A 111004-nucleotide genomic window follows, 5' to 3' on the forward strand; every position below is an offset into this window, starting at 1 on the left:
AACCCGAGGGTCAGCACCTCGGTGTCGGACACGTAGGCGAGCGGCTGCACAGCGGTGGCGAGCAGCCACGAGGTGCGGCTGATGCCCTCGAGACGCGTCAGCACGGCAGGCCACGCGGCGGTGATGCGTTCGAACGTGACGGGCCCCGCGGGGGCTGCGGATTCGATCGGCGCGGAAGCCGGGGCCTGCTCGGGCGCGGATGCCGGTCCGGAATCGGACGCCGGGGCGGGCGCGGATGCCGGGGCCGGTTCGGGACCGGAATCGGACACCGGAACCGGAACGGACGCGGCCGCGGGAGCCCGGTCGGGTGTCGACGTCGACGAGGCCTTCTGCGCCACGTCCGACGCGACCGTCGACGGTGCCGACGCCGTTGCGGGCGCTGCCGACGCGGACGCGGCCGGAGCGGCGGCCGGTGCCGCGGCATCCGTTCCCCCGGCGAGCACGCGCGCCACCATCAGCTCGAGGTGCAGTCGCGGCGACGTGGCACCGGTCATGTCGTCGAGCGCGGCGCTGACGATGTCGGCGGTGCGCGAGAGCCGCGCCGCGCCGAACGCGGCAGCCTGGCCGCGCATGCGCTCGAGGTCGTCTTCGGCGACGCCGCGCAGCACGGCGGACGCCCCAGGGCCGACCGCGGCGATGACGATGAGGTCGCGCAGGCGCTCGAGCAGGTCGTCGACGAACCGACGCGGGTCCTGGCCGGTCTGCACGACCCTGTCGACAGCGGGGAAGGCCGCCGCGGCGTCGCTCGCGGCGAGCGCGTCGACGATCTCGTCGAGGAGCGCGGCGTGCGTGTAGCCGAGGAGGGCGACGGCCCGCGCGTAGCCCACGGTGACGGTCTCGGAGCCGGCCGGGGCGTCGGAGCCCGCGATCAGCTGATCGAGGAGCGAGAGCGTGTCTCGTGGCGATCCGCCGCCGGCGCGCACCACCAGCGGAAGCACGCCCTGCTCGACGATCACGCCCTCTTCGGCGCACAGCTTCGCGACGTATTCGAGCATGGCCGCGGGCGGGACGAGCCGGAACGGATAGTGGTGGGTGCGCGAGCGGATCGTGCCGAGCACCTTCTCGGGCTCGGTGGTGGCGAAGATGAACTTGACGTGCTCGGGCGGCTCTTCGACGAGCTTCAGCAGGGCGTTGAAGCCCTGCGGGGTGACCATGTGCGCCTCGTCGAGGATGAAGATCTTGTACCGGTCGCGGCTCGGCGCGAACGTCGCCCGCTCGCGGAGGTCGCGGGCGTCGTCGACGCCGTTGTGGCTCGCCGCGTCGATCTCGACGACGTCGAGCGAACCGCCCCCCGCGCGCGAGAGCTCGACGCAGCTGGGGCACGTGCCGCACGGCACGTCGGTCGGCCCCTCGGCGCAGTTCAGGCAGCGTGCCAGGATGCGTGCCGATGTCGTCTTGCCGCACCCGCGCGGACCGGAGAACAGATACGCGTGCCCGACCCGGTCGCCGCGCAGGGCGGTCATGAGCGGGTCGGTCACCTGGGACTGCCCGATCATCTCGCCGAACGCCTCGGGCCGGTAGCGGCGGTAGAGGGCTGTGGTCACCAGAACAGCCTACGGCGTGCCACCGACACTTCGTCGGCCGCGATCAGTCGACCGTCTCGATGATCGGGATCGTCGTCGTGATCACGGGGACCGAGGCCGACAGCCGCGTGCCGTCCTCGCGGAGGGCGTCGGCGAACTGGCGCAGCGTCGGGCGCCCGGGGATCCGCGGCCCCTGATCGGCGAGAGGCACGACGACGACCTGGTCGACCGAGACGAAGTAGGCCTCGTCGCGCACGCTGAACGGCACCGGGGCACCGCTGCGCAGCCGCACCTGCAGCTCGTCCTTCGTGACCGTGACCTGCATCTCCGACCCCTGCCACTGCAGGGGGAACGACAGCGACGACCAGTCCTCCGGCAGCCGCGGGTCGAAGCTGAGGTCGCCCGCGTAGTCGCGCATGCCGCCGAACCCGCAGACCAGAGCGGTCCACACACCTCCGGCAGAGGCGACGTGCACGCCGTCGGCTGCGTTGTGGTGCAGATCGTGGAGGTCGACGAACAGCGACTGCTCGAAGTACTTCTGCGCCAGATCCTGATAGCCCACCTCCGCGGCCAGGATCGACTGCACGACCGCCGACAGCGTCGAATCGCCCGTGGTCAGCGGGTCGTAGTAGTCGAAGTCCGCCTTCTTCTCCTCGGGGCTGAAGTGGTTGCCCTGCAGGAACAGGGCGAGCACGACGTCGGCCTGCTTGAGCACCTGGAACCGGTAGATCACCAGCGGGTGGAAGTGCAGCAGCAGCGGTCGCTGATCGGCGGGCGTCTGCGCGAGGTCCCACACCTCGCGTTCGAGGAACAGCGAATCCTGCGGATGGATGCCGAGGCTCTCGCTGTAGGGGATGAACATGGCCTCTGCGGCGCGCTCCCATGCCTCGGCCTCGCCCGATCCGAGCCCCGTGCGCTCGACGAGCCGCGCGTAGTCCTCGGGATAGGTCTCCTGGATCTCGCGCACCACCTTCGCGGCGTACCGCAGGTTGTACCGCGCCATCACGTTCGTGTAGAGGTTGTCGTTCACCACCGTCGTGTACTCGTCGGGCCCGGTGACGCCGTGGATGTGGAACGTCTCGAAGCCCTCGCCGGCGTCCGGCCCGTCGACGATCCGCGACGCGCGCCAGAACCCGAGCGTCGCCCACAGGCGCGCCGTCTCGATCGCGATGTCGGCGCCCTCCCGGCGGAGGAACTCCTCATCCCCGGTCGCGCGCACGTACTTGCCGAGCGCGAAGCTGATGTCGGCGTTGATGTGGTACTGCGCCGTTCCTGCGGCGTAGTAGGCCGAGGCCTCCTCGCCGTTGATCGTGCGCCACGGGAACAGCGCCCCCGCCTCGTTGAGCTGGGCGGCCCGTCGACGCGCGGCCGGCAGCATCTGCACCCGCGCGCGCAGCGCGTTGCGCGCCCACTGCGGCGACGTGTAGGTGAGGAAGGGCAGCACGTAGATCTCGGTGTCCCAGAAGTAGTGCCCGCTGTAGCCCGAGCCGGAGACGCCCTTCGCCGGCACGCCGGTGCCGTCGGCCCGTGCCGACGCCTGCGCGAGCTGGAACAGGCACCACCGCGTCCCCTGCTGGATGTCGTCGCGACCGCCGATCTGCACGTCGCTGCGTTCCCAGAAGGCCGACAGCCACTCCTCCTGCCGACGGAACTGCGTCTCGACGCCCTCCACCGCGGCGCGGTCGAGCGAGCGGCGGCACCGATCGACGAGCTCGCGCGGAGGGACGCCGCGCGAGGTGTGGTAGCTGACGAGCTTGGTGATGCGGATCGGGACGCCCGCCTTCGCCCGCACACGGAACACGTTCTTGGCGATGTCGGGTTCGATGAGCTTGCGCGCATCGTAGGCGTTCTCGGTCTCGATGATGTGATCGGCCACGACCGCGATCGTCATGCCGGAGTCGGCGACCTGATACGACAGCGCCGCCCGCAGCCCGTCCTGCCAGAACTCGGCGGGCTCGAGCACGCGGTCGACGATCTTCTCGGCCTTGCGCGGATCGAAGCCGGCCTTCTTCGCGGGCACCGGGGTGCCGGCGTAGACGTTCCCGCCGTCCTGACGGTTCAGCAGCTGACAGCTGATGGTCACCGGGGCGTCGGAGTTCTCGACCGTCACCTCCAGGCGCAGGATCGCCAGGTGGCGCTCCTCGAAGCTGACGATGCGCTCGTCGCGGATGCGCACGCGCTTGCCGGAGGGCGTCTCCCAGACGACCAGGCGCTCGAGCACCCCCGTGCGCATGTCGAGCGTGCGCCGGTACTCGCGCACGTCGGCCTCGTCGAACGACATCGGCTCGTCGTCGACGTAGACGCGCATGACCTTCGCGTCGGGCGCGTTGACGATGGTCTGGCCGACCTCGGCGAAGCCGTAGGCCTGCTCGGCGTGACGGATGGGCCAGGTCTCGTGCAGTCCGTTGATGAAGGTGCCGTGCTCGTGCGCACCGCGCCCTTCGATGTGGTTGCCGCGGAGCCCGAGGTAGCCGTTGCCGACCGAGAACAGCGTCTCGCCGACGCCCTCCTCGGAGTAGCTCGTCTCGATCAGCCGCCACGGGTCGACGGGAAAACGGTCGCGGTCGATCACTTCGACTCCTTCCCGTCGCTCAGCGCGTCGGATGCGGTCTCGGGGGCACGGGTGTCGCCGGCGGCGACGAGGAAGGCGTCGAGGTCGTCGACGACGTGGGTGGCTCCTGCCGCGCGCAGCGCATCGGCCCCCGCGCCGCGGTCGACGCCGACCACGGTGGCGAAGCCCGCCGCGGCGGCGGAGGCGGCACCGGAGGTCGCGTCTTCGACGGCGACGGCGCGTGCGGGATCGACGCCGAGGGCCGCGGCTCCTTCGGCGAACATGGCGGGCGCCGGCTTCGACGCGAGGTGCTCGCGCTCGGCCACGACGCCGTCGACCACGATGCGGAAGAACGAGCGGATGCCGGCCGCGCCGAGCACCTCCTCGGCGTTCTTCGAGCTGGAGACGACGCCCATCGGGACGCCGGCCGCGTGCAGCCGTTCGACGAGGGCGAGCGAGCCGGGGTATGCAGCGATGCCCTCGCTGCGGAGCGCGGCCGCGAAGGCGGCGTTCTTGCGGTTGCCGATGCCGCAGACGGTCTCGGCGGACGGGTCGTCGCCGATCTCGCCCCAGGGCACCTCGACGTTGCGGCTGTGCAGGAGGCTGGCGACGCCGTCGTAGCGCTTCTTGCCGTCGACGTAGGCGAAATAGTCGGCATCGGTGTAGGGCGGCGCGATCTCCCACCGGGCGAAGACGTCGTCGAAGACCGCCTTCCACGCGCGCATGTGCACCTCGGCGGTCGGCGTCAGCACGCCGTCGAGATCGAAGAGCACGCCGTCGGCACGGAACAGGTCGGGCAGGGCTTCTGGCACAGGGTTCTCCGGGAGAAGGGCGATGGGTCCGGCACCTCTCCGTGCCACTGTGCAAGCGTAATGCGGCGCGGCACGCAGCGGTAACCCCGATCCGGCATCCGATCGCCGCTGAGCTGGGCCGCTGAGCCTGTCGAAGCGCCGGTGGGGCCCTTCGACAAGCTCAGGGACCCAGGCTCCGGCTCAGGGACCCAGGCTCCGGCGGTCTGGGGCCCTTCGACAAGCTCAGGGACCCAGGCTCCGGCTCAGGGACCCAGACGATGGCGGTCAGAGGTGTTCGGCGGTCTGCCGGGCGATCTGCAGCTCCTCGTTCGTCGGGACGACGAGGACGGCGACGCGGGAGGCGTCGCTGGAGATGAGCCGGATGCCGCGCTCGCGCGCCTCGTTGCGCGCCGGGTCGAGCTCGACGCCCGCGAATCCGAGCGTCGCCATGGCCTCGGCCCTGACCCGTGCCGCGTTCTCGCCGACCCCCGCGGTGAAGGAGATGACGTCGACCCCGCCCAACTGGGCGATGTAGGCGCCCGCGTACGCCCGGAGGCGGTGCACGTAGACCTCGAACGCCAGGGTCGCGGCCTCATCGCCCTCGTCGACCGCGGCCAGGACGTCACGCATGTCGCCGCGACCTGCGAGCCCGAGGAGCCCGCTGCGCGTGTTCAGCAGCGCGTCGAGGTCGTCGATCGAGAGGCCGGCTCGGCGGGACAGATGAAGCAGGGCGGCCGGATCGATGTCGCCCGAGCGCGTGCCCATCACCAGTCCCTCGAGCGGGGTGAGGCCCATCGACGTCTCGACGGAACGGCCCCCGTCGATCGCCGTGACCGAGGCGCCGTTGCCGAGGTGGAAGACGATCTGCCGCAGCGCACTCGTCTCACGGCCGAGGAACGCCGCGGCCCGCTCGCTCACGTACTGATGACTCGTGCCGTGGAAGCCGTAGCGGCGCACCCGGTGCTCCGCGGCGAGCGCCGCGTCGATCGCGTACGTGTACGCCGAGGGCGGCAGGGTCTGGTGGAACGCCGTGTCGAAGACCGCCACGTGGGGCACGCCGGTGAACACGGCCTTGGCCGCGCGGATGCCCGCGAGGTTCGCAGGATTGTGCAGCGGTGCGAGCACGGCCAGCTCGTCGATCTGCCGTTCGACGTCGTCGTCGATCAGCGTCGGCGCGAAGAAGCGGGCACCGCCGTGCACCACGCGGTGTCCGACGGCGACCGGCGGCCGGTCCGCCAGCGACGGGCCGTGCGAGGCGAACTGCTCGAGCATCACCGCGAACGCGGCGTCGTGGTCGCCCACCGTCTGCTCCGAGCGGTACGTGGCGTCGAGCATCGTCGGCGCAGCATCCGTCTCCGTCTGCGGACGGATCGTGTGCGAGACCGGGCTGACGTCCTGACCGATCCGCTCGATGAGACCGCTCGCGAGCTCCCTCTCGCTCTCGACGTCGATCAGGCTGTACTTCAGCGACGAGGAGCCGCTGTTGATCACCAGGATCGCACTCATGGTCGGCCCCCGTCGTGCTGTCCTGGTGCATGCGGCCGAACGCCCATGGCGAGCGCAGCTTCTGCCATGCGGAGGTCGTACGTCAGAATTCCGTCCACACCGATGGCGACCGCAGCCGCGATGTGCAACGCGTCCAGTGAGCGCAGCCCTCGACCCGGAAGGAGTCCCGCTTCTCGGAAGAGACCTGGCGGCACTTCATACAGGCCCACTCCGTCGAGGAGGTCGCTGACATCGGTCTGGGCGAGGTCGTGGGAATGCGCCGAACGCCGCAGTTCGGTCTCGAGGAGATAGCACGCCACGAGATCGGGCTGTTCATCGGAGATGACAGCGGCGAGCGCATCCGACTCCGCTTCGTTCACGATCAGCTTCAGTGCGGCGGAGGTGTCGATGTACCAGCGGCTCACCGTTCTCCCCGCAGGTCGTCGAGAACCTCGGCCGTCGGAGTGGCGATGTCGGAGCGCCTCAGCTTCGTCGGATCCAGACGGTGTCTGGCGGGCTTGACGCATCGCAGACCCGCTTCTGCCGCATAGGGTGCGAGGCTTGCGACGGGGGTGCCACGACGGGTCACCGTGAAGGTCTCACCGCGCTCCACCTCATCGATGATGCCCGCATTGTCGTTGCGGAGTTCGCGCTGGCTGATGATCTTCACGCCTCGAAGTGTAGCACTTTCGTAGCACTTCGTCGGGGTCGACACTGATCCAGAACCTTCACTGCTGCGCCTGGATCGCCGTGATCGCCACCGTGTTGACGATGTCGTCGACGAGCGCTCCGCGCGACAGGTCGTTGATCGGCTTGTTCAACCCCTGCAGCACCGGGCCGATCGCCACCGCGCCGGCCGAGCGCTGGACCGCCTTGTAGGTGTTGTTGCCCGTGTTGAGGTCGGGGAACACGAACACCGTGGCCCGCCCCGCCACGGCCGAGTCGGGGAGCTTGGTCTTCGCCACGGCGGCATCGGCGGCCGCGTCGTACTGGATGGGGCCTTCGACCAGCAGCTCCGGCGCCCGCTCGCGCACCAGGGCGGTCGCGGCGCGCACCTTGTCGACATCGGCGCCCGACCCGGACTCGCCGGTGGAGTACGACAGCATGGCGACGCGCGGCTCGATGCCAAACTGCTGCGCGGTCGCCGCCGACGAGATCGCGATGTCGGCCAGCTGCTCGCTCGTCGGATCGGGGATCACCGCGCAGTCGCCGTAGACGAGTACGCGGTCGGCGAGCGCCATGAGGAACACGCTCGACACGACGTTCACCCCCGGCTTCGTCTTGATGATCTCGAACGAGGGGCGGATCGTGTGCGCCGTCGTGTGCGCGGCCCCCGAGACCATGCCGTCGGCTAGGCCCAGATGCACCATCATGGTGCCGAAGTACGAGACGTCGGTGACGGTGTCGGCCGCCTGGGCGAGCGTGATGCCTTTGTGCGCGCGCAGCCGCGCGTACTCCGCGGCGAAGCGCTCCACCAGCTCCGGATCGGTCGTGCTGACCACCCGCGCCGCCGAGATGTCGACCCCGAGCTCGATCGCCCGGGCCCGCACGGCGGCCTCGTCGCCGAGGATGGTGAGATCGGCGACCTCGCGCGCGAGCAGCGTCGCCGCCGCCCGCAGGATGCGGTCGTCGTCGCCCTCGGGGAGCACGATGTGCCGGCGGTCGGCTCTCGCACGCTCGATCAGCCCGTACTCGAACATCAGCGGCGTCACCACCCGGGACTCGGCCAGGCCCAGCTGCGTGGTGAGTTCGACGACGTCGACGTGCGTCTGGAAGAGACCGAGCGCCCGGTCGTAGCGACCGCGGGAGTCGGGCGAGATGCGGCCGCGGGTGCCCATCACGCGCACGGCCGTGTCGTAGGTGCCGAGATCGGTGGTGATGATCGGCACCGACGACGCGAAGCCGTCGAGGAGCCGCACGATGGGCTCGGGCAGCGGGAACGGCCCGTTGAGGATGATCCCGGCGATGCGCGGGAAGGTGCCCGAGGAGTCCGCCAGAAGCGCCGCGAGCAGCACCTCGGTGCGATCGGCCGGGATCACCACCACCGCCTCCTCGGTGAGACGGGGCAGCACGTTCACCATCGACATGCCGGCCACCACGATCGTCAGGGCTTCGCGCCCGAGCCGGTCGTCGTCGCCCTTCAGGAGCTTGCCGTCGACGGCGGTGAGGATGCCGCGGATCGACGGCGCCACCAGATTCCGATCCTCGGGGATCGCCCACACGGGCGTCCTGCCACCGGGGAGGGCCGCCGAGACCTCGGCGACGATCCCGTCGAGGTTCGACGGATCGGCCCGGTTGACGATGACGGCGAACAGCTCGGCCCGCTCCACGGCGAGCTCCGACAGCGCGAGGGACGCGATCTGACCGATGGCCGACGCCGTGCGCGCGGTCGTCGTGCCGAGCTGCTCGACGTGCCGCTGCTGATCGCGGCCGCTGAGCACGAGGAGCACGGGGGCGCCGAGGTTCGCCGCGATCCGGGCGTTGAAGCCCAGCTCGGCCGGGCTCGCGACGTCGGTGTAATCGCTGCCGATGACGACGACCGCGTCGCACTGCGCCTCGACCGCCTTGAAGCGCGCGACGATCGTCGACAGCGCGGCATCCGGGTCGCGACGCACGTCGTCGTACGTCGCCCCGATGCTGTCCTCGTAGGCGAGATGCACGCCGTCGTGGGCGAGCAGGAGCTCGAGGATCTCATCCCGCTCGGTGACCGATCGCGCGATCGGTCGGAACACTCCCACGCGAGGCGTGGCGCGCATCAGGGCGTCGAGCGCCCCGAGCGCGATCGTCGACTTCCCGGTATGGCCTTCGGCCGAGGTCACATAGATGCTTCTCGCCACGGCTTCAGCTTAGGCGGGGCCGGCCGCGCACGCCCCGGAGAGGGCGTCGACGACGGCCGCGGCATCCGCCTCGAACCGGGCGTAGTAGTCGCGGTCGGTGTTGATCTGCACCCGGTGGATCGCGTGCGACGGCTCCAGCTGCTGCCAGTCGGGCAGCCTGCCGAGCCGTTCGTAGAACCTCGTCGCCGCGGTCGCCGGGTCCATGCGCTCCTCGACGCTGCCCCACCACTCCTGCTGTTGGAACAGGCCGATGCTGGTGGTGCGCGAGCCGTCGGGATTGGTGAAGCCTCTCGTCTCCCAGTCGCCGTAGTCGATGTTCACGAGGCTGCTCTCGCCCATCGCCGTCATCACGCCGAGGATCTGCCCGTCGCGTCCATAGCCGAGAGCGGATGCCGTGCGGATGATCGTCGCAGCGTTGTCGAGCTGTTCGCCGCTCCAGCCCTCCACCCCCGCCTCGGGGAACGTCGAGGGGTCGTCGAGGCAGGCGGCCGGCCGCGGGTCGCGGGCCAGTCCGAGCGGGATGAGCACGAGGAGCGCGGCGACGACCGCGATCGCTCCGGCGGAGATCAGCGTGCGCCGCAGCATCCGCTGTCGACGCGCCCGCTGGGCGGCGCGTGCCCTGACTCCCGGCGTGCGCCGTCGGCTGCCGCGCTTCGCGGCCGGCCGCGCTCGGGTCGCTCGCCGATTCCCGCTCCGCGCCCCTCGACGTGCCGAGGTCGGACGAGGCCTTCCGCCGCGGGGGCTCATCGGCTCCGGGCGTCGAGTTCGGGGCGTCGGCGCCGTGCGGCGAGCGCCGCGGCGCCGCCTCCGACCGCCCCGAACAGGTGCGCCTGCCACGAGACGCCCTGGGCGGCGCCGAAGACACCGGCGAGCATCGAGCCGCCGTAGACCACGATGACGACCAGCGCGATCACCGCGTACAGGATGCGGTGCGCGACCCGACCCGGCGCGAAGACGCGCATCACGACGTATCCGAAGTAGCCGAAGACGAGCCCGGACGCGCCGACCGTGAGGGTCCCTGGTGCGTTGACCAGCCAGGTGCCGAGGCCGCCGACGACCGCGACGATCGCGGTGACCGCCCAGAACCGACGGGCGCCCTCGACCGCGACGAGGCAGCCGAGGACGAGGAACGGCACGGAGTTCGCGATGAGGTGCGTCCAGCTCGCGTGGAGGAGCGGAGCGAACACGATGCCGGCGAGACCCGCGACGTCCCACGACCGCACGCCGAAGCCGCTGAACGATCCGGGGAGGACCGCGTCGGCAGTCTGCACGAGCCACATCAGGACGAGCAGGATGACGGGCGACGCGAAACGGCGGAGGGAGGAGGCGGGGCCTCTGGTCGGCGAATCGGTCACGTCTCGATTCTCGCAGTCCGGCTTCAGGGTCGGCTGAGGGCAAAGAAAAAGACCCTCCGCGCACCCAGCAGAGCCCGGTTACCCTTGCTGCGTTTCCGCCCTGGGGGAATTGGCCTGGATGCCGCCACGCGGAGAGCCGTCGACAAGTCTAGCCGATCCCGGCTCCAGCCCCGTCCGCGCGGGTTACGATCGATTCACGCGCACAGGAGCGCCGACGCGAGAGGGAACGCATGCCAGACGACTCGCCCCAGATGCCGGCGATGATCGACGCCGATCGGTTCGCCGCTCAGACGTCGGCCATCCTCGCCTCGATCGGTCGTGTGATCGACGGCAAGCCGGACGCCGTCCGCAGCGCTCTCGTCTGCCTCCTGGCCGAGGGCCATCTGCTCATCGAAGACGTGCCCGGCGTCGGCAAGACCATGCTCGCCCGGGCGCTCGCGGCGAGTGTCGACGCCACCGTGCGCCGCATCCAGTTCACACCCGACCTCCTGCCCGGCGACGTCACCGGGGTGAGCGTCTACAACCCCGTCGACCGCGAGTTCGAGTTCAAGCGCGGCGCGATCTTCGCCCACATCGTCATCGCCGACGAGATCAACCGCTCCTCGCCCAAGACCCAGTCGGCCCTGCTGGAGGCGATGGAGGAGGGCCAGGTGACCGTCGACGGATCGACCCATCCGCTCCCCCAGCCGTTCCTCGTCGTCGCGACCCAGAACCCGCTCGAGATGGAGGGCACCTACGCCCTGCCCGAGGCCCAGCGCGACCGCTTCATGATGCGCATCTCGATGGGCTATCCGGATGCCGCCGCCGAAGCGCTGATGCTCCGCCAGCGCGATGTGGTCAATCCCCTGGCCGCCGTCGCACCGGTCGCCGACGCGGCATCGATCTCGCAGTTGATCGCGTGGGCGCGTTCGGTGCATGTGGCACCCGCGCTCGAGGAGTACGCGGTCTCGCTCGCCCAGGCCACCCGCTCCGACCCGAACCTGCACCTCGGGGCGAGTCCGCGCGCGACGCTGCAGCTGATCCGCGCGGCGAAGGTGTGGGCCGCCCTCGACGGCCGCGACTTCGTGATCCCCGACGACATCACCGCGCTGATGATCCCCGTCCTCGCGCACCGCCTGCTGCCGGCTCGCGGTGCGCACCGCGCCGGCGCCCACTCGGTCGAGGCCGCTCTCACCCAGATCGTGGAACGGGTCCGCGTACCCGTGACCACCCGTTCCTGACGGGACGCCGACGATGCGCCGACGCCGAACGCTCACCCCGCGCGGTGCCGGTGCGCTCGTGGCCGCGCTCGCCTGCGTGGTGGCCGCGAACCTCATCGGCGCGCACATCCTGATCTACATCGGCCTGCTCCTGGCGCTGCTGACCGTGTTCTCGGTGATCTCCGTGCGGGCCCCCCGCCGGTCGGCCACCGTGACCCGCCGCATCTCCACCGATCTGCTCACCGTGTCGGAGACGTCGAGGGTGTCGGTGCGGTTCGCGCTGAGGTCGCTGCGCGTTCCGCACGGGCTCTGGCACGACGTGCTCCCGGATGCCGTCTCGGGCGATTCGAGCGGAGAGTTCCCGCCCGAGACCGGAGAGATCCGCTACTCGATCACCGGCGTCCGCCGCGGGGTCTGGCCCCTGGGTCCGCTGCTGCTGCGCACCGTCGATCCCTTCGGCCTGGCACAGAGGGAGCAGGCGTTCGGGGAGACGCGCAGCATCACCGTGGTCCCCGAGATCGTCTCGCTCGCGCCGCTCGCCGTGCGCCTGGGGGCTGCCGGGGGCACCGCCCACACCGCGTCGAGCCGGCTCGGCCAGGGTGCCGACAACCTCTCGCCCCGCGGCTACTTCCCCGGCGACTCGATGCGCCGCATCCACTGGCGCGCCACCGCGCACCGCGGAGAGCTCATGGTGCGTCAGGAGGAAGAGGAGTCGAGTCCCGACGCGGTCGTCGTGCTCGACCGCAGCGCGCGCCGTTGGGCTCGGCCCGATGTCGACGCCGACCCGGCGTTCGAGGCTGCGGTGTCGCTGTGCGGGTCGGCAGCCGTGCACCTCGCCTCGGAGGGGTACAGCGTCGATGTGATCGACAGCGCCGGAACCCTGCTGGGCGCGCTGCGCGGTCACGAGGACGACCGCGACGGGCTTCTCGTCGCGCTCGCCCTCGTCACTCCACGTGGTGAGGGCCGCGATCTCGCGACGCTCATCGGCGGCACGCCGCCGGGCCCGCTCGTCTACATCACGGGACGACTCGACGAAGAGGATGCCGCGCTCCTGCGACCGTCCGGCGCTGCCGCTCCGCTGCTGTTCAGCACCGAGCTGCTGCCCGGCGCCGGCGTCGCCGCCTCGCAGCACGGATGGTCGGCGACATCGCTCGGGTCTGAGGTGGCAGAGGCGTGGGAGGATGCCGTCTCGGCGCGGATCGGGGTCGGCGATGTTCCGAACTGACCAGGCTCCCTCGGCCACAACACCGCCCACGCCCGCTCCCCCGCGCTGGCACCGCGACCATGTCGACCCGCCGGGCGTGGTGGCGCCCGGGGCGCTGGCCGCCGCCGCATCCGTCGTGGCGATGTGGCCGTTCACAGCGGTCATCGAGCCGGGCCCGTGGTCGCTCGCCGTCGTCGCGGTGATCGTCTCGGCCGCCCTCACCGGCATGCTGCTGCGCCGGATGCTGCGTCGAGGAGACGCCTGGCTCCGCGAGGCGGGGGCGTTCGTGGCTCAGGCGCTCGTGGCGGTCGCGGTGCTGACGCAGATCACCGCGGCCGACACCGCCGTGCTCGGGCTCATCCCCACGACCGACACCGTTCCCGTGTTCGCCGCGCTGGGCGCGGCCGCCTGGGAGCAGGTGGTGTTCGGCACGGCACCGCTGGACTCGTCCCCCGGGCTCGCGGCGGTCATGGGGGCGGGGTTCGCCGCCGTGGCCATCCTCCTCGACCACCTGGTGGCGAGCCGCTCCGCCGTGATCGCGACCCTCCTGACCGGCACGGTCGGCGCGATCCCGATGATCGTCACCCTGGGCGAGCCCCACGTGGTGTGGTTCGGGATGTTCGGCGCGGTGGCCCTGCTCCTGTTCCGCTTCACCGCGCGACGGCATCCGCTCTCCCCCCGCCGCTCGACGACGTCGCTCGCGGTTCTGGTCGGCGCCGCCGCGCTGGCCGCGACGATCGTCGTCGCCCCCGCGGTGCCGGTGACGGCGAACCTGGCCGGCACCGGTGTGGGGGTGACGGTCGACGCCTCGCTGCGACTGGGCGACGATCTGCGCCAACCCAATCCGGTCGAGGTGCTCACGGTGGCGGCGAAGGGCGAGGTGGCCCCGTATCTGCGGCTGACGACGCTCTCGCAGTTCGACGGTCGGGTGTGGCAGCCCGATCGGGGCGATCTCCAGTCGCAGCGCGAGGGGTTCGGCGAGCCGGAATGGACCCCCGACATCGCCATCGAGGAGCGCACGACATCGATCCGGGTGCTGCGCATGTCGAGCTCGTGGCTGCCGGTGCCGTATCCCGCCACGGGCGTGCAGGGCCTCAACGGCTCGTGGCGCGTGGCCACCGACAACCGCACGCTCTTCTCTCGCAGTGCGGATGCCGCCGGCAACGACTACACGGTCCGCAGCGCGCGCGTGATCCCGACTCTCGAGCAGATCCGCGCCCTCGAGGCGGCGGAGCCGGCGGTCGACGATGCGACCGCTCGGGTCGAGCTGCCCTCGGTCATCGCCGCGACCGCGGAGGACGTGACGGCGCGGGCGAGCACCGACTACGACCGCCTCGTGGCGCTGCAGACGTGGTTCCGCTCGGACTTCGTCTACTCGCTCGAGACGCCGGTGGAGGAGGGCTTCGACGGCACCGGCGCCGAAGCGGTGGCGAGGTTCCTCGACGAGAAGTCGGGATACTGCGTGCACTTCGCCGGGGCGTTCGCGCTGATGGCGGAGAGCCTCGGGATGCAGGCGCGCATCGTGGTGGGGTACCTGCCCGGCGCGCTCACCGACGAGAAGCGCGGCGACGAGTCGATCTTCTCGGTGTCGAGCGATCAGCTGCACTCGTGGCCCGAGGTGCTCTTCCCCGGCGTGGGCTGGATCCCGTTCGAGCCGACGGCGTCGCTGGGCACGCCGACGGCGTTCCAAGCGGCTGCCGTGTCGGGCGGAGGCACGGGCGGCCCTGCGGCCCCCGCGCCGACCAGCGCGCCGACGACCGAGGAATCGGCGGGACCGGAGATCGATCGCCGCGACACCGAGAGCGGCGCGGGCGCCACCGGCGAGCTGCGCAGCCTCGACCCCACGCCCGTGGTGCTCTCGGTCGCCGGAGTGCTGGTGCTGCTGCTCCTTCCCGCGCTGATCCGGCGCGCGGCACGCGAGGTGCGTCTGCGGCGCGCCCACGGCGGCGACCCGGCCGCCGCGTGGACCGAGCTGCGCAGTACGCTGATCGATCTGCAGCTGCCGGTGTCGGACGCCGACACCCCGAGGATGCGCGCGGCGGAGCTGGTGCGCGAGAACGGCGTCGACGCCGACGCCATGAGCGCTCTGACGGACGCCGTCGAGCGGGCGAGCTACGCGCGCTCGGCATCCGCGTCGATCGACCTCGCCGTGCCTCTCGGCGTGGTCCTCGCGCGTCTGCATCGCAGCGTGGACGGGCGCACACGCGCCCGGGCGCTGCTGCTGCCGCGCTCGCTCTTCGTGGCGCGGAGCACGGCGGCGGCCGCCTCGGCGTGACCGTTCAGGCCGCGTGGGCCGCGCAGGGCACCGAGGCGCACGACTCGCACACCACGAACTGGGCGCGGCACGACGGGTCCGGGCAGTTCGCCGTGCGCTTGGTCGGTGCACCGCAGCCGGCGCACCGCCCCACGACCCGGGCATGATCGGAGAAGTCGACCGAGCCGCGTCCGTCGAAGACGTACAGCGATCCCTCCCAGAGCCCGTCGTCGCCGTACTTCTCGCCGTAGCGGACGATGCCGCCCTCGAGTTGATACACCTCGCCGAAGCCGCGCGCCGTCATCAGGCTGGACAGCACCTCGCAGCGGATGCCGCCGGTGCAGTAGGTGACGACGGGCCGGCCCTTGAGCTCGTCGTAGGCACCGGAGTCGAGGAGCGCGACGAAGTCGCGGGTCGTCTCGGTGTCGGGCACCACGGCGCCACGGAACCGGCCGATCTCGGCTTCGAGCGCGTTGCGGCCGTCGAAGAACACCACGTCGTCGCCGCGCTCGTCGACCAGCGCGTGCAGCGCCTCGGGCGTGAGCCGCTCGCCGCCGCCGACGACGCCCCGCTCGTCGACGCGCAGCTCTCCCGGCGCTCCGAACGAGACGATCTCGTCGCGCACCTTCACGCTGAGCTTCGGGAAGTCGAGGCTCAGGCCGTCGGCATCGAGGCCGGTGCCCTCGCTCCACTTGATGTCCACGGCGGCGAAGGGCGCGTACGACCGGAAGGATCGCGTCCAGTTCTTCACCGCGCGGATGTCGCCGCCCAGTGTGCCGTTGATGCCGTGCTTCGAGATCAGCACGCGACCGCGCAGCCCGAGCGCCTGCCCGAGGTCGCGCTGCCACACCCGGATCGCCTCGGGGTCGGCGAGGGGGGTGAAAGCGTAGAACAGGACGATCTTCGGGGTTGCCACCTGGCGATCCTACGTCGACGCCGGCCGCTCACCCGTCCCCGGTCGGAAGGCCGTGAGGTCGACGCCCGCTTCGAGGAGGCGTCCGCGGATGCCTCGCACCACACGGGCCGCTCCTCGGGCGGATCGTCCGTCGTCGGCAGCCAGGAGCGCTGCGGCGGCCCGCTCGTCGCCGGTCGCGATGAGGCACTCGGCCGCGCGTGCGGCATCCCTCTCCACGCGGAAGCGGTGCCTGCTCGACGGATCGACGAGGATGTATTCGTCGCCGTGCCCGGCGACGAGGAACGGCGCCGAGGCGGCGACGATCGACGGGGCCTCCTCCCCGTCGTCCAGGGCGCGCACGAGGTGGCCGCCGAAGCCCGAGATCGCCGTCGTCCCGACGGGGCCGTCCCATCGCCGCAGCAGCTCGATCGCCGCCAGGTACCGACCGAGCCACGGGCGCGCCTCGGCGGCGGCATCGACGTCGGGACCGTCGACGATCCGTTCGAACGCGCGTCCGCGACCGGATCGGGAGGCGGCGGTCGCGACGATGTCGTCTCGCGCGTCGCCGAGGCGCCCGAACAGCGCACCGTCCGGACCGTCGCGCAGCTCGCCCTCGGCCGACACGTGCACGCGGACGACGGCGCCCTCGTCGGCGGAAGGATGCAGGAACGACGATGCCGACTCGATCATCACCGCACTGCTCAGCAGCTGATCCACGAAGGCACCCGAGTATCGTGCGGCGTCGGCGTCGCGGAAGAAGGAGGCGATGCCGCGCGCGGAGCGCTGGCGCACGACGGTCGGGCCCACGATCGAGATGAACGGCACCGACAGGTAGTCCTGCAGCTCGTACCGATGGTGCCCGTCGAGCACCAGCTCGTCGCCCGCGGCCACCCAGCGTCCGTCGTAGCGGATGGCGGACACGCCCCGCGCCGTCGCCGCCGCCATGGCACGGCCCGACGCGCTGCTCGGCACGATGACGAAGTCGCCGCGCGTGGTGATCTCGAGCAGCGGCGCGAGGTGCTCGGCCGATTCGAGGAAGAAGACGACGCCGGCGACCAGCGCCCGGCATCCGCTCGCATACTGCTCGAACGCCGTCGATGCACGGCGGGTGCTCCGCGTCGCGATCGTCGATTCCACCCTTGGTCCCCCCGCAGAGCGATCGGCGGCCAACCGGATTCCGTGCGGCTGTCTCCGCTCGAGTGGCCTCTGTCGTCATTCGAGGATAGGACCGCCGGGAGATGGTTCGCAATATTCCAGCGCCGACGGGCTCCGGTCCTCCGGATCGACGACCACGCCGGAGACCTCGTCGAGCCGCAGCACGGGGAACCGCGAGACGGCCCCGATCTTCTCGGAGCTGCCCAGCACGAAGACGTCGGCGCTCCGCGCCGCCAGCGCCCGCTTGGTGACCGCATCGTCGAGCCGCCCGGTGGTGAGGCCGTGGTCGCGATCGATGCCGGTCACGCCGAGGAAGAAGACGTCGGCCGAGAGGCGCGACACCGCCTCCTGCGCCAGTGCGCCGCCCGTGACGGCGGAGTGCCGCGTCAGCTCGCCGCCGACCATGACGACCCTGGCCGGAGAGCCCTCGAGCGCGGCGAGCGCGACGGCGGGACTCGGGGTGATCACGGTGAGCTCGGCGTCGTGCGGCAGCATCCGCGCCATCGCGAGCGCGGTGGTGCCGCCGTCGAGGATCACGGTCGACCCGGGCCGGATGAGGGCGATGGCCGCGCGTGCGACCCTCTGCTTGCTCTCGGTCGCGACCGCCCGCCGCTGAGCGACCGGCGCATCGGCGGCCGGCACGGGCAGCGCCCCGCCGTAGACGCGGATGCACTCTCCCGCCTCGGCGAGTTCGCGGAGGTCGCGGCGCACGGAGTCCTCCGAGATTCCGAGCTCGGCGGCGACCGCCTTGGCGACGACGCGCCCCTCTGTCGCGAGGAGAGTCCGCAGGTGATCCTTGCGCTGAGCGCCCAGCATCCATACTCCTTCTCGTTCTTGCATGTTCTTGCACGTTTAACGCTACAGTGTTCCGCATGACGAGACCACTTCTCATCCTCATCGCCGGCCCCTATCGCTCCGGTACCGGGGGCGATCCCGACGCGATCGCCCGCAACCTCGCCCGCCTCGAGTCCGCCGCCGCGCCGCTCCACCGACTCGGACACGTCCCGATGATCGGCGAATGGGTCGCACTCCCCACCCTCCGCGGCCTCGATCCGGCCGAGGCGGCCGACGGCGACGTGATGTACGAGACCGCGGCCCGACTGCTGCACCACTGCGACGCCGTCCTGCGACTGCCCGGCGAATCGACCGGGGCCGACACCGACGTCGCCATCGCCCGGGAACGCGGACTCCCGGTCTACTTCGACATCGACGAGATCCCGGCGGCACAGCCGTCCGTGGCCGCTCGGGCGATCGGATAGGATGGACAGGTTGTTCCTGGTGACGTGTCCGAGCGGCCGAAGGAGCACGCTTGGAAAGCGTGTGTTGTGCAAGCAACCGCGGGTTCGAATCCCGCCGTCACCGCCAGGCTGAAGGGCTCCGCGCATGCGGAGCCCTTCGTCGTCGTCCGGCACGCCGTCCGGACGTCAGCCGCCGAAGCGCACGCCGTACATGTGACCACCCGGAGCGGTCGGCAGGCGGTCCATCCCGAGACGCTCGTAGAACGCGGCGGCGCCGGTGTTGCGGGGGTCGATGCCCAGGTGCAGCCCGCTCACCCCGCGGCGGGTCAGTTCGGCGAACAGCGTCTGCATCAGCTGTCTGCCGAGGCCGAGCCCCTGGGTCTCGGGGAGCAGGTCGATGTGCAGGTGGGCGGGGTACGCCGAGGCATTCGGCTCGATGCCCGGCCGCCGCTCGTAGCCGTACTCGACCATCCGCTCCTCGCGCGTCGAGGGGCTCTCCGCGCGGAGGTGGCGCTCCGCGAGCGGCGGCCACCACTCGTCGCGGAACCACCCGTAGAACGCATCGGTGTCGTCGGTGGCCACGATGTAGCCGATCGTGCGGCCGTCGTCGGCTTCCACGACCCACGCCAGGTCGGGATGCCGTTCGGCGTAGGGCACGGCGAAGAGGTCGCCCCACAGCTCGTCGTCCGAGAGCACGCCGGTCGCGTCACCACCGGCATCCGCCGTCTTCACGCACACGTCGTACAGGGCGGCGCGATCGGAGGGGCGATACGGGCGGATGCGGGGCACGGGCACTCCTCGGAACGGGGTCGGGCCCCGTCAGCCTACCGTTCGACCGCCTCGACCCGGGAGCGCTGCGCCCACGGCAGCAGCCAGGCCGCGAGCACGAGCACGACCCCGGCTCCGACGAGCGCTCCACCGAGGGTGTCACTCGCCCAGTGCACCGAGAGGAAGGTGCGCGACAGCGCCATCGCGACCACCCACAGCGCCCCGATGATCGCGGTCCACACCTTCGGGACGAGCACCCAGAGCACCAGGGCGATGGTCGCCGCGTTGGCCGTGTGGCCCGAGGGGAACGAGCCGTAGTCGCTGACGACGAGCATGTCGTCGGGCCGCGCCCGGCCGAAGAGCTGCTTGAGCAGCTGCACCGCGCCCGCGCTCAGGGCGAAGCAGGCGGCGGCGAAGACGGCCCCGCGCCACCGGCGGGCGATCACCAGGGCCAGGATCGCGAGCAGGGGCACAGCGAAGGTCGCGACCCATCCGCCACCGATCCAGTTCAGCCCGAGCGCGAAGGCATACATCCAGTCGCCGCGGATGCCGGCGATCAACTCGTTCCACCAGCTGTCGAAGCCCGGCGTCTCGGTGTGCCCGAAGACGACGACCGCCCCGATGGCCGTCGCGACGGCGAGACAGCCGAGGCCCCACCACAGCAGCATGCGCCTGTTCATCGTCTCATTCTGTCGGATCCCGACCCGTCAGGGAGCGAGCATGCCCACGGTGCGGGGCCTGACGATGAGCCAGAGCGAGAGGATGCCGACGGCCGCGCAGCCGACCATCACCGAGGCCATGGTGGTCGCGGTGATGCCGGCATCCTTCGAGATCCAGCCGACCACCGGCGAGACGAGCCCGGCGACGCCGAAGTTCGCGGCGCCGATGATCGACGCGGCCGTGCCCGCCGCCTTGCCGTGCCGGTCGAGCGCCAGCACCTGCACGTTGGGCATGGTGAAGCCGCAGGCCGTCATGAAGACGAACAGCGGGATGACCGTTCCCCACAGCCCGAGGCCGAGCTGATCGGTGACGATGATGGCGATGCCGGCGATGAGGAGCACGGCGGTCGAGAACGCCATCACCCACTGCGGCCCGAAACGCGCGGCGAGCCGCGAGGCGGCCTGCACACCGGTGACGACACCGAGCGAGTTCACGGCGAACAGGAGGCCGTACTGCTGCGCGTCGAGACCGTGCGTCTCCTGGAAGAGGAACGGCGATGCGGACAGGTACGAGAACAGTCCGGAGAAGGTCATGCCCCCGATGATCAGCACGCCGATGAAGACGCGGTCGGAGAGCACCGATCGGTAGCGCTGCAGCATGGTCGCCCCTCCCCGGCTCTGACGACGCGCCACGGGAAGCGTCTCGGGGATGAAGACGATCGCGGAGAGCAGCATGACGACGCCGTAGATCGCCAGCGCCACGAAGATGCCGCGCCAGGGCATGAGCGTCAGCATCCACGACCCGATGAGCGGGGCGACCACCGGGGCGACCCCCGATACGAGGGCGAGGCGCGACAGCATCACCACGAGACGCCGGCCGCCGAACAGGTCGCGCACGATCGCCATCGCCACGACGCCTCCGGCTGCGGCCCCGACTCCCATGAGCACCCGCGCCGCACCGAGGAGACCCAGCTCGGGCGCGACCGCTGCCGCGACGCTGGCCAGCACGTGCAGGGCGGTCACGGCGATCAGCGGAACACGACGGCCGACCTTGTCGCTCAGCGGACCGACGACGAGCTGACCGAGGGCGAACCCGATCATCGTGCCGGTGAGCGTGAGCTGGATCGCCGCCGCCGTCGTCTGGAAATCTTCCTCGAGCACGGGGAACGCGGGGAGGTACAGGTCGATGGTGAAGGGCCCCAGCGCGGTGAGCGCACCGAGCAGGATGATGTAGAGCGTGCGGCGGCCGAGCGGGATCGCATCGCCCGGATGCAGCATGATGGGCGCGGTCGCCGGGTTGCTGCCGAGAGTGCGGATGGCACCGGTCGGGCTCGAGCTGCGGATGCTGCCGGTGAGGGTGCGGATGCTGCCGGTGGCGGTGCGGATGCTGCCGGTGGGCGTGCGCTCGGGCTGAGGGGTCGTCGGGATGGTGTCTGTGCGGGGAGCGTCGGGCACGACGGTCCTTCCGTGATCAAGGGGGGAAGGCTCCATGTTACCCGCTCTCCGGCATCCGTCCCCTGTCCCGAATTCCGGATGCGGAGGCGCCGGCCCGGCGTGTCGACCCAGCGGCGCAGGGCGACACGCCGGTCGCGCGGGGCGGCATCCGGAATTCGGTGCGGCCACGCCGGAGGGCCGGACCCCCGACCCGGCCGGGGTCAGATGCGGTCGAGACCCTGCTCGAGGTCGGCGATCAGGTCTCCGACGTCTTCGATGCCGACCGACAGCCGCACCACGTTCTCGGGAACCGCGAGAGCCGTGCCGCGCACCGAGGCGTGAGTCATGTCGGGCGGATACCCGATGAGCGACTCGACACCTCCGAGCGACTCGGCGAGCTGGAACAGCGAGGTGCTCTCGGCGAAGGCGCGCGCCGCCTCGGCCCCGCCGGCCAGAGCGAGCGACAGCATCCCGCCGAAGCCGCTCATCTGCCGCGCGGCGACGTCGTGACCGGGGTGGGAGGGGAGTCCGGGATGGAACACGCGCTCGAACTCCGGCCGGGCGTCGGCCCACTCGGCGATCGCCTGCGCGTTCGCGGAGTGCTGACGCATGCGCACTGCGAGCGTCTTGATCCCGCGGGTCGTCAGCCATGCGTCGAACGGCGCCGACACCGCACCGACGGCGAACTGCGCGAACGAGACCTGCTCGACGAAGCGGTCGTCGCCGAACACCACCGCGCCACCGAGCACGTCCGAGTGCCCGCCGAGGTACTTGGTGGTGGAGTGCACCACCACGTCGGCGCCGAGCGCGAGCGGCTGCTGCAGCGCCGGCGAGGCGAAGGTGTTGTCGACGACCAGCACCGCCCCGGCGGCATGCGCGATCTCGGCGATCTGCGCGATGTCGACGATCTTCAGCAGCGGGTTGCTCGGCGTCTCGAGCCAGACGATCCGGGTCTCCGGGCGGAGCGCCGCGCGGATCGCGTCGGCGTCGGCGAGTTCGACGGTCGTCGTCTCGATGCCCCAGGGCGCGAGAACCCGGGTGAGCAGACGGTAGGTGCCGCCGTAGACGTCGTTGCCGAGCAGCACGTGATCGCCGGGCTTCAGGATGCTGCGCAGCAGCGCGTCTTCGGCGGCGAGGCCGGACGCGAACGAGAGCGCTCGCACGCCGCCCTCGAGTGCGGCGAGCTGGGTCTCGAGCGACGAGCGCGTGGGGTTGCCCGCGCGGTTGTACTCGTAGCCCTCGCGGAAGCCGCCGATGCCGTCCTGCACGTGCGTGGAGGCCTGGTAGATCGGCGGGATGATCGCGCCGGTGATCGGATCGGGCGCCTGGCCCGCGTGGATGGCTCGGGTGGCGAAGGCGTGCTCGGACATGTCTTCAGCCTACGACCGCGTCGCAGACGGCATCCGGCCCTGTTACGTCGCGCGTCAGCGCGACAGGTACGACAGCAGGTCCTGTCGCGTGAGCACCGTGTGGGGCTTGCCGTCCTCCGTCACGAGGAGGGCATCGGCGTCGGCGAGCGCCGCACGCGTCTCGGCGACCGACGTGTGGATGCCGATGAGCGGCAGCCGGCGCCCGACATGCGCACCCACCGCATCCGTCGGATTCGCCTCGCCGCGGAAGAGCAGGTCGAGCAGACCCTTCTCGTCGACCGTGCCGACGACCTCGCCCATCATGACGGGCGGCTCGGCGCTGAGAACCACGAGCTGCGAGACGCCGTACTCGGTCATCAGTCCGATCGCCTCGAGCACGGTGTCGGTCGGGTGCGCGTGCACGAGATCGGGGATGCCCGAACCCGGCGCCTGCGCGTGGCGGCGGGCGCGCGCGGCGAGGACGTCGGCTACCGTCTCGCCCTCCCCCACATCGGTGAAGCCGTAGGAGCGCATCCACCCGTCGTTGAAGATCTTGCCCAGGTAGCCGCGGCCGCCGTCGGGCAGAAGCACCACCATCACGGCATCGGCGGGGAGCTCTCGGGCCACCCGCAGCGCTCCGACCACGGCCATCCCGCTCGAGCCGCCGACGAGGATCCCCTCTTCGCGCGCCAGCCGGCGCGTCATGGCGAACGCGTCGGCATCGCTCACGGCGACGATCTCGTGCGGCACCGACGGGTCGTACGCGCCCGGCCAGATGTCCTCCCCGACACCCTCGACCAGATACGGGCGGCCGGTCCCGCCGCTGTACACGCTGCCCTCGGGGTCGACGCCGACGATGCGCACCCGGTCGTCCGACACCTCGCGCAGGTACCGGCCGGTTCCCGTGATCGTGCCGCCCGTGCCCACCCCGGCGACGAAGTGCGTCACCCGCCCGTCGGTGTCACGCCAGATCTCGGGACCGGTCGTCTCGTAGTGACTCCGCGGGCCGTTCGGGTTCTCGTACTGGTTCGGCTTGAACGCTCCCGGGATCTCGCGGGTCAGACGGTCGCTCACGCTGTAGTACGACTCCGGGCTGTCGGGCGCGACCGAGGTCGGTGTCACGACCACCTCGGCACCGTACGCGCGGAGAACGTCGATCTTGTCCTCGCCGACCTTGTCCGGCACCACGAAGACGCAGTCGTAGCCGCGCTGCTGCGCCACCAGCGCGAGCCCCACCCCGGTGTTGCCGCTCGTCGGCTCGACGATCGTGCCGCCGGGCTTCAGATCCCCCGCGGCCTCGGCGGCATCGATGATGCGCGCCGCGATGCGATCCTTCGCGGAACCGCCGGGGTTCAGGTACTCGAGCTTCACCAGGACCGTGCACTCGACACCCTCGGTCACGTGCGTCAGCTTCACGAGGGGCGTGTCGCCGACGAGGTCGACGATCGAGTCCGCATACTTCATGACTTCAGGGTAGACGCGCGGATGCCGCGACCGGGGTCATGTTGCAGCCGGCGCTTCGACGGGCTCAGCGACCCAGCCGGCGCTTCGACAGGCTCAGCGACCCAGCCGGCGCTTCGACAGGCTCAGCGACCCAGCCGGCGCTTCGACGGGCTCAGCGACCCATGTCGGGTCCTGAGCCCGTCGAAGGGTCAGCCCTTCGTCGACCCCGCCAGCAGGCCGCGCACGAAGTACCGCTGCAGGGCGAAGAAGACGATCAGCGGCACGATGATCGACACGAACGCTCCGGCGGTGAGGAGGTACCAGCCCTCGCCGCGACCGGTGATCTCGGCGAGCACCTTGGTGATCGGCGATGCGGCGCCGTCGGCGAACACGAGGGCGACGAGCAGGTCGTTCCACACCCACAGGAACTGGAAGATCGCCACCGAGGCGATCGCCGGCATCGTCAGCGGCAGCACCACGCGGAAGAAGATCTGCCCCCGCGAGGCGCCGTCGACGCGCGCGGCCTCGATGATCTCCCCCGGGATCTCCGACATGAAGTTGTGCAGCAGGTAGATCGCCAGGGGCAGGGCGAACATCGTGTGCGCGATCCAGACCTGCGCATATCCGCCCGCCACGTCGAGCCCCAGCGTGACCTGCACGCCGAAGAGGTTGATGCCGCGCGAGAACGACGACAGCAGGGGCACCAGCGCCATCTGGATCGGGACGATCTGCAGCGCGAACACGAAGATGAACAGCGCGTTGCGCCCCTTGAAGTCGATCCAGGCGAACGCGTACGCCGCCATCGCCGCGATCATCAGGGGGATGATCGTGGCCGGGATCGTGATCACGATCGAGTTGAAGAACGACTCGGCGATCGTCAGCTGCGTGGTGCCCGACTGGAGGACCGCCGCGTAGTTGTCGAGCGTGAACTGCGGGTTGGTGAAGATGGTCCACCAGCCGCTGGTCTCGATCGCATCCCGCTCGCGGAACGACGACAGGAAGAGCCCCAGCGTCGGAATCGTCCACAGCACGGCGATGACGATCGAGGCGACCGTCGCCCACGGGCGGCTGAGGCGCCTGCGTGTTCGTCCGGCGGACGCCTCGAAGCGGCCGGCGGTCGTCAGCGACTTCGTGCTGACCGCGGTGTCGGACGACATCTCCTGCGTCCCTGGGCCTGTCGACGTGGTCATCGGATCTCCCGCTGCTTCTTGATCTGGCGCGCGTTGTAGATCACGATCGGCAGCACCAGGATGAACAGGATGACGGAGAGCGCAGCGCTGCGTCCCGCCTCGAACTTCGAGAACTGGGTGTACATCTCATTCGCCAGCACCGAGGTTCCGTAGTTTCCGCCGGTCATCGTGCGCACGATGTCGAAGACCTTCAGCGAGGCGATCGAGATCGTGGTCAGCACGACGATGAGCGCCGGACGGATCGACGGCACCGTCACCGAACGGAATCGCTCCCAGGCGTTGGCGCCGTCGAGCTCGGCCGCCTCGAGGAGCTCGGCCGGGACGCCCTTGATCGACGCCGAGAGCACGACCATCGCGAAACCGGTCTGCACCCAGATCAGCACCACGATGAGGGCGAGGTTGTTCCACGGGCCGTTGAGCAGGAACTGCTGCGGCTGGCCGCCGAGCCACACCAGGAGCTGGTTCAGCAGACCGATCTGCTCGAACTCGGGGCCGCGGTAGGCGTAGACGAACCGCCAGATGATGCTGGCGCCCACGAACGAGATGGCCATCGGCATGAAGACGAGGAGCTTGTAGACCTTCTCACCGCGCGTCCGGTCGATGAACACGGCGTAGGCGAGACCGACGATCGTCGACAGCGTCGGCACGAGCAGCACCCACACGATCGTGTTGATGACGGATGTGACGCCGTCGGACTGGGTGAAGATCCAGAGGTAGTTCGAGAAGCCGACGAAGTCGCTGCCCGTCGAGTTCCAGAACGACGCGTACACCGTCTGGATCGACGGCAGGATCAGACCCGCCAGCAGCAGGAGCATCGCGGGAGCCATGAAGGCGACGAGCTGGATGAGGTACCCCGCACCGTCGCGGGATCGGTAGTCGAGGAAGAAGAACAGGGCGCCGACGGCGACCGCGACTCCCATGGCCCAGTAGTAGGAGTTGAAGAACCACATCACCGCGAGCGGGATGAGGAGGCACATCGCGAGACGGATGCCGGTGTAGACGGCGCCGCGGCGAGGCGCGATGTCGACGAGAAGCAGGATCACCACCACGACCACCGCGAATGCGATGACCACGGCGACGGCCTGGAGGATCGGCGGCAGCGCCCCGATCCATTGGAAGAACACAGTCGCGTTCACGGATTCCCCTTCATGAGACGGAGCTGATCGTCAGCCCGCGCGACGATGCGCGGGCCGGGTGTGAGAAGGAGGGCCGCCCTCACGGGGGCGGCCCTCCTCATCGGATCAGCTGGAGGGCCAGCCGGTCTGGATCTGCGTCAGGACCTCTTCGGTCGGGGTCCCGTTGATCCAGGCGACCATGCCCTTCCAGAACGTGCCCGAGCCGACCGCGCCGGGCATCTGGTCGGAGCCGTCGAAGCGGAAGGTGATCTCGTCGTCCTGCAGCAGCTTGATCGATTCCTGCAGGATCGGGTCCGTGACCACCTCGAGGTCGAGGCCCTTGTTCGCCGAGGTGACGCCACCGAGGGCGAGGCGGCTGTTCGCCCACTCCGGGCTCGACAGGTACTCCAGCACCTTCTGCGTCGCCTCCGAGTCGCTGAACGCGCCGACGATCTCGCCGCCACCGGTGATGAGGGTCTCATCCGCGCTCTTGCTCGGCGTCAGGAACGCCCAGACGTCACCGTCCTCGGCGAAGTTCGTGCCTTCCGGGTAGAAGCCCGACAGGAACGACGCCTGGTGGGTCAGCGCGCACTCGCCGCTGGCGACCTTGGCGGCCACGTCGCCGAACGCCGTGGAGTTGATCGAACGCACGTCACCGAAGCCGGCGTTGACGTAGGCCGGGTTGAGCAGGATCTCACCGGTCGCGTCGAACGCCTCCTTGATCTGGGGATCGGTGAACGGGATCTCGTTCTTCACCCACTGGTCGTAGACATCCGGGCCGGAGTTGCGCAGCACGAGATCCTCGATCCAGTCGGTGCCGGGCCAGCCGGTGGCGACGCCGGACTCGAAGCCGGCGCACCACGGGGCGGCGCCGCTCTTCTCCTGAATCGTCTGCGTGAGGGTGAGCAGTTCGTCCCACGTGGTCGGCTCCTCGACGCCCCACTCGGCGAACTTCGTCGGCGAGTACCAGATCCAGCCCTTGACGCTCGCCATCAGCGGCGCGCCGTAGAACGTGCCGTCGTACGTGCCGAAGTCGACCCAGCCCTGCGTCCAGTACTCCTCGGCGTTCTTCTTGACCGCCTCGGGAGCCGGCTTCAGCAGATCGCGAGAGGCGTAGTCGGCGAACAGACCTGGCTGCGGGAAGATCGCGATGTCGGGCGGGTTGCCGCCCTGGGCGCGCGTGCCGAGCTGCGTCTCGAAGTCCTGGCTGCCCTCGTACTTGATGGTGATGTCGTTCTCCTTCTCGAAGTCCGCCCAGGACTCCGCGAGGAGTTCGGCCTCGCCTTCCACGATCGTGCCGTAGATGGTGACGGTGTTGTCTCCGCCTCCGCCGCCACCGCCGCCCGAGGGAGCCCCACCCGGAGCCCCGCATCCGGCGAGCGCGACACCCGCGACCCCCACTAGGGCGAGCGGCACCAGCCGCCGGGAACGCTGTGACAGACCCATGTGAATTCTCCTCTTCGAGTACGCGGTTCCCCCCTCAGCCGACGCCACCCCCGGCGTCGTTCGGGAACCGATTCCAGGCCAACCTACTGGCCTTCCGCTCCGCCGCACAACCGCAAACGGTCACAAGCTCGCAACCTTTCACAACCTTCGCCGGCGTGTCATGGGAGCGCTCCCGATGACGTCGTGTGGAACCGGTTCCCTTTTCCGATCGGACGCACTACGCTGTGACCCGGCGCGCGCCGACCGCGCAGCCGCTCGCGCCTCGCGCGACGGGTCGAGGAGGACCGATGAGCACGATCGCGGACGTCGCCGCGCGTGCCGGCGTGTCCAAGGCCACGGCCAGTCGCGCGCTCACCGGCCACGGCTACGTCTCCGACGACACCCGTCGCCGTGTGGCCGACGCCGCCCGCGAGCTCGCCTACGTCGCCCACTCGTCGGCGACGAGCCTGGCCACCGGCCGTACGCAGACGGTCGGCGTGGTGATGCCGCCCGTCGATCGCTGGTTCTTCGCCGAACTCCTCGCCGGCATCCAGGAGGCGCTGTTCGCGCTCGAGTACGACCTCTCCCTCTACGGCGTGCCCGAGGGCTCCGCGACCAGGGAGCGGCTGTTCGAGCACGTGCTGCCACGGCGTCGGTTCGACGGCATCATCGCCGTCGACATCCAGCCCAGCGCACACGAGCTCGAGCGACTGCAGCGCACGGGGCGCCCGCTGGTGAGCGTCGGGCCGTACGACGAGGGATCGAGCGCGGTCTCGATCGACGACACCGCGGCGGCGCGCATCGCCACCGAGCATCTCATCGAGCTCGGTCACACGGCCATCGCCTTCGTGGGCGGCGCGACGGATGCCGCCGAGACCAGCCTCGGCGATGCGCGCCGACTCGAGGGGTATCGCGATGCGCTCCAGGCGGCGGGCCTCGCGGGAAGCACCCGGGTCGTGGGTGCCGCCCCGACGATGACGGGCGGCTATGCCGCAGCGGCCGGGCTGCTGGGCGATCGCCGGCACCGCCCCACGGCGATCGTCGGAGTGTGCGACGAGGCCGCGATCGGAGCGGTGATCGCCGCGCGCCGACTCGGGATCGCGGTCCCGACCGAGCTCAGCATCGTCGGCATCGACGACCACGAGCACGCCGAGATGTTCTCGCTCACCACGATCGGGCAGTCCCCGCGCGAGCAGGGGCATGATGCGGTCCGCCTGCTCGCCGAACGCATGCGCCATCCCGACGACCCGCTGCAGCACGTCGTGGCGGCATCCGCCCTGGTGGTGCGCAACTCCACGGCCGCTCCGCGCTGACCCGGGCCGAGACGCACGAAGGCCCCGGGCGGACCCGGGGCCTTCGCAGAAGCGCGGAGCGCTGGAATTACTTGAGGGTGACGGTCGCGCCGGCCTCTTCCAGAGCAGCCTTCGCCTTGTCGGCGGTCTCCTTGTTCGCGCCCTCGAGCACGGCCTTGGGGGCACCGTCGACGACGGCCTTGGCCTCGCCGAGGCCCAGCGAGGTGAGCTCGCGGACCGTCTTGATGACCTGGATCTTCTTGTCGCCGGCAGCCTCGAGGATGACGTCGAACGAGTCCTTCTCCTCCTCGGCCGCGGCCTCGCCACCCGCGCCCGCAGCGCCGGCAACGGCGACGGGTGCAGCAGCGGTGACCTCGAACTTCTCCTCGAACGCCTTCACGAAGTCGTTGAGCTCGACGAGGGTCAGGCCAGCGAACTGCTCCAGCAGCTCCTCGGTGGAAAGCTTCGCCATGATGATTCTCCTAATAGATGGGGTTTGTGTGACGAGATCGCCGGTCGCTCACGCGGCCTCGGCGGTCTCCAGCTTTTCGCGAAGCGCGTCGATGGTGGCGGCAGCCTTGCCCATCGTCGCCTTCATCATGCCCGCAGCCTTCGCCAGCAGAACCTCACGGCTCTCGAGCGAGGCGTACTTGTTGACCTCGTCGGCGGAGAGGGCGTTGCCCTCGAAGACGCCGGCCTTGATCACGAGAAGCGGGTTGGCCTTGGCGAAGTCACGCAGAGCCTTGGCGGTGGCGACGAAGTCGCCGTGCACGAACGCGACGGCCGACGGACCCTTGAGGTCATCGTCCAGCGCGGTGATGCCGGCCTTGTTGGCGGCGATCTTGGTCAGCGTGTTCTTCACCACGGCGTACTCGGCGTCCTGACGGATGCTGTTGCGCAGCTCCTTGAGCTGAGCAACCGTCAGACCGCGGTACTCGGTCAGCAGGACGGCGTTCGAGTTCTCGAATGACTTCGTGAGCTCGGCGACCGATGCATCCTTCTGCGCCATGGTCACTCCTTGGTGTGTACGAGGCGCCGCACGGTGGTGGGGCGCCGGCCTGGACCGCCGGCGAGAAAGAGAAGAGCTCCGGCGCAAGCGCACGGAGCTCGGAGAAGTTCGTGACACCTGCGCGGGACCCTGCTTCGCAGAGCTTCGATCGTCTCGCGCTCACGCGCACGACGATGACCAGCGGTCTTCGGTTGGTCCCAGAGTACCCCACCGACCCGTCGTCGCCCAAATCGCGGGCGCGACCGCGCCCGCCGCGACCTCAGCACCGGTCGGCGGCCCGCCCCCGATGACCGCCGAGCGCATCCGCCGCCCGGATCAGACTCAGGTGTGACAGCGCCTGCGGGGTGTTGCCCACCTGGCGCCGGCCGGCGACGTCATACTCCTCCGACAGCAGGCCCAGGTCGTTCGCCAGCGCCGTCAGACGCGCCATGAGCTCGCGGGCGTCGGCGGTTCGACCGGTGGCGGCGTACTGCTCGACGAGCCAGAAGCTGCAGGCGAGGAACGGATGCTCCCCTCCGGCGAGCCCGTCGATCCCGGTCTCGGTGCGGTACCGCAGCACGAAGCCGTCGCTGATGAGCGTGCGCTCGATCTGCGTCACCGTGCGCAGCATCCGCGGATCGTCGGGTGCGCAGTACCCGACCTGGGGAAGGACGAGCAGCGAGGCGTCCACCTCGTCCGAGCCGTAATGCTGGACGAAGTACCCGTCGGCGTGGACGCCGCGCTCGTCGATCTCGCGCCGCAGGTCGTCGCGGGTCCGCTCCCAGCGCTCGGCGTCGCCGGTCAGGCCGTGCTCGCGCACGGCTCGCACCCCTCTGTCCACCGCGGCCCACATCATCACGCGCGAATGGGTGAACCAGCGCGGCTCGCCACGGATTTCCCAGATGCCGTTGTCGGGCCGGTCGAGCGACCCGACCACCTCATCGATGAGAGCGCGCTGCAGCGGCCACGAGAAGTCGCCCTCCTCGAGGCCCGCCATACGGGCCGCCTCGAGCGCCACCATCACCTCGCCGATGACGTCGCCCTGGTACTGGTCGACGGCGCCGTTGCCGATGCGCACGGGCGCCGACCCCTCGTAGCCGGGCAGGCTCGGCATCTCGCGCTCGGGGAGGTCGCGCTCGCCCGCGATGCCGTACATGATCTGCACCTCGCTGGGCTCGCCGGCGACCGCGCGGAGCAGCCAGCGCCGCCAGTGGTGCGCCTCGTCGAGGAAGCCGTGCGCGATGAGGGCCTCGAGCGTCAGCGCGGCGTCGCGCAGCCACACGAACCGGTAGTCCCAGTTGCGCGATCCACCGAACTGCTCGGGAAGCGACGTCGTCGCCGCGGCCACGATGCCCCCGGTGTCGCGGTTGGTCAGCGCCCGGAGCACGAGCAGCGACCGGACGACCTCGTCGCGGTGCGGACCCTCGTGCCGAGTGCCGGCCGCCCACTCCTGCCACCACGACCGCGTCGACGCGAGGGACTCGTCGACGTCGAGAGGTCTGCGCGGATGCTCATGCGACGGGAACCAGCTCAGCACCAGGTCACGGAGCTCGCCTGCGCTCACGGCGACGGCACCGCGATGGCGATGGTCGCGGGCGACGAGCCGGACGCCGCGCACGATCACCGCCTCGGGACCGGCGATGGCGAGCAGCGCCGGCTCCGAGGCCGTGCCGACCTGGCGCACCCACGGCAGCCGGCGCGCGTAGTCGAAGTGCAGACGCAGCTCGGTGACGAACTCGACCCGCCCCGAGATGCCGACGATCCGGCGCACCACGTCGGTGCGCGACGGATGCAGGGGCAGGAGCTCGTGCACCTCGGCGACGCCCTCGGACGTCTCCCACCGGGTCACGAGGATGAACGTGTCGGAGACGTAGTGCCGCTGCGACGTCGCCGCGTCGTCGGCGGGCCGCAGGCTCCAGCATCCGTGCTCCTGCTCCCCCAGCAGCGCCCCGAAGAGCGACGGGGAGTCGAACCGGGGCAGGCAGAGCCAGTCGATGCTCCCGTCGCGCGAGACCAGGGCGCCGGTGCGGCAGTCGCTGAGCAGGGCGTAGTCCTCGATCGGCGCGGGCATGTCCCGAGTCTGGCATGTCGGCGGGAGCGGTCGGCGATTACGGTGGGACCATGACCGATGCGACGACGCTTGTGATCTTCGGGGCCGGTGGCGACCTCGCCTCCCGCCTGCTGCTGCCCGCTCTGGGGCAGCTGTTGATGCGCGAGCCGGAGCGCGCCGTGCACATCGTCGGCGCCGATCGGGAGGAGTCCACCGACGCCGCCCTCGAGACCATCGTCCGGACGGCCTTCGCGACCATGGGCGCGGAGCAGGCGGCATCCCGGGTCGAGGTGGTGTTCCGTCGCACCGACATCACCCGGGCGGACGACCTGCGCGCGCTGCTGCACGACCTCTCGGGTCGGGTGGCCGTGTACTTCGCGGTCCCTCCGTCGGTCGCGGCCGCGGCGATCGACGCCATGACGCCCGACATGCTGCCCGCCGGCACCGTGCTGGTGATGGAGAAGCCGTTCGGCGTCGACGAGGCGAGCGCCCGCGCGCTCAACCGCACGCTGACCGCGCTCGTGCCCGAGAGCCAGGTGTTCCGCGTCGATCACTTCCTCGGCCGCTCGACGACCCTCAACCTGCTCGGCGCACGGTTCGCCAACCGCATCCTCGAACCCCTCTGGTCGGCCGAGAGCATCGAGTCGGTCGACATCGTCTACGACGAGAAGCTCGCGCTCGAAGGGCGCGCGGGGTACTACGACCGGGCAGGCGCCCTGGTCGACATGATCCAGAGCCATCTGCTGCAGGTGCTGGCCGTGCTGGCGATGGACGAGCCGGCGACGCTCGACGAGGTCGACTTCCGTGCGGCGACGGGGGCGGTGCTCCGCGCGACGAGGGTGTGGAACGACGACCCGGTCGCCTGGTCCCGTCGGGCGCGCTACACGGCGGGCAGCGTCGCCGGCGTGCAGAAGCCGTCGTACGTCGACGAGCCGGGCGTCGACCCGGCGCGCGACACCGAGACCCTCGCCGAGGCGACGTTCGAGGTGCGCAACGCGAAATGGGCGGGGGTGCCGTTCCGTCTCCGCTCGGGGAAGGCGCTCGGCGAGCCGGCGACCGAGATCGTCGTGCGCTTCCGCCGCGTGCGGCACGTGCCCGACGGGCTCTCGGGCACGTCGGACGGCGCGATCCTCCGCTTCTCGCTCGGCCCCGACCGCATCTCGCTGGAACTGAACCTCAACGCCGCGGAAGACCCGTTCGAGCTGGAACGGGCGACGTTGTCGGCCGAACTGGGCGAGGGCGCGCTCAAGGCCTACGCCGAGGTCCTGTCGGGGATCCTCGACGGCGATCCCCTCCTCGCCGTCCGCGGCGACGCGGCCGAGCAGTGCTGGCGCATCGTCGATCCCATCCTCCGCGCCTGGCGCGAGGGGCGGGTGCCGCTCGAGGAGTACGCCGCCGGATCGTCGGGGCCCGACGGGTGGCCCGCGACCCGCTGACCGCGCCCGCGCACCGCTGACCGCGCGACGCATGCCGACCCCGGATGCCGCATCGCGGCGTGTGCGGAGATCGAGGTCGGCGACCGGGGTTAGGGTCGAGGAGTGAACCCCGAACTCGCCGCGCGCATCGTCGCGGACTCCCGCGACCGCGTCGCGTGGATGCGAGCACGATCACGGGGCATCACCGCCACCGATGTGGCCGGACTGACCAGCGAACGCTCGATCATCCGCGCCGCCGACGCCAAGCTGGGCGGTGGCCCGCGGTTCGGCGGCAACGCCTACACCGACCACGGGCGGCGACGCGAACCCGAGATCGCCGCCTGGGTCGCGGCGACCCACGGCATCCTCCCCTCCTCCGCCCTCTTCCGGGCCGAAGTCGAGCATCGGCACCTCGCCACCCCCGACGGCATCGCCGTCGACACGGCGGGACGGGTGAAGCTCGCCGAGATCAAGACCACGAACAAGCCGTGGAGCGGCATCCCCCGCACCTACCTCCGTCAGGTCTGGTGGCAGCAGCATGTGCTGGGTGCGGAGCGCACCCTGTTCGTCTGGGAGCAGCACGTCGACTTCTCGCCGATCCACGACGAGCCGCGCTGCGTGTGGATCGACCGCGACGAGCGCGAGATCGCCAAGCTCGTGTCTCTCGCGACGCTCCTCATCGACGAGCTCTACCGGCGCACCACGGGGCAGCAGCCTCCGTCGCGCACGGCTCCGCTTCCCGCCAGTCGGCGAGAGCAGCTGCGCGAGCGCGACGCCTTCCGCGCGCTCGCGTTGGCCGACTGACGGGCCGCCGAGGACGCGGCATCGGGCTCAGGGCTGCAGCACGCGCCGCGCCTCGGCCGCGATCTCGGCCGCGATCGTGTCGAGGAGCTCCGAGCGCAGGTTCCACTGCTGCCAGTAGAGCTCGACCCGCAGCGCAGGACCCCCGAGCCGGATCAGTCCGGTGGACTCCTGGAGCAGCGGCAGCATGCCCCAGCCGAGACCCAGTTCGACCGCCATCGCGTAGTCGTGCGACGCAGGCACGAAGTGCCGCGGCACCCCCTGGTGGGCCACCCCGTTCGCGGCCAGCCAGTCGTGCTGCAGGGTGTCGCGACGGTCGAAGTCGACGAACGGCGCCGCGCTCAGCGCGGACTCCCCGGCCCCGTCGGGGAACCACCGTGCCGCGAAGTCGGGTGCGGCGACGGCCCGGTACTCGATCACGCCCAGGGGCGCGACCGAGCATCCCGCGACCGGTCGTGCCTCGCTGGTGACGGCGGCCATCACCGTTCCCGACTCGAGCAGCCGGGCGGTGAAGTTCTGGTCGTCGCGATGGAGGTCGAAGTCGATCGCGTGGGCGGCGGAGAGCCGGGCGAGCGGCGCCAGGAACCAGGTGGCCAGTGAGTCGGCGTTCACGGCCAGCGGAACGGTGATGCGCCGCGCCCTGTCCCCGTCATCGATGCCGACGCCGGCGAGCGCGTCGTGCTCGAGGAGGGCGACCTGCCGCGCGAGCCGCACGACCGCCTCCCCCGCCTCGGTGAGCCGAGCCGGTTTGGTGCGCACGAAGAGGATGCGGCCGAGCTGCTGTTCGAGTGTCTTGAGCCGCTGACTCACCGCCGACGGCGTGATGCGCAGCCGACGGGACGCGGCGTCGAGCGTGCCCTCGTCGGCGACGGCGGCCAACGTGGCGGCGAGTTCGGGATCGATGATCACATCAGCGATGCTAATGGTTCTATAGAAATCTTCGCTGGTACTGTCGATCCACGGTTTCTTACCCTGGAGGCATGCTCTCCCTCATCGCCGGTCTCGGCGTCGGCCTCTCGCTCATCGTCGCCATCGGTGCGCAGAACGTCTTCGTGCTGCGGCAGGGAATCCGGCGCGAGCACGTGCTGGCGGTCGTCGTCGTCTGCGCGCTCTCCGACGCCGTGCTCATCATCGCCGGCGTCGCCGGCCTCGGCTACGTCATCAGCGCCGCACCCTGGCTGGTGGTCGTGGCCAGGTGGGCGGGCGCGCTGTTCCTCCTGGTCTACGGACTGCTCGCCGCGCATCGCGCCTGGCGCGGCGGCGACGCCGGGCTCGACGCCGGAGCCGATGCGGCAGCATCCGCCGCCTCCGACGGCGCGGTGCGAGGTGGTCGTGCTCCCGGCACCGCGACTCTCGCCCGTCCGCGGCTGGCACCGGTGGTCGTCACGGTGCTCGCCCTCACCTGGCTGAACCCGCACGTCTACCTCGACACCGTCCTCATGCTCGGGTCGATCGCGACGACGCACGGGGATCAGCGCTGGCTCTTCGCGGCCGGGGCGGTGTCGGCCAGCATCCTGTGGTTCACGGCGCTGGGCTTCGGCGCCCGCTTCGTCGGACGCTGGCTGCGCACGCCGCGGTCGTGGCGCGTCCTCGACGCGATGATCGCCGTCGTGATGATCGCCATCGCGGTGAGCCTCCTGCTCCCCGTGCTCGCCTGAGCGGCGGGCCGCCGGCCCGGACGCGGAAAGGCCCCCGCCGGAGCGGGGGCCTTTCTGTTCGCGACGCGAAGGTCAGATCGCGTTGACGTCCAGCGGGATGCCGGGGCCGAAGGTGGTCGACACGGCGCCCTTCTGGATGTAACGGCCCTTCGAGCTCGACGGCTTGAGGCGGACGATCTCCTCGAGCGCTGCGTCGATGTTCTCGTTCAGCTGCTCGGCGGTGAACGACGCCTTGCCCACGACGAAGTGCACGTTGGCGTGCTTGTCGACGCGGAACTCGATCTTTCCGCCCTTGATGTCCTCGACGGCCTTGGCCGTGTTCGGGGTCACCGTGCCGGTCTTCGGGTTCGGCATGAGTCCACGCGGACCCAGCACCTTTCCGAGGCGACCGACCTGGCCCATGAGCTCCGGCGTCGAGACCGCTGCGTCGAAGTTGGTCCAGCCGTCGGCGACCTTCTGGATGAGCTCGGCGCCACCGACCTCATCGGCGCCCGCGGCGATCGCCGCCTCAGCGGCGGGACCCGTCGCGAACACGATGACGCGTGCGGTCTTGCCGGTGCCGTGCGGCAGGATGACGGTGCCGCGCACCATCTGGTCGGCCTTGCGGGGGTCGACCGAGAGCTTCAGCGCGACCTCGACGGTGGCGTCGAACTTCGACGAGCCGGTCTCCTTGGCCAGGGCGACGGCCTCGGACGGGGTGTAGAAACGGTCTGCCTCGATCTTCTCGGCGGCAGCGCGGTAAGCCTTGGACTTCGTAGCCATGATTATCTCCCTCAGCCCTCGACCGTGATGCCCATGGAGCGGGCGGTGCCGGCGATGATCTTCGAGGCGGCCTCGATGTCGTTCGCGTTCAGGTCGGCCTGCTTGGTCTCGGCGATCTGACGGACCTGGTCCTTGGTGATCTTCGCGACCTTGACAGTGTGCGGGGTCGACGATCCCTTGGGGATGCCGGCGGCCTTCTTGATGAGCTCCGCCGCGGGCGGGGTCTTCAGGACGAAGGTGAAGCTGCGGTCCTCGTAGACGGTGATCTCGACGGGGATGACGTTGCCGCGCTGCGACTCGGTCGCGGCGTTGTACGCCTTGCAGAACTCCATGATGTTGACGCCATGCTGACCGAGCGCGGGGCCGATCGGCGGCGCCGGGTTGGCTGCACCGGCGTTGATCTGAAGCTTGATCAGGCCGGTCACCTTCTTCTTCGGTGCCATTCTCTTTCCTTTCCTCGAGGCGGATGCGAGCAGCATCCGCTTCTCCCGCGAACCCGGCATCTCCGGGCTGCGGTCGTCTGCGCGCCCTTCGACGAGCTCAGGGGCCCAGGGGCCGCCGCACAAACCACAACAGTCTACCCGACGCCACGATGGATGGAAAACGTCTCGGAACGGGCATGTTCAGCGACGTTTTCCATCTATCACCGGAACGAGGAACGGCCGCCCCCCGAAGGGACGGCCGTTCCGATGACGGGTGTCAGATCATCTTGGTGACCTGGTCGAACGACAGCTCGACCGGCGTCTCGCGCTCGAACAGCGACACGAGCACCGTGAGCTTGCCGCTCTCGGGCTTGATCTCGCTGATCGACCCGGGCAGACCCGCGAACGAGCCCTCCTTGATCGTGATGGTCTCGCCGACCTCGAAGTCGACCTCGGCCGGCAGCGGACGAGCGACGGCGACGCCGCCCTTCGACGCGATGTTCTTCGCGGTCGGGACGTCCTTCACCTCGACGAGCGACTTCAGCATGTTGAAGGCCTCTTCGAAGCGCAGCGGCGTGGGGTTGTGGGCGTTGCCCACGAAGCCGGTGACACCGGGCGTGTGGCGGACGACCGACCAGGTGTCTTCCGTGAGCTCCATGCGCACGAGCACGTAGCCGGGGATGCGCACGCGGGTGACCATCTTGCGCTGGCCGTTCTTGATCTCGACGACGTCCTCCATCGGGACCTCGATCTGGTAGATCTCGTCCTCGACCTCGAGCGTCGACTTGCGCTGCTCGATGTTCGCCTTGACCTTGCGCTCGAAGCCCGCGTAGGAGTGGATGACGTACCACTTGCCGGGAAGCATCCGGAGGTCCATGCGGAAGGCCTCGTACGGGTCCTCCTCGACGTCGGCGCCAGCCTGCTCGGCCTCCTCGGCGGCGTCGACCACGGCGGCGGCATCCTGGATCTCGGAGACCTCCTCGGGGTCGAGCACGGGGGCGTCCTCATCGCCGTTCACGTCGGGGCCGTCGTACGGGGTGACCTCGTCGGCGGCTGCGGCCTGCTGCTCGGCGGCCTCTTCCGCCGCCGAATCGTTCAGGACCTCAGCGGCGGCCTCGGACTCCGCCGCTTCGTCCAGGTTGAGAGCGTCGTTCACGATCGCGTCTGCCTCCGGGTCGTCGATGTCGATGTCGGTGTCGTCCACGATGTCGTCCGCCGCATCCTCGTCTTCGACGTGGACTGCGACGTGCTCGGCCGAGGTGACCGAGAGCTCCTCCGCGGCGAGGACGTTGCCCTCCTGGGCCTCGTCCTCCTCGCTGGACTGCTCTGCGGCGGTCGCCCAGTCGGCGTCGTCGGAATATCGTTCAGACACGTTGCTTCTTCTCCATAGCTGCGGCCTCGGCCGCGGGCGTCATCAGTCGGGGATTCCGAACACCCAATGCGTCACGAACGCGAACAGAGTGTCCAAGCCGTAGACGATGCCCATGACGATGAGAACGAAGACGAGCACCACACCGGTGAACTTGAACAGCTCCTTGCGAGTCGGGGTGACGACCTTGCGGAGCTCGGCGATGACCTGACGGATGAACAGGGCGATGCCCCCGAAGAACCGGGAGAAGGGGTTGCCCTTCTTCTCGCGGGTGGCGCCGGCCGCGACCAGCTCGCCGCGCGGTTCTTCCTGATCCATCCTGAATGTACCTTTCGTGTGCCAGCGTTGCACTGACGCGCAGGGCGGACAGGAATCGAACCTGCAACCTGCGGTTTTGGAGACCGCTGCTCTGCCAATTGAGCTACCGCCCTAGAGACCTGAGGCCTCGGGGTGTCCTCCCATTCCGCCGGCCGCCCCGTGGTCCGAAGACCCCAGGCACGGCGAAAGAATGCAGAGAACAACTGCTCCCCCAGCATACGGCATCCTCCGGAGGAAGCCGAACCGACGGATGCCGCGCTCAGAACAACTGGCGCCAGTTCGCCCGGGCGAGGTCGAGCAGCTCATCCCCTCGTCCGGACATCACGGTCCGGATGGCGTACAGCGCGAAGCCCTTGACCTGTGCGGCCTCGATCGCGGGAGGCATGGAGAGCTCCTGCCGTTCGGTGACCACGTCGAGCAGGGCGGGGCCGTCGTGGGCGAGGACCTCGCGCACGGCATCCGGAAGGTCTTCGCTCCGCTCGACGCGGCGCGCGAAGATCCCCATCGCCTGCGCGATCGCGGCGAAGCTGGGGTTGTCGAGACCTGTGCCGTAGGTGACGAATCCGGCGGCCTTCATCTCGAGCTCGACGAAGTTCAGCGAGGAGTTGTCGACGACGATCGTCTTCACCGGCAGGTCGTTCTGCGTGAGGGTGAGCAGCTCCCCCAGCATCATGGCGAGACCTCCGTCGCCGGCGAACGCCACCACCTGGCGATCGGGGTGCGCGACCTGCGCGCCGATGCCGTGCATGAGGGCGTTCGCCATCGAACCGTGCGTGAACGATCCGATGAGGCGTCGGTCCGCGGTCATCGACAGGTAGCGGGCCGCCCACACCGTCGGTGAGCCGACGTCGGCGGTGAAGATCGCGTCGTCGGCCGCGTGCGCGTCGAGCAGTCGGGCGAGGTACTGCGGGTGGATCGGGCGCCCGCCTTTGGCCGGCACCGCCAGCTCGTCGAGCTTCGTGCGCGTCTTGCGGTAATGCGCGAGGGCGTCGTCGAGGTGGCCGCGGTCGGCGCGCTCGGCGAGCCGCGGGAGGAGTGCTTCGGCGGTGGCGCCGACGTCGCCGACGAGGCCGAGATCGAGCGGATGCCGCTTGCCGAGCTGCGCGCCGCGGATGTCGACCTGGATCGTGGTGGCGTGCTCGGGATAGAACTGCGGGTAGGGGAAGTCGCTGCCCAGCACCAGAAGCGTGTCGGCGGCCTCCATCGCGCGGAAGCCGGACGCGAATCCGAGCAGTCCCGTCATCCCGACGTCGAAGGGATTGTCGTACTCGATGTGCTCCTTGCCGCGCAGAGCATGCACGATGGGTGCGGCCAGCCGGTCGGCGAGCGCGATCACCTGGTCGTGTGCGCCCTCCACGCCGGCGCCGGCGAGGATCGTCACCTTCTTCGCCGCGTTGAGCAGCGTCGCGGCCTTCTCGAGCTCCGGCGCGCTGGGCACGGCGACGGACCGCGTGCGTTCGATCACGACGGCACGGTCGTCGTCGATGTCGGCGAGGGCGACGTCGCCGGGGATGACCAGGACCGCGACGCCGCGCTGCTCGATGGCGGCCCGCATCGCGATCTCGAGCAGGCGCGGCATCTGCGACGGCTCGGCGACGTACTCGACGTAGACGCTGCACTCACGGAACAGCTCCTGCGGGTGGGTCTCCTGGAAGTAGCCCGTCCCGATCTCGGTCGTCGGGATGTGCGCGGCGATGGCGAGCACGGGGACGCGCGAACGGTTCGCATCGTAGAGGCCGTTGATGAGGTGGAGGTTCCCCGGCCCGCACGATCCCGCAGCGACGGCGAGCTCGCCTGTCGTGCCGGCATCCGCGGCGGCGGCGAAGGCCGCGGACTCCTCATGTCGCACGTGCACCCAGCGGATCGAACCGTCCTTGCGTATGGCGTCGGTGAGGCCGTTGAGCGAATCGCCCGGAAGCCCGTAGACGTGATCCACTCCGTTGGCGCGCAGCGTCTTGACGATGTTCTCAGCGACGGTGACCATGCTCCGACCCTACGCGCGGGGCTGCAGACGGGGCCGCCCCTTGACAGCGCGCACACGACGAAGGAGATCCCGCGTCCTGAAGGAGCGGATGCGGCATCCGCTCCTTCATTCCGCGGGATCTCCTTCAGTGCGTGCGCACGGCAAGGACCCGCCGCTCAGCCCACGCGGATGAGCTTCTTGTTGACGAACTCGTCGGCGGCGAGGTGTCCCAACTCCCGCGCGGTGCCGCTGCGCTTGATGCCGCCGAACGGCAGCTCCGGGCTGTCGGCGAGCACGAGGTTCACGTAGACCATGCCGGCCTCGATCCGGTCGGCCACGCGCTGGGCCTGTGCGGCATCCGTCGTGAAGACGTACGATCCCAGGCCGAACGTGGTGTCGTTCGCCAGCGCGATCGCCGCATCCTCGTCGGCCACGCGGTACACGACCGCCGCCGGGCCGAACAGCTCCTCGCGGTAGACGTCCATCGCCGGGGTGACGTCGGCCAGCACGGTCGGCGCGAAGAAAGTGCCCTCGCGCGTGCCGCCGGTGAGCAGCGTCGCGCCCTGCGACACGGCGGTGTCGATCTGCTTCTGCAGGTTCTCGGCCGCCGCCTCGGACGACACCGGCCCGAGGACCGTGTCGTCGAGCATCGGATCGGTCGCCTCGACGGCCGCCATCGCGGCGGTGAACTTCTCGACGAACGCGTCGTAGAGCTCGTCGACGATGATGAACCGCTTGGCGCCGTTGCACGCCTGACCGTTGTTGTCGAGACGCGCGTCGACGCCCGCCTGCACGGTCGCGTCGAGGTCGTCGGTCGAGAGCACGATGAACGGGTCGGACCCGCCCAGCTCCAGCGCGACCTTCTTCAGATGCCGACCGGCGACCTCGGCGACGGCGGCACCGGCACGCTCGGAGCCCGTGAGCGACACCCCCTGCACTCGCGGGTCGGCGATCATCTTCGCGATCTGCTCGTTGGTGGCCAGCACGTTCTGGTAGGCGCCGGGCGGGAAGCCCGCCTCGTCGTAGATCGCGGCGATGGCGGTCGACGACTCGGGGCACTGCGGCGCCGGCTTCAGCAGGATCGTGTTGCCCACGATGAGGTTCGGCGCAGCGAAGCGGACGATCTGATACGCGGGGAAGTTCCACGGCATGATGCCCACCAGCGGTCCGAGCGAAGAGCGGCGGATGACGGCCGACCCCTCCCCCAGGATCGAGATCGGCTGATCGGCCATGATGGCCTCGGCCTGATCGGCGTAGTACTCGGCGATGTCGGCGGCGAAGTCGACCTCGCCGAGCGCGGCCTCCCGCGGCTTGCCCATCTCGCGCACGAAGATGTCGGCGAGCGCGTCGCGGTGCTCGCGGTGCAGCTCGGCGACGCGGCGCACGAGGGCCGCCCGCTCGGCGACGGTCGACGATCGCGACCACCCGCGGTGCGCCTCGTCGGCTGCCGCGACGGCGTCGTCGATCTGCGCGTCGGTGAAGGTCTCGAAGGACTGCAGCGTCTCTCCGGTCGCGGGGTTGATGACGGCGTAGTCGGTCATGGTGTTCGTCCTCTCGGGTGCGGGAAGGTGTGGGCCCTTCGACAAGCTCAGGGACCCACACCGTGATTCAGGAGACCGGGATCAGCGTGTACTTGGTGGACAGGTACTCGTGGATGCCCTCGAAGCCGCCTTCGCGTCCGACACCCGACTGCTTGACCCCGCCGAACGGCGCCGCGGCGTTCGAGACCACGCCCACGTTGAGACCCATCATGCCGGTCTCGAGCTTGTCGATCATCCGCTGGCCGCGCTGGAGGTTCTCGGTGAAGACGTACGACACGAGGCCGTACTCCGTGTCGTTCGCGAGGCGCACCGCGTCGTCTTCGGTGGCGAAGGTGGCGATGGCGAGCACCGGTCCGAAGATCTCCTCGCGGAGGATCGCGCTGCCCGGCACGACGTCGGTCAGCACCGTCGGCTCGTAGAACGTGCCGGTGCCCTCGACCGTCTTGCCGCCGGCGAGCAGAGTGGCACCGCGCTCGACGGCGTCTCCGACGAGCTCGTCGGCCTTGGCGACGGCGTCCTCGTCGATGAGCGGTCCGATCGCGACGCCCTCCTCGGTGCCGCGGCCGACCTTCATCGCCTGGACCCGCTCGGTGACCCGGCGGGCGAACTCCTCCGCCACGTCCTCGTGGACGATGAAACGGTTGGCCGCGGTGCACGCCTGGCCGATGTTGCGGAACTTCGCCAGCAGCGCGCCCTCCACCGCCTTGTCGAGGTCGGCGTCGTCGAACACGACGAACGGCGCGTTGCCGCCGAGCTCCATCGACACGCGCAGCACTCCCTCGGCGGCCTGTGCGATGAGCTTGCGGCCCACCTCGGTCGACCCGGTGAAGGAGAGCTTGCGCAGACGCGGGTCGGCGATGATCGGCGCCGACAGCGCCGACGACTTCGACGTCTGCACCACGTTCACGACACCGGCGGGGAGCCCCGCCTCGGCCAGCAGCTTGGTGAAGAACATGGTCGTCAGCGGCGTGAGGGCCGGGGGCTTGATCACCACGGTGCACCCGGCGGCGAGCGCGGGCGCGATCTTGCGGGTCGCCATCGCGAACGGGAAGTTCCACGGTGTGACGAAGAACGACGGGCCGACCGGTCGCTGCGACACGACCATGTTCCCCGTTCCCTCGGGGTTGATGCCGTATCGGCCGCTGATGCGCACGGCCTCCTCGCTGAACCAGCGCAGGAACTCTCCGCCGTAGCCGACCTCGCCACGCGCCTCGGCGAGCGGCTTGCCCATCTCGAGCGTCATCAGCAGCGCCAGGTCCTCCTTGTGCACCTGCACGAGGTCGAAGGCCCGGCGGAGGATGTCGCTGCGCACGCGCGGGGCGGTCGCCGCCCACGACTCCTGGGCGGCGACCGCCGCGTCCAGAGCCCGGATGCCGTCGGCCGGCGTCGCGTCCGCGATGGTCTTGATCACGGCCCCGGTGGACGGGTCCTGCACGTCGAAGGTTCCGCCGGTCTCGGCATCCGTCCACTCGCCGCCGATGAAGAGGCCGGAGGGGATGCTGTCGAGCAGGGACTGCTCGGTCTGAGTGCTCATGGGTTCTCTTTCTGTGGGGAGTTCTGGTCAGCGACGGCGGCGGCTCGGCGGGGCGTCCATGCCGAGGGTCTCGCCGCGGAAGAAGGCGGGGCGACGGATCGCCTGCCAGATCATGATGACGATGCCGACGACGATCACCGTGATGCCGAGCACGAACACGAGGCCCAGGCCGCCGATGCTCGAGCCGCTGCCGTAGGCGGGGTCCATCGAATCGATGAGGGTGGTGACGAACAGCACCGCGAGGATGCCGCCGCCGACGAGGGGGAACAGGAAGGTGAAGAAGAAGCTGCGGGCCGAGTCGAACCACTGCTTGCGGAAGTACCAGACGCACGCGAACGCGGTGAGTCCGTAATAGAAGCAGATCATCATCCCGAGCGACAGGATCGTGTCGGTGAGGACGTTCTCGCTGAGCAGGCGCATCACCGCGTAGAAGGCCGAGGCGACCACGGCCGACACGATGGTGGCGTACCCGGGCGTGAAGAACCGCGGGCTCACCCGCGCGAACCTCTCGGGCAGGGCGCCGTAGTGCCCCATGGCCAGCAGGGTGCGCGCCGGGCCGACCGCCGTCGACTGCAGCGACGCGGCCGAGCTCGACAGCACCGCCAGCGACACGAGGAAGGCGAGCGGACCGAGCACCGGGTCGGACAGCGCGAAGAAGACGTTGGCAGAGATGTCGTCGTTCGCGAGACCCAGGGCGCCGTCGCCGACGCCGGCGAACATGATCAGGCCGATCGACAGCAGCAGGTACAGGCTCACCACGATCACGACCGTGAGCATCGCCGCGCGGCCGGGGGTCTTGGCCGGGTTCTTGGTCTCCTCGTTCATGGTGAGGACGACGTCCCACCCCCAGAAGATGAAGATCGACAGCGACAGACCGGCGGCGAACGCGCTGAACGTCGGCACCTCGAAGGGGTTGAACCACGCCCAGTCGAAGGCGGTCGGCGCGGGCGCGTCGCCCGACACCGCCTTGACGACGGCGACGACGGCGAAGATCACCAGCACCGCCACCTGGAAGCTCACCAGGATGTACTGGAACTTCTGCGTCGTCTGCATGTCGCGGTACGACACGAGCGTCGCGCCGAGCATGAACAGCAGACAGACGACGACGTTGATGATCGGGTTGAAGGCCAGATCGGCGATGTCGGGGTTGCCGCTGATCTGCGAGATCAGCAGGAACAGGAACTCCACCGCGATGCCGGCGAGGTTCGACAGCACGATGACGGTCGCGGCGATGAGGCCCCACCCCGTCATCCAGCCGATCCACGGACCGAAGGCGCGCACGCCCCACGTGAACGAGGTGCCCGAGTCGGGCATCTCGCGGTTGAGCTCGCGGTAGCCGAACGCCGTCAGCAGCATCGGGATGAAGCCGACCAGGATGATCGCGGGCACCTGGGTGCCCGCGACGGCGACCGTGGGGCCGAGCGAGGCGGTGAGCGTGTACGCGGGGGCGATCGTCGACACGCCGATGACGACGGCGCCGAGCACGCCGACGGCGCCGGCGCTCAGTCCCTTCGTCGAGATGCCGGTCGTGACACCGGATGCGGGCTCCGTCGCCCGGTTCGTGCTGCTCATCAGCGGACTCCTGCTTCGGCGCGGGTGCGCGGGACGACGATCATCGGAACGGGCAGCTCATGCAGCATCTTCGCCGCCGTGGAGCCCAGGAACAGCCGACGCGGCTGCGCGAGCCGCGACGAGCCGACGAGGACGACCTCGCCGGGGAGCCAGGTGAGGTTCGCGACGGCGTCTTCGACGCTGTCGCCGGGCGCCTCCTCGACGGCCGCGTTCAGTTCCGCGGGGAGGAGCTCCTTCGCCACCGCGAGCACGTCCTGCGCGTGGGTGCTGCCCACCACGCGGATCGCACCGGTGTCGAGGCCCGGCGGAATGTCGAACGGCACGAGGGAGACGAGCCGGAGATCCACGCCGGTGTCCCCGGCGAGGGCGACCGCCTCGTCGAGCAGCGCGTCGGCTCCGGGACGCGTGCCGATGGCCGCCGTGACCCGCGGGATGACGTGGTCGTCCTGCTGCGAGGTGCCCGCCGGAGCGAGCGCGACGGGAATGGTGGAGGAGTGCAGGAGCTCGGATGCGACGCTGCCGAGTCGATGACGACCGAAGAGGCCGCCCCCGGCCGCGCCCACGACGATGACGCGCGCATCGAACTCCTCGCCCGCGGCGATGAGTCCTTCGGCGAAGGATTCCCCGAACCGCACATGGCCGGTGCGGGTGAGCTCCTGCGGCAGGCGCACGACCGCGTCGGCGAGCCACTTCTTCCCCTGTCGGCGGATGTGCTCCTCGTAGGCGCGCTCCGGCGGGACGGCCGCATTGCGCGTGCCCTCCTTCGGAAGCACGATGACGAGGTGCAGCGTCGCGCCGAGACTGCGGGCGAGCCGCGCACCGAGGGCCGCGGCATCCGCTCCCGAATCGGTCGCGGTGTAGCCGACGACGACCGAGCCGGTCATCAGGCGACGCTCTCGGCGGTGGTGTCGCGGATCGCGTCGACGATGTTCGCGGCGGCGAGGCGGCCCATGCGGATCGCCCCGTCGACGTGCTGGTACCCGGCGCCGGCCATGTCGCTGCAGGCGAAGTGGATGGGTCCCACCGGGGTGCGCAGGTCGGGTCCGTAGCGGTGCAGGCCGCCCATGTCGAAGCTGGCGGCGTAGGCGCCGCGCGTCCACTCCTCGGTGCCCCAGTCGCTCTCGTAGTAGACGACGGGGTTCTTGGCCTCGGGTCCGTAGTAGTGCGAGAGGGATTCGAGGATGCGCTCCTTGCGCTCCTCGGCCGAGAGCTCGAAGACGTCGTCGGCGTTCTGATCGCTGACGAACCCGACCAGGGTTCCGCGCTCGTCGCCGTGGTTGGTGTTGTCGTACGCCTCGTGCGAGAGCTCGTACGGGCTGAAGGCCGTGCCGCTCAGGCCCTGCTCGCGCCAGAACGGGCGGTCGTACACGGCGTGCACCTTGATCACGAAGCCCATCGACAGGTGCTGATGCAGCTGGTGCTGTCGTCGCGGCAGCGGCGGCACGAACGCGATGCGACTGTACAGCACCGGCGCGTGCGCCAGGATCGCGAAGCGGGCGCGGACCGTGAGCTCGTCGGTGGTCGCCACCACTCCCCCCTGGGCGCCTGAGCCGGTCGACGGGCCCCACTCCAGGCTGCGCACGGGCTGGTTCAGCAGCACGTCGTCGCCCAGGCGCTCGGCGAGTCGCAACGGCACCTGCTGCAGGCCGCCGACCACGCGCTTGTCGAGGATGAAGTCGGCGTCGACGAGGTTCGAGTACGACCCGGCCGATGCGGCCATGAGCAGCGACTGCAGCAGCGAGAACGCATGGGTCGGCTTGGTGAGCATGGCCGTGCCGGTGGCGAACGCGAGGTTGCGGACCGCCTCGTCGTCGTCGGTCTGGGCGCGCAGCCACGCGTCCCAGGTGACGGTGTCCCACTCCTCCGCCTTCGGGTGCTCCCACGGCCGATCGGGGTCTATCTCGGCCACCATCGCGTCGAGCCGCGACGTGATCTCGGCGATCACGGCCTCGGTCGCAGGCGCCACGGGGAACATCTCACCCGTGAAGCGGTGCGCCTGGCCGTCGGGCCCGACGTAGACGCTGTCGCCCTCGCGGTAGCGGCTGTAGGTCTCGAGCCCGAGCTCCTCGATGGCGTCCTTCAGCGCGTCCTGGTCGGGCGACACCCACTGCCCGCCGATCTCGAGCATCGCGCCGTCGATGACGTCGGTCCACAGGCGGCCGCCCACGCGATCGCGCGCTTCGAGGACCGCGACCGACAGGCCGGCCTTGCGCAGGTCGTTCGCCGCCGTGAGCCCTGCGGCTCCGGCGCCGATGATAAGTACATCGCGGGTGATCTCGGCCATCGGCAACTCCTTCGTCGGGTGGGGGAGAGAGAAATGCCGGTCGCGACCCGCAATCCCCCGATTTCTGGGTCGCGACCGGACAGGGGTGTCAGGCGTCGGCGAGCGCCGCGGCGACCACGTCGAGGCCCTCGTTCAGCAGATCGTCTCCGATCGCCAGCGGAGGGAGGAACCGGATGACGTTGCCGTAGGTGCCGCACGTGAGCACGATGACGCCCTGCGCGATGCAGGCCTTCGCGACCGCAGCCGTGAGCGCGGCATCCGGCGCCCCGGTCTCGGGATCGACGAACTCGGCGGCGATCATCGCGCCGTGCCCGCGGACGTCGCCGACACGGGGGTCCTGCGCCTGGATCGCCTCGAGACGATCGGTGAGGATCGCGCCGATCTCGCGGGCCCGCTCGATGAGGCCGTCGTTCTCGAAGACGTCGATCGCGGCGAGCGCCGCGGCGCAGGCGATCGGGTTGCCGCCGTACGTGCCGCCGAGGCCGCCGGTGTGCGACGCGTCCATGATCTCGGCGCGCCCGGTGACGGCGGCGAGGGGCAGGCCACCGGCGATGCCCTTGGCCGTGGTGATGAGGTCGGGCTCGATGCCGAAGATCTCGCTCGCGAACATGTGGCCGGTGCGCGCGAAGCCCGTCTGCACCTCGTCGGCGATGAAGACCACGCCGTTCGCACGGCACCAGGAGGCGATCGCCGGGAGGAAGCCCTCGGCCGGCACGATGAACCCGCCCTCGCCCTGGATGGGCTCGATGATGACGGCGGCGAGGTTGTCGGCGCCGATCTGCTTCTCGAGCTGCAGGATGACGCGCGCCGCCGCCTCGGGGCCGGCGAGTCCGTCGCGGAACGGATACGACATCGGGGCCCGGTAGACCTCGGGGGCGAACGGGCCGAAGCCGCTCTTGTAGGGCATCGACTTGGCGGTGAGCGCCATGGTCAGGTTCGTGCGGCCGTGGTAGCCGTGGTCGAAGGCGACGACGGCCTGACGGCCGGTGTGCTTGCGCGCGATCTTGATGGCGTTCTCGACGGCCTCGGCGCCCGAGTTGAACAGCGCGCTCTTCTTCGCGAAGTCGCCGGGGGTGATCCGGTTCAGCGCCTCGGCGACGTCGATGTACGACTCGTACGGCGAGATCATGAAGCAGGTGTGCGTGAACTGCGCCGCCTGGGCGGCGACCGCGGCGGCGACCTTGGGGTGCGCGTTGCCGACCGTGGTCACGGCGATACCCGACCCGAGGTCGATGAGCGAGTTGCCGTCGGCGTCGACCACGACGCCACCTCCCGCGGCGACGGTCGCGACCGGCACGGTGTGGCCGACACCCGCGGCGACGGCATCCGCCTTGCGGGCGAGGATCTCGGCCGAACGGGGCCCGGGGAGCTCGGTGACGAGGCGTCGCTCCTGGGGGAGCTCGGGTCCGCCGAGGGGAACTGCAACAGCTGCGGTGTCGAGGAGTGCCATGTCGCGAGCGTACGACCGCAGCCGACAGCACGGCACTCGCCGAACTGTACAATCTCGGAGAAGAGGTCGCCAGGACGTACATCGACGGAGGGGACGTGATGGAGATCACCGAGCATCCGACCATCCGCACGCTCCTGGGTCGCCGGGATCTGGGACTCCGCCTCGTGTCTGCGACCGACGACCGGGCCGAAGCGATGCTCGATCGTCCGCTGCGGTGGGTGCACAGCTCCGATCTCGCCGACCCCACGCCGTTCCTCGCCGAAGACCTCGCGCTCCTCACGACGGGCACGCAGTTCGACGGCGACATCGGCATCGACGTCTACGTCGACCGCCTCGCCGACCGCGGCGTGCTGGGCCTCGGCTTCGGTACGGAAGTGCATCGCGCCGGCATCCCCGACGAGCTCGTCGCGGCCTGCGCGCGCCGCGCGATGCCGCTGTTCGAGGTCCCCTACCGCACGCCGTTCATCGCGGTGGCCCGGGCCCATTCGGAGGCCATCGCGGCGCAGGCCTACGCACGCCGGTCCTGGGCGCTCGACACGCAGCGCGCCCTCGCTCTGGCGGCGCTGCGACCTCGCGGCCTCGATGCGACCCTGGCCGAGCTCGGCCGCCGGCTCGGCGCCTGGGTGGGCATGTTCGACGCCTCCGGAGCCCTGCAGTCGTCGTATCCCCGTGACGCCCTCGACGGCGGGGCGCAGCGGGTACTGGCGCAGCACGTCGCAGAGGTGCTCACCCGCGGACTCGAGGCCGGGCAGTCGCTCACCGCGGACGACGAGTCGTTCATGCTGTTCACCATCGGCCGCGGCGGCCGCCTGCGCGGGGTCATCGCCCTCGGGATCGACGGGCTCGACCCCGAGGCCCGCACGGTCGTCACCTCGGTGATCGCGATGGCGGGGCTCGCCCTCGAGCAGAGCGAGCAGCTCGCCCGCAGTCGCCGCCGCCTGCACTCGCAACTGCTGGCCTCGTTGCAGGACGACGATCCGACGCTCGCCCGTCGCGTGCTCGGAGCACTTCCTCCCGCGCCGTTCGTCGTCGCGGTCGCCCACGACGCTCCGGTCGGACCGCTGACGGAGTGGTGGGAGCACCGCAGGGTCGAAGACGGCACCGCGTCTTTCGTGGCCGACTCCGACGACGGGGTGGTGCTGTGCGTCTCGGTGGACGACGAGGGGCTGCTCGACGACGTCGCCGCGCGCTTCGGCATCCGCATCGGCGTCTCCGCCCCCGAGTCCTACGACTCGTTCTCGCGCGCACACGCCCAGGCCGTCGCGGCTCTGCGCCAGCGCCCGGGCGCCGGTGTGCGTCGCTACGCCGACGCCGCCGGATCCAGCATCCTCGGCGCGCTGGCGACCGACGAGGCACGGCTGCTCGCCGAATCCCGGCTCGCGCCGCTGCGCGCGCACGACCTGCGCACGGCGGGCGACCTCGAGCGCACCCTGCGCATCTGGCTGGAGCACGACGCGAAGGGCGATCCGGCGGCCGCCGCGATCGGCGTGCATCGCCACACCCTGCGCTCCCGCATCGCGCAGGCCGGGGCGCTGCTGGACACGGACCTGTCGACGTTTCCTGCCCGCGCCGAGCTCTGGGCGCTGCTGCAGACGGCGCGCGACTGACCGGTCGCCGTCGTCGAATCAGTCGCCACCCGGCGGGTTCAGGTACCGTCCCACGAACTCCTCGAAGAGCGGCACCATGTCGACGGAGTCGTCGAGCAGCCACTGCAGCTGGATGCCGTCCATCACGGCGCTGATCAGCCGCGCCGCGTGGGCGGGGTCGATGTCGGCGCGCACCTCGCCGGCATCCTGTCCGCGGCGCAGGATCTCCTCGGCCTCGGCGGCGCGATCGCGATAGCGCGCGGCGAAGTCGGCGTGCGACGGGTGATCGGCGTCCGTGGCCTCCGCCGACACGATCGCGTACAGCGAGGTGAGGCCCCGAGAGGTCTGGTTGTACGACACGACCCGCCTCGCCTGCTCGATCAGCGTGTGCTCGGCGGGCTCTCCGGCCGCGGCGCGCACCTTCTCGTCGCGCTGCCGCAGCACCTCGGCGAAGAGCTCCTCCTTGTCGGCGAAGTGGTGCAGCAGACCCGCGGGCGTGACGCCGACGCGCTTCGCGATCTCCCGCAGGGATCCCCCGTGGAATCCGGTGCGGGAGAACACCGCCAGCGCTTCGTCGACGATCGCCTGCCGTCGGGCCTGACCCGCCGCGTACGGACCACGGCGTCCACGCCCGACGACCGGCTGCTGATCCGTGCTCACTGCCCGCTCCCGTCCGCCGACGCGGTGAGGGCGCTCAGCCGCCGTGGCCGTGCCCCGCTCCCCACGACGAGCCGAATACCTGCTGCTTCATGGCGGGCCGCAGCGTCTGCTCCATCTCGCGGTCCACGAAGTAGTCCTTGAGTGTATCTCTCGTGAGCTCGTTGCCGATGGCGGCCATGATCATCGACTGGTCGAGCGACAGGTACCGCTCGGCGACTGTGCCGCTCTTCACCGCGACGGCGTCGTAGAACCCGCCGGGTCCATAGGCGCCGAGGTCGTTCTCGATGCCCTCGAGGTTGCTCAGCGCGCCCTGTCGGTCGTACGGCAGCGCGAGGAACGCCGCATGCGGGGTCACGACGCCGTCGCCGAACTCCGGATCGGGGTTGATCCCCGTCGAGCATCCGGGGCGGTCGATGTCGACATCGGTCTTCTCGGCATCCGACGTGTAACCGTCCGAGCGCATGCCGGCGATGTCGACGCCGTACTCGGCGTAACCGCCGAACGGGTCGCTCGCCGGGGAGAAGCCCCAATAGCCGTAGCCCGCCTCGTCGAGGCCGTGCTGCTTCTGCACCGCGACGGTGATCGGATGATTGAGCTTCCACGACTTCGGGCCCCAGGTCGTCTCGGGCACGAGCAGGTCGGGCATCAGCGACTCGAACATGCTGCCGCCCCAGCTCGGCACGAACGACATCCCGCCGTACTGGTACGTGCCCTCCCAGACCTCGATGCCGTCGTAGGCGCGGTACTCGCCCTGGGGCAGCTGCTCCTGCCACGCCCAGTCGCACCCAGGGGGCATGGTGCGATGCGTGCCGGACAGCGCGGTCGCGGGGATCTGTCCGTTCGCGATGCCGAGATACGTCGCGATGCGGCTCTCGCTCACGGTCGTGTCGTAGTGGTGGCACGTGTAATAGGCGGTCGCGCCGGAGCCGTTGTACATGGGCGCCTCGACGCTGCAGTCCGGCGGAGCGGCATCCCAGAACCCGCCTCGGTTCGTGCCGGCCGGAAGCCCTGCGGCGCCGGCGGGGTCGAAGAACGCTCCGAAGTCCATGGAGTCGTAGAGGGTGTCGGCCTGCGCTGCGAGGTCGGGTTCGGCCTCGCGCACGATGCGCAGGGCGGCAGCGAGCCAACCGTTGTCGACCGTGCTGAGGAACGGGTGCACCGGGTCGCCGGAGTCCGGCCACGTCGTGAGCTTCTCCCCCGTCGTGGGCGAGTACCAGTTGTAGAACATGCCGCTGGCGTCGTTGCGCTCGAGTCCGGAGAGGGTGTCGAGCGTCGTCGCGAGGCGCTCGCGGGCCTCGTCGTCGCCGATGATGCCGAGGTCGCGCGCCGTGACCGTCGACCACAGGTATCCGCCGATGTTGGTCGGCGAGGTATAGGCCCCGGGCGTCTGCAGGTCACCAGTCACGTTGTCGGACGGCAGACCGGTCTGCTCGTCGGTCATGGCGTCGAGGGACCGCCACGTGTCGATCGCCCAGCGATTCAGTTCCGCGGTGCCGGGCTTGCCTCCGCCATGACCGCCGCCGGATCCACCGCCCTGTCCGTTGCCACCGGCGACCGCGGGGCCGGCGACCGCGAGTCCCGCGACGACCAGTCCCGTCGCCGCCACCGCACTCATCCATCGCTTCATCGTGACTCCTCATCGAGAACGGCGCCGCCGATCGCAGCGCTCCGATTCGCGAAAACCTAACAGGTGTTTGGTGTTCGTTCAAGACCCTCCCGTGTTCCGGCCTCCGTAGCAACTTGCTACACTGTCGGGATGAGCAGCAGTATGCCGACCAGGGTCGACGGCGATCTCTTCGAGGTGGCCAAGTCGATCGGTGCGGAAGAGAGCCGCAGCGCGGCCCAGCAGATCACGCACTGGGCACGGATCGGACGCGAACTCGAGGCCTCACCGCGAGTGAACCACCGCGATATCCGCCGGGTCCTCGCCGGCGTGGCCGCCTACGACGACCTCGACGAGCACGGTCAGGCCGTGGTGCGAGCGACGTGGGACGAGCAGGTCGTCGAGCGCCGGGCACGCCTGGACCTCGCCGCGGAATTCAGAGCTGCCGGACGAACATGGACGGAGGCCGACTCCGCCGGGCGCGCCGTGACGCGCGGTCGCGACTCGGACTCCTGACGCGTGCCGGTCCTCCATCTCCTGGCGGGTCCCAACGGCTCCGGCAAGTCCACGTACGTCGAACGCATCCTGCAGCCGGTGACGCACCTGCCCGTCGTCAACGCCGATCGAATCGCAGCGGTCGAATGGCCCGCATCCCCCGCCGAACACGCCTACGAGGCCTCGCGGCTCGCTACCGAGAAGCGAGGCGAACTCCTGGATGCGCAACGGTCCTTCATCACGGAGACCGTGTTCAGCCATCCCAGCAAGGTCGACCTCGTGGCGGACGCCGTCCGTCGTGGATACCTCGTGCATCTGCACGTCATGATGATCCCCGTCGACCTGAGCGTCGCCCGCGTCGCCGAGCGAGCGTCCGCGGGTGGGCACGACGTGCCGGAGCAGAAGATCCGCGACAGACACGCGCGGCTCTGGGACCTCATCGCGCACGCCCGGCCGGTCGCGGATCGCGCGGAGTTCTTCGACAACAGCACCGCCACGGCGCCTTTCCGTCTGGTCGCGACCTACGAGCACGGCGTGCCGGTCGGCGCGATCGACTGGCCGGCGTGGGCGCCCGACCCCCTCACCGCCTGAGCGCCGCGGCCGCCCACTGAGAGACGATCAGCGCGGGGCGTGCGCCTCGAGGAACTCGTACACATCGGTCGTGTCGACGCCCGGGAACGACCCGGTCGGCAGCGTCGCGAGCAGCGTGCGCGGCGTCTTCACATTGGGCCAGGAGTGCTCGCGCCACCGCTCCTCCAGTTCGGCCGGTGCGCGACGACAGCACGTCTCCACCGAATGCTTCGAGACGCCGCGGTGCGGGGTGTCGCGCCCGACGAACCACTTCGTGTCGTCGAAGCGCACGCCCACGCTCACCGAGTGCAGCCCCTCGCTCGACGCCTCGACGCGGGCCGTGCACCAGTACGTCCCGTTCCCGGTGTCGGTGTACTGGTAGTAGGGGTTGAACCGGTCCTCCTCCTCGAACACGACGCGGCTCGTCCAGCGCCGACAGCACATCTGCCCCTCGATCGCACCGAGGCGGTCGGTCGGGAAGTTCACGTCGTCGTTCTCGTAGGCCTTCGTGATCGTGCCCGACTCGTGCACCTTGAGGAAGTGCACGGGAATGTCGAGGTGCCGGGTCGCGAGATTCGTGAAGCGATGCGCGGCGGTCTCGTACGACACGGAGTAGGCGTCGCGCAGATCCTCGATCGAGATCGACCGCCGCGCCTTCGCGTCCTGCAGGGCGGGCACGACGTGGGCCTCGGGAATGAGCAGAGCGCCGGTGAGGTAGTTCGTCTCCACGCGCTGGCGCAGGAACTCCGCGTAGCTGCGCGGTTCGGCGTGCCCCAGCATCCGGCTCGACAGCGCCTGCAGCACTGCGGTGCGGGCATCCCGTCTCTGCACCTGCGCCGAGAGATAGAGGCGGCCGTTCGCGAGATCGGCGACGCTGCGCGTCGTCTGCGGCAGGTCGCGGGCGTAGTGCAGCGAGAATCCCAGATGAGCGGCGATCTCGGATGCCGTGCGCTGCGTCACCGGACCACCGGTGTGCCCGACGGCGGACAGGATGTCGGATGCCGTCGCCTCGAGGTCGGCGAAGTGGTTGTCCTGCCGCCGCATGAGGTGCCGCAGCTCGACGTTGGCGCGCCTCGCCTCCTCCGGCGTCGCCGCCCGCTCGTCGCGGAGCCGGTCGATCTCGCCGTGCAGCGCGAGCAGGGCCTTGAGCGCCTCCGTCGGCACGCTCTTCGCGATGCGGAAGGGGTCGATCCCCAGCGCCTGGAAGGTCTGGCCCTTCATCGCCCGCTCCAGCGCGATCTCGATGGCGCTGCGCTCGTCGAGCGGCTCTCCTTCCAGCAGGGCGTCGATCGTGACCCCGAGCGCGCGGGCGATCGTCTGCAGCAGTGTGAGCTTGGGCTCTCGTTTGCCGGTCTCGATCATGGACAGCTGACTCGGCGCGCGATCCACCGCGGAGGCGAGGTCGTCGAGCGTCATCCCTCGCGCGGTGCGAAGCTGCCGGATGCGTCGCCCGATGGTGAGGGCGTCGGTGTCGTTCTCGTCGCTGAGAGGGTCCATGGCCGCGATTCTGTCACAGAAACAGAATTTCGCGAGATCTTCACCCCGAGATCGGTGAGGGAGAGAGCAGTTCTTCACCGATCGTGGTTACACGCCACCCGGCATCGCCGCCGGCATCCGATGAAGGAGACACCATGTCGAACACCGCCGAGAACCGCACACCCCGCCCCGCCGGGCTCCGGGCAGGCGATCAGGTCGAGACGGCCGCCGAGCTGCAGGAGATCTGGGACACCGACCCGCGCTGGGACGGCGTCCTGCGCACCTACACGGCAGACGACGTCATCCGCGTCCGCGGCTCCGTCCGCGAGGACGCCACGCTCGCCCATCGCGGCGCCGAGAACCTCTGGAACCTGCTGCACACCGAGGAGTACGTCCGAGCGCTCGGCGCCTACACGGGCGGCCAGGCCGTGCAGCAGGTGCGCGCCGGCCTCAAGGCGATCTATCTGTCGGGCTGGCAGGTAGCGGCCGACGGCAACCTCGCCGGGCAGACCTATCCCGACCAGTCGCTGTACCCCGCGAACTCGGTGCCGGCCGTCGTGCGCCGCATCAACAACGCCCTGCTGCGCCAGGACCAGCTGGAGCACGCCGAGGGCACCGTCACCCGCGACTGGGTGGCGCCGATCGTCGCCGACGCCGAGGCCGGGTTCGGCGGTCCGCTGAACGCCTACGAGCTCGCGCAGTCGCTGATCCAGGCCGGAGCCGCGGCGATCCACTGGGAGGACCAGCTCGCGAGCGAGAAGAAGTGCGGGCACCTGGGCGGCAAGGTCCTCGTGCCGACGCAGCAGCACATCCGCACGCTGAACGCGGCGCGTCTCGCGGCCGACGTGGCGGGCGTGCCGACCGTCATCATCGCGCGGACGGATGCTCTCGCCGCCGACCTGCTCACGAGCGACGTCGACGAGCGCGACCAGCGGTTCCTCACCGGCGAGCGCACGGCCGAGGGCTTCCACCGCGTCCGCCCCGGCATCGAGTCCGTCATCAGCCGCGGCCTCGCCTTCGCGCCCTACGCCGACCTGCTCTGGGTCGAGACGGGCGAGCCCGACATCGGTCTGGCGCGCGAGTTCGCGGCGGCGATCCACGCGGAGTTCCCCGGCAAGATGCTCGCGTACAACTGCTCGCCGAGCTTCAACTGGAAGCGCCACCTCTCGGATGCCGAGATCGCGACGTTCCAGAGGGAGCTCGCCGAGCTGGGCTACAGGTTCCAGTTCATCACCCTGGCCGGCTTCCACGCCCTGAACCACTCCATGTTCGACCTCGCCCGCGGCTACGCCGAGCGCGCCATGAGCGCGTACGTCGAGCTGCAGGAGGCCGAGTTCGCCGCCGAGGCCGACGGCTACACCGCCACCAGGCACCAGCGCGAGGCGGGCACCGGCTACTTCGACGTCATCTCGACCGCGCTCAACCCCGACAGCGCGACCCTCGCCCTCGCCGGCTCCACAGAGACCGCGCAATTCCACTGATCCCGCGAGACCCCCGGTTCCCGTCGAGACCCCGTGTTGCAAGCGACACAACCCGGGGTTTCGACGACAAACGAGGGTCTCGGCATCCACGCAAAGGACTCTCATCATGACCACTCCCACCGCTCCTCCGACCACCGCTCCCATCCAGACCACCCAGCAAGGTCCTGCCATCACGATCTCCGGCTCGATCCGCGAACGCTACGACGAGATCCTCACCCTCGAGGCGATCGCGTTCCTCACCGAGCTGCACCACCGCTTCGCATCCCGCCGGCACGACCGCCTCGCGGACCGGATGCGCCGCCGGTTCGAGATCGGCAACGGGCACGACCCGCGGTTCCGCGACGACACCGCGCACATCCGAGGCGACGCGTCGTGGCGGGTCGCCGGCGCCGGACCGGGTCTCGAGGACCGCCGCGTCGAGATCACCGGCCCCACCGACCCGAAGATGACGATCAACGCGCTGAACTCCGGCGCGCGGGTCTGGCTCGCCGACCAGGAGGACGCCACGAGCCCGACCTGGAAGAACGTCATCGAGGGCCAGCTGACGCTCCGCGACGCGATCCGAGGCGAGCTCTCGTTCACGTCGCCCGAGGGCAAGGAGTATCGCGTCACGGCCGAGCGCACGCCCACCATCGTGATGCGTCCGCGGGGCTGGCACCTGCCCGAGAGGCACCTCGCCTTCGTCGATCGCGCGGGACGCCGCACCCCGGCATCCGGCTCGCTGATCGACTTCGGTCTCTACTTCCTGCACAACGCGCACGAGCTGATCGATGCCGGTCGCGGACCGTACTTCTATCTCGCGAAGCTCGAGTCGAGCGAGGAGGCGAAGCTGTGGGACGACGTGTTCTCGTTCAGCGAGGACTACTTGCGTCTCCCGCATGGCACGATCCGCGCGACCGTGCTGATCGAGACGCTGCCGGCCGCGTTCGAGATGGACGAGATCCTGTACGAGCTGCGCGACCACTGCGCCGGACTCAACGCCGGACGCTGGGACTACATCTTCTCGATCATCAAGAACTACCGCGGTCGCGGCGCCCGCTTCGTGCTCCCCGACCGCAGCGAGGTGACGATGACGGTGCCGTTCATGCGGGCGTACACCGACCTGCTCGTGCAGACCTGTCACAAGCGGGGCGCGTATGCGATCGGCGGCATGAGCGCCTTCATCCCGAACCGTCGTGATCCCGAGGTCACGGCTCGGGCGATCGAGAAGGTCTCGGCCGACAAGAGGCGTGAGGCCGGCGACGGCTTCGACGGCACGTGGGTCGCGCACCCCGACCTCATCGCCACCGCCCAGGCCGAGTTCGATGCCGTCCTCGGCGACCGACCGAACCAGCTCGACCGACAGCGCCCCGAGGTGTCGGTCGCGCCGCAAGATCTGCTCGATCTGCACATCGGGAGTCCGATCACGGTCCGCGGCGTGCGGGACAACGTCTCGGTCGCGATCCGCTATCTCGAGGCCTGGCTGCGCGGGCTCGGCGCGGTGGCGATCGACAATCTGATGGAGGATGCCGCGACCGCCGAGATCAGCCGGTCGCAGGTGTGGCAGTGGATCCACCAGGACCGGTCGACCGACGACGGCACCCCCATCACCGTCGAGTACGTCGAGGGCCTGATCGCCGGGGTGCTGGCCGACGCGGAGCGGCGCGAGGGCGACCGATTCGATGACGCGGCAGAGATCTTCCGCGAGGTCGCCCTGCGCGAGGAGTTCCCAGCGTTCCTCACCGCAGGGGCCTACGCCCGCTACCTCGCCGATGAGGACTGATAGCTGCGGCATCGGAGGGGTCGGGTGCCGGTCGGCATCCGGCCCCTCCGCTCTCGGCCCTCGGCCCGCTCCGCGGGCGTAGCCTGAGTCCATGACCGACGTCTGGAACGGCATCGCCTCGGAGTTCCTCCACCTGTACCCGCGCGGGAAGCGCCTTCTCGCGGTAGCGGGAGCGGATGCCGAGCACTCGCGCCGCGTCGCCGACGAGCTCGCCGCGGCGCTCACCGGGGCCGGACAGACCGTCGAGCGCGCGCACCACACGGGCGGCGACGACACGCTCCGCACCGAGGTCATCACCCCGTTCCGCGCGGATGCCGCCGTCGGCACGGTGCTGATCGTCTCCGGTGCGGCCGACCTGCTGAGCGAGGAGTCCCGCGGCCTGTGGAACTATACGCTCTGGCAGCTCGCGGGCGACGAGCCGCCGCACTCGGTCGCCTCGGCGCTCGTCGACGTGACCGACCCGGCGAACCCCGCGCGCCGCTTCGCGGACTACTGCGCGCTTCCGGCATCCTTCGGCTCCTGACATGTCGGCTGCAGGTCAAGAGGGCACCTCTGGTCAGGCGAACGACGCCGCCACAGAGTTGCGGTGGTAGTCGAACACGATGCTGGTGCGCGTCGAGGCGACGCTGCTCTGTGCCGACAGGTGCTCGAGCACGAACTCCCGCATCTCGGAGGAGTCGGCCACGGCGATGTGCAGCAGGAAATCGTCGTCGCCGCCGAGGAAGAACAGCTGGATGACCTGCGGGAGCACGCGCACCCGGTGGGCGAACTCCACGATGCTCTCGCGGCGTCCGCTCGGCCGGAGCGTGACGCCGATGATCGCCTGGAGCCCGGCGCCCAGCATCCGCTCATCGACGCTCGCATGGAAGCCGGTGATCACTCCGCGTTCGATGAGGGAGCGCAGGCGGGTGTGCGCCGTCGACGGCGCGACGCCGAGGTGTCCGGCCAGCTCCGCGTTCGTCATGCGCCCGTCACCGGCGAGGAGGCGAACGATGGTCGCGTCGACGGCGTCGAGCGCGGGCGCCCGAAGAGTGTTCGGTTCGGGGGCACTGTTTGTCGTGTCCATGCGAACGATTATTCAGTATCCGCCAGCTGACCGAATGTTCTTCATGCGATCTGGTCGGATGCCGACGTTTCTGCGAACCTGAGACGATACAGCCCATTCTGGAGGATCGATGAAGATCGGCGTTCCCACCGAGGTCAAGAACAACGAGAACCGGGTCGCTCTCACGCCGGCCGGTGCCGACCAGCTGGTGCGCGAAGGTCATCGGGTGCTCGTGCAGTCCGGCGCGGGCGTCGGTTCCGGCATCTCCGACGAGGCGTACAGGCGCGCCGGAGCCGGGATCGTCGCATCCGCCGGTGAAGCCTGGGGCGAGGCCGACCTCGTGATCAAGGTCAAGGAGCCGATCGCGCAGGAGTACGCCTTCCTCCGCCCCGAGCTCATCCTGTTCACCTACCTCCACCTCGCCGCCGACAAGGCGCTGACCGAGGCGCTCGTCGCCGCCGGGACGACCGCCGTCGCCTACGAGACCGTGCAGCTGCCCGACCGCAGCCTGCCCCTGCTCATTCCGATGAGCGAGATCGCCGGGCGCCTCTCGGTCACCGTGGGCTCCGCCTCGCTGATGCGCTCCGCCGGCGGCCGCGGGGTGCTCATGGGCGGCATCGCCGGTGCTCCCCGCGCGAAGACCGTCGTCATCGGGGGCGGCGTCGCCGGCGAGCACGCCGCCGCGAACGCGCTGGGCCTCGGCTCCCAGGTGACCGTCGTCGACATCTCCCTCCCCCGCCTCCGCGAGCTCGAGCATCGCTACGGCGGCGCGCTGCAGACCCGGGCCTCCAGCCGTTACGACATCGCCGAAGAGCTGACCGGCGCCGACCTCGTCATCGGCTCCGTCCTCATCCCCGGCGCCGCCGCGCCGAAGCTGGTCACCGACGAGATGGTCGCCGTCATGAAGTCGGGGTCGGTGCTCGTCGACATCGCCATCGATCAGGGCGGATGCTTCGAAGGCTCGCGCCCGACCACGCACGACGAGCCCACGTTCGCCGTCCACGACTCCCTCTACTACTGCGTCGCGAACATGCCGGGGGCGGTCCCCGAGACCGCCACCCGCGCGCTCACCAATGCGACGCTCCCGTACGTCTCGGCCATCGCCGGCAAGGGCTGGCAGCGCGCAGCATCCGAAGATCCCGCCCTCGCGAAGGGGCTCAACATCCAGGGCGGACGCATCACCCTCGAAGCCGTGGCCCGCGCCCACGGCCTCTGAGCGGCATCCGCCGGAGGAAAGAACGCCGGATCTTGCCGCCGACACGGCCACGAAGATGACGCCTCGCGCGAGTACGCTCGTAACCGTGACCGAACGCGCTCCCCTCTCCCGCAAGCTGTCCGCCATCGCCGAATCGGCGACTCTGAAGGTCGACGCCAAGGCGAAGGCGCTCAAAGCCGAAGGCAAGGACGTCATCTCGTATGCCGCCGGCGAGCCCGACTTCGCGACGCCGCAGTTCATCGTGGATGCCGCCGCCGAGGCCCTCGCCGACCCGGCCAGCTACCGTTACACGCCGGCTCCCGGCCTGCCCGCCCTTCGCGAGGCGATCGCCGCGAAGACGCTGCGCGACTCGGGGCTCGAGGTCTCGCCCGCCCAGGTCATCGTCACCAACGGCGGCAAGCAGTCGGTGTATCAGGCGTTCCAGGCCGTCGTGAACCCGGGCGACGAGGTGCTGCTGCCGGCACCGTACTGGACCACCTACCCCGAGGCGATCCGTCTCGCCGACGGTGTTCCGGTCGAGGTGTTCGCCGGCGCCGATCAGGAGTACAAGGTCACCGTCGAGCAGCTCGAAGGAGCGCGCACCGAGCGCACCACCGCGCTCGTCTTCGTCTCGCCGTCGAACCCGACCGGTTCGGTGTACACGGCCGAAGAAACCCGGGCGATCGGCGAGTGGGCGCTCGAGCACGGCATCTGGATCATCTCCGACGAGATCTACCAGAACCTCACCTACGAGGGAGCGTCGGCCACCTCGATCGTCGCGGCCGTGCCCGAGGTCGCCGGGCAGACGATCCTCGTGAACGGCGTGGCCAAGACCTACGCCATGACGGGCTGGCGCGTGGGCTGGATGGTCGGTCCTGTCGACGCGATCAAGGTCGCCGGCAACCTGCAGTCGCACCTGTCGAGCAACGTCAACAACGTCGCCCAGAAGGCGGCGATCGCCGCGCTCAACGGCCCGCAGACCGAGGCCGAGCAGATGCGCGAGGCGTTCGACCGGCGGCGGCGCCTCATCGTCTCGGAGCTGTCGAAGATCGACGGCCTCGTCGTGCCGAACCCGCTCGGAGCCTTCTACGTCTACCCCGACGTGCAGGGTCTGCTCGGACGCACCTGGGGCGGCGTCACGCCGACCACCTCGCTCGAGCTGGCCGACCTCATCCTCGAGCAGGCCGAGGTCGCCGTCGTGCCCGGCGAGGCCTTCGGACCCTCCGGCTACATCCGCATGTCGTACGCGCTGGGCGACGACCAGCTGCTCGAGGGCGTTCAGCGCCTGCAGCGCCTGTTCGCCTCCTGACCCCGCGCGCCCGCGCCCTCCTGATCGCCGAGACCCCGCGCTATCGCCGAGACCCCGTCTTATAGCCGCCCGCAGCCGGGGGTTTCGACGCGAAGAGGGGGTCTCGGCGAGCCGGGCCGGCGCGCGCGCAGCGCAACCAGCCAGCGCTAGAGCTCGACGCCGACCAGCACCGGCTCCGGCTGCAGCACCAGGCCGAACTCCGCGTGCACCCGGCTCTGGATGAACCGGGCGAGCTCCGCGACCTCGGCGGCCGTCGCTCCTCCGCGGTTGGTCAGGGCGAGCGCGTGCTTGGTCGAGACCGCCGCCCGCGAGCGGGGCAGTGCGAACCCCTTGCGGATGCCCGCGTGCTCGATCAGCCACGCGGCGCTCACCTTCACATCCGACGGCTCGGTCTTGGCAGCGGGCACCACGCCGTCGTATGACGCGAGCGGTATGACGGTGACCGCGTCGAGGTCGGGGGCGACCGGCCACCGCGGGCACTGCGGGGGGAGGGCGCGTGCGACGGCCTCCGGCACGATCGCGTTCTGGAAGAACGAGCCCACTCCGTGCGTGTCCGGATCGTCGTCGTCGAGCAGCATCCCCTTCGATGCGCGCGTCGCGAGGATGCGCTCGCGCACCCAGCTCAGTGGCACGGGGGCGTCGTCTGCGAGGCCGAGCGCGCGACGCAGCTGCTCGCCGCGCACGACCCGCTCGCCGGCGACGAGCAGGTCGAAGGTGACGGAGAGGATGACGGCGCGTCGCACGGGCACGCCGCCGTAGTGGTGCTTGAGCACGGACGTGCGGAAGCCGAGTCCGAGATCGGCGGCCGGCACCGTGGAGATCTCGCCGGAGGCCTCATCGATGAGCTCGACCTCGACCAGGGTCTCCTGGATCTCCTGCCCGTAGGCGCCGATGTTCTGCACCGGCGCGGCGCCGGTCGTCCCCGGGATGCCCGACATCGCCTCGAGCCCCGCGTAGCCGTGCTCGACGGCGTACGACACCAGCGCGTCCCAGCTGTGCCCGGCCTGCACGCGCAGGCGGATTCGTCCCGCGTGCGGCGAGGGGAGCTCTTCGATCCCGCTCGTCAGCACGCGGATCACCGTGCCGTCGAAGGCGGCATCGCCGACGAACAGGTTCGACCCTCCGCCGAGCACGAACCATTCGTCGCCGCGCAACCAGGTATCGCGCAGAGCGTCGACGAGGTCGGATGTCGTCGAGGCCTCGCGCATGCGCTCCGGTGCGGCACCGGTACGCAGCGTGGTGAGCTCCGCGAGGCGGACGGGCTCGACCTCAGGCATGGGTCGCCCGCATCAGACGGCGACCCGCAGCTGCGCCTTGACGAGCACCGTGGCCTCGCCGAAGGTGACCTTGAGGTCGATGCGCGCGGCCGTGTCGTCGACCGCGCCGACCGTCGCGACGACGCGCACGTCGGCCCCGTTCTCGGCGTCGACGACGACCGGCTTCGTGAACCGCACGCCGTAGTCGAGGATCCGCGCGTCGGCGTCGAGCGCTGCCACCACGACCGACGACGCGATGCCCATCGTGAGCATGCCGTGCGCGAGCACACCGGGCAGACCGACCGACGCCGCGACGTCGTCGCGGTAGTGGATCGGGTTGAAGTCGCCCGAGGCGCCGGCGTATCGCACGAGCGATTCGCGGGTGAGGTGCACGTCGCGCTCCGCGACGATGTCTCCGACCGTGTACTCCATCAGGCGGCGCTCCCCTCGTGTGCGTCCGCGTCGTCGGCTCCGACCAGGAGCACGCTCGTGGCGGTCACGACGTGGTCGCCCGCGGCATCCGTGATCTCGGCTTCGCTGGTGATCATCGCGTTCCCGCCCATCATGCGGATGCCGGTGACCCGCAGCTGTGCGGAGAGCTCATCGCCCGCCACGATCGGCCGGGTGTAGGCGAATCGCTGCTCGGCGTGGATCGTGCGGGCCAGCACGATGCCCGAGTCCTCTTCGGCGAGCAGCTGCTGGAGCGTGTGGTCCTGGATGACCATCGCGAACGTGGGCGGAGCGACGACGTCGCTGTATCCCGCCGCCCTCGCCGCCTTCACGTCGGTGTGCTGCGGCGCATCGGCGAAGACCGCTCGCGCGAACTCGCGCACCTTCTCTCGTCCGACCAGGTAGGGGGCCGTCGGCGGGAACTCCCGGCCGACCAGATCTTGGTTCACTGCCACCTCTCGATCCTACTTCGGCCGCGCGGTGTCACTTCCTTCTGCGGCCGCGGATCGCTTTCAGGGCCATCTGCACGGCGATGACCACGAGGTACGCCGCGAACAGCAGGTTGCCGAGCGCAGGGTCGACGATCGTCGCCAGCCACGCACCCAGGGCCGTGGTGGTGCAGGCGCAGAGACCGATGGCGAGCGCGGCACGGAGGTCGACATTCCGGTGACGCAGGTTGCCGATCGTCCCCGAGATGGCCGTCGGGATCATCATCAGCAGCGACGTGCCCTTGGCGGCGAGGTCGCTGGTGCCGAAGGCGAGCATGAGCACCGGGACGACGATCACTCCCCCGCCCACTCCGATGAGACCCGCGAGCACCCCGGTGCCGACGCCCACGGCCAGCAGCGCGAGTCCGGAGAGCCAGGTGAGCTCGAAGACCGCATCGCGCGACGGGATGACCAGGAACAGGCTGACGATGACGACGACGAGGAAGCCGACGAAGCCCCAGCGCAGAGCGGTCTGCGAGATGCGCGGGAGGAGCCGGGTGCCGATCTGCGCACCGACCACTGCTCCGGCGGCGAGGATGAGCGCCGGGATCCACGCCACCGATCCCGACACGGCGTAGGAGATGACTCCCACGGTCGCCGTCGGGACGATCGCCGCCAGCGACGTTCCGGCCGCGAGGCGCTGGTCGAAACCGAGCAGGAGCACGAGCAGCGGAACGATGACGGTGCCCCCGCCGACACCGAAGAGTCCCGACAGGAGTCCGGCGAGCAAGCCGATGCCGATGAACGTCAGGTACGCGCGAGGGCCGCGATGCAGGGCCTGCGCGTCACTCACCGGTCCAGCCTACTCGCGAGGGCGTGGACGACGCGGATGCTGGAACCGAGTGCCCGTGTATGCGAGACTGCATGCCATCGAGCGACGCGGTCGACTCACGGATCGAAGGAGATCTCATGGTTCGCAGCCCCCATCCCGACGTGGAGATCCCCGATGTCTCGGTGTACGACTATCTGTTCGGCGATCTCGACGAGGATCGGCTCGACGCGGTCGCTCTGATCGACGGGACGAGCGGAGCGACGACGACCTACCGCCGGCTCGTGCAGCACATCGGCCTGTTCGCCGGCGCGCTCGCGGCCCGAGGAGTGGGCGTCGGCACGCGCGTCGGCGTGCTGTGCCCGAACGTCCCGGCCTTCGCGACGGTCTTCCACGGCATCCTCCGCGCGGGCGCGACCGCGACCACCATCAACTCGCTGTACACGCCCGATGAGATCGCGAACCAGCTGACCGACGCCGACGCCGAGTGGCTGATCACCGTGTCTCCGCTCCTTCCGGGCGCTCGGGCCGCCGCCGTCACGGTCGGCATCCCCGACGACCACATCATCGTGCTGGACGGCGCCGACGGACACCCGTCGCTCGCAGCGCTCCTCGGCGAGGGCCACACTCCGCCCACGGTGTCGTTCGATCCGGGCGAGCATCTCGCCGTGCTGCCCTACTCCTCCGGCACCACCGGTCGACCCAAAGGGGTCATGCTCACACACCGCAACCTCGTGGCGAACGTGAGTCAATGCCGATCCACCATCTCCCTGGCCGACGACGACCGCGTGCTCGCCGTGCTGCCGTTCTTCCACATCTACGGCATGACCGTGCTGTTGAACTTCGCGCTGCGCCAGCGCGCCGCGCTCGTGACGATGCCGAGGTTCGACCTCGCGGAGTTCCTTCGGGTCGTGGCCGAGCACCGCACCTCATGGGTGTTCATCGCTCCCCCGATCGCGGTCGCGCTGGCGAAGCATCCGCTCGTCGACTCGTTCGATCTCTCGTCGATCAAGGTCGTGTTCTCGGGCGCCGCGCCGCTCGACGGCGCGCTCGCCTCGGCCGTCGCCTCCCGCCTCGGATGCACGGTCTGCCAGGGATACGGCATGACCGAGACGAGTCCGGTGACCCATGCGATCCCCGCCGACCGGATCGACATCGATCGCTCCTCCGTCGGCCTCCTGCTCAGCGGCACCGAGGCACGACTGCGAGATCCGGAGACGGGCGACGACGTCCGCGTGCCCGCCGGCGGGGTCAGCGCGCCCGGCGAGCTGCTCATCCGCGGCCCCCAGGTCATGAAGGGCTACCTGAACCGGCCGGATGCCACGGCGGAGATGCTGGACGACGACGGCTGGCTGCACACCGGTGACGTCGCCACGATGACCGATGACGGCGTCTTCCGGATCGTCGACCGGCTGAAGGAGCTCATCAAGTACAAGGGCTACCAGGTGGCCCCCGCCGTGCTCGAGGCCGTGCTGCTCGAGCATCCCTCGATCGCGGATGCCGCCGTCATCGGCGCACTCGACGACGACGGGCAGGAGGTGCCCAAGGCCTTCGTGGTCCGCCAGGCGGATGCCGACCTCGACGCGGAGGCGGTGATGCAGCACGTCGCGGCGCACGTCGCCCCGCACGAGAAGGTGCGGCAGGTCGAGTTCATCGACGTCATCCCGAAATCGGCATCGGGAAAGATCCTCCGCAAGGATCTGCGCGCCCGGTGACGCGGCCTCCTCGGCTCCCGACCCGATCCGCTCATCGCGTCCCGATACGCGGACCGATGCTGCATATCCGTGAGCAGATCGGGACCGGCTCCGCAGATCGGGACCGGCTCCGCAGATCGGCTCGGATGCCGGACGCACGAAGCCCGCCACCCCGGGAGGGGCGGCGGGCTTCGTCGTGAGAGAGGTTACTTGTTCTCGACAGCATCCTCGGCGGCGGCCTCAGCGGCCTCGCCCTCGGCCTGCGACTCGGCGCCGGCGTCGGCGGCCGTCTCGTCGGCGGCCGTCTCGTCGGCGGCGGCCTCGTCGGCGGCCGTCTCGTCGGCGGCGGCCTCGTCGGCTGCGGTCTCCTCGACGGGCGCCTCCTCGGCGGGCTTCTCCTCGGCGACGGGCGCCGCGGCAGCCGGAGCAGCCTTCTTGTTCGACTTCGCCTTCGGGGTGACAGGCTCGAGGACAAGCTCGATCACGGCCATCGGAGCGTTGTCACCCTTGCGGTTGCCGACCTTCGTGATGCGCGTGTAGCCGCCCTCACGCTCGGCGACCAGCGGAGCGATCTCGGCGAACAGCGTGTGCACGACGCTCTTGTCGCCGATGACCGACAGCACGCGACGACGCGCGTGCAGGTCGCCGCGCTTGGCGAAGGTCACCAGACGCTCGGCGAGCGGACGCAGGCGCTTGGCCTTGGTCTCGGTCGTCTTGATCGACTTGTGGGTGAAGAGAGCCGCCGCGAGGTTGGCAAGCAGCAGGCGCTCGTGGGCGGGGCCGCCTCCGAGGCGGGGACCCTTGGTGGGCTTGGGCATAATCGTCTAACTCCAGGTCAGAGGGGGTCGGGTATCAGAAGGACTCGTCTTCGCTGCCGCCGTAGAAGTGGGCGCCGTCGAAACCGGGCACCGAATCCTTGAGCGACAGACCGAGCGAGATGAGCTTGTCGCGCACCTCGTCGACCGACTTCTGGCCGAAATTGCGGATGTTCATGAGCTGCGTCTCCGAGAGGGCGACGAGCTCCGAAACGGTGTTGATGCCCTCACGCTTCAGGCAGTTGTACGAGCGGACCGACAGGTCGAGGTCTTCGATCGGCATCGACAGCTCGCTGGAGTTCACAGCCTCCACCGGCGCCGGTCCGATCTCGATGCCCTCGGCCTCGACGTTCAGCTCGCGGGCGAGACCGAACAGCTCGGTGAGCGTCTTGGCCGCCGACGCGACGGCGTCGCGCGGGCTGATCGACGACTTGGTCTCGACATCGAGGACGAGCTTGTCGAAGTCGGTGCGCTCACCGGCGCGAGTCGCCTCGACGCGGTAGCTGACCTTGAGGACGGGCGAGTAGATCGAGTCGATCGGGATCTGACCGGCCTCGGCGTACTCGTTGCGGTTCTGCGTCGCCGAGACATAGCCGCGGCCGCGCTCGATGGTGAGCTCGAGCTCGAACTTCGCGGTCTCGTTGAGCGTCGCGATGACGAGCTCCGGGTTCTGCACCTCGACGCCGGCCGGAGCCGAGATGTCGGCCGCGGTGACTTCGCCCGCACCGGTCTTGCGCAGGTAAGCGGTGATGGGCTCGTCGCGCTCCGACGAGACCACGAGCTGCTTGATGTTGAGGATGATCTCGGTGACATCCTCCTTCACGCCGGGGATGGTGCTGAACTCGTGCAGCACGCCGTCGAGACGGACGCTGGTCACGGCGGCGCCGGGGATCGACGACAGCAGGCTGCGACGCAGCGCGTTGCCGATCGTGTATCCGAAGCCGGGCTCCAGAGGCTCGATGATGAACCGGCTCCGGTTCTCGACGATCTTTTCCTCGGTCAGGGTGGGACGCTGTGCAATGAGCACTGAAGTGTTCCTTTCGATCACATGCCCGCTATATGACATGTGGTGTGGTGAGGTCTTGAGTTAGAGAGGTCGTGCCCGCACGCGGGCATGCGAGGGATGCCGTGGCATCCCTCGCATGGGCCGAATCAGACGCGGCGGCGCTTCGGCGGACGGCAGCCGTTGTGCGCCTGCGGGGTGACGTCCTGGATCGAACCCACCTCGAGGCCGGCGGCCTGCAGCGAACGGATCGCGGTCTCGCGGCCCGAGCCCGGGCCCTTCACGAAGACGTCGACCTTCTTGACCCCGTGCTCCTGCGCCTGGCGGGCAGCCGACTCGGCGGCGAGGCCGGCGGCGTACGGGGTCGACTTGCGCGAGCCCTTGAAGCCCACGCCACCCGACGAAGTCCAGCTGATGACAGCGCCGGACGGGTCGGTGATCGAGACGATCGTGTTGTTGAACGTCGACTTGATGTGGGCCTGGCCCAGCGCGATGTTCTTCTTCTCCTTGCGGCGCGGCTTGCGCGCGGCGGCCTTGGGTGCAGCCATGAAAGTGTTCTCCTAATCCCTGGGGCCGCGCTTAGCGGGCCTTCTTCTTGCCTGCGACGGTGCGCTTCGGGCCCTTGCGGGTACGGGCGTTGGTCTTGGTGCGCTGACCACGGACCGGGAGACCACGACGGTGGCGGATGCCCTCGTAGGAGCCGATCTCGACCTTGCGGCGGATGTCTGCGGCGACCTCGCGGCGAAGGTCACCCTCCACCTTGTAGTTGCCTTCGATGTAGTCGCGGAGGGCGATCAGCTGGTCGTCGCTGAGATCCTTCACGCGGATGCTCTCGTCGATGTCGGTCGCCTTGAGGATCTCGACCGAGCGGGTACGGCCGACGCCGTAGATGTAGGTAAGGGCGATCACCACGCGCTTGTCGCGCGGGATGTCAACGCCGGCAAGACGTGCCATGCGGTTCTCCTGGATGTTGTGGAGGTGTGGAGCAGGATCGGTGCCCGGGCCTCCGTCCCGAGGTGTCGGCTCCGATGGGCCGCTGAGCCCGTCGAAGCGTCTGATCCTGCCGTTGTGTATTGAGTTGTGAGTCAGATCCGGTCGATCAGCCCTGGCGCTGCTTGTGGCGCGGGTTGCTCTTGCAGATCACCATGACGCGGCCGTGACGGCGGATCACCTTGCAGTGATCGCAGATGGGCTTGACGCTGGGGTTGACCTTCATGATGTTTCCTGTTCGCTGTCTTCACCGGGCAGGCACGGATGCCTGGGGTGTTACTTCTCGACCGATCAGCGGTAGCGGTAGACGATGCGGCCGCGGGTCAGGTCGTAGGGGCTGAGCTCCACGACCACGCGGTCCTCGGGGATGATGCGGATGTAGTTCTGCCGCATCTTTCCGGAGATCGTCGCCAGGACCTTGTGTCCGTTGCTGAGCTCGACGCGGAACATCGCGTTGGGCAGAGCCTCGGAGATCACGCCCTCGATCTCGATGACACCGTCTTTCTTAGCCATAGCCTCGCTTGCGCTTCTGCAGACCGGTCGATCTGCGGTGGGTGGGTGGTGTGCGGTGCCGAACCGATCGGACACGCCGAATCAAGGCACAAGGCACCAAAGATCTATGATATCCGACGGGCAGGCATCCGGCAACTCGACGCGGATGCCGCGATTCAACCGAGCAGGTCCGTGAGCTTCTTCATGTCGGCGGCGTTCTGCAGGTCGAGACGCGTGCCGTTGATCTCCACGGTCGGCGTGCCGCCGATCTCGTTGGCCTTGGCCTGGGCGGCACCGAACTTGCGATAGGTCTCATCGTTGATGCACTCTACGGCGTCATCAGCGCCGGCCTGCGCGGCGAATTCGGCGAGCTGCTCGTTGGTCAGCCCTGTGGTGTTCTCGGCCGGCTGATTCTCGAACAGCAGGTTCGCGAAGTCGAGGTAGAGGTCGGGGTTCGCCTCGGCGACGCAGATCGCCGCTCCCGCCGATCGGGACGAGTACTCCGTCCCTTGCGAGTAGCGGTCGAGGATCGCGATCGGGTGGTACTCGAGGTTGATGCTGCCGTCTTCGGCCTTCGCGGCGAGGGCTTCGCCGAACTGGTCCTCGAACGCCTTGCAGGCGGGGCACTGGAAGTCGACGAAGACAGCGACGGTGTCGTCTGCCTCGCCCTCGCCCAGCGAGATCGATCCGGCCTCGGCGTCGAACGCGCCGTTGCTCTCAGGGGTGGCACCCGGCGCGGTGGCCTGGTTGTTGAGGAACACCACGAGACCGCCGAGCACGACCAGGACCACGACCACGGCGATCGAGACGCCGATCGCGAACCAGTTCGTGTTGCTCTTCGCCGTTGCCATCACATTCCGATCTCTCGAGGCTCGACCCCGAACGGGGCGAGTCCGGCCTTTCCTCCATCGGGCGCGGTCAGCACCCAGATACCCCCATCATGGCGGGCGACGCTATGTTCCCAATGTGAGCCGTCTGTGCCGTCGACCGTCGTGACGGTCCAGTCGTCGTCCTCGACGAAAGTCGCCTCGCCTCCCGCGGTGACCATCGGCTCGATCGCGAGGACGAGCCCCGGCTTGATGTCGGCGCCGCGGTCGGCGGTGCGGTAGTTGAAGACGCTGGGCGCCTCGTGCATCTTCCGGCCGATGCCGTGACCGACGTACTCGCGGAGGATGCCGTACGTCTCGCCCGAGACGGGTGACGGTCCCTGCGCCTCGATGTACTCCTGAATCGCGGCGCCGATCTCGTCGATGGACGTTGCGGAGGCCATGGCCGCGATGCCCGCCCACATCGATCCCTCGGTCACGCGCGAGAGCTCCTGTCGTGCCGCGACGACCTCGGGGCGCTCCGCATCGGGGATGACCACGGTGATCGCGCTGTCGCCGTTCCAGCCCTGGAACTGCGCGCCGCAGTCGACCGACACGATGTCGCCGGGCTGCAGCACCCTCTCCCCTGGGATGCCGTGCACGACCTGCTCGTTCACCGAGACGCAGATCGTGTGGTGGTAGCCGCGCACCAGCTGGAAGTTCGACTCCGCGCCGCGTTCGACGATGGCGCGATTCGCGGCGGCGTCGAGCTCGAGCGTCGTGACTCCCGCGCGGATGAGCGGACGCACCGCGTCGAGGGCCGCTGCCGTGATCAGGCCGGGCTCGATCATCGATCGGAGCTGAGCCGGGGTCTTGTAGATCGACCGGCGGAACATCTCAGGAGGCCGAGGCCACGACGCGGAGACCGCGCGCGGCCAGAGCCGCCGAGATCCGCTCGGTGATCGCGTCGAGCTCCCCGGTGCCGTCGATGCGATCGACGATGCCCTTGTCCTGGTAGACCTCGACGATCGGCGCGGTCTCCTTCTCGTAGATGTCCAGACGATGCGCGATGGCCTCGTCGGTGTCATCCGATCGTCCCTGCTCGGCTGCGCGCAGCCCCAGGCGGGCCATGCTCTCCGCGCGCGGCACGTCGAGAACGATGACCGCGTCGAGCGACTCGCCCCGGTCGGCGAGGAACTCCTCCAGGTGACCTACCTGGGCCACATTGCGCGGATAGCCGTCGAGCAGGAAGCCACCCGCGGCATCCGTCTGGGAGAGGCGATCGCGCACGATCTCGCTCGTCAGCTCGTCGGGCACGAGGTCGCCCTTGTCGAGGATCTCCGTGACCTGCTGACCGAGGGGAGTGCCCTCCTTGATGTTCGCGCGGAACATGTCACCGGTCGAGATGACCGGGATGCCGAAGGCCTCGGCGATGCGCACGCCCTGCGTGCCCTTGCCGGAGCCCTGCGGGCCGACGATGAGCAACCTGGCACTGGGTTGGTGTCCTTCGACAGGCTCAGGAGCCCAGTGTGATGCTGTCATCGGAGAAGCCCTTCGTAGTGACGCTGCTGCAGCTGCGCGTCGATCTGCTTGACCGTCTCGAGACCGACACCCACGATGATGAGGATCGACGCGCCACCGAACGGGAAGTTCTGGTTGGCGCCGACCGTCGCGAGCGCGATGAGCGGGATGAGCGCGATGAGGCCCAGGTACAGCGAGCCGGGGAGCGTGATGCGGGTGAGGACGTAGTCGAGGTACTCGGCCGTCGGACGACCGGCCCGGATGCCGGGGATGAACCCGCCGTACTTCTTCATGTTGTCGGCGACCTCGACCGGGTTGAAGGTGATCGCCACGTAGAAGTACGTGAAGCCGATGATCAGGAGGAAGTACGCCGCCATGTAGACGGGGTGGTTTCCGGTCGTGAAGTTCGCGCTGATCCAGGTGACCCAGGGAGCGGGCACCGAGCCGTCCTGCGGGGTGTTGAACTGCGCGATGAGCGCCGGGATGTAAAGCAGCGACGAGGCGAAGATCACGGGGATCACTCCCGCCATGTTCACCTTGATCGGGATGTACGTGTTCGTGCCGCCGTAGGTGCGGCGACCGACCATGCGCTTGGCGTACTGCACCGGGATGCGCCGCTGCGACTGCTCGACGAAGACGACGAGACCCATCACCACGATGCCCACGAGGAGCACCAGCAGGAAGACCTCGAAGCCCCGGGTCTGCCAGATGAGGCCCATCGCGCCGGGGAACGTCGCCGCGATGGAGGTGAAGATGAGGAGCGACATGCCGTTGCCGATGCCACGCTCGGTGACCAGCTCGGCGAACCACATGATGAGTCCGGTGCCGGCGGTCATCGCCATGATGATGAGCAGCTGCGCCCACCACACGTCGTTGGTCAGCAGCTGCTGACAGGCCGCGAGGTCGGTCGTGCCGAAGAGCTGCCCGCTCCGTGCGACGGTGACGAGCGTGGTCGACTGCAGGAGAGCGAGCGCGATGGTGAGGTAGCGCGTGTACTGGGTCAGCTTGGCCTGGCCCGCCTGACCCTCTTTGTGCAGCGCCTCGAAGTGCGGGATGACCACGCGCAGGAGCTGGGTGATGATCGTCGCGGTGATGTAGGGCATGACGCCCAGAGCGAAGATCGAGAGCTGCAGGAGGGCGCCGCCCGAGAAGAGGTTGACCAGTCCGAGGAGTCCGTCGGTTCCGCTGTTGGCCGCGAGACACTCTTCGACGTTCGGGAAGTTGACGAACGGAGCGGGGACATTGGAGCCGAGCCGGTAGATCGCGACGATGGCGAGAGTGAAACCGATCTTCCGACGCAGGTCGGGCGTGCGGAAGATCCGCGCGATGGCGCTAAACAAGAACGTTCCTCCTGAAAGGCTGGCCGGTTCCCTAAGGACGGCTGAAAGACCAGGGTAACCCACGGCCCCGGTCCCGGATTGCCGAGAGGGGCCGGAGAATCTCCGACCCCTCTCACGCAGTGGTTACTTGACGGAACCGCCCGCAGCCACGATCTTCTGCTCGGCGGAACCCGAGACCTTGTCGACCGAGACGGTGAGCTTGACGGCGATGTCGCCGTTTCCGAGAACCTTGACCTTCTCGTTCTTGCGAACGGCACCCTTGGCGACGAGGTCGGTGACGGTGACGTCTCCCCCGCTCGGGTACAGCTCGGCGAGCTTCTCCAGGTTCACGACCTGGTACTCGACGCGGAACGGGTTCTTGAACCCGCGAAGCTTCGGGGTGCGCATGTGCAGCGGCATCTGCCCACCCTCGAAGCCCACGCGAACGGTGTTGCGGGCCTTCGTGCCCTTGGTGCCGCGACCGGCCGTCTTGCCCTTCGACCCCTCACCGCGACCGACACGGGTCTTCGCGGTGTTGGATCCGGGGACCGGACGCAGGTGGTGCACCTTGAGCACGCCCGGGCGGGATGCCGGAGCATCCGCCTTCGGCGCGGCCTTCTTGGCGGCGGGCTTCTTGGCGGCGGTGTCGGCCTTGGCGTCGGCGGCGGCGGACGTAGCCGCTGCCTTCTTCGCTGCCGGCTTCTTCTCCGCCGTCTTCTTCTCGCTCGTCTTCTCGGCGGCCTTGGGAGCGGCAGCCTTCTTCGGGGCCTTCTCGGCCTCGTTCTTCTCAGCCATTAGTCGATCTCCTCAACCTTGACGAGGTGGGCGACGGTCTTGACGTAGCCGCGCGTCTGCGCGTCGTCGGGGCGCACGGTGCTGTCACCGATGCGCTTGAGACCGAGGCTGCGCAGCGTGTCGCGCTGGTTCTGCTTCTCGCTCACCTTGGACTTGATCTGCGTGACCTTGAGGCGTGCAGCCATCAGGCACCTACCTTCTGTGCGGCGATGGCGTCGGCCTCCGCACGGACGAGACGCGCCGGAGCGACCTGGTCGAACTCCAGGCCACGACGCGCGGCGACCGCGCGAGGCTCCTCGAGCTGCTTCAGGGCGGCGACGGTCGCGTGCACGATGTTGATCGTGTTCGATGAGCCGAGCGACTTCGACAGGACGTCGTGGATGCCGGCGCACTCGAGCACGGCGCGGACCGGACCACCGGCGATGACACCGGTACCGGCGGCGGCGGGACGCAGCAGCACGACGCCGGCCGCGGCCTCACCCTGCACGGGGTGCGGGATGGTGCTCGCGACGCGCGGCACGCGGAAGAAGTTGCGCTTGGCCTCTTCGACGCCCTTCGAGATCGCCAGCGGGACCTCACGCGCCTTGCCGTAGCCGACGCCCACCAGGCCGTTGCCGTCGCCGACGACCACGAGAGCGGTGAAGCTGAAGCGACGACCACCCTTCACGACCTTCGAGACGCGGTTGATGGTGACGACGCGCTCCAGGAACTGGTTGTCGCCACGGTCGCGCGAGTTGCGGTCGCGGCCGCCCTGGTTGCGGTCGCCACGGCCGCCGCGGCGGCCGTCGCGCTGGTCGCGAGACGGCTCGGACTGCGTGGTGCCGGCCGCGGTCTCGGAAGTGGCAGCAGCCGCTTCGGTCACTTCGTTCTCCTTGTTGTCACTCACAGTGCCAGACCCCCTTCGCGGGCGCCGTCGGCGATGGCGGCGACACGACCCGCGTAGCGGTTGCCGCCACGGTCGAACACTGCCTCGGAAACGCCGGCGGCCTTCGCGCGCTCGGCGAGGAGCTCGCCGACCTTGCGTGCCTTGGCGGTCTTGTCACCCTCGAGCGAACGCAGGTCGGTCTCGAGCGTCGAAGCCGACGCCACGGTGTGACCCTTGCTGTCGTCGACAAGCTGCACGAAGACGTGGCGAGCCGAACGGTTGACGACGAGGCGCGGACGCACCTCGGTGCCCACGACCTTCTTGCGAAGGCGGGCATGACGACGCGCGCGGGCGTCGGACTTTGACTTGAGAGCCATGGTTACTTACCACTCTTTCCGGCCTTGCGACGCACGTTCTCGCCGGCGTAGCGCACACCCTTGCCCTTGTACGGCTCGGGCTTGCGGATCTTGCGGATGTTGGCAGCTGCCTCTCCGACAGCCTGCTTGTCGATCCCGCTGACGGTGAGCTTGTTGGTGCCCTCGACCGTGAGCGTGATCCCGGCGGGCGGGTCGATCAGGACCGGGTGCGAGAAGCCGAGGGCGAACTCGACCGAGCTGCCCTTCTGCTGCACGCGGTAACCGGTGCCGACGACCTCGAGACCCTTGGTGTATCCCTGGGTCACGCCGATGATGTTGTTGCTGATGAGAGTGCGGGTCAGGCCGTGGAGCGACCGCGACTCGCGCTCGTCGTCGGGGCGGGTGACGAGAACCTGGTTCTCCTCGACCGTGACCTCGATGGGGCTGGCCACCGTCAGGGTGAGCTCACCCTTGGGGCCCTTCACCGCGACCTGCCGGCCGTCGACCGAGACGGTCACGCCCGCAGGAACGTCGATGGGAAGTCGTCCGATACGCGACATTTCGGATCACCACACGTAGGCGAGAACTTCTCCGCCCACGCCCTTCTGCTCAGCCTGACGGTCGGTGAGAAGACCGGAGGAGGTGGACAGGATGGCCACGCCGAGACCGCCGAGGACCTTGGGAAGCTCGGTGGACTTCGCGTACACGCGGAGACCGGGCTTCGAGACGCGCTTGATGCCGGCGATCGAGCGCTCGCGGTTCGGGCCGTACTTCAGCGACAGCGTGAGGTTCTTGCCGACGCGTGCGTCGGAGACCTCCCACCCCGCGATGTAGCCCTCCTGCTGGAGGATCTCGGCGATGTGCGTCTTGAGCTTGCTCGACGGCAGGGTCACGGAGTCGTGATGCGCCGAGTTCGCGTTGCGCAGACGGGTCAGCAGATCTGCGACCGGGTCTGTCATTGTCATTGTGTTTTTCCTTTGTTCATGAGGTTCCGGCTGCCGTTACACGACAGACGGCCTGCGATGAGCGACGGCTCGGAAGAGCCACAATCTTCAATTGTAAATGCACAGCGACGCGCGCTTCGACAGGCTCAGCAACCCAGCGGGGCCGACGAGCGACCCATGGGTCCCTGAGCCTGTCGAGGGATCACGCCTGGGCGTCGTCCGAGCGGAACGGGAAGCCGAGGTGACGGAGCAGAGCCCGGCCCTCGTCATCCGTCTTCGCGGTGGTGACGACGGTGATGTCGAAACCGCGAACCCGGTCGATCTTGTCCTGGTCGATCTCGTGGAACACGCTCTGCTCCTGGAGACCGAAGGTGTAGTTGCCGTTGCCGTCGAACTGCTTGGCCGACAGTCCGCGGAAGTCGCGGATGCGGGGCAGTGCGAGCGAGACCAGACGGTCGACGAACTCCCAGGCGCGGTCGCCGCGCAGGGTGACGTGCGCACCGATGGCCTGGCCCTCGCGCAGCTTGAACTGCGCGATGGACTTGCGGGCCTTCGTGACGATCGGCTTCTGGCCGGTGATCTTCGTCAGATCGTCGACCGCGCCGTCGATCACCTTGCTGTCGCGAGCTGCCTCGCCGACACCGGTGTTCACGACGACCTTGACCAGACCGGGGATCTGCATGACGTTGGCGTAGCCGAACTCGTCCTGCAGAGCCTTCTTGATCTCGCTGTTGTACTTCTGCTTCAGGCGCGGCTGGATCTTGCCAGCCGGCGCGGCAGTGTCGGTGCTCATCAGAGGTCCTTACCGCTCTTCTTCGCGTAGCGCACGCGGACGGTGCGCTTCACGCCGTCCTTGGTCTGCTCCTCGACCCGGTGACCGACCTTGGTCGGCTTCTTGGTCGAGGGGTCGACGAGTGCGACGTTCGAGATGTGGATGGAGGCCTCGACGGTCTCGAGGCCACCGGTCTTCGTGCCACGCTGCGTCTGACCGACGCGCGTGTGCTTGGTGACGTAGTTGACGCCTTCGACGATGACGCGGTTCTTCTCGGCGAGGACCTCGAGGACCTTGCCCTGCTTGCCGCGGTCGCCGCCGCGCTCCTGCGTGGCTCCGGTGATGACCTGGACCAGGTCACCCTTCTTGATCTTCGCCATGATTAGATGACCTCCGGCGCGAGCGAGACGATCTTCATGAACTTCTTGTCGCGAAGCTCACGGCCGACCGGCCCGAAGATGCGGGTGCCGCGGGGCTCCCCGTCGTTCTTCAGGATGACGGCGGCGTTCTCGTCGAACTTGATGTACGAGCCGTCGGGACGGCGCGTCTCCTTCTTGGTGCGGACGATGACCGCCTTGACGACGTCGCCCTTCTTCACGTTGCCGCCGGGGATCGCGTCCTTGACGGTCGCGACGATGGTGTCACCGAGACCGGCGTAACGGCGGCGCGAGCCGCCGAGGACGCGGATGGTGAGCAGCTCCTTCGCGCCGGTGTTGTCGGCGACCTTGAGGCGGGACTCCTGCTGGATCACTTGGCCTTCTCCAGAATCTCCACCAGACGCCAGCGCTTCGTGGCGCTGAGCGGGCGGGTCTCGTTGATCAGGACCAGGTCGCCGATGCCGGCGGTGTTCGCCTCATCGTGCGCCTTGACCTTCGAGGTGCGGCGGATGACCTTGCCGTAAAGCGGGTGCTTCACGCGGTCCTCGACCTCGACCACGATGGTCTTGTCCATCTTGTCGCTGACCACGTAGCCACGACGCGACTTGCGGTACCCACGGGCATCCGCGTCGCGCACGTCGTGAGCGGCGTGCTCAGCCTCGACGGCTGCTTCCTTCTTGGTGGCCATCACTCAGCCTCTTCCTTTACGGCGTCGTCGGCGGCATCCGCCTTCTTCGCCTTCGACTTGGTCGCCTTCTTCGCCGGAGCCTCGACCGGAGCGGGCGTCGCACGGATGCCCAGCTCGCGCTCGCGGATCACGGTGTAGAGACGCGCGATGTCGCGCTTGACGGCGCGGATGCGGCCGTGGCTCTCCAGCTGGCCGGTGGCCGACTGGAAACGGAGGTTGAACAGCTCCTCCTTGGCCTTGCGCAGCTCCTCGACGAGGCGCTGGTCTTCGAACGTGTCGAGCTCTGCCGGAGCGAGCTCCTTGGTGCCGATCGCCATTACGCGTCGCCCTCCTCGCGCTTGATGATGCGTGCCTTCAGCGGCAGCTTGTGGATTGCACGGGTCAGTGCCTCGCGAGCGAGCTCCTCGCTCACGCCGGCGACCTCGAAGAGGACGCGACCCGGCTTGACGTTGGCGACCCACCACTCGGGCGAGCCCTTACCCGAACCCATGCGGGTCTCGGCGGGCTTCTTCGTGAGCGGACGGTCGGGGTAGATGTTGATCCACACCTTTCCACCGCGCTTGATGTGACGGGTCATCGCGATACGAGCGGACTCGATCTGACGGTTCGTCACGTACGCGGGGGTCAGCGCCTGGATGCCGAACTCGCCGAAGGAGACCTTCGTGCCGCCGGTGGCCTGGCCGTCACGCTTGGGGTGGTGCTGCTTGCGGTACTTGACCTTGCGGGGGATAAGCATCAGGCAGACGCTCCTTCTGCGACGGGAGCCTCGTTGCGCGGCGCGCGGCGGCGGTCGCCACCACGGTCGTCACGACGGGACTTCGGTGCGTTGGCCTGCTCGCGAGCAAGCTCCTTGTTGGTCAGGTCGCCCTTGTAGATCCAGACCTTCACGCCGATGCGGCCGAAGGTGGTCTTCGCCTCGTAGAAGCCGTAGTCGATGTTCGCGCGCAGCGTGTGCAGCGGCACACGACCCTCGCGGTAGAACTCCGAGCGGCTCATCTCGGCGCCGCCGAGGCGGCCGGAGACCTGGATGCGGATGCCCTTGGCACCGGCGCGCTGAGCGCCCTGCAGGCCCTTGCGCATCGCGCGACGGAACGCCACACGAGCAGAGAGCTGCTCGGCGATGCCCTGCGCGACGAGCTGAGCGTCGGCCTCGGGGTTCTTGACCTCGAGGATGTTCAGCTGGATCTGCTTGCCGGTGAGCTTCTCGAGGTCGCCGCGGATGCGCTCGGCCTCGGCGCCGCGACGACCGATCACGATGCCCGGACGGGCGGTGTGGATGTCGACGCGGACGCGGTCACGGGTGCGCTCGATCTCGATGTTCGAGACGCCGGCGCGGTCGAGCTGCGTCTGCAGCAGACGACGGATCTTGATGTCCTCGGCCACGTAGTCGGCGTAGCGCTGACCCGGCTTCGTCGAATCCGAGAACCAGCGCGAGACGTGGTCCGTCGTGATGCCGAGGCGGAAGCCGTACGGGTTTACCTTCTGGCCCATTACTTGCTCGCCTTCTTCCTGGTCGCTGAGCTTGTCGAAGCGTCGCCCGCGGCGACCGGAGCCGCCTCCGGCGTCGAGAGCACGACCGTGATGTGGCTCGTGCGCTTCTTGATCTGGAAAGCGCGACCCTGTGCACGGGGCTGGAAACGCTTGAGCGTCGTGCCCTCGTCCACGTACGCGTTCTTCACGTACAGGTCCTGCTCGTCGAGGTACTCGCCGTCACGATCCGCCTTGACCTGCGCGTTGGCCATGGCCGACGCGACAAGCTTGTAGATCGGCTCACTGGCGGACTGCTGGGCGAACTTCAGGATCGCCAGAGCCTCCTGGGCCTGCTTGCCCTTGATGAGCGCGACGACACGACGAGCCTTCTGAGGGGTCACGCGGATGTGTCGCACGCGTGCGATGGACTCCACCATTTCTCTCTCCTCTATCGTCCCCGCGTCAGCGGCGACGGCCCTTCTTGTCGTCCTTCTCGTGGCCGCGGAAGGTGCGGGTGGGCGCGAACTCGCCCAGCTTGTGACCGACCATGGTCTCGGACACGAACACGGGGATGTGCTTGCGTCCGTCGTGGACCGCGATCGTGTGACCCAGCATGGCCGGGATGATCATGGACCGGCGGGACCAGGTCTTGATGACGTTCTTCGTGCCGGCTTCGTTCTGCACGACCACCTTGCGAAGCAGGTGCTCGTCGACGAAGGGGCCCTTCTTGAGACTGCGAGGCATCTTCTCTTACTCCTACTTGCGCTTCTTGCCGGCGTTACGACGACGCACGATGTACTTGTCGCTTTCCTTGTTGGCGTGTCGGGTGCGACCCTCAGCCTGACCCCAGGGGGTGACGGGGTGACGACCACCGGACGTCTTGCCCTCACCACCACCGTGCGGGTGGTCGACCGGGTTCATCGCGACACCGCGGACGGTCGGGCGGACGCCCTTCCAGCGCATACGGCCGGCCTTGCCCCAGTTGATGTTCGACTGCTCGGCGTTGCCGACCTCGCCGATCGTCGCGCGGCAGCGCGCATCGACGTTGCGGATCTCGCCCGAGGGGAGACGCAGCTGGGCGTAGGGGCCGTCCTTGGCGACGAGACGGACGGATGCACCGGCCGAACGCGCCATCTTCGCGCCGCCGCCGGGGCGGAGCTCGATCGCGTGGATGACGGTACCCGTCGGGATGTTCTTCAGCGGGAGGTTGTTCCCCGGCTTGATGTCGGCCCCGGCGCCCGACTCGACGACATCGCCCTGCTTGAGCTTCGCCGGCGCGAGGATGTAGCGCTTCTCGCCGTCGAAGTAGTGCAGCAGCGCGATGCGCGCGGTGCGGTTGGGGTCGTACTCGATGTGCGCGACACGGGCGTTGACGCCGTCCTTGTCATTGCGACGGAAGTCGATGACGCGGTACTGGCGCTTGTGTCCACCACCGATGTGACGGGTCGTGATGCGGCCCTGGTTGTTGCGACCACCGGTCTTGGCGAGCGGGCGCAGCAGCGACTTCTCCGGCGTCGATCGGGTGATCTCGGCGAAGTCAGCCACCGACGAGCCGCGACGGCCCGGGGTCGTGGGCTTGTACTTGCGAATAGCCATGATTGTCCTTATCCCCCGGATCAGCCGATTGCCGTGAAGATGTCGATGGTGCCCGACTTCAGGGTGACGATGGCGCGCTTGGTGTCCTTGCGCTTGCCGGTGCCGAAGCGGGTGCGACGCGCCTTGCCGGCGCGGTTGAGGGTGTTGACGCCCGCGACCTTGACGCCGAAGATCTTCTCGATGGCGAGCTTGATCTCGGTCTTCGAAGCGCGCGGGTCGACGAGGAAGGTGTACTTGCCCTCGTCGATCAGACCGTAGCTCTTCTCGGACACGACCGGCTTCAGGATGATGTCGCGCGGGTCCTTGTTCAGGGCCGTCTGGAGAACAGATGCCTGCTCGCTCATGCGGAGACCTCCTGGTCAGCGGCGGACTTCGAGGCGATGAAGCCCTCGAGAGCGGCCTGGGTGAAGACGATGTCGTCGGAGACGAGCACGTCGTAGGCGTTGAGCTGGTCGAACGTCAGCACGTGGACGTGGCCGAGGTTGCGGATGCTCTTGAGCGCGAGCTCGTCGTTCCGCTCGATGACCACGAGGACGTTCTTCGACGTGGCGACCTGCGCGAGGAAGCCCGCGGCGGCCTTGGTCGACGGAGCGCCGTCGGTGCCGAACGTGTCGATGGCGTGCAGACGGTCGCCGCGGAAGCGGTCGCTCAGCGCGCCCAGCAGGGCGGCCGCGATCATCTTCTTCGGGGTGCGCTGCGAGTAGTCGCGCGGCTTCGGGCCGTGGACGATGCCACCGCCGGTCATGTGCGGCGCGCGGATCGAGCCCTGACGGGCGTTACCCGTGCCCTTCTGCTTGAAGGGCTTGCGGCCGGCGCCGGAGACCTCGCCACGACGCTTGGTCGAGTGGGTGCCCTGGCGAGCCGCCGCGAGCTGCGCGACGACGACCTGGTGGATGAGCGGGATGTTCGTCTTGACGTCGAACAGAGCGGCGGGGAGCTCGATCGAGCCGGCCTTCTTGCCGTCTGCCTTGAGGACGTCGAGCGCGAGAGTGGAGTCAGCCATGATCAGGCACCCTTCACTGCGTTGCGGACGTAGACGATGCGGCCACGAGCACCGGGGACGGCGCCCTTGACGAGCATGAGTCCCTTCTCGATGTCGATGGCGTGCACCGTGAGGTTGAGGACGGTCACGCGCTCGCCGCCCATACGGCCGGCCATGCGCATGCCCTTGAAGACGCGGCTCGGGGTCGACGATGCGCCGATGGAGCCGGGCTTGCGGTGGTTGCGGTGCGCACCATGCGAAGCCGAGACGCCCTTGAAGTTGTGGCGCTTCATGACACCGGCGGTGCCCTTGCCCTTGCTCGTGCCGACGACGTCGACGAGCTGGCCGGCCTCGAAGGTGCCGTCGACCGTGAGCTCCTGGCCCAGGGTGTAGTCGCCGGCATCCGCGGTGCGGATCTCGGTGACGTGACGGCGCGGCGTGACGCCGGCGGCCTCGAAGTGAGCCGTGAGGGGCTTGTTCACCTTGCGGGGGTCGATCTGCCCGTACGCGATCTGCACGGCGTTGTAGCCGTCCTTCTCGGGGGTGCGGACCTGCGTGACGACGTTCGGAGCGAGCTCGATGACGGTGACGGGAACGAGCTTGCCGTTCTCGTTCCAGACCTGGGTCATGCCGAGCTTGGTGCCGAGCATGCCCTTGGAAACCTTGGTGTTGATGTCAGCCATGTCGAACCTCAGAGCTTGATCTCGATGTTGACATCGGCGGGCAGGTCGAGGCGCATCAGCGAGTCGACGGCCTTGGGCGTCGGGTCGACGATGTCGATCAGGCGCTTGTGGGTGCGCATCTCGAAGTGCTCGCGGCTGTCCTTGTACTTGTGCGGCGACCGGATGACGCACACGACGTTCTTCTCGGTCGGAAGGGGCACGGGGCCGACGACGGTCGCGCCCGCACGGGTCACGGTGTCGACGATCTTGCGTGCGGACGTGTCGATGACCTCGTGGTCATACGACTTCAGGCGAATGCGGATCTTCTGTCCCGCCATTGTCTGCTCTCTCTCTATCAGCGTCTTACCGTCCTGGGCCGGGTGACCCTGGGGCATTGGACGCACGTCGGCGCTGTTCACGCCTCGGCACTCGTCTTCTCGAGCTCGGGGACCTGGTCCCTGAGCCGTCGAAGGGCTGCACCACTGTTCTGCTGTCAGCCGCACACCGTCAGGCGCACGGATGCCGACCTCCGCCGCGCACGGCGAACCTCCTCGGAAGAAGGTGTCGGGGATGTGTTCTGCTACCCGCGGCCTAGAACCCTGCACCGTCCCGGAGGAGGCGCCGTCTATGCACTGCCCTGGCAGTGATCCATCGCACGCGCAGCGCGGACGGAATATCGAACCTGTCTATTCTGCCATGCCCGATTTCGGTTCCGCAAACCCGGGCGTGTCGCGCTCCGGCATCCGCCCTGTCACGGCCGTCAGGCGACGGGTGAGAGCGGGGCGAGGCATCCCCATGCCTCGCCCCGCTTGGGGAGGACGTTCAGTGCGAGGGGGCACACCGAACGCGAGGATGCCGGCGTGAAGGGACGCCGGAATCCCCGTTCGAGGGCGCGGCGGAAGTCCCGCCGCGCAGGCAGGGAGACGCTTTGGCGCACCGAGTGCGCGCGTCGCACGATGATCCCCAAGATCGTTAATCCCCAGTTTGTACGCGGTAGCCGCGTGTTTCGGGAGCCGAACCCCTTCGGCTGCCCCGACCGCAAGATCCCCAGGCGGTCTCGAACATCATACGCGGTCCGAGCGCCCAGATGCGAGCCCGGGACGGCCGAAATATCGGCAGACGCAGAAGCGGCGGTCCACCTCGGTGGACCGCCGCTCGTGATCGTGCGCCGGATGCTACTCGTTGCCGACGGCCTTGTCGGCGCTGTCGCGGATCTCGTCGATCTTGTCCGCGGCGCCGGGGGCGATCTTCTTGGCGAAGTCGGCGACTCCGTCGAGGACCTTGTCGCTGATGTCCTCCGCCTGCTCGCTCTTCACGGCTTCGGCGATCTTGTCCTTGTTCTGCTCGTACAGATCCCGGCCCTTGTTGACAGCGTCATCGATTCCCATTCGTGTCCCCTTCGATCGTGTCTTCGCCGGCGGAGCGCCGACCACCCCATTGTGCCGCTCCACCCTCCTCCGCGGAACCCTCCGCTCCTCCCCCGCTCCGCCCCCGCCCGTCCCCGCCCCCGCCCCCATCCGCGCGTCCGCGCCCGCGCCCCGCGCCCCCGCCCTGCCCCCGCCCGCGCCCGCCCCGCGCGTCCCGACGCTGAGAGGAGCAACACGCCGGTGAATCGCCCCCGGCACCGGCGTGTTCCTCCTTTCAGCGGCCGGATCGCGCGGTGAGCAGACGTTCGAGCCGCGCGAGGAAGCTCGCACGCCCGCGGCCGAGATCGACCTGTGTCAGCCGGATGACGGTCCAGCCGAGCTCCTCGAGTGCTCGCTGTCGACGGATGTCCTCGCGCCATTGATCCCGGTCCGTGCGGTGACCGTCGCCCTCGTACTCCATGGCGATCTTCCACTGCGGATACGCGAGGTCGACGGTCGCGACCTTGTAGCCGCGGTCGCGCACCTCGTACTGGACGACCGGCTCCGGCATCCCCGCGCCGACGATGAGCAGGCGGGTCTCGGTCTCCTTGGGAGAGTCGACCCCCGCTCTCGCCCAGTCTTGAGCGGCTCGGATCGTCGCGATCCCCTCGAATCTCTCCCACGATGCGATGTCCCGTGCGATCTCGGGGAGCGTGGCGAGGGGGCGGCGCGGATCGAGCCCCGGATAGTGATCCGACGAGGTGATCAGCGCATCGACCACGACCGCCGCCTGGACCGGCGTCAACCGCGGCGCCAATGTGAAGAGCGTCGCGATCGGATCGAGCACGGGAAGGCCGGCGACCCGCATCAGCGCTCCCCGATCGTGTCGCAGACGGCGCCCCCGGACGCCGCGGATGCTCGGCGGCGCGGAGTCCTCGGGCACCGCGACCTCGAGCGGTTCGTCCGCCGTCCATCGCCACGGCACCGGGAGCCCCCAGATCCGTGCCGCGGTCACGCCGCAGAAGCGATGACCTCCCCGGATGCGACGCGAATAGCACTCGGCCACCGCTCGGAAGCTCAGCGGAACCTCGATGGAGCGGACTCCCGGGAACGGTCGAGCGAGGTCGGCGGAATCCTGACGCCAGCGGGAGACACCGAGGTCGGCGGCATCCGACAGAGCGAACGTCTGTCCCAGTTCCTTCGGCAGAGCGGAGCGGTGGCGCATGCCATCGATGCTGTCTTCGTCGCAGGCCGCTGGCACGCCGCTCTCCGACGATTCGCCGGTGCGTGTGCGGAACGCATCGATGGGCCTTGCTTGTGCAGAGCCATTTCGACGCGCTCGAGGGAGGAACACGCCGGTGAATCGCTCGCGGCACCGGCGTGTTCCTCCCTTGAGCGAAACGGGCGCGGGGCCGGGGGGGTACGGCAAAGGGGCCGGACCCGAAGGTCCGACCCCTGTGCGAAGTAAGAAGGACTTACTTGACGATCTTCGTGACCGTACCGGCGCCGACGGTGCGTCCACCCTCACGGATGGCGAAGCCGAGGCCCTCCTCCATGGCGATCGGCTGGATCAGCTCGACCGTCATGTCGGTGGTGTCGCCGGGCATGACCATCTCGGTGCCCTCGGGCAGCGAGATGACGCCGGTGACGTCGGTGGTGCGGAAGTAGAACTGCGGGCGGTAGTTCGTGTAGAAGGGGTTGTGGCGTCCACCCTCGTCCTTCGACAGGATGTACGCGGTGCCCTCGAAGTCGGTGTGCGGCGTGACCGAACCCGGCTTGACGATGACCTGACCGCGCTCGACGTCCTCACGCTTCGTACCACGGAGCAGAAGACCACAGTTCTCGCCGGCCCAGGCCTCGTCGAGCTGCTTGTGGAACATCTCGATACCCGTGACCGTGGTCTTGACGGTCGGACGGAGCCCGACGATCTCGACCTCGGAGTTGATGGCCAGCGTGCCACGCTCGGCACGACCCGTGACGACGGTTCCACGACCGGTGATCGTGAAGACGTCCTCGACGGGCATCAGGAACGGCTTGTCGCGGTCGCGCTCGGGGTCCGGAACGCTGTCGTCGACGGCCTGCATGAGCTCGAGGATGGCGTCGGTCCACTTCTCGTCGCCCTCGAGGGCCTTGAGAGCCGACACGCGCACGACGGGAGCGTCGTCGCCGTCGAAGCCCTGGCTCGAGAGCAGCTCGCGAACCTCGAGCTCGACGAGCTCCAGGATCTCCTCGTCGTCGACCATGTCGGACTTGTTCAGCGCGACCAGCAGGTAGGGGACGCCGACCTGCTTGGCGAGCAGCACGTGCTCGCGCGTCTGAGCCATCGGGCCGTCGGTGGCGGCGACCACGAGGATCGCGCCGTCCATCTGAGCCGCACCGGTGATCATGTTCTTGACGTAGTCGGCGTGGCCGGGAGCGTCGACGTGCGCGTAGTGGCGCTTCGGGGTCTCGTACTCGATGTGCGAGATGTTGATGGTGATACCACGCTGGCGCTCTTCCGGCGCCGAGTCGATGGAAGCGAAGTCGCGCTGCACGTTGGTGTCGGAGGGGTACTTGTCAGCAAGCACCTTCGAGATCGCTGCGGAGAGCGTGGTCTTGCCGTGGTCGACGTGACCGATCGTTCCGATGTTGACGTGCGGCTTGGTCCGCTCGAACTTGGCCTTAGCCACTGGGTCCTCCTCAGGACGTCGTTGTAGAGGTGCCGGGCACTGGATTGCGACCGGTTCTCTACGGGTGTGATTCTCAGTTTAGTAGAGAGGGAATGTGAAGTTGTAGGTGACCTGGGAGCCGGCCCTTCGGCAGGTTCCGGGCCCCGGATGCCGGGACCCTTCGACAAGCTCAGGGACCCGGCATCCGAAAGGGTTACTCGCCCTTGGTCTTCTGGACGATCTCGTCGGCCACGGCGCGCGGCACCTCGGCGTAGCTGTCGAACTCCATGGAGTAGACGGCACGACCGGAGGTCTTCGAACGCAGGTCGCCGATGTAGCCGAACATCTCGGACAGCGGCACCGAAGCGCGCACCACCTTGACGCCCGCGGCATCCTCCATCGACTGGATCTGGCCGCGACGCGAGTTCAGGTCGCCGATGACGTCGCCCATGTACTCCTCGGGAGTACGGACCTCGACGGCCATCAGCGGCTCGAGCAGCACGGGGTTGGCGCGGCGAGCGGCCTCCTTGAAGCCCATGGAGCCCGCGATCTTGAACGCCATCTCCGAGGAGTCGACGTCGTGGGCCGCACCGTCGACGATGGTCGCCTTGACGCCCACCATCGGGTAGCCCGCGAGCACGCCGACGTTCATCGCATCCTGGAAACCGGCGTCGATCGAGCCGATGTACTCACGCGGGATGCGACCACCGGTGACCGAGTTGACGAACTCGTAGGTCTTCTCGCCGTCGAGCTCGAGGGGCTCGATGGTGAACTGGATCTTCGCGAACTGACCCGATCCACCGGTCTGCTTCTTGTGCGTGTAGTCGTGCTTCTCGACGGCCTTGCGGATCGTCTCGCGGTAGGCCACCTGGGGCTTTCCGACGTTCGCCTCGACGCGGAACTCGCGCTTCATGCGGTCGACGAGGATGTCGAGGTGCAGCTCGCCCATGCCCTTGATGGTCGTCTGACCGGTCTCGGGGTTGAGCTCGGTGCGGAAGGTCGGGTCCTCCTCAGCGAGCTTCTGGATCGCGAGACCCAGCTTCTCCTGGTCGGCCTTGGTCTTCGGCTCGATGGCGACCTCGATCACCGGCTCCGGGAAGGTCATCGACTCGAGGACCACCGGCTGCGCGATGTCTGCCAGCGTGTCACCCGTCGTCGTGTCCTTCAGACCGATGACGGCGTAGATGTTGCCGGCGGTCAGCTTGTCGACCGGGTTCTCCTTGTTGGCGTGCATCTGGAAGATCTTTCCGATGCGCTCCTTCTTGCCCTTGGTCGAGTTGATGACCTGGGCACCCGACTCGAGCTCGCCCGAGTAGACGCGCACGTAGGTGAGGCGACCGAAGAAGGGGTGCACCGCGACCTTGAAGGCCAGCGCGGCGAACGGGTCCTTGGCGTCGGGGTGACGCTCGATGATCTTCTCCTCGTCCTTCGGGTCGTGCGCCTCGATGGCGGGCACGTCCAGCGGGGACGGGAGGAAGTCGACGACGGCGTCCAGCATCGGCTGCACACCGCGGTTCTTGAACGCCGAGCCGCAGAGCACGGGGTAGATCTCCGAGGCGACGACCATCTTGCGGATGGCGCCCTTGATCTCGGCGACCGTGAGCTCCTCGCCGCCGAAGAACTTCTCGAGAAGCTCCTCGTCGGTCTCGGCGACGGTCTCGAGCAGGGTCTGACGGTACTCGTCGGCCTTGTCCTTGAGGTCGGCCGGGATCTCCTGGATCTCGTACGACGCGCCCATGGTGACATCACCCTTGGCGTCGCCGGGCCAGACCAGCGCGCGCATCTCGATGAGGTCGATGACGCCCACGAAGTCGTTCTCGGCGCCGATCGGGAGCTGCAGCACGAGCGGCTTGGCTCCCAGGCGGTTCACGATGGTGTCGACGGTGAAGTAAAAGTCGGCGCCGAGCTTGTCCATCTTGTTGACGAAGCAGATGCGCGGGACGTTGTACTTGTCGGCCTGACGCCACACCGTCTCGGACTGGGGCTCGACGCCCTCCTTGCCGTCGAACACGGCGACCGCGCCGTCGAGCACGCGGAGCGACCGCTCCACCTCGACGGTGAAGTCGACGTGCCCGGGGGTGTCGATGATGTTGATCTGGTTCTTGTTCCAGAAGCAGGTCACGGCGGCAGACGTGATCGTGATGCCGCGCTCCTTCTCCTGCTCCATCCAGTCGGTGGTCGAGGCGCCGTCGTGCGTCTCGCCGAGCTTGTGGTTGACGCCCGTGTAGAACAGGATGCGCTCGGTCGTCGTGGTCTTGCCGGCGTCGATGTGGGCCATGATGCCGATGTTGCGGACCTTGCTCAGGTCGGTGAGCACGTCTTGTGCCACAGGAGTGTCCTTATCTTTCGTGCAGGGGTGCTGCGCGGAGGGTTTTGACGGGCTCAGGAACGCGGATGGGTCCCTGAGCCCGTCGGAGTGTTACCAGCGGTAGTGAGCGAACGCGCGGTTCGACTCGGCCATCTTGTGGGTGTCTTCGCGGCGCTTGACCGCGGCACCGAGGCCGTTCGACGCGTCGAGGATCTCGTTCTGGAGACGCTCAGTCATCGTCTTCTCACGACGACCCTTGGCGTAGCTCACGAGCCAGCGCAGCGCGAGGGTGTTCGCGCGGTGCGGCTTGACCTCGACCGGCACCTGGTAGGTCGAGCCACCGACGCGGCGGCTGCGGACCTCGAGGGTCGGGCGCACGTTGTCGAGGGCCTTCTTGAGGGTGGCGACGGCGTCCTGGCCGCCGTTCTTCGCCTCGACGCCGCGGAGAGCGCCGTAGACGATCGACTCGGCGAGCGACTTCTTGCCGTCGACGAGGATCTTGTTCACCAGCGAGGTGACGATCGGCGCGCCGTAGACCGGGTCGTTGACGACGGGGCGCTTGGGGGCGGGACCCTTACGAGGCATCTGACTCAACCCTTCTTCGCGCCGTAGCGGGAACGAGCCTGCTTACGGTTCTTGACGGCCTGGGTGTCCAGGGCGCCGCGGACGATCTTGTAACGCACACCGGGGAGGTCCTTCACACGACCGCCGCGGACGAGCACCAGCGAGTGCTCCTGCAGGTTGTGGCCCTCACCGGGGATGTACGCGGTGACCTCGGTGCCGTTGCGGAGCTTGACACGGGCGACCTTGCGCATCGCCGAGTTCGGCTTCTTCGGGGTGGTGGTGTAGACGCGGGTGCAGACCCCGGCCTGCTGCGGGTTCGACTTGAGCGCGGGCGCCTTGGTCTTGGTGACCTTGGGCGAGCGACCCTTGCGAACCAACTGCTGAATGGTTGGCACGTTCTCTCCTCATAGTGCTGCACGGTGACAGCGTGATGGGTTTCACATCATGACCCACCGGCGCGCCGGAATCGACGCGCTTTTGGTGTGATGGGTATGCCGTGGGGGCGGACCGGCGAGGTGCCGACGCCCAGCGCGCACGTCAAGACGTGCACACACCTGATCAAGTGTAATGCCGCGTAACCTGGCGGTCAAATGGTCACGGCTAGGGCGCCTCGGGGTCGAACGGCGAGTCCAGCGACTGGGTGAGTTCGGCGAGCATGGCCTCGATCTGCGGCTCGATGTGCTGGGAGATCGCCGCCTGGATCTGCAGGCGATGCCGGAGCAGGATGCCGCAGATCTCGCGTCCGATCATGTTGGCGTACTCGTCGGCGAGAGCCACCTCCTGGCGGAGCGCCACCTTCGCCTCCTCCGTCAGCGGCGGCAGCGGGGGCAGCTCGTCGGCCGCATCGTCGGCGAGGCCGGCGATGGTGAACAGGAACGGGGCGCCGGGCACCGGCTCGGGGTCGAGGGGCAGCCCGTCGAACTCCGGGTCGAGGTCTTCGGCGGGTCGGTAGCTGCGCGCCCGGTTGCGCGCCGCCTGCTGGTCGAGTTCACGCTGGAGCATGGGCAGGTTGCGCGCCGTGTACTCGGCGACGGCATGGTCGACGATCGTCTTCATGCGCGTCGACAGCCCGTGCTGCACCCCGTGGGGGGTGTCGGCGCCGATGCCGGCGGCGGAGAGGATGGGCGACCCCAGGCAGCGGCGACAGGGGGCGACGCGACCGCGGTGGGTCGCCGGCTCCCAGCGCGGCACCCAGCGCAGCCAGGCCTCGACGGCCTGGTCGACCTGCGTCTCCAACGAGCGCTCCACCCCACCAGCGTACGGCGCGTCGCCGGTTCCCGCGGCGATTTCCGGCATCCGGCTGGCGGGTCACTCCTCGTCGTCGCGCTCCCAGGGCCAGCGCGGGCGGGCGGATCGTGTGCGCCGAAGGGCGATGCCCGACCAGCCGGCGATCGCCGCCGCGATCAGGAGCACGGCGCTCGCGCCGCCGCGCACGAGGTCGCCGGCGACGGCGGTGGCGATGATGACGCCCCCCGACCCGAACAGCACCGCTACCCAGACGCCGATGAGGTGGGCGAGACCGGCGACGAGCGCGATCGTGATCGTGGCCAGGAACGACGGATGCTGCCGCCGCAGCGCCGCCCCCAGCGTGAGGGCGAAGCCGGCCACGGCGGCCAGCATCCCGATCACTCCCGGAAGGGGTCCGGGGCCGGGCACGGCGATGATGTCGGCGTCGGTGGCGACGCTGACCGCGCCGAGCCCGAAGACGCTCAGCGCGAAGAACCCGACCGTCGCGAGGACGATCGCCAGGACAGCCGAGACCCCCGCGGACTCGGGTCCGCGGGGGTCTGGCGTGCTGGAGTCGGTCATCACCTCGACAGCGTCGGGCCGGCCTCGAGCGTGCGCTCGTACTCGCGCTGGGCCTCGGCGTTGAGCTCGGTCTTGCGGGCGCCGCTGCGAGCGACCCAGGCGCCGAACCAGATGGTGAGCTCGCGGGCGAAGACGAAGGCGGCGATCGCCAGAGGGGCCAGCAGCTGCTCGCCGACGAGCGTGAGGCCCTCGGTGGCCGTCAGCCGCCAGAACGGCTCCTCGAACAGCTGCCCGAGGATGTGCCCGGCGTAGGCGATGACACCGACGATGAGACCGAACACGACCCACAGACCCCAGCGGCCGCGGTTGATGATCGCGCCGAGGAGCCAGAAGCCGAGGAAGAACACGACGACGGGAGTCCAGTAGCCCCAGGTGACCAGCGGCGCGAGCAGAGCCTCGCCGATGTTCTCGCCGGTGACGTCGCCCTCGATGGCGCGGAGACCGATGGTCGCGCCGAGGTAGAGAAGGGCGAAGACGACCGTCGCGAGCAGACCGATCGCGCCCGCCGTGCCTCGGTTGCCCCGGTCGCGCGGCGGCTCGGGCGCCTGCACGAAGATCGGCTGCGGCGCCTGGGCCGCCGAGGCGACGAGCGGCTCGGACGGGACGACGCGCGTCTCGGTGCGGTCGTCGTGCGGGGCATACGCGGCGTCCGCGATCGGGGTGTCGTCACGGTCGTACACCGCGGTGGCGTCGTGGTCGCGCACCGCGTCGCGATCATCGGCCACGGGGGCGACGGCGGTCGCGTCGCGGTCCGTCAGGCGGTCGCGGTCGGCGTCGATCGACGAGTGCGCGATGGTCGGCGGCACGGCGGGAGGCGGCGGGGAGGAGAAGACCCCGGGATGCTCCCGCTCGGCCTCTTCGAAAGCGGCGAGGTCGGGGTCGACCGGCCTGCGCTCCTCCGGCTCGGCGGAGGAGCCGGGCACTCCGGCACCCGCCGCGGCGGCGGCGTCGAGGCCGGCGTTCGCGCTGCCGACGACGTCGTCGACGTCTCTCGGCTTCTCATGCTGGGGAGCGTCGGGGTCACTCATGGGGTGCGCCTCTCGTCGGATGTGTGCAGTGCGAGGCTACCGCCGCGCGCGCGAGCGCCCTCGGAGGCGTGCCGACGTGTCGCCATTCGTCGGTCGCCTGCTGCTCCGACCCGGTCCGGATCGGCCGCGATGGCCGGACGACCGGTTCAGGGCAGCACGGTGCGCAGCGTCTCGCCGGCGAACTCGGCGAGGACCGGCAGCATCGGCAGCGAGAACCAGAGCAGAGCGCCGATGACCCCGGCGCAGATCACGCCGGCGACCCCGCTGACCCCGAGGTTGCGTCCGCCCACACGTGCCATGCGTCCACGGTACGACCGCACCGGCATATCGGTGGGAGCAACGCCGGAGCGACACGTCGCTCCGGCGAGCGCGGTGCCGACAGCGCCCGGCGCATGCGGGAATCACGGTGCTCGGTACACTGCTTCCATGGCTGACAGTTCCTTTGACATCGTCTCGAAAGTGGATCACCAGGAGGCCGAGAACGCCCTCAACCAGGCCCGCAAAGAGGTCGAGCAGCGCTACGACTTCAAGGGCACGGGCGCCTCGATCGCGTGGAGCGGCGAGCAGGTCCTCATCACCGCGAACTCCGAGGAGCGGGCGAAGGCGGTTCTCGACGTCTTCCAGTCGAAGCTCATCAAGCGGGGAATCTCCCTGAAGAGTCTCGATTCGGGCGACCCCTTCGCGAGCGGCAAGGAGTTCCGCATCGTGTCGTCGCTCAAAGACGGCATCTCGTCCGAGAACGCCAAGAAGATCGGCAAGATCATCCGCGACGAGGGCCCCAAGGGCGTGAAGAGCCAGATCCAGGGCGACGAGCTGCGCGTGCAGTCGAAGAGCCGCGACGACCTGCAGGCCGTGATCGCCCTCCTCAAGGGATCCGACCTCGACATCGATCTGCAGTTCATCAACTACCGCTGACGAGCGGTCCGTCGACGACGCACTCCCCGACCCCGCCCGGCCTCGTGCCGGGCGGGGTCTTCTGCATCGCCGCCGCGCGCTGTGACGACGTTTGTCCCCAAAGCGGTGTCACCGCGTGCGTGTGACACGGTTTGCGCGTAGTGTGTTGGCAGTCTGCGCATACTGTGATGAGACATACGCGTGCGCGACAGCAAGTAAGGCAACTGGGGGGCGGTCCATGGCGAACATGGCGGCGAAGAACAGCGCGGAGAACAAGCAACTACTGGCCGATGAGGTCTTCCACCACATCGGCGATCGCATCATCGACGGGAGGCTGGCTCCGGGACAGCGCATCCGCGATCTCGACGTCGCAGCGAAGCTGCACGTGTCGCGCACACCTGTGCGCGAGGCGCTGCAGCGACTGGAGCGGCTGGGCATGGTCGTGATGTACCCGAGCCGCTACACCGAGGTGACCGAGGTCAGCGCCGAGACCATCGCGCAGTCGCTCGCCTTCGCCGGATACCAGGCGGGGGTCGCGGCCCGATTGGCGGTGCCGCGCCTCACCGCGGCGCAGCGCGCGCACGTCGGACGTCTCGTCGAGAAGATGTACGACTCGCTCGGCGACAGCGTGCGGACGACGAACACGCGGTGGGCGGTGTTCTCGTACCTCGGGACGCACAGCGACAACGCTCAGCACTGCGTGGTGATCGAGGACACGACCGTCGCCCTCCTGCGCAACCTCCGCCACTGGAAGATGCCCTCGGAGGACCACGAGCGGATGCTGCAGGTCTACCGCGACTTCCGCGACGCCGTCCTCCGCGGCGACGGCGACGAGGCCGAGCGCCTCACCCGCGCCATGCACTACCTGTGACGCCGGTCAGTCTGCCGCGTTCCATCCGGTGACCCAGCGGTCGAGCCGGCGATAGGCGTCTTCGCGCGCCTCACGCCGCGACAGGAACACGTCGTGCAGGGCACCGTCGATGCGCTCGACCGTGACCGACGGTCCGAGGCGCAGGGCCGCCCGCGCGATGTCGTCGACGACCAGCACCGAATCCGCGGAGGTGAGGTCGTCCGACCAGCGGGTCGGCGGCACCGATCGTGCAGAGAGCAGCACGCACACCGGTGCGGGGATCGACAGCCCCGCCGCGACCGCCTTGTGTCCGGCGAAGACGGCGTTGAGCCAGCCCGCGTAGACGGCCATGGTCTGGACGGGGCGCCACAGGGGATTCACCTCGACCGGATCGTCGGGGTCGGCGACCTCCTGCTGCGCCCGGCTGTAGAAGCCGAGGTCGACCTGCGGAGCCATCTCGAGAGGGCGGAGCCGCGCCTGCAGTTCGAGCATCGGCGCCAGGGCCGCCCGTGCCGGAGCCAGCTGGAACTCCAGCCAGGGACTGTTGAGGATCACCGCGTCGGCGGCATTCGGATGACGCGAGGCCCACAGGCTCAGCGTCAGACCCCCGGTCGAGTGGCCCACCAGCACGAGCCGCCGATCGCTGCCTCCACCCGGGCTGTGGCCCATGACGGCCAGGGCGGCGGCGATGTCTTCGTCGTAGGTCGCGAGCGAGGTGACGTACCCGGGCGTCTGCCCGTCGCGCAGGCTGCGGCCGTACTTGCGCAGATCGAGCGCGTGGAAGCGCGCGCCGCGGGAGGTCCAGAAGCGCGCCAGCCGCTTCTGGAAGAAGTAGTCCGACCAACCGTGCACGTAGAGCACGTCCACGTCGTCGAGAGGCGCCCGTCGCCCGCGCACACGCTCCCACCACCCTCTCGCGTTCGGCAGCGCGCGGACCAGGGTCGCGACGACCGGGCCCTGATCGTCGTCGGCGAGCGGCAGCGTGAGCTGCTCGAACTCATCCGCGAGGATGTCGGGGGCCCACTCGGCCATCGCGCTCTCCCCTGCTGCCGACGGACCGGCCGACACGCTCACTGCGGAGACGGGCGGCCGGCGGTGTAGTTCTGGACGATCTGCTCCGCGATCGAGCGCAGGTCGGCGATGCCGGAGCCCTCGTAGTCGGTGAGACGGATCCAGTCGGTGCCGACCTGCAGGTCGAGCACGTCGCGTCCGAACGGATCGGTGCCCTCGAGCGCAGCATCCGCACCGTCGACATCGACCGACGTGGCGCCCTCGATCCGCTCGAACGCCCATGCACCGCCCGGCAGCGTGGTCAGGGCGAGGTACCCCTGCGATTCGTATTCACTCTCGCCCGAGGCGTAGTAGCAGATGCGCGATCCGTTGACGACCTGGTACACCTCGGAGGGGATCCCCCAGCCGCCGAACGAGTCGATGATGGAGACGGGCTGCCCGCCGAGGGCGCTGCTGAGCTCGTCCATCGTCAGGAAGCGCGTGCACTCCGCGCCGGCGATCTCGCTCGGCGGCACCTCGACGGTCCGGAGTGAGGCCGAAGCGGATGCCGCGAGGCGACGCAGCGCCTCCTCGATGCGCGGCGCATCGGCGGCACGGAACGCGGGTTCGTTCACCTCTCCCGACACCAGCACGTCGCCGTCGATCAGCTGGAAGAAGCACCTGCCGTTGTCCTCGCAGCGGGACTCCTCGCCCTGGTAGCCACCGCGCGAGGCGGCGCCCTCGGTGATGGCCTGCGCCCCGGGCACGATCGTGACCTCCCAGCTGCGGCTGTCGTCACCGGTCGAGCAGGCGATGCCGCTCGCGCGGGAGAACGCGTAGCGTGCGGGTCCCGGATACCAGTTCGGCGCCGAGACGAGCGACAGCCCCTGCTCGATCTCCCCCGCAGGGGCGCCGACGACCGTCGCGAGCTCGGCGGCCACATCGTCGCAGGTCACGTCGAACGCCACTTCGGGTTCGACGATCGGCTCGGCGGTCGGACTCGGCGACGGCGACGCCGACCTCGTGGGCGTCGCCGTGGGCTCCGGCTCCGGCGCGCAGCCGGTGACGAGGAGCAGGGCCACCGCACCGAGGATCAGCAGAGGACGACGTCGCATGACCTCAGCCTAGGAGCAGGTCCGCACCGGCACCGGCAGCGGCGCGTCGATCGTCGGCCGCACGACTACTCGCCGCGCGACACCCGCACCATCTCGTCGCGGGGGACGACCTTCACGCGCGCGCGCTCGTGCGGGGCGCCGAGGCCGATCTCGTGCTCGTCGAGGCGATGCCAGCCCTCGAGGTCGGTCCAGCGCACGCCCCGCTCCTGGAGCAGCGCGGGGATCGACTGCTCCGAGGGGTCCTCCGGATGCCACCACGAGCCCTGGTCGTTGATGATGTGGCGAACCGTCTCCATGGCGTCGGACTTGGTGTGGCCGATGAGCCCGACCGGGCCGCGCTTGATCCATCCGGTCGCGTAGATGCCGGGAACCCGCTCGTTGGAGTCCTTCGCCAGCACCTGACCCTCGCGGTTGGGGATGACGCCGTGCTTCTTGTCGAAGGGCACGCCGGGCAGCGGCGAGCCGAAGTAGCCGATGGCCCGGTAGAGCGCCTGCAGCGGAACCTCGCGCATCTCACCCGTGCCGACGGCGCCGCCCTGCCCGTCGGGCTTCGTGCGCTCGTACACGAGCGCGGCCACCCGCCCGGACTCGTCGGTGCGCACCTCGACCGGACGAGCCCAGAAGTGCAGATGCAGCCGCCGCGACGCCGTGCCGCCGGCGTTGTTCACCGACTCGCGCTTGCGCCATGACTGCAGGATGCGGTCGATGACCATGACCTGCTTGTTGCTGGCGACGGCATCCTTCGAGGCCTCGTCGTAATCGAAGTCCTCGTCGTACACGACCATGTCGACGTCGCGCAGCTCGCCCAGCTCGCGCAGCTCGAGCGGGGTGAACTTGACCTGTGCCGGACCCCGCCGCCCGAAGACGTGCACGTCGGTCACCCGGCTCGACTGCAGGCCGCGGTACACGTTGTCGGGAACCTCGGTGACCAGGAGGTCCTCGGCGTGCTTGGCCAGCATCCGAGCCACGTCGAGCGCGACGTTGCCGTTGCCCAGCACGCCGACGGATGCCGCGTCCAGCGGCCATTCGCGCGGAACGTCGGGGTGCCCGTCGAACCAGCTGACGTAGTCGGCGGCCCCGTACGACGCGACCGCGTCGACACCGGGGATGTCGAGCGAGGTGTCGCGGATGGCGCCGGTGGCGAAGATCACCGCGTTGTAGTGCTTCTTGAGGTCGTCGAGGGTGATGTCCTCGCCGAAGCGCACGTTGCCGAACAGGCGGATGTCGCCGCGGTCGAGCACATCGCGCAGGGCGGTGATGATGCCCTTGATGCGGGGGTGGTCGGGGGCGACCCCGTAGCGCACGAGACCGTAGGGCGCGGGCAGCTGCTCGAACAGGTCGATGGAGACGTCGAACTTGCGCTCGGCCTTCAGCAGGATGTCGGCGGCGTAGATGCCGGCCGGTCCTGCACCGACGATGGCCAGTCGGAGCTTGGTCATGGAAGGTCCTTTCGTAGGCCGCGGCAGGCGTCGCGCAGCCGAGCGCGTCGGCCGCGCGCGTTCAGCTGGATCGCCCGGCGAGGGTCTCGGCGAATCGGATGAGAGCGTCGCGCACCGTGCCGCGCGGCAGCGGGTCGAGGGCGTCGATCGCCCCCTGCGTCCACGTGTGGGCGAGCTCCAGCGTCTTCTCGGTCACCGGGTGCTCGCGCAATGCGTCGAGGGGCGCGTCGAGGATGGCCGGATCGGCTCCGTCGGCGATGAGCGCGACGCCCTCGTCGATGCGAGCCGCGAGGTCGACGGATGCCGCGTCGGTCTCGGCCTTCAACAGCAGGTACGGCATGGTCGGCACGCCGGCGCGAAGATCGGTGCCCGGGACCTTGCCGGTGTCTTCGGGCCGGGCCGAGAGGTCGATGACGTCGTCGAGCAGCTGGAAGGCCACGCCGATCTTCTCGCCATAGATGCGCATCGGCTCCTCGAGCTCTTCAGGAGCGTTCGAGAAGATCACGCCGCCCTGGGTCGCCGCGGCGATGAGCGAGCCGGTCTTGTCGGCCAGCACCTGGATGTAGAACGCGATGGGGTCGTCGTCGGGCTGCGCGCCGAGGGTCTCGTGCATCTGACCGAGGACGAGGCGCTCGAAGGTGTCGGCCTGCAGGCGGATCGCGCGATCTCCGAGGCGCGACATCAGCTGACTGGCGCGGGAGAAGAGGATGTCGCCCGTGAGGATCGCGATGCTGTTGCCCCACACGGCGTGAGCGGCGGGCACACCGCGCCGGCGGTCGGCGCCGTCCATCACGTCGTCGTGGTAGAGCGAGCCCAGATGGGTGATCTCGAGCGCCTTGGCGACGTCGATCACCTCGTCGGTGTTGCCCTCCCCCAGCTGCGCCGCAAGGAGAGTCAGCACCGGACGGATGCGCTTCCCACCGGCCTCGTAGAGGTACCTGCTGGCCGCGTCGGCGAGAGGATCTGCGACGCGGACGTCGTCGGCGAGGCCCGTCTCGACCCGTTCGAGGCCCTCTTCGATGGCGCGGGCGACGCGTCGTGCGGCGGGGCCGACGAAGACGCGATCGCTGAAGCCGAGACGGCTCGCCAGTCGCGAACCCGGGGCGATGGGGCTCGAAGTCACACTCTCAGCCTACCGTCGTCGTGATGGCCGGTTCGCGCCCGGAGGGGGTCACTCGGGCTTGCACGCCCGGTGCAGGGCGACGATCCCGAACGAGAGGTTGCGATACGCGACGTCGACCCACCCCGCCTCGCGGATCCAGGCCGACAGTCTCTTCTGGTCCGGCCAGTCCCGGATCGACTCGTTGAGGTAGTCGTAGGCATCGCCGTTCGTGCCGGCGACCCGGGCCACCCGTGGAAGGACCTGCGCGTTGTAGAACCGGTAGGCGGCCCGGAACAGCGTGGCCGGCGGCGTCGAGAACTCGTTGATCACGAGCCGTCCGCCGGGTCTCGTCACCCGGAACAGTTCGCGCAGCGCCTTCTTCGGATCGCTCACGTTGCGCAGCGCGTACGACATCGTCACCGCGTCGAACTCGGCATCCGCGAAAGGCAGATCGGTGGCATCGGCCTGCACGAACGACAGGTTGCGGATCGCTCCGTGCCGGCGCTGCCCCTCGGCCAGCATCCCGGGGGAGAAATCGGCGGCTATCACCTGCGCACCGCTGCGCGCGAGGGATGCCGACGACGACGCGGTGCCCGCTCCGAGATCGAGGATCCGCTCCCCCGGCTTCGGCGCCACGGCGCGCGTCGTGGCCGCACGCCACAGCGCGTCGTTGCCGAACGTCATCGCCGTGTTCGTGCGGTCGTAGCCGGCGGCGACCTGGTCGAACATGCCGCTGACGCGAGCCGGGTCCTTGCCGAGATCGGCGCGGTTCTTCTCGTTCGAGGTCACCCACCCAGTCTAGGCGGCAGGCGGAGGGCTTCCAGGTGGTCGAGCCAGGTGTCGGCCGTGGCGTCGTCGAAGGGCGCGACGCGGGTGCGGACGCGCTCCTCCAGGTCGAGCGCGAGCGCCTCGAGGTGCGCCATGACCTCGGGCGGATACCCGTATCGGACGCTGTGCTCGGCCCACTCGTCGCGGTCGTCGACCCAGGTGCCGCGGTCGCCCTCCACGCGCACGACGTCGAGGTCCATGTCGACGCCGGTCGCCAGCAGCGGATCCGACGACCAGCGCACCTCCCAGCCCAGGTCGATGTAGATGCGCATCCCGTTCGGGTGGTCACGGTTCACGGTGAGCGCGAAGTCGGTCCGTCTCGGCACGAGGGTGACGTTGGCAGCCTCCGCGGTGAACTCCCGACCCGGTCGTGAGCTGTGCCAGCCGACCGGCTGCCCCAGCCAGTCGCCCCACTCGTCGGCGCCGAGGTAGACGCATTCGTGACGCCAGTGCGGCGACCCGTCCCATTTCCGCCAGCGGAAGACCATCTCGCAGCCGGGGGCGGGTCGTGCATCGCTCATCCGCCCACCCTACGACGGCGCGGATCGGCACTGTCCGAGCGGCATAGGCTGGAGGGGTGCACCACACCCACCTGGTCGCCGAGACCCGTGAGATCGACCCGGTCGAGGATCTCCTGGCCTTCGCCGATCCCGCCCGCCCGATCGCGTGGCTGAGACGCGGCGACGGCATCGTCTCGCTGGGGGCGCCGCTGGCCGAGGTGCGCCCGGGGGTCGACGGGGCGCCTCGCAGCGCGGCGCTCGCGACCGTCTGGCGGGGGATGTCGGCCGAGGCGCGGATCGACGACGCCGTCGGCCTCCCCGGAACGGGCCTGGTGGCGTTCGGCGCTCTCCCCTTCGACGAGCGGTCGCCCGCCGACAGCGTGCTCGTCGTGCCGTCGGAGGTCGTCGGGCGCCGTGGCGATCGCTTCTGGCACACCCGGATCCGCCTCGCCGCGGCTCCTGTCGACGCGTCTCCCCCTCGCCCTCACCCCTATGGGCCGCACTGGTCCGGCACGGTGGGACCGGGGGCACAGACCGCCCAGGGCTACCAGGATTCGGTGCGCACGGCTCTCGGCCGCATCGCCGCCGGAGAGCTGAGCAAGGTGGTCCTGGCGCGCGACCTGAGCGGCAGCATCCCGGCGGGGTCCGATCTGCGCCGCCTCGTGCGAGCACTGGCGACCGGCTACCCCGACACCTGGGCGTTCGCGGTCGACGGACTGATCGGAGCCAGTCCCGAGACGCTCGTGACCGTGCAGGACGGCACGGTCACGGCCCGCGTGCTCGCCGGCACGATCGGCCGTGGCGCCGATGCGGATGCCGACACCGCGGCATCCGCTCGACTGGCGTCGAGCACCAAGGACCTCGACGAGCACCAGTACGCCGTGCAGAGCGTTCTCGCGTCGTTGCGGCCGCACACCCGCGCCCTCGCGGCGAGCGAACAGCCCTTCCTGCTCAAGCTGCCGAACCTGTTCCACCTCGCCACCGACGTCGAGGGCGAGCTCGACGAGGGCGGCTCGGCGCTCGATCTGGTGCGCGCGCTGCACCCCACCGCCGCCGTCGCCGGAACGCCGACGGGTGCGGCCGTCGCCGCGATCCGCGATCTCGAGCCCTTCGACCGCGGCCGCTACGCCGGACCGGTGGGGTGGGTGGATGCCGCGGGCAACGGCGAATGGGCCATCGCGCTGCGCTGCGCGCAGTTCATCCCGACCGCCGAGGACATCCGCGTGACCGCGTATGCGGGCGCCGGCATCGTCGCGGGGTCGGACCCCGAGTCGGAGCTGCTCGAGACGCGCGTGAAGTTCCGCCCGCTGGTCGACGCGCTCGCCTGAGGCGTCTCGTCCGTCAGGGCGTTTCGTCTCGCTGCGTTCGCTCAACGACCGGTCGGGATCAGCTTTCGGCGAGGCGCTTCTTCTCGGCTTCGACGTCGAAGTCGGCCGCGGGCCACTGCGGATCGATGTCTTCGAGCGCGGCGAGAAGGAGCTCCTGGACGGCAAGTCGCGCATACCACTTCGAATCCGCCGGGATCACGTACCAGGGCGCGACCTCGGTCGACGTGCGGTCGAACACGTCCTGATAGGCCTGCATGTACTGCGGCCACAGCATCCGCTCGTCGACATCGCCGGGGTTGTACTTCCAGTGCTTGTCCGATCGCTCCAGCCGCTCCATGAGGCGGGCCTTCTGCTCTTCGGGTGAGATGTGCAGCATGACCTTGACGATGCGCGTGCCGGCGGCCGAGATCTTCGCCTCGAAGGCGTTGATGGCGCCGTAGCGCCGCTCGATCTCGGGCGCGTCGGCCAGCGCCCGCACGCGGCCGATCAGCACGTCTTCATAGTGCGAGCGGTCGAAGACCCCGATGAACCCCGGCTCGGGAAGACGCTTCTCGACGCGCCAGAGGAAGTCCTGCGCGCGCTCCTCGGGGGTCGGAGCCTTGAACGCCGTGAGCGAGACGCCCTGCGGGTCGACACCGCCCACGACATGACGCACGATGCCGCCCTTGCCGGCGGAGTCCATCGCCTGCAGCACCAGCAGGACCGAGTCCTCGGCGGTCCCGACGCGACTCTCGGCGAACAGCCGCTCCTGCAGCTCGTTCAGCTTCTGCAGCCCCGCCTCGAGATCTCGCGCGCCGTGCGACTTGCCCCCGTCGTAGCCGGGCCTGCTGCCCGGGTCGAGGTCGGCGAGACGGAAGCCGTCGCCGATCCGGAGCGTCTGCGTCCAGGAATGCGCGTTCATAGGCACATCCTGCCAGTCATCGCGCCAGGGGGACCTCGATGATCCGTCGTCCGCCCCGCGACGCCGTGAGCGCCTGGTCGAGGGCGGTCCGGGTGGTGACCTTCTCGTACTCCCAGCCGTAGGCCCGGGCGAGGTCTTCCAGGTGCACGGCGTGCGGAGTGTAGAACGCCCGGTCGAGGTGCGCCGGGGGCGCGGATGCCGCGACCTCGAGCGCGTCGAAGATGGTGCCGCCCCCGTCGTTGCCGACGATGACCTGCAACCGGGGCTCGACCTCGTCGGGCGGAAGCAGCAGGGCGCCCACATCGTGCAGGAAGGCGAGATCGCCGAGGAGCACGCGCGTGACACCCGGCGCACCGGAAGACTGACTCGCGAGCGCGATGCCGGTGGCGGTCGCGATCGTGCCGTCGATGCCCGCCAGACCCCGGTTCGCGTGCACGGGGACCTTCTTGCCGCCCAGCACGGCGTCGGCGACGCGGACGAGACGCGACGACCCGAAGACGAGCCGATCGTGCGGCCACGTCGCCCGCCACACCGCATCGACGAGGAGCTCGCGGTCGAGCGGGCGGCGGACCGCGTCGAGCTCGGCTCTCACGGCCTCGCGGCGCGCGGCCGGGTCGGTCGAGGCGAGACCCTCGGGGTCGGGCGCGCGTTCCGACAGGTCGACGACCCGGGCGGCCGACGCGGCGAGCCACTCGCCGAGCCAGGCCCGATCGGGGTCGCCGGCCTCGACCGACACGGCCGAGACGGCGCGCGTGCGACCGTTGAGGTTCAGCTCCTCCCCGCCCCGGCGCACCGCGATGACCTCGACGCCCTCGCGCGCGAGCAGGGCGGCCACCTCCCGGCTGAGCGTGGGGTGACCGAACACGACCACCCGCTCGATGCGACCGCCCAGCTCGTCCTGCCGCAGCAGCGCCCGATAGCCGTGAACGATCTGGCGCCCGAATCGCGCACCGCTGACGATCTCGGCGATCAGCGGCCAGGCGCCGGCGTGCGCGACCTCCTCGGCGATCGATCCCGCGTCGGCACCCGCGACCACCACGGTGCGCGGGCCGCGCGCGAGAGCGAACGGCTGCGCGCCCGCCGGCCGCGGGGGCTCACCCGCCCGCACGCTGATCTCGGGCATGACACCCGAGAGCGGTTCGCGCGACGGCAGGTTCAGATGTACGGGGCCGGCGACGCCGGGAACGCCGTGCGCGGCATCCTGCACGCCCATCGCGGCGGCCACGGCCCGCTCGGCGAGCCCGGCCCAGTCGCCGTCGCCGGGCACCGGCGCGTCGATGCCGTCACGGACCCAGCGGCCGAACACGCTGTTCTGCAGGGTCGCCTGGTTGGCGCCCACGCCGCGCAGTTCAGGCGGCCGGTCGGCGGTGAGGAGCAGAAGTGGCACGCCCGCGTGGAAGGCCTCCATCGTTGCGGGCAGCAGATTGGCGACGGCCGTTCCCGACGTGCACAGCACGGCGACGGGCGCACCCGACTCGCGAGCGATGCCGAGCGCCGTGAACCCCGCCACCCGTTCGTCGATGCGCACGTGCAGCCGCAGCGCCCCGTCGTCGGCGAGATGCACCGCGGCGAGCGCGAGCGCCTGCGAGCGGGAACCGGGCGACAGCACGACGTCGCGCACGCCGTGCGCCACGAGGTCGGCGAGGAGGGATGCCGCGGCATCCGTCGCCGGGGATGAGGTCACGGGCGGGTATCCGCGGCGGGAGGCTCGTCGGTCTCCTCGTCCAGGCGCGCGAGCTCCTCTTCGAGGCGCTTGATGCGCGCATCCTGCTCGGTCTTGCCGATGCTCTGCAGGAAGGCGGGATCGTCATCGGGAGCGAGCACGCGCCGAGCGCCCTGGTCGTTCGCGCGTCGGCGACCGAGCGTGAACCAGAGGATGCCGCCGATCACCGGGATGAGCACCACGATGGCGATCCAGGCGGCCTTGCGCACGCCGCGGTGACGCGTCGCCGGCTGCACGGCGCAGTCGACGATGCTGAACACCCAGAACACCGCGGCCAGGAAGCCGCCGATGATCAGTAGTCTCGCCACCCCTCCAGTGTAGGCGCGTCGGCGGCCGTGGGCTCCGCCGCCGACAGTCGCTACGCTGAGCGCATGAGCGAGGCCCCGACGCGAACGCCCTCCCCCGTCTTCGCCGCCCTGCGGCGCATGCCCGCGACCCTGACCATGGTGGTGCTCATCCTCATCGTCGGCGTCGTCTGGCAGGGGCTGTGGACGCCGTTCGAGAAGACCGCGCTGTTCACCGACGTGGCCTACGGCCTTCCGAACCTCTCCGAGGGCCGGTGGTGGACGCCTTTCACGGGCACGTTCTTCGTCAACGAGCCGTGGGTGTACATCTTCACCCTCTCGGGCTTCTGGGGCATGGCGTACCTCGAGTTCCGGCGCGGATCGCGCGTCGCCCTCGCCTACTACTGGGTCGGCCAGCTGTTCGCGATCTTCGCCACCGCGCTCACGCTCTGGATCGTGTCGGCCTTCCCGTGGGCGTGGGCGCAGACGCAGGCGCAGGCGCTCGACGTCGGCGCATCCGGCGGCACCATGGCCTGCATCGCCGCGGCCGTCGGCCTGTTCCGCCCGCCGTGGCGCGTGCGCGGATGGCTGATCCTGCTCGGCTTCGTCTTCATCGCCATGCTGTTCTGGGGCAAGGTCGCCGATCTCGAGCACCTGCTCGCGGTGCTGCTGATCCTCGCCGTCGACCGGTCGCTGCGGGTGCGGCACACCACTGTCCGGGAGCAGCGGTTCATCGCCGTGGTCGCGATCCTCGTCCTGGGCGCGGTCGAGATCATCACGACCCTCATCGCCACCGACGGCCCCTTCGGGCCCACCGAGCCCGTCTCGGGCGGGTTCATCGACCTCGCGATCGACCTCGTCGTGATCCTCGTGCTCGTGAACGGGCTGCGGCGGGGGCGGCGGTTCGCGTGGGTGCTCGCGATCCTGCTCGGCCTGTTCAACGTGCTCGTCGCGGCCCTCGTGCTGACCCTCATCACGGTCTTCAGCCAGGCGCAGCTCGACCTGCGGTGGGATGGCGAGACCGAGCTCGCGCTCGCGAACGGCTTCCTCTGGGTGCTCGTGCTGATCTACCTGGTAAGGGTGCGCCGGGCCTTCCGCTCGCGGCGCCGCTCGATGCTCGGCATCCCGCCGGCGCCCACCGTCGACGATGTGAAGACCGCCCTGCGCGCGCACGGTGGCGGAACTCTCTCGTGGATGACCACGTGGGAGGGGAACAGCTACGCGCGGGTCGCCGGCGGCGGGATCGTCGCGTATCAGCGGCGCGCCGGGGTCGCGCTCGCGCTCGCGGATCCGATCGGGCCGGCCGAGAGCCGGGCCGAGGCCGTGGCCGATTTCATCCGCACGGCCGAGCACGCCGGCCTCGTGCCGTGCTTCTTCAGCGCCGACGATGCGACACGTGCCGCCGTGCCCGCCGGATGGCGGAACCTCGTGGTCGCCGACGACACGATCGTCGATCTGCCGGGCCTGGAGTTCACCGGCAAGCGGTGGAACTCGGTGCGGTCGTCGCTGAACCGGGCGGGTCGCGAGGGCATGACGTTCCGCATGACGCGACTCGCCGACGAGCCTTGGGGGGTCACGACGCAGCTGCGGGCGATCTCGGAGGCGTGGGTCGGCGACAAGGACCTGCCCGAGATGCGGTTCACGCTCGGCACGCTGGAGGAGGCCGAGGATCCCGAGGTGCGCCTCGCCCTGGCGCTCGCCCCGAACGGCGACATCGACGGGTTCCTGTCGTGGCTGCCGGTCTACGGCGACGGGGGCGTGGTGAAGGGGTGGACGCTCGATCTCATGCGCCGGCGCGAGGGCGGCTTCGGCCCCGTGATGGAGTTCCTCATCGGATCGTCGGCGAAGCAGTTCTCCGACGAGGGAGCCGAGATCATGTCGCTCTCCGGGGCTCCGCTCGCACACGACTACCCGCCGGATGCCGGAATGATCGCCGCGCTCAGCGACAAGCTCGCCGAGGCCCTGGAGCCCGTCTACGGCTTCGGCTCGCTGCACCGCTTCAAAGAGAAGTTCCACCCGCGCTACGAGACGATGCACCTGCTGTTCCGCGACGAGAGCGACCTGGCCAGCATCGGCCCGGCGCTCACCCGGGCCTTCCTCCCCGATGCGACGCTGCGCCAGTTCGCCGGCGCCGGGCTCGAGCTGGTCCGCGGGGGCGGGAAGGACTGAGCACAGCCACGGCGCGGCCGCCCGTGCCCTCGTCGAGAGGGGACCGGTGCGCCCGCGTCGCGGGGGGGGGAGGGGGGAATGGACGCGACGGCGGGAGTCGAACCCGCAACGCCTCCGGATATGAGCCGGGGCCCGGGACCGCCCGGATCGCCGCGATGACCCCGACGCTACCGGCCCGCGGACCGCACCGCCAGGAACGTTGCCCGAGATGACCCGGCGAGTCGGCTCGTGACGCACCCGGTCGCCCCGAGACGCGCGCCGCCGTCGGCGCACCGGTGTAGCGTCACGAGCATGGCCGACCCCGACGACGCCGCCACCACCGGCCAGAAGACGCATCGCTACCTGCGGCTCTCGCTGGTCTTCGTCGTCTTCGCCCTGCTGGTGAGCGTCGCCATCCAGACCGTCGTGGCGTCGTGGGAGCCGTTTCGCCTGGGATGGAATCTGCTGCCGTCGATCAGCCACTACTTCTACACACCCGCGCGCGACGTGTTCGTCGGTGCTCTGATCGCCGCCGCACTGGCACTCCTGGCGCTGTCGGGGCGCGATCGCACGACCGTGCTGCTCGACGTCGCGGCGGTCTTCGCCCCGCTCATCGCCCTGGTGCCCACGGGCATCGACCCCCGGCATCCGATCGGCGACCTCACGTGTCCCGGAACGACGGAATGCGTGCCCGCGGTCTATCTCGACGACGTCCGCGCGGGCGTGGCGGCCTATGCCGTCGTGGTGCCGACGCTCGTCGTCACGATGGCGGTCATCCGACGGCGGCGGGGGATCGTCGCTCCCGGCACCGCACTCGTGTCGGCGATCGCCATCGGCACGGCCGCCCTGATGGCCGGGCTCGCCTTCCTGCCCGGCATCCGCTCGGGGTTCCCGTTGAACGTGCTGTCGCTCCCCGGCGGCATCCACTTCGCCGTGACGCTCATCTTCTTCGCGATCTTCGCGATCGTCCCGATCCTGCATGCCCGGAGCACCCCCGACACCAGCGAGACCCCGCCCACCGCGCGGCAGAGACGCGCGTACCGGTGGATCGCCGGGCTGATGATCGCCGACCTGGTGATGCTGATCGCCGTGCTGCTCCTCCACGACGCTCTCGGGCATCTCCCCCTGGTGCTCGTCGGCGAGACGGTCGCCCTGCTCCTCTTCGCCTGGTTCTGGTCGGTGCAGACATTCCAGCGGTGGGGCGACGCGAATCCTCCGAGCATCGTCTGACGGAAAGCTCAGCGTCGCGGCGGCGGAGGCGGCGCATCGAGTGCTCGCAGCAGGCGCTGCACGGCCTCGCGCAGCTCGGAGCGATCGGGCTCCGGGAACGTCATCGTGTATTCGACCCCCTCGGGGATCCACAGGTAGGCGTACATCGCCTCGCGCCAGTCGGAGCCGCCGATCGGCCAGCGCGTGCGATCGACGCCCTCCGCCGTGGCTCCCTGCGACCACGGCCCGAACCGCTCCCTCATCTCCTCGAACGGCAGCTCCATCACGGCGTCGCCCTCGATCCTCTGCGGTGACCACGAGGTGGCGATGAGCACGCGCTCCTCGATCTCCTCGTCGCTGATCGCCCGGCGTGGGAACAGCACTCTCGTGTGCTCGACCGAGCGGATCCGGTCGACGCGGAACGTCCTCCAGTCGTCGCGGTCGAGGTCCCAGCAGAGCAGGAACCACTTGCGATCCGCCGGCGCGAGGGCGTGCGGCTCCACGCGCCGCACGCTCTCCCCTCCGCTCGCATCGACGTAGCGGAGGCGCAGCCGCTCGGTGTCGCGTGTCGCGAGCGCGATCTCGCCGAGCACGACCGGAGAGACCACGGGCGCACCGCCGATGCCCGCGGGCTGGACGGATGCCGCGAGCGCCGCGACCCGCCGGCGCAGTGCCGGAGGCAGCACCTGCTCGAGCTTGGCGAGGGCGGTGAGGGTGACCTCCGGGCCGCCGACCAGCTGCTGCGTGGCGGCGACCCGCAGTCCGATCGCCATCGTCACGGCCTCGTCGTCGGTGAGCAGGAGGGGCGGCACGGCGCTGCCCGCCTCGAGGCGATAGCCCCCGGCGGTGCCCGGCGTCGACTCGACCCGGTACCCCAGCTCGCGCAGGCGATCGACGTCGCGCCGGACCGTGCGCTCGGTCACACCGAGACGCCGGGCGAGCTCGGTTCCGGGCCAGTGGCGGTGCGTCTGCAGCAGATTGAGCAGCGAGAGGGCGCGTGAGGTGGTGTCGGACATACGACAAGATTCGCAGAGATCGAGGACAGGATCTGTCCTGGTTGCTTCGTACGGTGAAGGCATGACGAACGAACCCATCATCGAAACCGAGGGCCTGACCAAGGTCTTCACCGTCAAGAAGAAGAAGGTCGATGCCGTCACCGACCTCTCCTTCGCAGCGACGCGCGGCGAGCTCGTCGCGTTCCTCGGACCGAACGGAGCGGGAAAGTCGACCAGTCTGCGGATGCTGACCACGCTCATCCCGCCCACCTCCGGAACGGCCCGCGTCGTCGGACACGACATCCGCACCGACGCCGCCGGCGTGCGTGCTCGGATCGGATACGTGGGCCAGCTCACCAGCGGAAGCTTCTCGCAGCGCGTGCGCGACGAGCTGCTGAGCCAGGGCGCCTTCTACGGGATGTCGAAGCGCGACAGCCGGCTGCGCGCCGACGATCTGATCGACTCGCTCGACCTCGCGTCCTTCGCCGCACGCAGCGTGCAGCAGCTCAGCGGCGGCCAGAAGCGGCGGCTCGACATCGCGCTCGGACTGATGCACGCTCCGCCGCTCATCTTCCTCGACGAGCCCTCGACCGGACTCGATCCGCAGAGCAGGGCGAACCTGTGGGAGCACATCCTCGACCTGCGCACCCAGCACGGCACGACGGTCTTCCTCACGACGCACTACCTGGAAGAGGCCGATCGCTACGCCGAGCGCGTCATGGTGATGGACAAGGGCCGCATCATCGCCGACGACAACGCGACCGCCCTCAAGGCGACGCTCGCCGGCGACGTGCTCACCTTCGGGTTCGCGGATGCTGCGGCGGCGGCATCCGCTCGATCGATCGTCGCGCGGCTCAGCACCGCCGAGGTCGCCGTCGACGGCGCATCCCTCTCCCTCGCCGCACCCGACGGAGACCGCCTGCTCCCGGTCGTCGTGCGTGAGCTCGACGCGGCGGGCATCGCCGTGCACCGCGCCACCGGCGTGCCGCCGACTCTCGACGACGTGTTCCTCGCCCTCACGGGCCGCACGCTCCGCGAAGCCGGGGAAGGGGCGGATGCCGGCGGCGACGCATCCGACGATCCAGCGGCCGAGGCCGCCACCCCGACCGCGACTTCGACCGACAAGACAGGAGTGCTCTCATGACCACCATCGACACGCTCGTGCGCCCGCATCTGGCACGTGACACCAAGAACGTGCTGACGCGGGAGCTGAAGCCGGTGCTGCGCGATCCGTTCACCCTGATCTTCAGCCTGCTGCAGCCGCTGGTGTTCCTCGGGCTGTTCGCGCCGCTCCTCATCGGCGACTCCGGCCGGCCGGCCGGCGAGACCCTCGCCTGGTTCGTTCCCGGGGTGCTGGTGATGATCGTGCTCTTCGGCACCGGGGCGACCGGCTCGAACCTGCAGTACGAGATGA

The 111004-nt window shown here is 69.5% G+C and carries 117 protein-coding genes, 3 tRNA genes and 1 other RNA gene (2 of these 121 running past the window's edge); 25 read left to right on the forward strand and 96 right to left on the reverse strand.

Translation table 11 applies throughout. The features are described 5' to 3' along the window. The 10 genes from AB3M90_RS14120 to ffs all read right to left on the reverse strand — a co-directional run. Positions 1–1544, reverse strand: partial view of a DNA polymerase III subunit gamma and tau gene (locus AB3M90_RS14120; protein WP_412953003.1) — the 5' portion only. It extends 814 nt beyond the left edge of the window; the window shows 1544 of its 2358 coding nt (coding positions 1–1544); the start codon lies at positions 1542–1544; the stop codon falls past the left edge of the window. Positions 1545–1587: 43 nt separating this feature from the next. Then, positions 1588–4095, reverse strand: a complete 2508-nt coding sequence (locus AB3M90_RS14125) for a glycoside hydrolase family 65 protein (RefSeq protein WP_412953006.1) — start codon at positions 4093–4095, stop codon at positions 1588–1590. Beyond that, positions 4092–4886, reverse strand: coding sequence for an HAD family hydrolase (locus AB3M90_RS14130; RefSeq protein ID WP_412953009.1), 795 nt, complete (start codon positions 4884–4886; stop codon positions 4092–4094). Before AB3M90_RS14130 ends, AB3M90_RS14125 begins: the two co-directional genes overlap by 4 nt. A gap of 264 nt (positions 4887–5150) precedes the next feature. Next, positions 5151–6371 (reverse strand): acetate/propionate family kinase, encoded by a 1221-nt coding sequence (locus tag AB3M90_RS14135; protein ID WP_412953012.1) that lies wholly within the window; start codon positions 6369–6371, stop codon positions 5151–5153. Next, positions 6368–6775, reverse strand: a complete 408-nt coding sequence (locus AB3M90_RS14140; RefSeq protein WP_412953014.1) for a type II toxin-antitoxin system VapC family toxin — start codon at positions 6773–6775, stop codon at positions 6368–6370. The genes AB3M90_RS14135 and AB3M90_RS14140 overlap by 4 nt, the downstream gene beginning before the upstream one ends. Continuing rightward, the gene (locus tag AB3M90_RS14145; protein ID WP_412953016.1) at positions 6772–7020 is read right to left on the reverse strand and encodes a type II toxin-antitoxin system Phd/YefM family antitoxin; all 249 of its coding nucleotides are present in this window, start codon (positions 7018–7020) and stop codon (positions 6772–6774) included. The genes AB3M90_RS14140 and AB3M90_RS14145 overlap by 4 nt, the downstream gene beginning before the upstream one ends. A gap of 58 nt (positions 7021–7078) precedes the next feature. Next, on the reverse strand, positions 7079–9187 hold the full coding sequence (gene pta / locus AB3M90_RS14150) for a phosphate acetyltransferase (protein ID WP_412953018.1): 2109 nt from the start codon (positions 9185–9187) through the stop codon (positions 7079–7081). A 9-nt stretch (positions 9188–9196) separates the two neighbouring features. Next, a complete protein-coding gene (locus AB3M90_RS14155) occupies positions 9197–9772 on the reverse strand; it encodes a hypothetical protein (protein WP_412953020.1) in 576 nt (191 codons plus the stop codon). A gap of 158 nt (positions 9773–9930) precedes the next feature. Further along, the gene (locus AB3M90_RS14160) at positions 9931–10542 is read right to left on the reverse strand and encodes a rhomboid family intramembrane serine protease (RefSeq protein ID WP_412953023.1); all 612 of its coding nucleotides are present in this window, start codon (positions 10540–10542) and stop codon (positions 9931–9933) included. A 44-nt stretch (positions 10543–10586) separates the two neighbouring features. Next, positions 10587–10683: signal recognition particle sRNA small type (gene ffs / locus AB3M90_RS14165), an RNA gene on the reverse strand. A gap of 89 nt (positions 10684–10772) precedes the next feature. Here ffs and AB3M90_RS14170 point away from each other — a divergent pair. Genes AB3M90_RS14170 through AB3M90_RS14180 form a run of 3 tightly spaced genes read left to right on the forward strand, consistent with a single transcriptional unit; the run spans position 10773 to position 15220 of the window. Further along, complete coding sequence (locus AB3M90_RS14170) at positions 10773–11762, forward strand: AAA family ATPase (RefSeq protein WP_412953026.1); 990 nt, start codon at positions 10773–10775, stop codon at positions 11760–11762. Between the two features lie 13 nt (positions 11763–11775). Continuing rightward, on the forward strand, positions 11776–12966 hold the full coding sequence (locus tag AB3M90_RS14175) for a DUF58 domain-containing protein (protein ID WP_412953029.1): 1191 nt from the start codon (positions 11776–11778) through the stop codon (positions 12964–12966). Beyond that, positions 12953–15220 (forward strand): transglutaminase TgpA family protein, encoded by a 2268-nt coding sequence (locus AB3M90_RS14180; protein WP_412953031.1) that lies wholly within the window; start codon positions 12953–12955, stop codon positions 15218–15220. The genes AB3M90_RS14175 and AB3M90_RS14180 overlap by 14 nt, the downstream gene beginning before the upstream one ends. A gap of 4 nt (positions 15221–15224) precedes the next feature. Here AB3M90_RS14180 and trhO read toward each other — a convergent pair whose 3' ends face one another. The 3 genes from trhO to AB3M90_RS14195 all read right to left on the reverse strand — a co-directional run bounded on the left by trhO (position 15225) and on the right by AB3M90_RS14195 (position 18065). Beyond that, on the reverse strand, positions 15225–16115 hold the full coding sequence (gene trhO, locus AB3M90_RS14185; protein WP_412953033.1) for an oxygen-dependent tRNA uridine(34) hydroxylase TrhO: 891 nt from the start codon (positions 16113–16115) through the stop codon (positions 15225–15227). A gap of 9 nt (positions 16116–16124) precedes the next feature. Beyond that, positions 16125–17231, reverse strand: coding sequence for a daptide biosynthesis RiPP recognition protein (gene mpaB / locus AB3M90_RS14190; RefSeq protein WP_412953036.1), 1107 nt, complete (start codon positions 17229–17231; stop codon positions 16125–16127). A 75-nt stretch (positions 17232–17306) separates the two neighbouring features. Then, a complete protein-coding gene (locus tag AB3M90_RS14195) occupies positions 17307–18065 on the reverse strand; it encodes a DeoR/GlpR family DNA-binding transcription regulator (RefSeq protein ID WP_412953037.1) in 759 nt (252 codons plus the stop codon). Positions 18066–18121: 56 nt separating this feature from the next. Here AB3M90_RS14195 and AB3M90_RS14200 point away from each other — a divergent pair, with 56 nt between their 5' ends. After that, positions 18122–18508 (forward strand): DUF4406 domain-containing protein, encoded by a 387-nt coding sequence (locus AB3M90_RS14200; RefSeq protein WP_412953040.1) that lies wholly within the window; start codon positions 18122–18124, stop codon positions 18506–18508. Positions 18509–18526: 18 nt separating this feature from the next. Further along, positions 18527–18614, forward strand: a tRNA-Ser gene (locus tag AB3M90_RS14205). A 59-nt stretch (positions 18615–18673) separates the two neighbouring features. Here AB3M90_RS14205 and AB3M90_RS14210 read toward each other — a convergent pair. The 8 genes from AB3M90_RS14210 to AB3M90_RS14245 form a co-directional block, all read right to left on the reverse strand. Then, positions 18674–19276: a GNAT family N-acetyltransferase gene (locus AB3M90_RS14210; protein WP_412953042.1), complete on the reverse strand. Its 603-nt coding sequence runs from the start codon at positions 19274–19276 to the stop codon at positions 18674–18676. Between the two features lie 35 nt (positions 19277–19311). Beyond that, the gene (locus AB3M90_RS14215; RefSeq protein WP_412953045.1) at positions 19312–19935 is read right to left on the reverse strand and encodes a phosphatase PAP2 family protein; all 624 of its coding nucleotides are present in this window, start codon (positions 19933–19935) and stop codon (positions 19312–19314) included. Positions 19936–19962: 27 nt separating this feature from the next. Further along, complete coding sequence (locus tag AB3M90_RS14220) at positions 19963–21369, reverse strand: multidrug effflux MFS transporter (protein WP_412953048.1); 1407 nt, start codon at positions 21367–21369, stop codon at positions 19963–19965. Between the two features lie 200 nt (positions 21370–21569). After that, positions 21570–22718 (reverse strand): cystathionine gamma-synthase, encoded by a 1149-nt coding sequence (locus tag AB3M90_RS14225; RefSeq protein ID WP_412953051.1) that lies wholly within the window; start codon positions 22716–22718, stop codon positions 21570–21572. Positions 22719–22772: 54 nt separating this feature from the next. Further along, entirely contained in the window at positions 22773–24161 is a 1389-nt protein-coding gene (locus tag AB3M90_RS14230; protein ID WP_412953053.1) for a cystathionine beta-synthase, read from the reverse strand. Between the two features lie 188 nt (positions 24162–24349). Next, entirely contained in the window at positions 24350–25330 is a 981-nt protein-coding gene (locus tag AB3M90_RS14235; RefSeq protein ID WP_412953055.1) for a carbohydrate ABC transporter permease, read from the reverse strand. Next, positions 25327–26466: a carbohydrate ABC transporter permease gene (locus tag AB3M90_RS14240; RefSeq protein ID WP_412953058.1), complete on the reverse strand. Its 1140-nt coding sequence runs from the start codon at positions 26464–26466 to the stop codon at positions 25327–25329. The genes AB3M90_RS14235 and AB3M90_RS14240 overlap by 4 nt, the downstream gene beginning before the upstream one ends. A 105-nt stretch (positions 26467–26571) precedes the next feature. Next, positions 26572–27891 carry an ABC transporter substrate-binding protein gene (locus AB3M90_RS14245; protein ID WP_412953061.1) on the reverse strand — a complete coding sequence of 440 codons (1320 nt, stop codon included), beginning with the start codon at positions 27889–27891 and terminating at the stop codon, positions 26572–26574. A gap of 287 nt (positions 27892–28178) precedes the next feature. Here AB3M90_RS14245 and AB3M90_RS14250 point away from each other — a divergent pair, with 287 nt between their 5' ends. Next, on the forward strand, positions 28179–29183 hold the full coding sequence (locus AB3M90_RS14250; protein WP_412953064.1) for a LacI family DNA-binding transcriptional regulator: 1005 nt from the start codon (positions 28179–28181) through the stop codon (positions 29181–29183). Positions 29184–29250: 67 nt separating this feature from the next. Here the strand turns inward: AB3M90_RS14250 and rplL are convergent, their stop codons facing one another. The 3 genes from rplL to AB3M90_RS14265 all read right to left on the reverse strand — a co-directional run bounded on the left by rplL (position 29251) and on the right by AB3M90_RS14265 (position 32221). After that, the gene (gene rplL, locus AB3M90_RS14255) at positions 29251–29634 is read right to left on the reverse strand and encodes a 50S ribosomal protein L7/L12 (RefSeq protein WP_412953066.1); all 384 of its coding nucleotides are present in this window, start codon (positions 29632–29634) and stop codon (positions 29251–29253) included. A 48-nt stretch (positions 29635–29682) separates the two neighbouring features. Further along, positions 29683–30171 carry a 50S ribosomal protein L10 gene (gene rplJ, locus AB3M90_RS14260; RefSeq protein WP_412953068.1) on the reverse strand — a complete coding sequence of 163 codons (489 nt, stop codon included), beginning with the start codon at positions 30169–30171 and terminating at the stop codon, positions 29683–29685. 259 nt (positions 30172–30430) lie between these two features. Beyond that, positions 30431–32221, reverse strand: a complete 1791-nt coding sequence (locus AB3M90_RS14265; protein ID WP_412953069.1) for a glycoside hydrolase family 15 protein — start codon at positions 32219–32221, stop codon at positions 30431–30433. Between the two features lie 50 nt (positions 32222–32271). On the opposite strand from AB3M90_RS14265, the gene AB3M90_RS14270 reads away from it, so the two are divergent. Next, positions 32272–33636 (forward strand): glucose-6-phosphate dehydrogenase, encoded by a 1365-nt coding sequence (locus AB3M90_RS14270; protein ID WP_412953071.1) that lies wholly within the window; start codon positions 32272–32274, stop codon positions 33634–33636. A gap of 102 nt (positions 33637–33738) precedes the next feature. Continuing rightward, positions 33739–34419 carry a YqaJ viral recombinase family protein gene (locus tag AB3M90_RS14275; protein WP_412953074.1) on the forward strand — a complete coding sequence of 227 codons (681 nt, stop codon included), beginning with the start codon at positions 33739–33741 and terminating at the stop codon, positions 34417–34419. A 27-nt stretch (positions 34420–34446) separates the two neighbouring features. Here AB3M90_RS14275 and AB3M90_RS14280 read toward each other — a convergent pair whose 3' ends face one another. Continuing rightward, positions 34447–35325, reverse strand: coding sequence for a LysR family transcriptional regulator ArgP (locus tag AB3M90_RS14280; RefSeq protein WP_412953076.1), 879 nt, complete (start codon positions 35323–35325; stop codon positions 34447–34449). A gap of 71 nt (positions 35326–35396) precedes the next feature. On the opposite strand from AB3M90_RS14280, the gene AB3M90_RS14285 reads away from it, so the two are divergent. Continuing rightward, positions 35397–36074: a LysE/ArgO family amino acid transporter gene (locus tag AB3M90_RS14285; RefSeq protein ID WP_412953079.1), complete on the forward strand. Its 678-nt coding sequence runs from the start codon at positions 35397–35399 to the stop codon at positions 36072–36074. A gap of 72 nt (positions 36075–36146) precedes the next feature. On the opposite strand, the gene rplA is transcribed toward AB3M90_RS14285, so the two are convergent. The 12 genes from rplA to gabT all read right to left on the reverse strand — a co-directional run bounded on the left by rplA (position 36147) and on the right by gabT (position 49289). Continuing rightward, positions 36147–36836, reverse strand: a complete 690-nt coding sequence (rplA, locus tag AB3M90_RS14290) for a 50S ribosomal protein L1 (protein ID WP_412953082.1) — start codon at positions 36834–36836, stop codon at positions 36147–36149. An 11-nt stretch (positions 36837–36847) separates the two neighbouring features. Further along, on the reverse strand, positions 36848–37279 hold the full coding sequence (gene rplK, locus AB3M90_RS14295) for a 50S ribosomal protein L11 (protein WP_412953085.1): 432 nt from the start codon (positions 37277–37279) through the stop codon (positions 36848–36850). Positions 37280–37535: 256 nt separating this feature from the next. Then, positions 37536–38630, reverse strand: a complete 1095-nt coding sequence (gene nusG / locus AB3M90_RS14300; protein WP_412953087.1) for a transcription termination/antitermination protein NusG — start codon at positions 38628–38630, stop codon at positions 37536–37538. Positions 38631–38672: 42 nt separating this feature from the next. After that, positions 38673–38945, reverse strand: coding sequence for a preprotein translocase subunit SecE (gene secE, locus AB3M90_RS14305; protein ID WP_412953090.1), 273 nt, complete (start codon positions 38943–38945; stop codon positions 38673–38675). A 40-nt stretch (positions 38946–38985) separates the two neighbouring features. Continuing rightward, positions 38986–39058 (reverse strand) — tRNA-Trp (locus AB3M90_RS14310). Positions 39059–39204: 146 nt separating this feature from the next. Next, positions 39205–40929 carry a ubiquinone-dependent pyruvate dehydrogenase gene (gene poxB, locus AB3M90_RS14315; protein WP_412953093.1) on the reverse strand — a complete coding sequence of 575 codons (1725 nt, stop codon included), beginning with the start codon at positions 40927–40929 and terminating at the stop codon, positions 39205–39207. A 155-nt stretch (positions 40930–41084) separates the two neighbouring features. Further along, complete coding sequence (locus tag AB3M90_RS14320; protein WP_412953095.1) at positions 41085–42449, reverse strand: NAD-dependent succinate-semialdehyde dehydrogenase; 1365 nt, start codon at positions 42447–42449, stop codon at positions 41085–41087. Positions 42450–42516: 67 nt separating this feature from the next. Then, entirely contained in the window at positions 42517–43983 is a 1467-nt protein-coding gene (locus AB3M90_RS14325; RefSeq protein WP_412953097.1) for an NAD-dependent succinate-semialdehyde dehydrogenase, read from the reverse strand. Positions 43984–44010: 27 nt separating this feature from the next. Further along, on the reverse strand, positions 44011–45555 hold the full coding sequence (locus AB3M90_RS14330) for an APC family permease (RefSeq protein ID WP_412953099.1): 1545 nt from the start codon (positions 45553–45555) through the stop codon (positions 44011–44013). Beyond that, positions 45555–46439, reverse strand: a complete 885-nt coding sequence (locus AB3M90_RS14335) for a universal stress protein (protein ID WP_412953101.1) — start codon at positions 46437–46439, stop codon at positions 45555–45557. The genes AB3M90_RS14330 and AB3M90_RS14335 overlap by 1 nt, the downstream gene beginning before the upstream one ends. After that, positions 46439–47839, reverse strand: coding sequence for a flavin monoamine oxidase family protein (locus AB3M90_RS14340; protein ID WP_412953103.1), 1401 nt, complete (start codon positions 47837–47839; stop codon positions 46439–46441). The genes AB3M90_RS14335 and AB3M90_RS14340 overlap by 1 nt, the downstream gene beginning before the upstream one ends. An 88-nt stretch (positions 47840–47927) precedes the next feature. Further along, the gene (gene gabT / locus AB3M90_RS14345; RefSeq protein ID WP_412953105.1) at positions 47928–49289 is read right to left on the reverse strand and encodes a 4-aminobutyrate--2-oxoglutarate transaminase; all 1362 of its coding nucleotides are present in this window, start codon (positions 49287–49289) and stop codon (positions 47928–47930) included. A 98-nt stretch (positions 49290–49387) separates the two neighbouring features. Between gabT and AB3M90_RS14350 the strand changes: the two genes are divergently transcribed. After that, a complete protein-coding gene (locus AB3M90_RS14350) occupies positions 49388–50896 on the forward strand; it encodes a PucR family transcriptional regulator (RefSeq protein WP_412953108.1) in 1509 nt (502 codons plus the stop codon). Between the two features lie 18 nt (positions 50897–50914). On the opposite strand, the gene AB3M90_RS14355 is transcribed toward AB3M90_RS14350, so the two are convergent. Continuing rightward, positions 50915–51535, reverse strand: coding sequence for a TetR/AcrR family transcriptional regulator (locus AB3M90_RS14355; protein WP_412953110.1), 621 nt, complete (start codon positions 51533–51535; stop codon positions 50915–50917). A gap of 34 nt (positions 51536–51569) precedes the next feature. Continuing rightward, on the reverse strand, positions 51570–53162 hold the full coding sequence (locus AB3M90_RS14360; protein WP_412953113.1) for a glucoamylase family protein: 1593 nt from the start codon (positions 53160–53162) through the stop codon (positions 51570–51572). A gap of 129 nt (positions 53163–53291) precedes the next feature. Here AB3M90_RS14360 and AB3M90_RS14365 point away from each other — a divergent pair, with 129 nt between their 5' ends. After that, positions 53292–53654, forward strand: a complete 363-nt coding sequence (locus AB3M90_RS14365) for a TA system antitoxin ParD family protein (RefSeq protein WP_412953115.1) — start codon at positions 53292–53294, stop codon at positions 53652–53654. A gap of 3 nt (positions 53655–53657) precedes the next feature. After that, complete coding sequence (locus tag AB3M90_RS14370) at positions 53658–54224, forward strand: ATPase (protein ID WP_412953118.1); 567 nt, start codon at positions 53658–53660, stop codon at positions 54222–54224. Positions 54225–54251: 27 nt separating this feature from the next. Here the strand turns inward: AB3M90_RS14370 and AB3M90_RS14375 are convergent, their stop codons facing one another. Beyond that, a complete protein-coding gene (locus tag AB3M90_RS14375; protein ID WP_412953121.1) occupies positions 54252–55700 on the reverse strand; it encodes a helix-turn-helix domain-containing protein in 1449 nt (482 codons plus the stop codon). Between the two features lie 134 nt (positions 55701–55834). Between AB3M90_RS14375 and aceA the strand changes: the two genes are divergently transcribed. The 3 genes from aceA to AB3M90_RS14390 all read left to right on the forward strand — a co-directional run bounded on the left by aceA (position 55835) and on the right by AB3M90_RS14390 (position 59445). Further along, positions 55835–57160 carry an isocitrate lyase gene (gene aceA, locus AB3M90_RS14380; protein ID WP_412953123.1) on the forward strand — a complete coding sequence of 442 codons (1326 nt, stop codon included), beginning with the start codon at positions 55835–55837 and terminating at the stop codon, positions 57158–57160. A 106-nt stretch (positions 57161–57266) separates the two neighbouring features. Next, positions 57267–58922, forward strand: a complete 1656-nt coding sequence (aceB, locus tag AB3M90_RS14385) for a malate synthase A (RefSeq protein ID WP_412953126.1) — start codon at positions 57267–57269, stop codon at positions 58920–58922. 91 nt (positions 58923–59013) lie between these two features. Beyond that, a complete protein-coding gene (locus AB3M90_RS14390) occupies positions 59014–59445 on the forward strand; it encodes a hypothetical protein (RefSeq protein ID WP_412953129.1) in 432 nt (143 codons plus the stop codon). Between the two features lie 33 nt (positions 59446–59478). On the opposite strand, the gene AB3M90_RS14395 is transcribed toward AB3M90_RS14390, so the two are convergent. Then, on the reverse strand, positions 59479–59988 hold the full coding sequence (locus AB3M90_RS14395) for an Lrp/AsnC family transcriptional regulator (RefSeq protein ID WP_412953131.1): 510 nt from the start codon (positions 59986–59988) through the stop codon (positions 59479–59481). Between the two features lie 109 nt (positions 59989–60097). Here AB3M90_RS14395 and ald point away from each other — a divergent pair, with 109 nt between their 5' ends. Both ald and AB3M90_RS14405 read left to right on the forward strand, forming a co-directional pair. After that, a complete protein-coding gene (gene ald, locus AB3M90_RS14400; RefSeq protein ID WP_412953133.1) occupies positions 60098–61183 on the forward strand; it encodes an alanine dehydrogenase in 1086 nt (361 codons plus the stop codon). A gap of 85 nt (positions 61184–61268) precedes the next feature. Then, complete coding sequence (locus AB3M90_RS14405; RefSeq protein ID WP_412953135.1) at positions 61269–62471, forward strand: pyridoxal phosphate-dependent aminotransferase; 1203 nt, start codon at positions 61269–61271, stop codon at positions 62469–62471. 146 nt (positions 62472–62617) lie between these two features. Here the strand turns inward: AB3M90_RS14405 and AB3M90_RS14410 are convergent, their stop codons facing one another. The 4 genes from AB3M90_RS14410 to AB3M90_RS14425 are packed head-to-tail and all read right to left on the reverse strand — an operon-like array spanning position 62618 to position 65458. Beyond that, on the reverse strand, positions 62618–63748 hold the full coding sequence (locus AB3M90_RS14410) for a UDP-N-acetylmuramate dehydrogenase (protein ID WP_412953138.1): 1131 nt from the start codon (positions 63746–63748) through the stop codon (positions 62618–62620). 12 nt (positions 63749–63760) lie between these two features. Next, positions 63761–64159: a MaoC/PaaZ C-terminal domain-containing protein gene (locus tag AB3M90_RS14415; RefSeq protein ID WP_412953141.1), complete on the reverse strand. Its 399-nt coding sequence runs from the start codon at positions 64157–64159 to the stop codon at positions 63761–63763. After that, positions 64159–64632 carry an FAS1-like dehydratase domain-containing protein gene (locus tag AB3M90_RS14420; RefSeq protein WP_412953144.1) on the reverse strand — a complete coding sequence of 158 codons (474 nt, stop codon included), beginning with the start codon at positions 64630–64632 and terminating at the stop codon, positions 64159–64161. The genes AB3M90_RS14415 and AB3M90_RS14420 overlap by 1 nt, the downstream gene beginning before the upstream one ends. 28 nt (positions 64633–64660) lie before the next feature. Next, positions 64661–65458, reverse strand: coding sequence for a sulfite exporter TauE/SafE family protein (locus tag AB3M90_RS14425; protein WP_412953147.1), 798 nt, complete (start codon positions 65456–65458; stop codon positions 64661–64663). 116 nt (positions 65459–65574) lie between these two features. Between AB3M90_RS14425 and AB3M90_RS14430 the strand changes: the two genes are divergently transcribed. Continuing rightward, the gene (locus AB3M90_RS14430; RefSeq protein ID WP_412953150.1) at positions 65575–67149 is read left to right on the forward strand and encodes an AMP-binding protein; all 1575 of its coding nucleotides are present in this window, start codon (positions 65575–65577) and stop codon (positions 67147–67149) included. A gap of 185 nt (positions 67150–67334) precedes the next feature. On the opposite strand, the gene rplQ is transcribed toward AB3M90_RS14430, so the two are convergent. The 40 genes from rplQ to AB3M90_RS14630 all read right to left on the reverse strand — a co-directional run bounded on the left by rplQ (position 67335) and on the right by AB3M90_RS14630 (position 93583). Next, positions 67335–67946: a 50S ribosomal protein L17 gene (gene rplQ, locus AB3M90_RS14435; protein WP_412953153.1), complete on the reverse strand. Its 612-nt coding sequence runs from the start codon at positions 67944–67946 to the stop codon at positions 67335–67337. 34 nt (positions 67947–67980) lie between these two features. Further along, positions 67981–68970 carry a DNA-directed RNA polymerase subunit alpha gene (locus tag AB3M90_RS14440; RefSeq protein WP_116635696.1) on the reverse strand — a complete coding sequence of 330 codons (990 nt, stop codon included), beginning with the start codon at positions 68968–68970 and terminating at the stop codon, positions 67981–67983. A 125-nt stretch (positions 68971–69095) separates the two neighbouring features. Further along, positions 69096–69494, reverse strand: coding sequence for a 30S ribosomal protein S11 (gene rpsK, locus AB3M90_RS14445; RefSeq protein WP_412953156.1), 399 nt, complete (start codon positions 69492–69494; stop codon positions 69096–69098). 31 nt (positions 69495–69525) lie between these two features. Continuing rightward, positions 69526–69900, reverse strand: coding sequence for a 30S ribosomal protein S13 (gene rpsM, locus AB3M90_RS14450; RefSeq protein WP_359797927.1), 375 nt, complete (start codon positions 69898–69900; stop codon positions 69526–69528). Positions 69901–70045: 145 nt separating this feature from the next. Then, the gene (gene rpmJ, locus AB3M90_RS14455) at positions 70046–70162 is read right to left on the reverse strand and encodes a 50S ribosomal protein L36 (protein ID WP_005050492.1); all 117 of its coding nucleotides are present in this window, start codon (positions 70160–70162) and stop codon (positions 70046–70048) included. Between the two features lie 65 nt (positions 70163–70227). Beyond that, the gene (gene infA, locus AB3M90_RS14460) at positions 70228–70449 is read right to left on the reverse strand and encodes a translation initiation factor IF-1 (protein ID WP_017201569.1); all 222 of its coding nucleotides are present in this window, start codon (positions 70447–70449) and stop codon (positions 70228–70230) included. Between the two features lie 155 nt (positions 70450–70604). Then, on the reverse strand, positions 70605–71279 hold the full coding sequence (locus tag AB3M90_RS14465; protein ID WP_412953159.1) for a DsbA family protein: 675 nt from the start codon (positions 71277–71279) through the stop codon (positions 70605–70607). After that, the gene (gene map, locus AB3M90_RS14470; RefSeq protein ID WP_412953161.1) at positions 71279–72130 is read right to left on the reverse strand and encodes a type I methionyl aminopeptidase; all 852 of its coding nucleotides are present in this window, start codon (positions 72128–72130) and stop codon (positions 71279–71281) included. Before map ends, AB3M90_RS14465 begins: the two co-directional genes overlap by 1 nt. A 1-nt stretch (position 72131) precedes the next feature. Beyond that, positions 72132–72776 (reverse strand): adenylate kinase, encoded by a 645-nt coding sequence (locus AB3M90_RS14475; protein ID WP_412953163.1) that lies wholly within the window; start codon positions 72774–72776, stop codon positions 72132–72134. After that, positions 72773–74095: a preprotein translocase subunit SecY gene (gene secY / locus AB3M90_RS14480; RefSeq protein WP_412953165.1), complete on the reverse strand. Its 1323-nt coding sequence runs from the start codon at positions 74093–74095 to the stop codon at positions 72773–72775. The genes AB3M90_RS14475 and secY overlap by 4 nt, the downstream gene beginning before the upstream one ends. 123 nt (positions 74096–74218) lie before the next feature. Further along, complete coding sequence (gene rplO / locus AB3M90_RS14485; RefSeq protein WP_412953166.1) at positions 74219–74869, reverse strand: 50S ribosomal protein L15; 651 nt, start codon at positions 74867–74869, stop codon at positions 74219–74221. Continuing rightward, positions 74869–75054 (reverse strand): 50S ribosomal protein L30, encoded by a 186-nt coding sequence (gene rpmD, locus AB3M90_RS14490; protein ID WP_067121122.1) that lies wholly within the window; start codon positions 75052–75054, stop codon positions 74869–74871. Before rpmD ends, rplO begins: the two co-directional genes overlap by 1 nt. Then, complete coding sequence (rpsE, locus tag AB3M90_RS14495; RefSeq protein WP_412953169.1) at positions 75054–75755, reverse strand: 30S ribosomal protein S5; 702 nt, start codon at positions 75753–75755, stop codon at positions 75054–75056. Before rpsE ends, rpmD begins: the two co-directional genes overlap by 1 nt. Then, positions 75752–76111: a 50S ribosomal protein L18 gene (rplR, locus tag AB3M90_RS14500; RefSeq protein WP_029260926.1), complete on the reverse strand. Its 360-nt coding sequence runs from the start codon at positions 76109–76111 to the stop codon at positions 75752–75754. The genes rpsE and rplR overlap by 4 nt, the downstream gene beginning before the upstream one ends. Before the next feature lie 2 nt (positions 76112–76113). Then, positions 76114–76650 (reverse strand): 50S ribosomal protein L6, encoded by a 537-nt coding sequence (rplF, locus tag AB3M90_RS14505; RefSeq protein ID WP_412953171.1) that lies wholly within the window; start codon positions 76648–76650, stop codon positions 76114–76116. Between the two features lie 6 nt (positions 76651–76656). Further along, positions 76657–77055 carry a 30S ribosomal protein S8 gene (gene rpsH, locus AB3M90_RS14510; RefSeq protein ID WP_412953174.1) on the reverse strand — a complete coding sequence of 133 codons (399 nt, stop codon included), beginning with the start codon at positions 77053–77055 and terminating at the stop codon, positions 76657–76659. A gap of 181 nt (positions 77056–77236) precedes the next feature. After that, positions 77237–77827 (reverse strand): 50S ribosomal protein L5, encoded by a 591-nt coding sequence (gene rplE / locus AB3M90_RS14515; protein ID WP_412953176.1) that lies wholly within the window; start codon positions 77825–77827, stop codon positions 77237–77239. After that, positions 77827–78186 carry a 50S ribosomal protein L24 gene (gene rplX, locus AB3M90_RS14520; protein WP_067121114.1) on the reverse strand — a complete coding sequence of 120 codons (360 nt, stop codon included), beginning with the start codon at positions 78184–78186 and terminating at the stop codon, positions 77827–77829. The genes rplE and rplX overlap by 1 nt, the downstream gene beginning before the upstream one ends. 2 nt (positions 78187–78188) lie before the next feature. Beyond that, positions 78189–78557, reverse strand: a complete 369-nt coding sequence (gene rplN / locus AB3M90_RS14525; RefSeq protein WP_025102399.1) for a 50S ribosomal protein L14 — start codon at positions 78555–78557, stop codon at positions 78189–78191. After that, positions 78554–78871 (reverse strand): 30S ribosomal protein S17, encoded by a 318-nt coding sequence (rpsQ, locus tag AB3M90_RS14530; protein WP_247625175.1) that lies wholly within the window; start codon positions 78869–78871, stop codon positions 78554–78556. Before rpsQ ends, rplN begins: the two co-directional genes overlap by 4 nt. After that, a complete protein-coding gene (gene rpmC / locus AB3M90_RS14535) occupies positions 78871–79188 on the reverse strand; it encodes a 50S ribosomal protein L29 (protein WP_067121112.1) in 318 nt (105 codons plus the stop codon). The genes rpsQ and rpmC overlap by 1 nt, the downstream gene beginning before the upstream one ends. Next, complete coding sequence (gene rplP / locus AB3M90_RS14540; protein ID WP_412953179.1) at positions 79188–79607, reverse strand: 50S ribosomal protein L16; 420 nt, start codon at positions 79605–79607, stop codon at positions 79188–79190. The genes rpmC and rplP overlap by 1 nt, the downstream gene beginning before the upstream one ends. After that, the gene (rpsC, locus tag AB3M90_RS14545) at positions 79607–80362 is read right to left on the reverse strand and encodes a 30S ribosomal protein S3 (protein ID WP_050722499.1); all 756 of its coding nucleotides are present in this window, start codon (positions 80360–80362) and stop codon (positions 79607–79609) included. The genes rplP and rpsC overlap by 1 nt, the downstream gene beginning before the upstream one ends. Then, complete coding sequence (gene rplV / locus AB3M90_RS14550) at positions 80362–80778, reverse strand: 50S ribosomal protein L22 (RefSeq protein WP_412953182.1); 417 nt, start codon at positions 80776–80778, stop codon at positions 80362–80364. Before rplV ends, rpsC begins: the two co-directional genes overlap by 1 nt. 25 nt (positions 80779–80803) lie before the next feature. After that, positions 80804–81085, reverse strand: a complete 282-nt coding sequence (gene rpsS / locus AB3M90_RS14555) for a 30S ribosomal protein S19 (protein ID WP_017201589.1) — start codon at positions 81083–81085, stop codon at positions 80804–80806. 12 nt (positions 81086–81097) lie between these two features. Next, a complete protein-coding gene (gene rplB, locus AB3M90_RS14560; RefSeq protein ID WP_412953185.1) occupies positions 81098–81937 on the reverse strand; it encodes a 50S ribosomal protein L2 in 840 nt (279 codons plus the stop codon). A gap of 20 nt (positions 81938–81957) precedes the next feature. After that, entirely contained in the window at positions 81958–82281 is a 324-nt protein-coding gene (gene rplW / locus AB3M90_RS14565) for a 50S ribosomal protein L23 (protein ID WP_412953188.1), read from the reverse strand. After that, complete coding sequence (gene rplD / locus AB3M90_RS14570; protein WP_412953190.1) at positions 82278–82940, reverse strand: 50S ribosomal protein L4; 663 nt, start codon at positions 82938–82940, stop codon at positions 82278–82280. The genes rplW and rplD overlap by 4 nt, the downstream gene beginning before the upstream one ends. Positions 82941–82942: 2 nt before the next feature. Beyond that, entirely contained in the window at positions 82943–83602 is a 660-nt protein-coding gene (rplC, locus tag AB3M90_RS14575; protein ID WP_412953193.1) for a 50S ribosomal protein L3, read from the reverse strand. A gap of 8 nt (positions 83603–83610) precedes the next feature. Further along, entirely contained in the window at positions 83611–83919 is a 309-nt protein-coding gene (gene rpsJ / locus AB3M90_RS14580) for a 30S ribosomal protein S10 (protein ID WP_017201594.1), read from the reverse strand. 837 nt (positions 83920–84756) lie between these two features. Next, a complete protein-coding gene (locus tag AB3M90_RS14585) occupies positions 84757–84969 on the reverse strand; it encodes a hypothetical protein (RefSeq protein ID WP_412953195.1) in 213 nt (70 codons plus the stop codon). A 253-nt stretch (positions 84970–85222) separates the two neighbouring features. Further along, a complete protein-coding gene (locus tag AB3M90_RS14590) occupies positions 85223–86152 on the reverse strand; it encodes a hypothetical protein (protein ID WP_412953198.1) in 930 nt (309 codons plus the stop codon). Between the two features lie 250 nt (positions 86153–86402). Then, a complete protein-coding gene (gene tuf, locus AB3M90_RS14595; RefSeq protein WP_412953200.1) occupies positions 86403–87596 on the reverse strand; it encodes an elongation factor Tu in 1194 nt (397 codons plus the stop codon). Positions 87597–87789: 193 nt separating this feature from the next. After that, positions 87790–89904, reverse strand: a complete 2115-nt coding sequence (gene fusA / locus AB3M90_RS14600; RefSeq protein ID WP_412953203.1) for an elongation factor G — start codon at positions 89902–89904, stop codon at positions 87790–87792. Between the two features lie 90 nt (positions 89905–89994). Next, a complete protein-coding gene (gene rpsG / locus AB3M90_RS14605; RefSeq protein ID WP_116635676.1) occupies positions 89995–90468 on the reverse strand; it encodes a 30S ribosomal protein S7 in 474 nt (157 codons plus the stop codon). Positions 90469–90473: 5 nt separating this feature from the next. Continuing rightward, positions 90474–90842: a 30S ribosomal protein S12 gene (gene rpsL / locus AB3M90_RS14610; protein WP_017201609.1), complete on the reverse strand. Its 369-nt coding sequence runs from the start codon at positions 90840–90842 to the stop codon at positions 90474–90476. A gap of 205 nt (positions 90843–91047) precedes the next feature. After that, positions 91048–91695 (reverse strand): spermidine/putrescine ABC transporter substrate-binding protein, encoded by a 648-nt coding sequence (locus AB3M90_RS14615; protein WP_412953205.1) that lies wholly within the window; start codon positions 91693–91695, stop codon positions 91048–91050. A 60-nt stretch (positions 91696–91755) separates the two neighbouring features. Next, the gene (locus tag AB3M90_RS14620; RefSeq protein WP_412953206.1) at positions 91756–92256 is read right to left on the reverse strand and encodes a DUF6121 family protein; all 501 of its coding nucleotides are present in this window, start codon (positions 92254–92256) and stop codon (positions 91756–91758) included. Further along, positions 92256–93284: an ABC transporter gene (locus AB3M90_RS14625; RefSeq protein WP_412953209.1), complete on the reverse strand. Its 1029-nt coding sequence runs from the start codon at positions 93282–93284 to the stop codon at positions 92256–92258. The genes AB3M90_RS14620 and AB3M90_RS14625 overlap by 1 nt, the downstream gene beginning before the upstream one ends. A gap of 146 nt (positions 93285–93430) precedes the next feature. Beyond that, on the reverse strand, positions 93431–93583 hold the full coding sequence (locus AB3M90_RS14630) for a hypothetical protein (protein WP_412953211.1): 153 nt from the start codon (positions 93581–93583) through the stop codon (positions 93431–93433). A gap of 127 nt (positions 93584–93710) precedes the next feature. On the opposite strand from AB3M90_RS14630, the gene AB3M90_RS14635 reads away from it, so the two are divergent. Further along, the gene (locus tag AB3M90_RS14635) at positions 93711–94199 is read left to right on the forward strand and encodes a YajQ family cyclic di-GMP-binding protein (protein ID WP_412953214.1); all 489 of its coding nucleotides are present in this window, start codon (positions 93711–93713) and stop codon (positions 94197–94199) included. 217 nt (positions 94200–94416) lie between these two features. Next, on the forward strand, positions 94417–95049 hold the full coding sequence (locus AB3M90_RS14640; protein ID WP_412953217.1) for a GntR family transcriptional regulator: 633 nt from the start codon (positions 94417–94419) through the stop codon (positions 95047–95049). A 6-nt stretch (positions 95050–95055) separates the two neighbouring features. Here the strand turns inward: AB3M90_RS14640 and AB3M90_RS14645 are convergent, their stop codons facing one another. From AB3M90_RS14645 to AB3M90_RS14670, 6 genes are all read right to left on the reverse strand, one after another. Continuing rightward, positions 95056–96060: an alpha/beta hydrolase gene (locus AB3M90_RS14645; RefSeq protein WP_412953220.1), complete on the reverse strand. Its 1005-nt coding sequence runs from the start codon at positions 96058–96060 to the stop codon at positions 95056–95058. A 38-nt stretch (positions 96061–96098) separates the two neighbouring features. Continuing rightward, positions 96099–97133: a hypothetical protein gene (locus AB3M90_RS14650; protein ID WP_412953222.1), complete on the reverse strand. Its 1035-nt coding sequence runs from the start codon at positions 97131–97133 to the stop codon at positions 96099–96101. Positions 97134–97198: 65 nt separating this feature from the next. Further along, positions 97199–98572, reverse strand: coding sequence for an FAD-dependent oxidoreductase (locus AB3M90_RS14655; RefSeq protein ID WP_412953224.1), 1374 nt, complete (start codon positions 98570–98572; stop codon positions 97199–97201). Between the two features lie 61 nt (positions 98573–98633). Continuing rightward, complete coding sequence (locus AB3M90_RS14660) at positions 98634–99695, reverse strand: polyprenyl synthetase family protein (protein ID WP_412953226.1); 1062 nt, start codon at positions 99693–99695, stop codon at positions 98634–98636. A gap of 48 nt (positions 99696–99743) precedes the next feature. Continuing rightward, positions 99744–100463, reverse strand: coding sequence for a class I SAM-dependent methyltransferase (locus AB3M90_RS14665; RefSeq protein WP_412953228.1), 720 nt, complete (start codon positions 100461–100463; stop codon positions 99744–99746). Then, entirely contained in the window at positions 100460–101023 is a 564-nt protein-coding gene (locus AB3M90_RS14670) for a DUF402 domain-containing protein (RefSeq protein WP_412953229.1), read from the reverse strand. The genes AB3M90_RS14665 and AB3M90_RS14670 overlap by 4 nt, the downstream gene beginning before the upstream one ends. Before the next feature lie 56 nt (positions 101024–101079). On the opposite strand from AB3M90_RS14670, the gene AB3M90_RS14675 reads away from it, so the two are divergent. Beyond that, entirely contained in the window at positions 101080–102330 is a 1251-nt protein-coding gene (locus AB3M90_RS14675) for an isochorismate synthase (protein WP_412953231.1), read from the forward strand. Between the two features lie 58 nt (positions 102331–102388). Here the strand turns inward: AB3M90_RS14675 and AB3M90_RS14680 are convergent, their stop codons facing one another. From AB3M90_RS14680 to AB3M90_RS14690, 3 genes are read right to left on the reverse strand one after another with little or no spacing between them, the layout of a single operon-like run. Further along, positions 102389–103231, reverse strand: a complete 843-nt coding sequence (locus AB3M90_RS14680; RefSeq protein ID WP_412953234.1) for a polyphosphate kinase 2 family protein — start codon at positions 103229–103231, stop codon at positions 102389–102391. Between the two features lie 16 nt (positions 103232–103247). Further along, a complete protein-coding gene (menD, locus tag AB3M90_RS14685) occupies positions 103248–104915 on the reverse strand; it encodes a 2-succinyl-5-enolpyruvyl-6-hydroxy-3-cyclohexene-1-carboxylic-acid synthase (RefSeq protein WP_412953237.1) in 1668 nt (555 codons plus the stop codon). Continuing rightward, complete coding sequence (locus AB3M90_RS14690) at positions 104912–105262, reverse strand: PLD nuclease N-terminal domain-containing protein (RefSeq protein ID WP_412953239.1); 351 nt, start codon at positions 105260–105262, stop codon at positions 104912–104914. Before AB3M90_RS14690 ends, menD begins: the two co-directional genes overlap by 4 nt. A 63-nt stretch (positions 105263–105325) precedes the next feature. On the opposite strand from AB3M90_RS14690, the gene AB3M90_RS14695 reads away from it, so the two are divergent. Beyond that, complete coding sequence (locus tag AB3M90_RS14695) at positions 105326–107407, forward strand: bifunctional lysylphosphatidylglycerol flippase/synthetase MprF (RefSeq protein WP_412953241.1); 2082 nt, start codon at positions 105326–105328, stop codon at positions 107405–107407. Positions 107408–107486: 79 nt separating this feature from the next. On the opposite strand, the gene AB3M90_RS14700 is transcribed toward AB3M90_RS14695, so the two are convergent. Then, positions 107487–107562, reverse strand: a tRNA-Met gene (locus AB3M90_RS14700). A 136-nt stretch (positions 107563–107698) separates the two neighbouring features. Between AB3M90_RS14700 and AB3M90_RS14705 the strand changes: the two genes are divergently transcribed. Continuing rightward, the gene (locus AB3M90_RS14705; RefSeq protein WP_412953243.1) at positions 107699–108616 is read left to right on the forward strand and encodes a hypothetical protein; all 918 of its coding nucleotides are present in this window, start codon (positions 107699–107701) and stop codon (positions 108614–108616) included. 8 nt (positions 108617–108624) lie between these two features. Here the strand turns inward: AB3M90_RS14705 and AB3M90_RS14710 are convergent, their stop codons facing one another. Next, positions 108625–109611 (reverse strand): helix-turn-helix transcriptional regulator, encoded by a 987-nt coding sequence (locus tag AB3M90_RS14710; protein WP_412953245.1) that lies wholly within the window; start codon positions 109609–109611, stop codon positions 108625–108627. Positions 109612–109672: 61 nt separating this feature from the next. On the opposite strand from AB3M90_RS14710, the gene AB3M90_RS14715 reads away from it, so the two are divergent. Both AB3M90_RS14715 and AB3M90_RS14720 read left to right on the forward strand, forming a co-directional pair. After that, complete coding sequence (locus AB3M90_RS14715) at positions 109673–110734, forward strand: ATP-binding cassette domain-containing protein (RefSeq protein WP_412953247.1); 1062 nt, start codon at positions 109673–109675, stop codon at positions 110732–110734. After that, on the forward strand, positions 110731–111004 hold the beginning of the coding sequence (locus AB3M90_RS14720; RefSeq protein WP_412953249.1) for an ABC transporter permease. The gene runs 506 nt beyond the window's last position; only the first 274 of its 780 coding nucleotides appear in the window; the start codon lies at positions 110731–110733; its stop codon lies off the right edge, out of view. Before AB3M90_RS14715 ends, AB3M90_RS14720 begins: the two co-directional genes overlap by 4 nt.

The organism is Microbacterium martis, from assembly GCF_047246685.1.
Taxonomy (GTDB): Bacteria; Actinomycetota; Actinomycetes; order Actinomycetales; family Microbacteriaceae; genus Microbacterium.

Excerpts from the sequence above, each read along its gene's own strand:
- AB3M90_RS14135 (WP_412953012.1), bottom strand. The coding sequence starts at position 6,371 with ATGAGTGCGATCCTGGTGATCAACAGCGGCTCCTCGTCGCTGAAGTAC.
- AB3M90_RS14155 (WP_412953020.1), bottom strand. The coding sequence starts at position 9,772 with ATGCTGCGGCGCACGCTGATCTCCGCCGGAGCGATCGCGGTCGTCGCC.
- AB3M90_RS14170 (WP_412953026.1), top strand. The coding sequence starts at position 10,773 with ATGCCAGACGACTCGCCCCAGATGCCGGCGATGATCGACGCCGATCGG.
- AB3M90_RS14175 (WP_412953029.1), top strand. The coding sequence starts at position 11,776 with ATGCGCCGACGCCGAACGCTCACCCCGCGCGGTGCCGGTGCGCTCGTG.
- AB3M90_RS14180 (WP_412953031.1), top strand. The coding sequence starts at position 12,953 with ATGTTCCGAACTGACCAGGCTCCCTCGGCCACAACACCGCCCACGCCC.
- AB3M90_RS14195 (WP_412953037.1), bottom strand. The coding sequence starts at position 18,065 with ATGCTGGGCGCTCAGCGCAAGGATCACCTGCGGACTCTCCTCGCGACA.
- AB3M90_RS14200 (WP_412953040.1), top strand. The coding sequence starts at position 18,122 with ATGACGAGACCACTTCTCATCCTCATCGCCGGCCCCTATCGCTCCGGT.
- AB3M90_RS14215 (WP_412953045.1), bottom strand. The coding sequence starts at position 19,935 with ATGAACAGGCGCATGCTGCTGTGGTGGGGCCTCGGCTGTCTCGCCGTC.
- AB3M90_RS14225 (WP_412953051.1), bottom strand. The coding sequence starts at position 22,718 with ATGTCCGAGCACGCCTTCGCCACCCGAGCCATCCACGCGGGCCAGGCG.
- AB3M90_RS14230 (WP_412953053.1), bottom strand. The coding sequence starts at position 24,161 with ATGAAGTATGCGGACTCGATCGTCGACCTCGTCGGCGACACGCCCCTC.
- AB3M90_RS14235 (WP_412953055.1), bottom strand. The coding sequence starts at position 25,330 with ATGACCACGTCGACAGGCCCAGGGACGCAGGAGATGTCGTCCGACACC.
- AB3M90_RS14245 (WP_412953061.1), bottom strand. The coding sequence starts at position 27,891 with ATGGGTCTGTCACAGCGTTCCCGGCGGCTGGTGCCGCTCGCCCTAGTG.
- AB3M90_RS14250 (WP_412953064.1), top strand. The coding sequence starts at position 28,179 with ATGAGCACGATCGCGGACGTCGCCGCGCGTGCCGGCGTGTCCAAGGCC.
- rplL (WP_412953066.1), bottom strand. The coding sequence starts at position 29,634 with ATGGCGAAGCTTTCCACCGAGGAGCTGCTGGAGCAGTTCGCTGGCCTG.
- rplJ (WP_412953068.1), bottom strand. The coding sequence starts at position 30,171 with ATGGCGCAGAAGGATGCATCGGTCGCCGAGCTCACGAAGTCATTCGAG.
- AB3M90_RS14265 (WP_412953069.1), bottom strand. The coding sequence starts at position 32,221 with ATGCCCGCGCCGATCGAGGACTACGCCCTGCTCAGCGACTGCCGCACC.
- AB3M90_RS14270 (WP_412953071.1), top strand. The coding sequence starts at position 32,272 with ATGACCGATGCGACGACGCTTGTGATCTTCGGGGCCGGTGGCGACCTC.
- AB3M90_RS14285 (WP_412953079.1), top strand. The coding sequence starts at position 35,397 with ATGCTCTCCCTCATCGCCGGTCTCGGCGTCGGCCTCTCGCTCATCGTC.
- rplA (WP_412953082.1), bottom strand. The coding sequence starts at position 36,836 with ATGGCTACGAAGTCCAAGGCTTACCGCGCTGCCGCCGAGAAGATCGAG.
- rplK (WP_412953085.1), bottom strand. The coding sequence starts at position 37,279 with ATGGCACCGAAGAAGAAGGTGACCGGCCTGATCAAGCTTCAGATCAAC.
- secE (WP_412953090.1), bottom strand. The coding sequence starts at position 38,945 with ATGGATCAGGAAGAACCGCGCGGCGAGCTGGTCGCGGCCGGCGCCACC.
- poxB (WP_412953093.1), bottom strand. The coding sequence starts at position 40,929 with ATGGTCACCGTCGCTGAGAACATCGTCAAGACGCTGCGCGCCAACGGA.
- AB3M90_RS14320 (WP_412953095.1), bottom strand. The coding sequence starts at position 42,449 with ATGACCGACTACGCCGTCATCAACCCCGCGACCGGAGAGACGCTGCAG.
- AB3M90_RS14325 (WP_412953097.1), bottom strand. The coding sequence starts at position 43,983 with ATGAGCACTCAGACCGAGCAGTCCCTGCTCGACAGCATCCCCTCCGGC.
- AB3M90_RS14330 (WP_412953099.1), bottom strand. The coding sequence starts at position 45,555 with ATGAGCAGCACGAACCGGGCGACGGAGCCCGCATCCGGTGTCACGACC.
- AB3M90_RS14335 (WP_412953101.1), bottom strand. The coding sequence starts at position 46,439 with ATGACCGGCTCGGTCGTCGTCGGCTACACCGCGACCGATTCGGGAGCG.
- AB3M90_RS14340 (WP_412953103.1), bottom strand. The coding sequence starts at position 47,839 with ATGGCCGAGATCACCCGCGATGTACTTATCATCGGCGCCGGAGCCGCA.
- gabT (WP_412953105.1), bottom strand. The coding sequence starts at position 49,289 with ATGGCACTCCTCGACACCGCAGCTGTTGCAGTTCCCCTCGGCGGACCC.
- AB3M90_RS14350 (WP_412953108.1), top strand. The coding sequence starts at position 49,388 with ATGGAGATCACCGAGCATCCGACCATCCGCACGCTCCTGGGTCGCCGG.
- AB3M90_RS14360 (WP_412953113.1), bottom strand. The coding sequence starts at position 53,162 with ATGAAGCGATGGATGAGTGCGGTGGCGGCGACGGGACTGGTCGTCGCG.
- AB3M90_RS14365 (WP_412953115.1), top strand. The coding sequence starts at position 53,292 with ATGAGCAGCAGTATGCCGACCAGGGTCGACGGCGATCTCTTCGAGGTG.
- AB3M90_RS14375 (WP_412953121.1), bottom strand. The coding sequence starts at position 55,700 with ATGGACCCTCTCAGCGACGAGAACGACACCGACGCCCTCACCATCGGG.
- aceA (WP_412953123.1), top strand. The coding sequence starts at position 55,835 with ATGTCGAACACCGCCGAGAACCGCACACCCCGCCCCGCCGGGCTCCGG.
- aceB (WP_412953126.1), top strand. The coding sequence starts at position 57,267 with ATGACCACTCCCACCGCTCCTCCGACCACCGCTCCCATCCAGACCACC.
- AB3M90_RS14390 (WP_412953129.1), top strand. The coding sequence starts at position 59,014 with ATGACCGACGTCTGGAACGGCATCGCCTCGGAGTTCCTCCACCTGTAC.
- AB3M90_RS14395 (WP_412953131.1), bottom strand. The coding sequence starts at position 59,988 with ATGGACACGACAAACAGTGCCCCCGAACCGAACACTCTTCGGGCGCCC.
- ald (WP_412953133.1), top strand. The coding sequence starts at position 60,098 with ATGAAGATCGGCGTTCCCACCGAGGTCAAGAACAACGAGAACCGGGTC.
- AB3M90_RS14410 (WP_412953138.1), bottom strand. The coding sequence starts at position 63,748 with ATGCCTGAGGTCGAGCCCGTCCGCCTCGCGGAGCTCACCACGCTGCGT.
- AB3M90_RS14415 (WP_412953141.1), bottom strand. The coding sequence starts at position 64,159 with ATGGAGTACACGGTCGGAGACATCGTCGCGGAGCGCGACGTGCACCTC.
- AB3M90_RS14430 (WP_412953150.1), top strand. The coding sequence starts at position 65,575 with ATGGTTCGCAGCCCCCATCCCGACGTGGAGATCCCCGATGTCTCGGTG.
- rplQ (WP_412953153.1), bottom strand. The coding sequence starts at position 67,946 with ATGCCCAAGCCCACCAAGGGTCCCCGCCTCGGAGGCGGCCCCGCCCAC.
- rpsK (WP_412953156.1), bottom strand. The coding sequence starts at position 69,494 with ATGGCTGCACCCAAGGCCGCCGCGCGCAAGCCGCGCCGCAAGGAGAAG.
- rpsM (WP_359797927.1), bottom strand. The coding sequence starts at position 69,900 with ATGGCACGTCTTGCCGGCGTTGACATCCCGCGCGACAAGCGCGTGGTG.
- rpmJ (WP_005050492.1), bottom strand. The coding sequence starts at position 70,162 with ATGAAGGTCAACCCCAGCGTCAAGCCCATCTGCGATCACTGCAAGGTG.
- infA (WP_017201569.1), bottom strand. The coding sequence starts at position 70,449 with ATGGCTAAGAAAGACGGTGTCATCGAGATCGAGGGCGTGATCTCCGAG.
- AB3M90_RS14465 (WP_412953159.1), bottom strand. The coding sequence starts at position 71,279 with ATGGCAACGGCGAAGAGCAACACGAACTGGTTCGCGATCGGCGTCTCG.
- map (WP_412953161.1), bottom strand. The coding sequence starts at position 72,130 with ATGTTCCGCCGGTCGATCTACAAGACCCCGGCTCAGCTCCGATCGATG.
- AB3M90_RS14475 (WP_412953163.1), bottom strand. The coding sequence starts at position 72,776 with ATGACAGCATCACACTGGGCTCCTGAGCCTGTCGAAGGACACCAACCC.
- rplO (WP_412953166.1), bottom strand. The coding sequence starts at position 74,869 with ATGGCTGAGAAGAACGAGGCCGAGAAGGCCCCGAAGAAGGCTGCCGCT.
- rpmD (WP_067121122.1), bottom strand. The coding sequence starts at position 75,054 with ATGGCTGCACGCCTCAAGGTCACGCAGATCAAGTCCAAGGTGAGCGAG.
- rplR (WP_029260926.1), bottom strand. The coding sequence starts at position 76,111 with ATGGCTCTCAAGTCAAAGTCCGACGCCCGCGCGCGTCGTCATGCCCGC.
- rplF (WP_412953171.1), bottom strand. The coding sequence starts at position 76,650 with ATGTCGCGTATCGGACGACTTCCCATCGACGTTCCTGCGGGCGTGACC.
- rpsH (WP_412953174.1), bottom strand. The coding sequence starts at position 77,055 with ATGACAATGACAGACCCGGTCGCAGATCTGCTGACCCGTCTGCGCAAC.
- rplE (WP_412953176.1), bottom strand. The coding sequence starts at position 77,827 with ATGAGCACCGACACTGCCGCGCCGGCTGGCAAGATCCAGCCGCGCCTG.
- rplX (WP_067121114.1), bottom strand. The coding sequence starts at position 78,186 with ATGGCGAAGATCAAGAAGGGTGACCTGGTCCAGGTCATCACCGGAGCC.
- rpsQ (WP_247625175.1), bottom strand. The coding sequence starts at position 78,871 with ATGGCCACCAAGAAGGAAGCAGCCGTCGAGGCTGAGCACGCCGCTCAC.
- rpmC (WP_067121112.1), bottom strand. The coding sequence starts at position 79,188 with ATGGCGATCGGCACCAAGGAGCTCGCTCCGGCAGAGCTCGACACGTTC.
- rplP (WP_412953179.1), bottom strand. The coding sequence starts at position 79,607 with ATGCTTATCCCCCGCAAGGTCAAGTACCGCAAGCAGCACCACCCCAAG.
- rpsC (WP_050722499.1), bottom strand. The coding sequence starts at position 80,362 with ATGGGCCAGAAGGTAAACCCGTACGGCTTCCGCCTCGGCATCACGACG.
- rplV (WP_412953182.1), bottom strand. The coding sequence starts at position 80,778 with ATGGTGGAGTCCATCGCACGCGTGCGACACATCCGCGTGACCCCTCAG.
- rpsS (WP_017201589.1), bottom strand. The coding sequence starts at position 81,085 with ATGCCTCGCAGTCTCAAGAAGGGCCCCTTCGTCGACGAGCACCTGCTT.
- rplB (WP_412953185.1), bottom strand. The coding sequence starts at position 81,937 with ATGGCTATTCGCAAGTACAAGCCCACGACCCCGGGCCGTCGCGGCTCG.
- rplW (WP_412953188.1), bottom strand. The coding sequence starts at position 82,281 with ATGAGCGAGCAGGCATCTGTTCTCCAGACGGCCCTGAACAAGGACCCG.
- rplD (WP_412953190.1), bottom strand. The coding sequence starts at position 82,940 with ATGGCTGACTCCACTCTCGCGCTCGACGTCCTCAAGGCAGACGGCAAG.
- rplC (WP_412953193.1), bottom strand. The coding sequence starts at position 83,602 with ATGGCTGACATCAACACCAAGGTTTCCAAGGGCATGCTCGGCACCAAG.
- rpsJ (WP_017201594.1), bottom strand. The coding sequence starts at position 83,919 with ATGGCGGGACAGAAGATCCGCATTCGCCTGAAGTCGTATGACCACGAG.
- AB3M90_RS14585 (WP_412953195.1), bottom strand. The coding sequence starts at position 84,969 with ATGGGAATCGATGACGCTGTCAACAAGGGCCGGGATCTGTACGAGCAG.
- AB3M90_RS14590 (WP_412953198.1), bottom strand. The coding sequence starts at position 86,152 with ATGCGCCACCGCTCCGCTCTGCCGAAGGAACTGGGACAGACGTTCGCT.
- rpsG (WP_116635676.1), bottom strand. The coding sequence starts at position 90,468 with ATGCCTCGTAAGGGTCCCGCCCCCAAGCGCCCCGTCGTCAACGACCCG.
- AB3M90_RS14620 (WP_412953206.1), bottom strand. The coding sequence starts at position 92,256 with ATGACCGACTCCAGCACGCCAGACCCCCGCGGACCCGAGTCCGCGGGG.
- AB3M90_RS14625 (WP_412953209.1), bottom strand. The coding sequence starts at position 93,284 with ATGAGTGACCCCGACGCTCCCCAGCATGAGAAGCCGAGAGACGTCGAC.
- AB3M90_RS14630 (WP_412953211.1), bottom strand. The coding sequence starts at position 93,583 with ATGGCACGTGTGGGCGGACGCAACCTCGGGGTCAGCGGGGTCGCCGGC.
- AB3M90_RS14635 (WP_412953214.1), top strand. The coding sequence starts at position 93,711 with ATGGCTGACAGTTCCTTTGACATCGTCTCGAAAGTGGATCACCAGGAG.
- AB3M90_RS14640 (WP_412953217.1), top strand. The coding sequence starts at position 94,417 with ATGGCGAACATGGCGGCGAAGAACAGCGCGGAGAACAAGCAACTACTG.
- AB3M90_RS14645 (WP_412953220.1), bottom strand. The coding sequence starts at position 96,060 with ATGGCCGAGTGGGCCCCCGACATCCTCGCGGATGAGTTCGAGCAGCTC.
- AB3M90_RS14650 (WP_412953222.1), bottom strand. The coding sequence starts at position 97,133 with ATGCGACGTCGTCCTCTGCTGATCCTCGGTGCGGTGGCCCTGCTCCTC.
- AB3M90_RS14655 (WP_412953224.1), bottom strand. The coding sequence starts at position 98,572 with ATGACCAAGCTCCGACTGGCCATCGTCGGTGCAGGACCGGCCGGCATC.
- AB3M90_RS14670 (WP_412953229.1), bottom strand. The coding sequence starts at position 101,023 with ATGAGCGATGCACGACCCGCCCCCGGCTGCGAGATGGTCTTCCGCTGG.
- AB3M90_RS14680 (WP_412953234.1), bottom strand. The coding sequence starts at position 103,231 with ATGAACGCGCATTCCTGGACGCAGACGCTCCGGATCGGCGACGGCTTC.
- AB3M90_RS14695 (WP_412953241.1), top strand. The coding sequence starts at position 105,326 with ATGAGCGAGGCCCCGACGCGAACGCCCTCCCCCGTCTTCGCCGCCCTG.
- AB3M90_RS14705 (WP_412953243.1), top strand. The coding sequence starts at position 107,699 with ATGGCCGACCCCGACGACGCCGCCACCACCGGCCAGAAGACGCATCGC.
- AB3M90_RS14710 (WP_412953245.1), bottom strand. The coding sequence starts at position 109,611 with ATGTCCGACACCACCTCACGCGCCCTCTCGCTGCTCAATCTGCTGCAG.
- AB3M90_RS14715 (WP_412953247.1), top strand. The coding sequence starts at position 109,673 with ATGACGAACGAACCCATCATCGAAACCGAGGGCCTGACCAAGGTCTTC.